Origin of the sequence: Bacillus inaquosorum KCTC 13429, assembly GCF_000332645.1 — a bacterium.
Lineage (GTDB): Bacteria > Bacillota > Bacilli > Bacillales > Bacillaceae > Bacillus > Bacillus inaquosorum.
In genome coordinates this window covers 346,029-461,371 of sequence record NZ_AMXN01000003.1, presented here as the reverse complement: position 1 = coordinate 461,371, position 115,343 = coordinate 346,029, and the positions used below count along the sequence as shown (strand labels likewise).

Here is a 115,343-nt window from a genome sequence, read left to right as displayed (position 1 = left end):
TTATACATTCGGAAAACCGATCGAAGAGCTTCAAATCCCGCTGGGCATTGTTGCATGTGATTTACAGACGGGAGAAAAGATTGTGTTCCGCAAAGGATCAGTGTCAGATGCGGTGCGGGCCAGCATAAGCATACCGGGTATCTTTATTCCGCAGAAGCTGGACGGACGGCTTCTTGTAGATGGTGCGGTCGTAGACCGAATTCCGGTTTCTGTTGTAAAAGACATGGGCGCTGATATCATCATCGCCTCTGATGTCTCCAGGGTTCGAAAAACCGAAACGGCGTCGCATATTTTTGATGTAATTATGCAAAGTATGGATATACTGCAAAATGAATTGGTGCGACATCAAACGATCGCCGCGGATATCATGATTCGCCCTTCTCTTGAAACATACAGCTCCAGCTCGTTTGCCAATATTGAAGCAATGATATCGGCAGGCGAGGAGGCGACAAACCGAATGATCAGCCAGATAAAAAAAGAAATAGAGAATTGGGAGGGCTTATAATTTGCTACGTAAAAAACATTTTAGCTGGATGCTTGTCATCCTCATTTTGATTGCCGTTTTATCATTTATAAAACTTCCATTTTATATTACAAAACCGGGAGAAGCGACAGAGCTTGCTTCACTGATAAAAGTGGAGGGAGGCTACCCGGAAAAAGGGAGTCTGTCCTTAATGACTGTCAAAGTGGGACCGGCTAATCCATTTACATATGTGTGGGCAAAGATGCACCCTTATTATGAGATTGTTCCTGATGAAAGCATCAAGGAAGAAGGCGAATCAGATAAGGAGTATATGAAAAGGCAGATCCAAATGATGGAAAGCTCGCAAGAAAACGCCGTCATAGCTGCCTATCAAAAGGCAGGAAAAAAAGTCAGCTATTCCTTTAACGGCATATACGCAAGCTCAGTTGTAGAAAACATGCCTGCAAAAGGGAAAATAGAAGTCGGTGATAAAATCATCAGCGCAGACGGCAAAAACTATCAGTCTGCTGAAAAGCTGATTGATTATATCAGCAGCAAAAAAGCGGGAGATAAAGTCACGTTAAAAATCGAAAGAGAAGAAAAAGAAAAGAGTGTCACCCTTTCGTTAAAACAATTTCCTGATGAGCCGGAACGGGCAGGAATCGGAGTATCGCTCTATACGGACAGAAACGTGAAAGTGGAGCCTGATATTGATTTTGAAATCGAAAATATCGGCGGACCGTCAGCAGGGTTAATGATGTCTCTTGAAATCTATAATCAGCTGACAAAAACAGACGAAACAAAAGGCTACGATATTGCGGGAACCGGTACAATTGATGTTGACGGAAAAGTAGGCCCGATTGGCGGCATTGATCAAAAAGTCGTCGCCGCAGACAAAGCCGGAAAAGACATTTTCTTCGCGCCAAATCAAAACGGTGCCAGCAATTCTGATTATAAAAACGCAGTAAAAACAGCAAAAGATATCGATTCAGACATGAAGATTGTGCCTGTTGATACGATGCAGGATGCGATTGATTATTTGAATAAGCTGAAAGCAAAAAGCACCTGATACACAGGTGCTTTTTCTATCTGTTTAAAAAACGTTGTTCATCCTCGTCATATCGAATCGGCGCATGTCCGTATTCTTGCAGGTCAAACTCAGTTCTCAGCGGCTCTTCTATCGGCAGGCTGTAGATTCTGCTCGCTTTAATGTCCAGATCTAGAGCGGGATGGGAGAAAGAAGACAGTTTGCTGACAAGCGGAACGGACAGCGCTTTTTTCTTTTCCGATAAATAAGCCTGTCCTTTTTTCGTCATGCCGAGAAGCCTGATATAAGGCACTTCTTTGTCGTCAAGCAGCTTGTGTATATCCTGTTTTTTCGTTCTGGTTAAAATGTGCGTGTTCATCCGCTGAAGCCTTGTCCACGTATAACGTTTTGTTTTCAGCAACTCCATTAATTCCTGATAGGAGCTGGCTTTTCTGATCGAACGAAGAATTCTGTGCTCTAAACCTTCCTCCACCTCGTATATTTGCTGTAATTCCTGTGCTGTTACAGTTGAAAGGCTGTATTTTAAGTAAGAAAAATAGCTTTCAGGTGTATGCCACAGTCCGAAAGATTTGCGGTAATCTGCCAATTCACATGAAGATGCAGCAGGAAGAAAACGAAGGCAGGTTTCAAGACTCTGTTCAATCATCGCTTTTCTGATGCTTGTGGCGCTTGCGATATGGTGTTCGCCTTCAGGAAGGTCGGCATCATGATAGTCCGAGGAAATTCGAGCTGTGGTATAAGGTTTCATCGGATATCCGCCGGAAAGAATGGAAGTCACATAATGGTATCCCAGAATGTTGTTTGGTTTTGACAAATCAAGTGTATTTTCGGTATGTAAAATGGAGCTGAAGGCGATAGCTGCCGCTGCTGGGTAACTGGCACCCTTTTTAATTTCTTCTTTAATACGCTGATCAAATGTATGTTTATGATCATCAATAAGCTTTGCAGTTTTTAAAAACGGCTCAATATCACCATTTTCACTTCCGAAAAACAGCGCCTCGCATCCGAGTTTGTTCAGGCTGGATACACTGCCGCGTGCAAAAATCTCCGCTTTTTGCACCGCATACAGATAAGGCAGCTCAATCACAAGATCGACGCCGCTTTGCAGCGCCATTTTTGTTCGTGCCCATTTTGACACAACAGCTGGTTCTCCGCGCTGTAAAAAATGCCCGCTCATTACCGCGACAGCCGCGTCGCATCCGGTTTGCCGCTTTGCTGTTTGGGCATGATAAAGGTGCCCGTTATGAAAGGGATTATATTCAACCACCAATCCGACAGCATTCATATTTTTTCCGCCTTTCTTGCTATGTTTAAAAACGTATGGTACATTTGCAAATGAAAACTCTTATGTCTTATTTTTGTTTTAAGTGTATGCATAGCACATTCCGCTGTCAACGATACTTGAATAGCAGCATTATGCTGTAAAGAAAAAATATTGACAAAAACAATCTTAAAAGCTATAATCATGTTTGTTGCTTTCCTGAGGTGATACAAATGAAATGGACGATTTATCAGCTGCATCAAATGCCAAAACAAAGTTTTGAGTTTGATGAAACAGTTGAGTTAAATGAGCTGACAAAACTGAATTCTGACATTCGCCGCATTTCTCCCGTCCGGGTGAAGGGCAGAGCGGATATCAAATCCAAACAGGTTTCGTTTGATTTTACAATTTCGGGCGAAATGATTTTGCCATGCTCAAGAACACTCGTTGATGTTCCGTATCCATTTGAAATTTCAACAAAAGAACTGTTTATATTTCATCAGACGGATGATATAGAAGATGATGACGTTCACATTGTTGAGGACGATACTATCGACTTAACTCCGATCGTGAAAGAAGAAATTCTTTTAGAAATCCCTATGCAAATCTTTTGTGAATCTGAACAAGAAAAAGGGGCTGCTCCTCAAGAAGGAAAGGACTGGCAAGTCATTTCGGAGGAAGACAAGAAGAATCAAGTTGATCCGAGACTTGCAGCCCTCGAAAAGCTCTTAAAACAAGATGATGAATCTTAACTCTTTAAGGAGGTGGGAATAATGGCTGTACCTTTTAGAAGAACTTCTAAAATGAAGAAAAGATTGCGCCGTACACATTTCAAACTTAATGTACCTGGTATGACAGAATGTCCGTCATGCGGAGAGATGAAATTGTCTCACCGTGTATGCAAAGCATGCGGATCATACAACGGCAAAGACATAAATGTAAAAAGTAACTAAGTAAGAAAAGCGCAGGGTGAAAGCCCTGCGCTTTTTCTTTTTCTCTTCCTGTCAGCTTGCGGAAAAATTGTGAGTGCAAATAGTCTATCTAATCTATTACTGGCATATGTATGAGATAAATAAGCTGACATGGAGGGAGATTAAATTTGACCATTACAAGACAAGATGCTTGGACTCAGGATGAGGATTTGCTGCTGGCGGAAGTGGTGCTTCGTCATATTCGAGAGGGAGGAACACAGCTTTCCGCCTTTGAGGAGGTTGGAAGGGCGCTGACCAGAACTGCGGCAGCCTGTGGTTTCAGGTGGAACTCGTATGTGAGAAAACAATACCAGTCAGGCATAGAGCTTGCGAAAAAGCAGAGGAAAGAATTGAGAAAGCAAATCGGCGTTCATTCAGTCAATATGCCGAATTCCGTGAAGCAGACTGCCGCGGCAGCGCCAGAAGGAAAACGAGATTTGTCCATTCAGGATGTGATTCAATTTCTTGAACAATTCAAAGAAACGCCGTCTTCGCAAGAATTTCAGCTTGAAAGGGAAAAATTGAAGGAGCAAATCCAATCGCTGCAAAAAGAGCTTGAGGATTTACGGAGTGAAAATCAAACACTGAGGAACCAGCTAGAGATGACAGAAGAGGATTACAAGGCGCTGATCGATATCATGGATCGGGCCAGAAAAATGGTTGTTTCAAAGGAAGACGGAAGAATGAAAAAAGCAGCTCAAGAAACGTAATGAACGTCTGAAATGAACCGGCCCTATATTTAGAATAGGCCGGTTGTTTTTATTTCTATGCAGACTCTCCCGGTGTCATTTCGTGATCCATGTCAGGATGCCAGATGAGCGGGTTTTCCCCTTTGTCCCGCGCCATATCATACTTAACAGTTTCAAAGTTCATTTTATTCCAAAATTCCGCTGATTTCATTCGTGGATTTGTCCGGATCGGCATTTTGAATGATTTAGCGAATTCAACCAATGCTGTCCCGTAACCCCTGTTCTGGTAGCCCGGAAGAACCTCAAGCTTCCACAGCTCTAAATAATCCTGGCGATTGTCGAAATAAGGATTCGATTTGCCGTTAACTTGATATAGACTCATTCGCGCTACAAGTTTATCCCCAAAATAAATCCCGTAAAAAGGCGAAGTGCTGTCATTTTCAATAATATTATCCTGAAGATCTTCAAGCATTGAAAGCTCCTGGATACCGTATTCTTTGAATTTCTTGAATTCATCAAGCGTTTTATAGTTGATAAGCAGACGTTCTACCTTTACCAAACAAATCTCCCCCTTTGTTGTTTCTACATATATTGTAAACGCTTTATTTAAAAAATCCAAATATTTAAACTTTAATTTTAAGCACACGGGATCTTTGAGAAGTAATTTCTTTGCACTTCTGCTATGATAATACGTAAATGCTAAATTGGGTGTGACATCATGAAAATTGGAATTATCGGCGGAGGTTCCGTCGGCCTTTTATGCGCCTATTATTTGTCACTTCATCACGAGGTGACTGTTGTGACGAGGCGGGAAGAACAGGCTGCGGCCATTCAGTCTGAAGGGATCCGGCTTTATAAAGGCGGAGAAGAATTCAGAGCTGATTGCAGTGCGGACATGAGTATCAATTCGCATTTTGATCTTCTTGTCGTGACAGTGAAGCAGCATCAGCTTCAGTCTGTTTTTCCATCGCTTGAACGGATCGGGAAAACGAATATTTTATTTTTGCAAAACGGTATGGGGCATATCCATGATCTCAAAGACTGGCGCGCTGGCCATTCCATTTATGTTGGAATTGCTGAGCACGGAGCTGTAAGGAAATCAGAAACTGCTGTTGAACATACAGGCTTAGGTGCGATAAAATGGAGCGCGTTCGACGGTGCTGAACCAGATCGGCTGAATGTCTTGCTTTCGCATAACCATTCGGATTTTCCGATTCGTTATGAGACGGATTGGTATCGCCTGCTGACGGGCAAGCTGATTGTAAATGCTTGTATCAATCCGTTGACCGCGTTATTGCAGGTGAAGAACGGAGAACTGCTGACAACGCCAGCTTATCTGGCTTTTATGAAGCTGGTTTTTCAGGAGGCGTGCCGTATTTTAAGGCTTGAAAACGAAGAAGAGGCTTGGGAACGGGTTCGGTCCGTTTGCGGGCAAACGAAAGAAAATCGTTCTTCTATGCTGGTTGACGTCATCGAAGGCCGGCAGACAGAAGCTGACGCCATTATCGGATATTTATTGAAGGAAGCAAGACTTCAGGGCCTTGATGCCGTCCACCTGGAGTTTTTATACGGCAGCATTAAAGCTTTGGAGCGAAATACAAACAAAGTCTTTTGAGCTTTTTCGGTAACATGCTATACTCATTTCGGATAACTAACTATTTATTGGAGAAAGGAAGTTCTAGAAGATGCAGCTAACTGAACTTTCCATCAAAAATCAAAATGTGTTTGTACAGCACTATATAGATGGCAAAGAAGAAATGTCTTCTTTTTTTGATTACAGCATTCATCATAAGGACATGTGGCGCGAAAGACTGAAAGATTTATCCTCCCGGTTTTTCGCAAGAGAGGAATTGGCGGCGTACTTATCCTCTTACCATCATAAATTCGGATCAAGTGCCATGCAGTCTGCCATTGAGAAGCTGAAGGACCCGTCAAGTGCCGCTGTTGTCGGCGGACAGCAGGCCGGACTTTTAACAGGACCGCTTTACACTATACATAAAATCATTTCAATCATTGTGTTAGCAAAGGAACAAGAAAACCAACTGCAAGTGCCTGTCATACCGATCTTTTGGGTGGCCGGAGAAGACCACGATTTGGATGAGATTAATTTTGTCCATACGTCAGAAGAGAATGGGCCTGTGAAAAAAAAGCTGCCTCAGTCTTACTGGAAGAAGTCTTCGGCAGCAAGCACATCGCTTGATCAGGAGAAATGTGCCGCCTGGATAGATGATGTATTTGCCGCGTTTGAAGAAACAGACCATACGAATGCACTTCTCGACAATGTAAAACGATGTTTAAGGGAATCTGTTACGTTTACTGACTTCTTTGAACTGCTGATTGCGGATCTGTTCCAAGAGGAGGGCTTAGTATTATTAAATTCTGGAGATCCGGGGATTAAAAAGCTGGAAACGGCCATGTTCCAAAAGATTCTTCGGGAAAATGATGAACTCGCCCGCGCTGTTTCAGATCAGCAGGCCTTCATGCGTGAAGCAGGCTACAAACCGATTATCGAGTCCGGAAAAGAGCAGGCGAATCTGTTTTATGAATATGAAGAAGAACGTTTTTTAATTGAAAAAGATAACGGCCGTTTTGTCATCAATGAGCTTGATCTCGGATGGACGATGGATGAACTTTATACCCATATGGAAGAACATCCTGAGCGCTTCAGCAACAATGTTGTGACGAGACCGTTAATGCAGGAATACCTCATTCCGACTTTAGCATTTATTGCAGGCCCTGGAGAAATCAACTATTGGGGTGAGCTCAAACAGGCCTTTGCGGTGATGGGCTTTAAAATGCCTCCTGTTATGCCGAGGCTGAACATTACAATACTTGAACGGCATATTGAGAAAAAACTGCTTGAACGGAATATCTCGTTACAAGACGCGATTGAACGCGGAACGGAGAATCAAAGAGAGACATACTTTGAGCGCCAGATTCCGGAAGAGTTTACCGCAGTGATGGATCAGGCGAAGAGCCAAATTGAAGCGATTCACAAAACGGTCCGGCAGGAGGCGTTAAAGGTTGATCAAAGCATGGAACCTTTACTCATGAAAAATGCCGCTTTTATCCAGGATCAGCTTCAGTTTTTAGAGCGTACGGTGACGAAACGAATTGAAGAGAAAGAAAGCTACGTTCTGAAGGATTATGAGAGAATCCAAAATAGCATTAAGCCGATGCTTGCGCCGCAAGAACGAATTTGGAATATTATGTATTATTTGAACAGGTACGGTCCAAAATTCTTCACATCATTCAAGAATCTGCCATTTTCTTTTCAAAATCAACATCAAGTTGTCAAACTTTGAAATAAAGTTTTAAAGAACCCTGAATAGTTCAGGGTTTTTTTTTATGGGTAAACAGTGTAAAATGAAGTTGTGGAGAGAAGTGGTGGATAGTGGTGAGTTAAGGAGAGAAAGTGGGGCAAGAGATCATGTTTATGGGTGAATATCAGCATACCATCGATGCGAAGGGCCGCATGATCGTACCCGCTAAATTCAGAGAAGGCCTCGGTGAGCAGTTTGTGCTAACTAGAGGGCTTGACCAATGTCTCTTCGGCTACCCTATGCACGAATGGAAACAAATTGAAGAAAAACTAAAAGCTCTTCCTCTCACTAAGAAAGATGCCCGCGCGTTTACCCGTTTCTTCTTTTCAGGGGCAACCGAATGCGAACTGGACAAGCAAGGCAGGGTAAATATTGCATCATCTCTATTGAATTACGCCAAACTGGAAAAAGAATGTGTTGTTATCGGGGTTTCTAATCGAATTGAATTGTGGAGTAAAGTAATTTGGGAACAATACACAGAAGAGCAAGAAGATTCATTTGCTGAAATTGCTGAAAACATGATTGGGTTTGATATATAATGATTCTTCGTGTATAACACTCTAAAAACAATTTCAATTCATCCTGATAAAAGGTGGGACCAACACAATATGTTTCAACACAAGACAGTACTTCTTCATGAAACCGTAGACGGGCTTAATATTAAACCGGACGGTACATATGTAGACTGCACACTCGGCGGAGCTGGGCACAGTACATACTTATTGCAGCAGTTATCCGAGAAGGGGCGTTTAATCGCTTTTGACCAAGATGATACGGCATTACAGCATGCGAAAGAAGCGTTGTCCGATTATAAAGGGCAGCTCATTCTGATTAAAAGCAATTTCAGGTATTTAAAAGAATGTTTGAATGAACAAGGCATTACAGAAGTAGACGGTATTTTATTTGATTTAGGGGTGTCCTCCCCGCAGTTGGATACACCGGAACGCGGATTCAGTTACCATCATGACGCTCCGTTGGACATGAGGATGGACCAGTCGGCCACGCTTACGGCGAAAGAAGTCGTAAATGAGTGGCGCTATGAGGATCTCGTACGTATTTTCTTTAAATACGGCGAAGAGAAGTTCAGCAAACAGATCGCCAGAAAAATTGAGGAGGCAAGAATCAAATCTCCTATTCAAACTACGGGCCAACTGGTCGATCTAATAAAAGACGCGATTCCCGCTCCAGCGAGAAGGAGCGGGGGACATCCCGCTAAACGCGTGTTTCAGGCAATCAGAATTGCCGTGAACGATGAACTTAAGGTTTTTGAAGAGGCTTTGGAGCAGGCAATTGAGGTTCTTAAGCCAGGGGGAAGGGTATCAGTCATTACCTTCCACTCGCTTGAAGACAGAATTTGCAAAAGCACTTTTAAAGAAAAGTCGTCGCTTCCGGAACTTCCACCGGGTCTTCCTGTCATACCGGAAGAGTTTGAACCGGAGCTGAAGCTCATCACACGAAAACCGATTACGGCATCTCATGAAGAGCTTGAAGAAAACAACCGGGCTCGTTCTGCGAAGCTTCGGATTGCCGAAAAAAGAAAATAACGAAACACGAACGCAAAATTAAAAGGAGGTCATCAGCCTATGAGCAATTTAGCTTACCAACCAGAGAAACAGCAGCGGCATGCGATCAGTCCTGAGAAAAAAGTGATTGTCAAGAAAAGGGCTTCCATTACTCTCGGAGAAAAAGTGCTTCTTGTCCTCTTTGCTGCGGTGGTGCTCAGCGTATCGCTTTTGATCGTATCGAAGGCGTATGCGGCATATCAAACCAATATTGAGGTACAAAAGCTTGAGGAGCAAATTTCATCCGAAAATAAGCAAATTGGTGACCTCGAAAAAAGCGTTGCTGATTTAAGCAAACCGCAGCGCATTATGGACATTGCGAAAAAGAACGGCTTGAATTTAAAAGATAAAAAAGTGAAAAACATACAGGAATGATTCAAATGCCAAAAAAGAATAAATTTATGAATAGAGGAGCAGCGATTCTAAGTATTTGTTTCGCTCTCTTTTTCTTTGTCATCCTCGGGAGAATGGCATATATTCAAATAACCGGAAAAGCGAACGGTGAAGTGCTTGCGACAAAAGCAACAGAGCAGCATGAAAAGAAACGGACCATCGAAGCAAGCCGCGGCTCGATATTAGACCGAACCGGAAAAGTGATTGCAGAGGACACAGCTACGTATAAGCTGATTGCGATTCTCGATAAAAAAATGACCACTGATGTCAAGCATCCTCAGCATGTCCAAGACAAAGAAAAAACGGCGGAAGCGCTGTCTAAAGTAATAAACATAGACAAGGCTGATATCCTTGATATCTTAAATAAGGATGCAAAACAAGTAGAGTTCGGCTCAGCGGGCCGGGATATTACGTATTCACAAAAGCAAAAGATCGAAAAGCTGAAACTCCCGGGCATTTCATTTTTACGGGATACAAAACGCTACTATCCAAACGGCGTTTTTGCATCCAATTTAATCGGCTATGCCGAGGTTGATCAAGACACAAATGAAATTTCCGGCGCGATGGGATTAGAAAAAGTGCTGGATAAGTATTTGAAGGAGCGGGACGGATATGTGACTTATGAAAGTGACAAATCCGGCTGGGAGCTCCCGAACAGCAAAAATAAAATTACAGCGCCAAAAAATGGTGACAATGTATATTTAACCATTGACCAAAAAATTCAAACCTTTTTGGAAGACAGCATGACAAAAGTGGCGAAAAAGTATAATCCGAAAAAAATCATGGCCGCAGTCGTCGATCCGAAAACGGGCAAAGTCCTTGCGATGGGACAGCGCCCAAGCTTTGACCCGAACACGCGTGATGTGACAAACTACTATAATGATTTGATTTCATATGCGTATGAGCCCGGGTCAACGATGAAGATTTTTACACTTGCTGCTGCCATACAGGAGAATGTGTATAACGGCAATGAAAAGTACAAGTCCGGAACATATAAAGTAGGCGGAGGAATAGTAAAAGACCATAATGACGGAGTAGGCTGGGGGGCAACAACATACCATGACGGTGTAGTAAGGTCTTCTAATGTGGCTTTTGCCAAATTGGCTAATGAAAAGCTGGGCTATACCCGTCTTGATGAATATCTGCATAAATTCAATTTCTATCAAAAAACAGGTATTGACTTGCCGAATGAAGTATCAAGTAAAATGAACTTTAAATATGAATTTGATAAAGCATCGACTGCATATGGTCAAGCTTCTGCTGTTACACCAATTCAACAGCTGCAGGCTGCGACTGCAATAGCAAATGACGGTAAAATGATGCAACCCTACGTCATAGACCATATTGTTGATCCTGATACGAAGAAAATCATTTATCAAAATAAACCTCAGTCAGCCGGTACGCCAATCTCTGCTGACACCGCTAAAGAGGTTCGTAATATTTTAGGTGATGTCGTTACATCTGATATCGGTACTGGACGGCCTTATAAAATTGAAGGTTTTGATGTAGCTGTTAAAACCGGGACAGCACAAATTGCCGGGCAAAACGGTTATTTATCTGGACGCGATAATTACGTATTTTCTGTAATGGGAATGGCGCCTAAAGATGATCCCGAGTTGCTGATCTATGTTGCAGTACAGCAGCCGCAATTAGAGAATGATGAAACGGGTTCAAATCCAGTTTCTGAAATCTTCAACCCAACAATGAAAAACAGCCTGCACTACCTAAACATAGAACCAACTGAAAAGTCTGACTCAGATAAGGAAAAAACAAAAGCGCAGACGATGCCTGATTTAACAGATCAAACGGTAACTGCTGCTCAAAAGAAAGCAAAAGAAGAGAATCTCACACCGATTGTCATCGGCAGTGATATCGCTGTAAAAGAACAGTATCCGAAAGCGGATGAGGAAGTTCTGACCAATCAGAAGGTCTTCCTGAAAACGGGCGGCAAAATCAAAATGCCTGATATGACAGGCTGGTCGAGAAGAGAGGTTCTTCAATACGGCGAGCTGGCGGGTATTCATATTGAAGTAAGCGGACAAGGCTATGCTGTCAGCCAAAGCGTCAAGAAGGACAAAGAAATAAAAGACAAAACCGTCATCAAGGTAACGTTTAAAAATCCAGATTAAAAAAGAAAGCCTGCTGGGGATTTTCCCCATTATGCAGGCTTTCTTTTTTTATACCTTCAAAGGAGCATCGTTCTACCCGTCCAATTTCAGGCATAAAATGAAACAAGCCTAAATAAGGAGTGGACGGTCTCTTGCGCGTCTCGAATGTAACGGTTAGAAAACGTTTATTATTTGTTTTGCTTTTTGGCGTGATCGTGTTTCTGATCATTGATACAAGGCTGGGGTATGTTCAGTTTGTGATGGGCGAGAAACTGACTTCGCTGGCGAAAGATTCCTGGAGCCGGAACTTGCCGTTTGAGCCGGAGAGAGGCGAGATCCTAGATCGGAACGGCGTGAAGCTGGCAACAAACAAAAGTGCGCCGACCGTATTCGTCGTCCCGCGCCAAGTTCAAAATCCGATGAAAACGAGCAAGCAGCTTGCGGCGGTTTTAAACATGTCAGAAGAAAAAGTATATAAGCATGTGACAAAAAAAGCGTCAATCGAAAAGATAACTCCTGAAGGGAGAAAGATTTCAAATGAGAAGGCGAAAGAAATCAAAGCGCTTGATTTAAAGGGAGTGTATGTTGCGGAGGACAGTATCCGCCATTACCCTTTCGGCAGCTTTTTATCTCATGTGCTTGGATTTGCCGGCATTGACAACCAAGGGCTCCTTGGACTTGAAGCCTATTACGACGATGATCTGAAAGGGGAAAAGGGCTCTGTTAAGTTTTATACAGATGCAAAAGGGAAGAAAATGCCTGATGAAGCAGACGACTACACACCGCCTAAGGACGGGCTTGATATGAAGCTGACAGTTGATTCGAAGGTTCAGACGATAATGGAAAGGGAGCTTGATAACGCTGAGGCCAAATATCACCCTGACGGTATGATTGCCGTAGCGATGAATCCGAAAAACGGAGAAATATTGGGGATGGCTAGCAGGCCTGACTTTGACCCGGCTGATTATCAATCAGTCGATCCGTCCGTCTACAATCGGAATCTGCCGGTATGGAGCACGTATGAGCCGGGATCCACCTTTAAAATTATTACACTTGCAGCAGCTCTTGAAGAACAAAAAGTAAATTTGAAACGTGATCAATTTTATGATAAAGGGCATGCGGAAGTGGACGGAGCGAGACTGCGGTGCTGGAAAAGAGGCGGACACGGGCTGCAGACGTATCTAGAGGTTGTACAAAACTCCTGCAACCCGGGGTTTGTTGAATTAGGCGAGCGCTTAGGGAAGAATAAGCTTTTCAAATATATTAAAGACTTTGGTTTCGGCCAAAAAACGGGAATTGATCTGCAGGGCGAGGGGACAGGAATCTTATTCCCGCTTGATAGAGTAGGTCCGGTCGAGCAAGCGACTACGGCTTTCGGACAGGGGGTATCTGTCACGCCGATTCAGCAGGTTGCAGCCGTATCTGCCGCTGTAAATGGAGGAACGCTCTACACACCTTATATTGCAAAGGAATGGATCGACCCTGTAACGAAAAAAACGGTTAAAAAACAATCACCAATCGCAAAGAAACAAGTCATTTCTGAGGAGACATCCAAACAAATCCGCTATGCTTTAGAAAGCGTCGTCGCAGAAGGTACCGGCCGTAACGCATTTGTTGAAGGATATCGTGTCGGCGGAAAAACGGGAACCGCACAAAAGGTAAAGGATGGAAAATACCTCGAAAACAACCATATTGTATCATTTATCGGTTTCGCGCCGGCTGACGATCCGAGTCTTGTCGTCTATGTCGCGGTGGATAACCCGAAAGGCACGATTCAGTTTGGCGGAACGGTTGCAGCGCCTATTGTCGGGAATATTATGAGAGACAGTCTGCCGGAGATTGGTGTGAAGCCTCGGAAAAATCAAATCGAGAAAAAGTACCAATGGAACGACACAAAAACAATAGAAGTTCCGAATGTTGTAGGGATGTCTGTCTCAGATCTTGAGTCACTTTTGGTGAATCTCAATGTGGATGCTTCCGGGAAAGGAAGCAAAATCGTTAAACAATCGCCAGCTGCCGGAACGAAAGTAAAAGAGGGCTCAAAGATACGCGTTTATTTGACTGAAGAAGATGAAAAAGAGGCAGCCGATTAATTCGGGCTGCCTATTATTTTATTGCAGAAAAAATGCTCATATCTTCAAGATTAGCTGGATGTATCCTTTTATTTACGCTAAAATATGAACTGTATGCTTAAAATCATTATCACATCATTTGACGTGACTTCAAATGATAAAAAGAACGAATTAGAATGTTGAGAGGTTTGATACGATGAAACTGACAAAGCTGCTTACATACTTAACAACCGAACCTTCTGTAAACGACTCACAAGACCCTGAAATAACTTCAATTGAGATGGACTCCAGGGAAGTAAAGAAAGGGAGTCTTTTTGTATGTGTAAAAGGGTATACGGTAGATGGCCATGATTTTGCGCAAAAAGCAGTGGAGAACGGCGCAGCGGCTATTGTGGCTGAAAGAGAGCTCGATGTGGATGTGCCCGTCATTATTGTCCGGCAGTCACTGCGTGCGCTCAGCGTTTTGTCTGATGCGTTTTACGGACAGCCGACAAAGAAGCTTCAGCTGATCGGGATAACAGGCACAAACGGCAAAACATCAACGACCCACATGGTCGATGAAATTCTAAAAAAAGCAGGAAAAAGCACAGGCTTGATCGGCACAATGTACATGAAAATCGGCGATGAAACACTTCCAGTTAAAAACACGACTCCGGAAAGCGTCACGCTGCAGAAAACGTTTAAGAAAATGAATGACAAGCAAGTTGACACTGCTATCATGGAGGTTTCTTCTCATGCTTTGTCTTTAGGACGTGTTCATGGCTGTGATTATGATATTGCCGTGTTTACGAATTTAACGCAGGACCATCTGGACTATCATAAAACGATGGATGAGTACAGACAGGCAAAAAGCCTGCTCTTTTCTCAGCTTGGCGGGGCTTTCAACCATGAACATCCAAAGCATGCCGTACTGAACGCTGATGATGAGGCGAGCGCTTATTTTGAAAAGGTGACCGCAGCGCATATTTCTACATACGGAATTAAAAACAACGCTGATGTGATGGCGAAGAACATCACGATCACTGCACAGGGCACAAGCTTTGATCTTGTGACAAACAAAGGCACTAAACATATCACGATGTCGCTCGTCGGACAATTTAACGTGTATAATGTGCTGGCAGCTGTTGCAACATGTATTGCAGCAGGCATACCGTTTGAAACCATCACTGAAGCTGTTGAAGAATTGCATGGCGTAAGAGGCCGCTTTGAATTGGTCAATCAGCAGCAGGAGTTTCCGGTTATTGTAGATTACGCGCACACACCTGACAGCCTTGAAAATGTGCTGAAGACATGCAGAGACATGACAGTAGGAAAGCTCTTTGTCGTTGTTGGCTGCGGGGGAGACAGAGATAAGACGAAACGCCCAAAAATGGCTAAAATCGCTGTAGAGCTGGCTGATGAGCCGATTTTCACTTCAGATAACCCGCGAAGCGAAGATCCTCGCGCGATTTTAAGAGATATGGAAGCCGGAGTAGAGAACGAATACTACCACAGCATTGCAAACCGCGAGCAGGCAATCTTTTTCGCGATTGCCAATGCCAAAAAAGGAGATGTAGTTCTCATTGCCGGAAAAGGGCATGAAACCTATCAGCAGATCGGAAGCGAAACCTTCGATTTTGACGATGCTGAAGTGGCGGCGAGAGCCATTGTCGAACTCAATAAGAATAAGACGAATTCATAGGAAAGAGATGTTATTGAATATGGAGCTTGAAAAGAATTTTCATATGAGAAAAAATCATGAATATGATAACTACGTATGTCGTTTGAAAGAAACAGGAGGAGAAAAGGACAATGCTTGAGCAAGTCATTCTGTTTACAATTTTAATGGGGTTTTTAATTAGTGTTCTGCTCTCTCCGATTCTTATTCCGTTTTTAAGAAGATTAAAATTCGGCCAGAGTATTAGAGAAGAAGGACCGAAATCACATCAGAAAAAATCAGGGACGCCGACAATGGGCGGGGTCATGATCATACTTTCTATCATTGTGACAACAATTGTTATGACACAGAAATTTTCAGAAATAAGCCCGGAAATGGTGCTGCTTCTGTTTGTTACGCTCGGCTACGGTTTGCTTGGCTTTTTAGATGATTACATCAAGGTCGTCATGAAGCGCAATCTGGGATTGACGTCAAAGCAAAAGCTGATCGGACAAATTATCATTGCGGTTGTATTTTATGCCGTGTACCATTACTACAATTTCGCGACAGATATTCGCGTGCCTGGAACTGACTTATCATTTGATCTTGGCTGGGCTTACTTTATCCTGGTGCTCTTTATGCTTGTCGGCGGATCAAATGCGGTTAACCTGACTGACGGTCTTGACGGCTTATTATCCGGTACTGCGGCGATTGCTTTTGGCGCTTTTGCCATCCTGGCATGGAATCAGTCTCAATATGACGTAGCGATTTTCTCAGTTGCCGTTGTGGGTGCGGTGCTGGGTTTCCTCGTATTTAATGCTCATCCGGCCAAAGTCTTTATGGGAGATACCGGATCACTGGCATTGGGAGGAGCCATCGTTACCATTGCCATTTTAACGAAATTAGAGATCCTGCTGGTTATCATCGGCGGTGTATTTGTTATCGAGACATTATCCGTTATCCTGCAGGTTATCAGCTTTAAAACGACAGGTAAACGTATTTTTAAAATGAGTCCGCTTCATCACCATTATGAGCTTGTCGGCTGGTCTGAATGGAGAGTAGTCGTGACGTTTTGGGCTGCGGGACTTTTGCTTGCCGTTTTAGGAATTTACATCGAGGTGTGGTTATAAGTGGAAAACGATCAATTTTTACAGAATCAGCATTTTTTAATCCTTGGGCTCGCGAAAAGCGGGTATGCGGCGGCATCCATTCTTCACGAAAAAGGCATTTATGTTGCAGTCAACGACCAAAAGCCTTTTGAAGAAAACGAACCAGCGCAAAAGCTTTCTAAAAAAGGACTCGAGGTTGTTTGCGGAGAGCATCCAGTTTCTCTGTTTGATCAGCATCAAATCACGGTCCTGATCAAAAACCCGGGAATTCCATACGAAAATATTATGGTTCAGGAAGCGGAAAAAAGAGGCATCCCGGTTTGGACGGAAATTGAGCTCGCTTATTACCTGACAAACGCCAAGTTTATCGGGATTACCGGATCGAACGGAAAAACGACCACGACAACGCTGATTTATGAAATGCTCAAAGCTGACTCGCAAAAAGCTCTGATTGCCGGAAATATCGGCACAGTCGCAAGTGAGGTTGCCTATCATGCTGATGGGGATGAGTGGATCGTTACTGAATTGTCTTCGTTTCAGCTGATGGGAACACACGCTTTCAGACCGGAAATCAGCTTGATTTTAAACATATTTGACGCTCATTTGGATTATCACCATACGCGAGAAAACTATGAAAAAGCGAAACAGAAAGTGTATCTTCATCAGACTGCTTTAGATAAAGCTATTGTCAACCAGGATGATGAAACCGTCATGCGTCTGGCTGAAGCCGGAAAAGCTGGTACCGTTCCATTTTCAGTCAGCAAAACGCTTGAACAGGGTGCTTATGTAAAAGACGGTATGATTTTGTTCAACGGCGAAGTCATTCTTCCTCTGGAAGAGGTTGTGCTGCCCGGCGCTCATAATCTGGAGAACATTTTAGCTGCCATTTCAGTTGTAAAAACGGCAGGAGCGTCCAACGAAGCAGTCAAAAAGGTGCTGACAAGCTTTACTGGCGTGAAGCACCGTCTCCAATATGTCACAACAGTGAAAAACCGCAAATTTTATAATGACAGTAAAGCGACAAATATTTTGGCGACAAGCAAGGCGCTTTCAGCTTTTGACAAACCGGTCATTCTGCTTGCGGGCGGACTGGATCGCGGAAATGGTTTTGACGACTTAAAACCGTATATGAAGCATGTCAAAGCAGTGCTTACATTTGGTCAGACTGCTCCGAAACTCGAGAAGCTTGGTAATGAGATGGGAATACAACATGTCAAACGTGTCGATAATGTTGAACAAGCAGTATCTGCGGCGTTTGCGCTCTCAAATGAAGGAGATGTCATCTTGCTGTCACCTGCGTGTGCGAGCTGGGATCAATTCAAAACATTTGAAGAACGCGGTGACATGTTTATAGATGCCGTGCATATGCTTAAGTAAGGGCTTGTCTTGAAGTAAATCGGCAGCCCTAATGACTTTAAGCTTGGGGTGTCGATTGCTTTGACTACTAAAAAAACATCGCCTGATTTGTTATTGGTCATCATTACGTTATTATTATTAACAATCGGATTAATTATGGTGTACAGTGCGAGTGCGGTATGGGCGGATTATAAATTTGATGACTCATTCTTTTTCGCGAAACGGCAGCTGCTGTTTGCGGGAATAGGCGTCATAGCCATGTTTTTTATCATGAATGTTGATTATTGGACATGGCGGACATGGTCCAAATTGCTGATGGTTATCTGTTTTTTTCTTTTGATTCTTGTTTTGATACCGGGCGTCGGCATGGTGCGGAACGGCTCAAGAAGCTGGATCGGAGTCGGGGCATTCAGCATACAGCCTTCAGAGTTTATGAAGCTTGCGATGATTGCATTCCTTGCTAAATTTCTCTCTGAAAAACAAAAAAACATAACATCGTTCAGACGGGGATTCATCCCGGCACTTGGCATTGTATTTTCAGCATTTTTGATTATTATGTGCCAGCCTGACCTCGGAACGGGGACAGTAATGGTTGGAACTTGTATTGTCATGATTTTTGTAGCTGGCGCGCGAATCGCCCATTTCGTCTTTCTCGGACTGATCGGCCTCAGCGGATTTGTTGGGCTCGTACTATCGGCTCCATATCGGATTAAGCGGATTACTTCATATTTAAATCCGTGGGAAGATCCGCTCGGCAGCGGTTTTCAAATCATTCAATCGCTTTATGCAGTGGGGCCCGGCGGATTGTTCGGAATGGGACTTGGACAAAGCAGACAGAAGTTCTTTTATCTGCCTGAGCCGCAAACAGACTTTATTTTTGCCATCTTGTCAGAGGAACTTGGGTTTATCGGGGGAACACTTATTTTGCTCCTCTTCAGCGTCCTGTTGTGGAGAGGAATCAGAATTGCACTCGGTGCACCTGATCTGTACGGAAGCTTTGTCGCAGTCGGCATTATTTCAATGATTGCCATTCAAGTCATGATTAATATCGGCGTAGTAACGGGCCTTATTCCGGTAACAGGCATCACGCTCCCGTTTCTGAGCTACGGAGGTTCTTCATTGACCCTGATGCTGATGGCCGTCGGTGTGCTGCTGAACGTGAGCCGATACTCGAGGTATTAATGAATGTTTGCCTAAAGCTCCCTGTGAAACAGGAAGCTGGGAAACAATTGATGCGATAACCCTGTCCAACAAAACAGGGTTATCGCTATGTTATAGAGAAACTTAGACTGGGGGAAGAGATATGCGAATTGCAATAAGCGGAGGCGGTACAGGGGGACACATTTATCCCGCTCTTGCCTTTATTAAAGAAGTGCAGCGCCGTCATCCTAATGTGGAATTTTTATATATCGGAACAGAAAACGGGCTGGAGAAAAAAATTGTGGAACGGGAGAATATACCGTTTCGTTCAATTGAAATTACAGGGTTTAAAAGAAAGCTGTCATTTGAAAACGTCAAGACTGTGATGCGTTTTCTGAAGGGCGTAAAAAAGAGCAAATCGTATTTAGCGGAATTTAAGCCTGATGCCGTAATTGGAACGGGCGGCTACGTATGCGGACCGGTTGTCTATGCCGCTGCCAAGATGGGAATTCCAACTATCGTCCATGAACAAAACAGCCTGCCGGGCATCACGAATAAGTTTCTTTCAAAATATGTTAATAAAGTAGCAATTTGTTTTGAAGAAGCAAAATCGCATTTTCCTAGCGAGAAAGTTGTATTTACGGGAAACCCGAGAGCCTCTGAAGTCGTCTCAATAGAGACGGGCCGATCAATGGCTGAATTTGGGCTTTCTGAAGAGAAAAAAACGGTCTTAATCTTCGGCGGAAGCAGAGGCGCCGCACCGATTAACCGTGCTGTCATTGATATGCAGGATGCGCTGAAAACAAGAGACTACCAAGTGCTGTATATTACCGGTGAAGTTCACTATGAAAAAGTGATGAATGAGCTGAACAGCAAGGGTGCAGCTGATAATATGGTCACAAAGCCGTTTCTTCATCAAATGCCAGAGTATTTGAAGGCCATTGATGTCATTGTGGCCAGAGCTGGTGCGACGACGATTGCCGAAATTACTGCTCTCGGAATCCCAAGTGTACTGATTCCAAGCCCATATGTAACAGCGAATCACCAAGAGGTCAATGCGAGATCTCTCGGCCAGCATGATGCGGCGATTGTGCTGAAAGAAACAGAGCTCAACGGGGAAAAACTGATTGAAGCACTTGACCGGATCGTACTGAATGAGAAAACGTTAAAGGAAATGAGCGAACGGACAAAGTCACTCGGTGTTCCTGACGCGGCTGCCCGTTTATACAGCGTACTCGAAGAATTGAAAAAATAATAGAAAAGCAAATGGAATGCGGAGGTTTACGATGGAGAAAGTGATACAGGAATTAAAAGAACGCGAAGTCGGCAAGGTTCTTGCAAATGAACCGCTCGCGAATCATACAACGATGAAAATCGGCGGACCTGCGGATGTATTGGTCATTCCAAGCAGTGTAGATGCCGTCAAAGATATTATGGACGTTATTAAAAAATATGATGTGAAGTGGACAGTCATCGGTCGCGGATCCAACCTTCTTGTTTTAGATGAGGGAATCAGAGGCGTAGTGATTAAGCTGGGCGCAGGCCTTGACCATTTGGAGCTTGACGGGGAACAAGTAACAGTCGGAGGCGGCTATTCCGTGGTCCGTCTTGCAACATCATTGAGCAAAAAAGGCCTGTCCGGGCTGGAATTTGCTGCTGGTATTCCAGGATCAGTCGGCGGAGCGGTTTATATGAATGCCGGCGCCCACGGTTCTGATATGAGCGAAATCCTCGTCAAAGCACATATTTTATTTGAAGACGGCACGATTGAGTGGCTGACAAATGAGCAGATGGATTTCAGCTACAGAACATCTGTATTGCAAAAGAAACGCCCGGGCGTTTGCCTTGAAGCTGTTCTGCAGTTGGAGCAGAAGGATAAGGAATCAATCGTTCAGCAAATGCAAAGCAATAAAGATTACAGAAAAAATACACAGCCGTATTCAAGCCCTTGTGCGGGAAGCATATTCAGAAATCCGCTTCCGAATCATGCCGGAAACCTTGTAGAAAAAGCAGGCTTGAAAGGATATCAAATCGGCGGTGCAAAGATATCGGAGATGCACGGAAACTTCATCGTCAATGCGGGCGGAGCATCAGCAAAAGATGTGCTTGATCTCATTGACCATGTGAAAAAGACAATCCGTGAAAAATACGAGATTGATATGCACACAGAGGTTGAAATCATCGGCGAAAATCGCTGATTCAAGTTCTGACTGAAGCTGTTCATATGATATACTGTAAGCAAACGACAAACGGCATCGTAGTATGCCGTTTGTTTTGGAATAGACAGACTTTTAACAGCTGTTTCATTTGAATGAGGTGAACAGGCAATGAACCCGGGTCATGACCGAGAAAAAATCGTAAACATTGAAGAACGGATTCCTAAAATTAAAGAGCAGAGGAAACAGAAGGCAAATCGCCGTCTCATTTCATTTATTATGCTCTTTTTTATTATGGTGCTGATCATCGTGTACCTGCAGACGCCAATCAGTAAAGTATCAACCATCTCTGTTACAGGGAATGAAAATGTATCTAAAAAGGAAATTATCGAGCTTTCCGATATTAACAGCGGTGATACTGAGTTTTGGAGTTTGGACAAGACAAAAACAGAAAAGAAGATTCAGCAAAATAAATTAGTAAAAGAAGCGGAGATCAGCAAATCGCTTCCTAATAAAATCAACATTGCGATCGAAGAGTATAAAGCGATTGCTTATTTAGAAAAAGACAATGTGTACTATGAAGTGCTTGAAAACGGATCAGTTCTGCCAAACGAAGTAACGCCGGAGGATGCCGGACCGATTTTGGTCAATTGGACAAACGCGAAAAAGCGGTCTCAAATGGCCAAGCAGCTCGATGCTTTGTCAAATTCTTTAAAACAGTCAATTTCAGAAATTTATTACACGCCTGTAAAAATGGATGAAAACCGTATTAAATTGTATATGAACGACGGTTATGTTGTCACTGCGTCTATTAAAACCTTTGCAGACCGAATGAAAACGTATCCTTCTATCATTTCACAGCTTAGCAGCAATAAGAAAGGCATTATTCATTTAGAAGTTGCCACCTATTTTGAAGAGTTTGGAAAAAACAATAAAGCTGCTAAAAAGGAAGATGAAAATTGAGGGGCAAATCAGCAGTCCTTCTTTCTTTGATTATGCTTATCGCAGGCTTTTTGATCTCATTTTCTTTTCAAATGACAAAAGAAAACAACAAAAGCGCGGCTGAGACGGAAGAATGGAAAAAAGAATATGCGCTGAGAGATGAACTCCTGAAACAGGAGAAAGAAAATAAGAATCTTGAAAAAGAATTGTATCAAAAGCAAAATAAAGTCCGTCAGGCAGAAAATAAGCTGAAGAAAGAAAAGACGGAATACTATAACGTCCTCGAAGATACAGAAAAGTACCGAATGTATATTGGGGAAGTCGGTGTGCAGGGAGAGGGCGTTGAGGTGACCTTGGAAGATGCGTCGTACATACCGGAAGGAGAGAATGTGAACAGTTACATCGTTCACGAAAGCCATATCTTTCAAGTGGTAAACGAACTGTATATTTCGGGGGCGGCGGCCGTCGCCGTTAATGGCCAGCGTTTGACACATGATTCCTATATCAAGTGCAACGGTCCTGTTGTAACGGTAGACGGGGTGCAGCATCCGGCTCCGTTTACGATATCCGCTATTGGAGATCCTGATGTTCTGCTGCCTTCGTTAAATATAGCAGGAGGCCTGATCGATCAGCTGTCAATGGATCATATTTCTGTTACCGCAGAAAAAGAGAAAAACGTACAAATGAAACCGATTCTGAAAACGAAGGAATGACTGAAAAAGCGGGTGAAACAGATTGAAAATAAAGCGTTCCTTCATAAGCATCAGTGTGCTTATGGTCATCTTCGGCCTCATGATATCTGTTCAGTTTAACTCGTTAAAGCATCCTAAAGTCCGAGATACAAGAGATATGTGGGATATAAGAGAAGAGCTGACATCAGAGCAGAAGAAGCAGGAAAAGCTGCTGGCTGAAATAAACAAATATGATAAACTGCTGAATAGCTATTCGCAGAGTAAAGAAATGACAAAAGAAACCGCGCTCAATAATACATTGCAAACCTTAAAAAAAACAGCCGGCATGACCGATATAACAGGTAGCGGAATTGTCATGACCATTTCCCCGCTTTTTTCCGAAAGCTTAACAGGAGAGCCGATCGAAAATCCGCCTCCGGATTTGCTGAAGAAGCTGATCAATGAACTCAACTCCTTCGGTGCAGAGCATATCTCGATTAATGAGCGAAGAGTTGTGAATCATACAGTCATAAGGGATATAAACGGCACAACAAAAATAGACGGATACGGCCTTGACGATTATCCTTTAACAGTAAAAGTGCTCGCCGAAGATCCGGACATGCTGTACAGCAGAGTGAAGGGGTCCGGCCTTGAGGATCTTTTTGCATCTGAAAATTTAGCATTAAAAGCCGGTAAATCTAAAAGCGAGCTGACATTAAAAGCATACGACAGACCATTGGACGTACAACAGCTGAAACCGCTTAAAGACTGAAAAGGAGGAGAATTGTCATGTGGCTGCCCGTGCTGGGACTGGTGCTCGGAATAGCGATTGGACTGATGACAAACTTAACGATACCGAGTGAATACTCAAACTATTTATCGCTTGCGGTGCTCGCCGCACTTGATACATTAATCGGCGGAATCAGGGCGCATTTACAAGGTACATATGATGAAATGGTATTTGTTTCCGGTTTCTTTTTTAATATTATATTGGCAATAAGTTTAGCTTTTCTGGGAGTCCATCTTGGTGTAGACTTGTATTTAGCAGGTATATTTGCATTTGGAGTCAGATTATTTCAGAATATAGCTGTTATTAGAAGAAATCTACTAACAAAGTGGACTCTTTCTAAAAAAAATAAAAAAAATGTGATATAAAAGAGGATATACATAGGATATAACGAATATTTTCAATAAACATAAAATGTGAAAAGCACATAAGGAATATTCTGTTGTGATATTTTTTGTTACACACTTGTAAAGCCACATTCATTGTATTGTTGTTCCGCAAATAATAGAATAGAAATGATCGAAATGTGAGGAGGTGCCATAGAATGAACAACAATGAACTTTACGTCAGTCTTGACATCGGTACGTCCAATACAAAAGTGATCGTCGGAGAAATGACAGATGATTCCCTTAATATTATCGGTGTGGGAAATGTACCGTCTGAAGGGTTGAAAAAAGGCTCAATCGTTGATATAGATGAGACAGTTCATTCTATAAGAAAAGCGTTTGACCAAGCTGAAAGAATGGTAGGTTTTCCGCTTAGAAAAGCTATTGTCGGCGTTAATGGAAATTATATCAATATTCAAGATACAAACGGTGTTGTAGCAGTTTCCAGTGAGAATAAAGAAATTCAAGTTGAAGATGTACGCCGTGTCATGGAGGCGGCACAGGTTGTTTCAGTACCGCACGAACAGCTGATTGTCGACGTCATTCCTAAACAGTTTATCGTAGATGGAAGAGATGAAATCACCGACCCGAAAAAAATGCTGGGTGTGCGTTTAGAAGTAGAAGGCACCCTGATCACCGGTTCAAAAACAATCTTACATAACTTGCTTCGCTGTGTTGAAAGAGCCGGTATTGAAATAACTGATATATGTCTTCAGCCGCTGGCAGCCGGTTCTGCTGCATTGTCAAAGGACGAGAAAAATCTTGGTGTGGCTCTCATTGATATAGGAGGAGGGTCAACAACCATTGCCGTGTTCCAGAACGGACATCTCACTTCTACCCGTGTCATTCCTCTCGGAGGCGAAAATATCACCAAAGATATCTCCATCGGATTGAGAACGTCAACAGAAGAAGCAGAACGCGTGAAAAAGCAATTTGGACATGCCTATTATGACGAAGCCTCGGAAGATGAAGTATTTGAGGTAACCGTTATAGGCACCAATCAAAAACAAACATTTACACAGCAGGAAGCAGCGAATATCATTGAAGCAAGAGTAGAAGAAATTCTTGAAATTGTTTCAGAAGAGCTTCGCAGTATGGGAATTACCGATCTGCCGGGAGGCTTCGTGCTGACAGGGGGACAAGCAGCAATGCCGGGTGTCATGTCATTGGCACAGGATGTGCTGCAAAACAATGTCAGAGTGGCAAGCCCGAATTATATCGGTGTAAGAGATCCTCAATATATGACGGGAGTGGGTCTGATCCAATTCGCCTGCCGAAATGCAAGAATCCAAGGCAGAAAAATAGGCTTTAAGATGCCTGAAGAAGCGATACAGGAAATTGCAGTCTCATCATCAGAGGAACAAGAGCAGCATCATCACCAGAATGAGGTGCAGCAGCGGCCAAAAGGAAAACAAAAAACACAAGCCGAACATAATAAACAGAGCAAAATGAAAAAACTATTAAGCATGTTTTGGGAATAGATAGATAGTCATTCGGCAGATTAGGAGGATTTAGCATGTTGGAGTTCGAAACAAACATAGACGGCTTAGCATCAATTAAAGTAATCGGAGTAGGAGGCGGCGGTAACAACGCTGTCAACCGAATGATTGAAAATGAAGTGCAAGGAGTAGAGTACATCGCGGTAAATACGGACGCTCAAGCTCTTAACCTGTCAAAAGCAGAAGTGAAAATGCAAATCGGCGCAAAGCTGACAAGAGGATTGGGAGCAGGTGCGAATCCGGAAGTCGGAAAAAAAGCCGCTGAAGAAAGCAAAGAGCAGATTGAAGAAGCGTTAAAAGGCGCTGACATGGTATTCGTGACAGCTGGTATGGGCGGCGGAACAGGAACAGGTGCTGCACCGGTTATCGCACAAATCGCGAAAGACTTAGGCGCATTAACAGTCGGAGTTGTTACAAGACCGTTTACATTCGAAGGACGCAAAAGACAGCTTCAGGCTGCAGGCGGAATCTCAGCAATGAAAGAAGCGGTGGATACACTGATCGTGATCCCGAACGACCGAATTCTGGAAATTGTTGATAAAAACACGCCGATGCTTGAAGCATTCCGTGAAGCTGATAACGTACTCCGTCAAGGGGTTCAAGGTATTTCAGACTTGATTGCTACACCTGGTCTTATCAACCTTGACTTTGCTGATGTGAAAACAATCATGTCAAACAAAGGATCTGCTTTGATGGGTATCGGTATTGCGACTGGAGAAAACCGCGCGGCAGAGGCTGCGAAAAAAGCAATCTCCAGCCCGCTTCTTGAAGCGGCCATTGACGGTGCGCAAGGTGTCCTCATGAACATCACTGGGGGAACAAACCTCAGCTTATATGAAGTTCAGGAAGCAGCAGACATTGTCGCTTCTGCGTCTGACCAAGACGTAAACATGATTTTCGGTTCTGTTATTAATGAAAATCTAAAAGATGAGATTGTGGTGACAGTGATTGCAACTGGTTTTATCGAACAAGAGAAGGACGTCACGAAACCCCAGCGTCCAAGCTTAAACCAAAGCATCAAAACACATAACACAAGTGTTCCAAAGCGTGAACCAAAACGTGAGGAGCCTCAGCAACAAAACACAGTAAGCCGTCACACGTCACAGCCGGCTGATGATACGCTTGACATCCCGACATTCTTAAGAAACCGTAATAAACGCGGCTAATGTAAAGGACAAAATCGTTTTCGATTTTGTCCTTTTTGTTTTTCTCCAAAACTTTTCTTCTTGTAAAGTCTTTTTCCCTATGTCTTCCTTCACAGAATAACAAATCAGACTATTAGACCTATTCTTATTTCATGACGATTTTATCATTTTCATATATATGGAAATCGAATGACATAAAACGACAATATCTGTAATACAGATTGTCTACAGTTAACGTACAGCGATGTTCTGACAAACCATTCACTTTTTAAAAGGAGGGACGACATTTTTTTACAAAGCATTTTGAAAAAAGGGGGATAAAAATGAGGAAAAAAACGAAAAACAGACTCGTTAGCTCTGTTTTAAGTACGGTTGTTATCGGTTCACTGCTGTTTCCTGGTGCAGCCGGGGCAAGCAGCAAAGGCGCCTCAACTTCTGTTAAACAGGAGCTTCAATCTGCTGAATCCATTCAGAACAAGATCTCGAGTTCATTAAAGAAAAGCTTTAAAAAGAAAGAAAAAACGACCTTTCTGATTAAATTTAAGGATCAAGCTGACACAGAAAAAGCGGCAAAAGCAGCTGTCAAAAAAGCAAAATCGAAGAAGCTGACTGCCGCTAAGACGGAATATCAAAAGCGTTCTGCCGTTGTGTCATCCTTAAAAGTCACAGCCAATGAATCACAGCAAGACGTCTTAACATACTTGAACAGCCAAAAAAATAAAGGAAATGCAGACCAGATCCACTCTTATTATGTGGTGAATGGGATCGCTGTTCATGCCTCAAAAGAGGTTATGGAAAAAGTAGCGCAGTTCCCCGAAGTGGAAAAGGTGCTTCCAAATGAGAAACGGCAGCTTTTTAAGTCATCCTCCCCATTTAATATGAAAAAAGCGCAAAAAGCTGTCAAAGCAACCGACGGTGTGGAATGGAATATAGACCAAATCGACGCCCCGAAAGCTTGGGAACTTGGATACGATGGAACTGGCACAGTTGTCGCGTCTATTGATACTGGTGTGGAATGGAACCATCCGGCATTAAAAGAGAAATATCGCGGATATAATCCGGAAAATCCTGATGAGCCTAATAATGAAATGAACTGGTATGATGCCGTAGCAGGCGAAGCAAGCCCTTATGATGATCTGGCTCATGGGACCCACGTGACAGGTACGATGGTGGGATCTGAACCCGATGGAACAAATCAAATCGGTGTAGCGCCTGGCGCAAAATGGATTGCTGTAAAAGCGTTCTCCGAAGAGGGCGGCACTGATGCTGACATTTTGGAGGCGGGTGAATGGGTTTTAGCTCCAAAGGATGCAGAGGGCAATCCTCACCCGGAAATGGCTCCTGATGTTGTCAATAACTCATGGGGCGGGGGCTCAGGACTTGATGAATGGTACAGAGATATGGTCAATGCCTGGCGTGCGGCCGATATTTTCCCTGAGTTTTCAGCGGGGAATACGGATCTCTTTATTCCGGGCGGACCTGGTTCTATCGCAAACCCGGCAAACTATCCGGAATCGTTTGCAACTGGCGCGACTGATATTAACAAAAAGCTCGCTGACTTTTCTCTTCAAGGGCCATCTCCATATGATGAAATAAAGCCGGAAATTTCTGCACCGGGCGTAAATATCCGGTCTTCCGTTCCCGGCCAGACATATGAGGACGGATGGAACGGCACATCAATGGCAGGACCGCATGTGTCTGCTGTTGCCGCACTGCTGAAACAGGCCGATGCCTCACTTTCTGTCGATGAGATGGAGGATATATTAACGAGTACGGCTGAACCACTGACGGATTCAACATTTCCTGATTCTCCGAATAACGGATACGGTCATGGTTTGGTGAACGCTTTTGATGCTGTATCAGCTGTTACAGATGGTTTAGGAAAAGCAGAAGGACAAGTTTCTGTAGAGGGAGATGATCATGAGCCTCCTGTCTATCAGCATGAGAAAGTAACAGAAGCCTATGAAGGCGCCAGCCTGCCGCTGACTTTGACAGCTGAAGACAATGTGAGTGTGACGTCTGTAAAACTGTCCTATAAGCTGGATAAAGGTGAATGGACAGAAGTAACGGCTAAACGAATCAGCGGTGATCACCTGAAAGGAACGTATCAGGCAGAGATTCCAAACATTAAAGGAGCTGCACTAAGCTATAAGTGGATGATTCAGGATTTTGGCGGCCATGTCGTTGAGTCTGACACATACGATGTAACTGTGAAGCCAAGCATCACGGTGGGATACAAGCAGGACTTTGAGGCTGTACCCGGCGGCTGGAATGCAAGCGGAACAAATAATAACTGGGAATGGGGAGTTCCGTCTTCAGGTCCAACTACAGCAGCATCGGGAGAAAAAGTATACGGAACAAACCTGGCAGGAAACTATGATAATTCAGCAAACATGAATCTCGTGATGCCTCCCGTTGAAGTGCCGGATTCAGGAAACCTGTTTCTTCAATTTAAAAGCTGGCACCATTTAGAGGATGATTTTGATTACGGCTACGTTTTTGTTCTTCCGGAAGGCGAAAAGAATTGGGAGCAGGCTGGTGTCTATAATGGAAAGACATCAAGCTGGACGGATGAAGAAATTGATTTATCCGCTTATAAAGGTCAAAACATTCAAGTGATGTTTAACCTTCAATCAGATGAAAGCATAGCAAAAGAGGGCTGGTACATTGATGATGTAGTGCTTTCTGACAAATCGGCCGGAAAAACAGCCAAGAAGAATAAGCTGGGCGTCGAAAAGCCTTCAGGAAAGCAAAAGAAAAAGCCAGTCAATCCGAAAAAGGCTAAGCCATCTGCAAACACAGCGGTAAAAAATCAGAGTAAAGATATACAGCCTCAGGTTTTGCCGATCAGGGCACAAGTCAGTGTCGTGGAAACAGGAAAATCAACATATTCAGATCAATCCACAGGGCAGTACACGCTGACACACAAAGCGGGAGATTATACGCTTAAGGCAGAAGCGTACGGTTATCAATCGAAAACCCAAAAAGTTTCTCTGCAGGCAGATCAGACGACACAAGCTAATTTTACGTTAGAGGAAATGAAGAAGGGGACATTAAAAGGCACAGTCATTAATAAAACGACAGGAGAGCCGGTAAAAGGCGCCACCGTCTATGTTATAGAGGATGCTGCGGTTGAACCTGCTACAACAAACGACAAAGGTGAATATACGCTTGAGGCCTATGAAGGCGCCTATACGATTAAAGTCGCTGCACCGGGTTATTACAGCGATGAATTTACCGTTGATTTAAAAGGTGATGTTACGAAGGAAACTGTACTGAAGCCTTTCGTCGGTTATCCGGGTGAGATTGCATATGATGACGGAACGGCGGAAAATGCCAATTCCTATTTTGCGGCAGGTAACGGATGGGCGGTAAAAATGACGTTGGCTGACGGCAAGGACAAAGGCATGCTTACAGGAGGACTGTTCAGATTCTGGGATACAGAGTTCCCTGATCCTGGCGGCACCGAGTTTAAGGTTGAGGTATACGATGCTACAGGAGAAGAAGGAGCACCAGGCAAGAAAATTGCCGGGCCATTTAACGCCGAAGCCCTTCGCAATGGCGAATGGACCAAGGTAGATCTCAGTTCAAAAGGGATTATGGTTGATAAAGACTTTTATCTCGTGTATATCCAGTCAAAACCTGATCCGTATTCACCTGGACTGGCAATGGATGAAACCGGTCAGAATTCTGGCCGCAACTGGCAGTATATAGATGGACAATGGCAGCCAGGTGACGAAGCGGACGGCAACTATATGATTCGCGCATTAGTTGATTATGAAGCTGCTGTACCTGAAATGACTTCACCGGCAGACAAATCGTACACAAACAAGGAGAACGTTACTGTAAAAGGAAAAGCCTCTCCTGGTACAACAGTACACATTTATAATGGAGAGAAAGAAGCAGGAGAAACGAAAGCTGCTGCGGATGGCACCTTCCAGGCAGGCATCTCACTCAGCAAGGGTGAAAATAAGCTGACGGCCACTGCATCAACAGACAACGGAACTACGGATGCCTCCACCCCTGTTACAGTCACGCTTGATCAAGTCAAGCCTGAATTGACGCTGGACAATCCAAAGGATGGCGAGAAAACAAATAAAGAAGCACTGACTGTCAAAGGGGCTGTATCCGATGACAATCTGAAAGAAGTCAAGGTGAATGGCAAAAAAGCAACGGTTACAGATGGTTCATACTCAGCCCGTGTTCTCTTGGAGAACGGAAGCAATGAAGTCAAGGTGACTGCCTCTGACTTAGCGGGCAACAAAACGACGAAAAAGGCAGTCATTGACGTTAACTTTGACAAGCCTGTCATTTCCGGATTGATCCCTGGAGAGGACAAAACCTTAAAAGCCGGTGAATCTGTGAAAATCGCTTTCTCAAGCGCTGAAGATTTGGATGCAACGTTTGTCATTCGCCTGCCGCTGACAAATGCAAGGGCGAATGTGCAAAACGCCACCGAGCTCCCGCTAAGAGAAATTTCTCCGGGGAGATATGAAGGCTATTGGACAGCCACTTCTTCTATTAAAGCAAACGGAGCAAAAGTAGAAGTGATTGTACGAGATGAGTATGGAAATGAAACTAGAAAAACAGCGAATGGAAAACTTTATATCAATACTGAAAATTAAGTGTAAAAAAGCTGCCGTCACAGGCAGCTTTTTTATATACTCTCATTTATTTCCTCGACAAATTAAGCAGATATCCCTGAAAAATTGTATTTTCCTCTCAACATTAATTGACAGACTTTCCCACAGAGCTTGCTTTATACTTATGAAACAAGAAGGGGAACAGCGTGATGCAAGAAAGAAAGGAGTCAGATGTGAAAATCTATTTAGATGTCATTTGGCTGTTAAACTTTTGTTTTGATGCACTTTTGCTTTTGCTCACGGCATTTATTTTAAAACGTCATGTGAAAAAAAGAAGACTGATAGGCGGAGCGTTCATCGGTTCAAGTATTGTCCTTTTGATGTTTACTCCTTTTTCGCCGATCGTTGAACATCCGGCCGGGAAGCTGGCTTTTTCAGTTGTGATTGTGATGGTGACATTTGGATTTAAAAGATTTCGTTATTTCTTTCAAAATTTGTTTTCCTTTTATTTTGCCACTTTTTTAATGGGGGGAGGAATTATCGGAGCTCATTCTTTGCTGCAGTCACATTCTGTTGTTCGAAACGGTGTCATGATCACCAATCAAACCGGGTTTGGAGACCCAATCAGCTGGTTGTTTATTGTTGCTGGCTTTCCAGCGTTATGGTTTTTTTCTAAGAGAAGAATTGACGACATTGAAACAAAAAACATTCAATATGAGGAACGAGTCAGCGTACAGGCGGATTTGGGCGGTCAAACGCTTCATGTCAGAGGGTTGATTGATTCCGGTAATCAGCTGTACGATCCTCTTACAAAAACGCCGGTTATGATTATTTACATTGATAAACTGGAGCCGATTTTCGGAGCGGCTGAAACGATGATCATTCGAAACACAGACCCATTGGAAGCGATTGAACAGCTCGATGATTCATTTCGTTTTTTAGATAAAATGAGGCTGATTCCATATAGGGGGGTAGGTCAGCAAAATCAATTTTTATTATGCATTAAACCGGATCACGTAACGATAATGACAAAAGAAGAAATGGTTTCTGCGGATAAATGCTTAATCGGCATCAGCACAACAAAGCTATCGGCAGATGGAGAGTTTGACGCGATTATTCATCCGAAAATGCTTTCGGGCAAGGCCATCAAACACGTTTCATAATGTTCGCAAATGTCCGTTACTTATCATACTCAAACGACGTGACATTTAGAAGGGAGAGGAAGATGAAAAAACTGAAATTGCGACTGACGCACCTCTGGTATAAGCTGCTGATGAAACTTGGATTGAAAAGTGATGAAGTCTATTACATAGGCGGGAGTGAAGCCCTGCCGCCGCCATTATCTAAAGATGAGGAGCAGGTTCTGTTAATGAAGCTCCCAAACGGTGATCAGGCGGCTCGCGCCATTTTGATTGAACGCAATCTACGTCTGGTCGTCTATATCGCACGGAAATTTGAAAATACAGGAATTAATATAGAGGATTTAATCAGCATCGGCACCATCGGATTAATTAAAGCTGTGAATACGTTCAATCCAGAAAAGAAAATCAAGCTGGCGACCTATGCCTCGCGGTGTATAGAAAATGAAATCCTGATGTATTTAAGAAGAAACAATAAAATTCGTTCAGAGGTTTCCTTTGATGAGCCGCTTAATATTGATTGGGACGGCAATGAGCTTTTGCTTTCTGATGTACTCGGCACTGACGATGACATCATCACAAAAGATATAGAAGCCAACGTAGATAAAAAACTCTTAAAAAAAGCGCTTGAACAGCTCAATGAGAGAGAAAAGCAAATCATGGAGCTGCGGTTTGGGCTTGTCGGCGAAGAAGAAAAGACCCAAAAGGATGTAGCGGATATGATGGGGATTTCTCAGTCCTATATTTCGCGTCTTGAGAAAAGAATTATAAAAAGATTGAGAAAAGAGTTCAACAAAATGGTGTAAATTTTTTTATGGTTATAACCCCTTGATTTTACAGGGATTTCCTGATTTCGACTGTTTTTCGGTCTGAGTGCAGTGCATATTTTTCCCACCCAAGGAGATACTTAACGTTGTACAGCAGCTCCTGTAGGGAGGGAAAAAAGTGTCTAGGAATAAAGTCGAAATCTGCGGGGTGGATACCTCCAAATTACCAGTACTCAAGAATGAAGAGATGAGAAAGCTGTTTAGGCAGCTGCAGGATGAAGGCGATGATTCAGCCAGAGAAAAGCTTGTAAACGGGAACTTGCGTCTTGTCTTAAGTGTCATTCAAAGATTTAATAACAGAGGGGAGTATGTTGATGACTTATTTCAGGTCGGCTGCATCGGACTAATGAAATCCATTGATAATTTTGACCTAAGCCACAATGTTAAGTTTTCAACATACGCTGTACCTATGATTATCGGAGAGATCCGCAGGTATTTACGCGATAATAACCCGATCCGTGTTTCAAGATCGCTTCGGGACATCGCTTACAAGGCGCTTCAGGTAAGAGAGCGGTTAATCAGTGAGACAAGCAAGGAGCCGACTGCAGAAGACATCGCAAAAGTTCTTGAAGTACCGCATGAAGAAATTGTATTTGCGCTTGATGCCATCCAGGATCCGGTTTCTCTATTTGAACCGATCTATAACGACGGCGGAGACCCGATCTATGTGATGGACCAAATCAGTGATGAGCGCAATACAGATTCACAATGGATTGAAGAGCTGGCTTTAAAAGAGGGCATGAGAAGGCTGAATGATAGGGAAAAAATGATTTTGAGAAAGCGCTTCTTCCAAGGGAAAACACAAATGGAAGTAGCCGAGGAAATCGGGATTTCCCAAGCGCAGGTGTCCAGGCTTGAAAAAGCAGCTATCAAACAAATGAATAAGAATATTCATCAATAATGACATGAAAAGCCTTTAAAACAATTTTTGTTTTAAAGGCTTTTCTATTAATTGCGGGTTGTTTACGTTTTGGAAAAAATAAGGTATCCTAGTCCGTGCAAAGTTTTATGAAAATTAAAACAATTATAACGGAAGTTTAGAGGAGGACCACGATGATTTTGCAGCTTGACAATGTCTCACTAAAACGAAATGGAAAATGGATACTGAGGGATATCCATTGGAAGGTGGAGGAAAAGGAAAATTGGGTCCTTTACGGATTAAATGGTGCCGGAAAGACAGCGCTGTTAAATATGCTTTGCTCATATTACTTTCCAACATCAGGCGAGATGCAGGTGCTTGGCCATGAATTTGGTAAAAACGAGCTTGGGGAGAAGCTCAGACGGAAAATTGGCCTCGTCTCAGCGGGTCTTCAGCAAAAATTGTATCCGGCAGATTCAGCCTTTGAGATTGCGTTGAGCGGAGCTTACGCTTCGATAGGATTATATGAAACGCCAAGTGCGGAAATCAGGGAAAAAGCGATTGGTTTGTTAGAGGATTTGGGTGCAATAGAATATGCCGACCGACGCTATGAAACCCTTTCTCAAGGAGAAAAACAAAGAGCCTTGATTGCAAGAGCGCTAATGGCCGATCCGGAGCTGCTGATATTGGACGAACCGGTCACAGGGCTGGATTTTATTGCCCGGGAAAAGCTGTTAGACACGATTACATATATTGCAAACAAAGAAAAAGCGCCATCGATCCTTTATGTGACACATCATGCGGAAGAAATTTTACCGGTCTTTGACAAAGCCCTTTTGTTAAAACAGGGAGAGGTCTTTAGATCAGGAGAAATAAAGGAAATGCTCACTGATCACATACTTTCCGCTTTTTTTGATACGCCAATCCATGTATTATGGAATCAGGATCGGCCGTTTTTAACAAGAGCCGAGCCGATAACGAATGCCTGACAAACACATATAGATTCATCCTAGGGGTGCTTTGCGAAGCTGAGAGAGACATTGTCTCAACCCTTTTGACCTGATCTGGATCATGCCAGCGGAGGGAAGCGGTGAAATAGCGGAGTACATAGGACTCTGTTTGTTTTTACTAAGCCGTTTCATAACATTTGAAACGGCTTTTTGATTTTTAAGAATAGGAGCGGATCACATTGAATCAACAAATAGACTCACTGTTAAAAAAGGTGGAGGATCAAAAGGAGGAGCTTATTCAGCTGGCAAAAACGCTGATTTCTTATCAAACACCTGCTCCGCCTGCAAGAAATACAGACGGCATTCAGTCATGGATTGCTCGGTTTTTAAATGAAATGGGATTCTCGATCGACAAATGGGACGTGTACCCGGGAGATCCCAATGTTGTAGGCCTGCTAAAGGGAACAGATGCAGCAGACTATCATAGCTTGATCATCAATGGTCATGTAGATGTGGCAGAGGTAAAAGAGGATGAGGATTGGGAGCATGCTCCGTTTCATCCAATTGCAAAAAACGGTTTCTTAATCGGACGGGGTGCTTCTGATATGAAAGGCGGAATGGCGTGTATGCTGTTTGCGGTCAAATTGATTCGTGAAGCCGGCATTGAACTTCCCGGTGATTTGATTCTGCAATCGGTTATCGGGGAGGAAGTTGGAGAAGCCGGTACGCTTGAGTGCTGTAAGAGGGGCTATCGCGCTGATTTTGCAGTTGTCGCAGATACGAGCGATATGCATATTCAAGGCCAAGGCGGTGTCATTACAGGCTGGATCGAAATCAAAAGCAGTCAAACGTTTCATGATGGGACGAGGCGGAATATGATTCATGCAGGCGGAGGAACATTCGGGGCAAGCGCAATTGAAAAAATGGCAAAAATCATTGCGGGGCTCGGTGAACTTGAGCGCCACTGGTCCATTATGAAAAGTTATCCCGGCTTTAAACCAGGCACAAATACGATTAACCCGGCTGTCATTGAAGGCGGCAGACATGCGGCTTTTATAGCGGACGAGTGCCGGCTGTGGATCACAGTCCATTTTTACCCGAATGAAACCCATGACCAAGTGGCAGCGGAAATAGAAGATTACATCAATCGGCTGAGTGACAGTGATGTTTGGCTTAGGGAAAACCGCCCTGTTTTTAAGTGGGGAGGCTCATCTATGATTGAAGACAGAGGAGAAATTTTTCCGGCACTGGAAGTTGATCCTGGCCACCCAGGCGTCTCAGCGCTTACTGTGTCTCATGAGAAAGTGAAACGGGAGCGCCCTGTTATGGACGTTTCTCAATCCGTTACAGACGGGGGATGGCTGTATAATGCCGGCATTCCATGCGTGATATACGGTCCTGGCGATCTGCATAATGCACACTCCGTAAACGAGGAGGTATCGATTGAGCAGCTGGTAGATTATACAAAAATCATGCTCGATTTTATCATCAGCTGGTGCAGCCGTAAAAAAGAACAGTGATCATGAAAATTTCTTCTTGCTGACAAGGTTCAGCCCGCCCGTTCATATACTGGAAAAAAGGACGGGAAAAGGACGTGATGGGATGATCAGCATTTCTGAATTTCAGGTGAAGGATGTCGTCAATGTCTCAAACGGAAAAAAGCTGGGGAGCATTGGTGATATAGATATCAATGTGACCACTGGAAAAATTCAAGCGATCATACTGGGAGGAAATGGGAAGGTTCTCGGTTTTTTTGGAAAAGAAGAGGAATTGGTCATTCCATGGCGAAATATAGTAAAAATCGGGGAAGACGTGATCTTGGTCCGATTAAGTGAACCGCATGCATAACCTGCTTTGTCTGCCGCGGATTGGAAAATGCCGGAAGTCTCGATTCTTCCGGCACATTTCATTTAGAAATATGCAAATCGGCGCTCAACGAATGCAGAAAGATGTGGTAAAATAAGTGGGAAATTCCGCTTTTTTAAATGTTTGTCGAAAGGTTGGATCATCATGAATACATATCACCCATTCAGTCTTACCACACCCTCGACACTCATGATACAAGACTGGGCACAAACGAATCAAAACAACAGAGAAGTCATTGCCGGATTTACTACGAAAAACGGCGGTGTCAGCCAAAAGCCTTTTGAATCGTTAAATACAGGATTGCACGTTCATGACAAAGATGCAGATGTAGTTAAAAATCGTGAATATATTGCCGATATGTTTAATATTGATTTGCAGTCTTGGGTATTTGCTGATCAGACACATGATAATCGCGTTCAGAAAGTGACGCAGAGGGATAGGGGAAAAGGCGCCCGTGAGTATCACACGGCTTTAAAAGCAACGGACGGGCTCTACACAAATGAAAAGAATGTGGTTTTGGCATTATGCTTTGCTGATTGTGTGCCTCTTTTCTTTTATGATCCGGTTAAATCGCTTGTCGGGGTCGCCCATGCCGGGTGGAAAGGCACTGTCAAACAGATTGGCAGAGAAATGGTGAAGCAATGGACCGAGCAGGAAGGTTCAAAGCTCTCAGATATTTATGCTGTTATCGGACCGTCTATCAGCGGAGCATGCTATACGGTAGACGATCGTGTCATGGATGCTGTCCGCGCATTGCCGGTTTCAGCAGAACGTGCCGTAAATCAGACGGGAAAGGGACAATATCAGCTTGATCTGAAAGAGCTGAACCGCCTCATACTGATCGACAGCGGTTTGGCAAATGAACAGATTTCTGTCAGCGGTTTATGCACGGAAAGTGAGCAGTCGCTTTTCTATTCTCACCGCCGCGATCAGGGGAAAACTGGACGGATGATGTCCTTTATCGGAATGAAGGAGGCATAAAAGATCTTGCGTGTTGTTGATAATTTACGACATATAAACGAACGAATAAACGAAGCATGTAACAGATCGGGCCGCAGCTCCGATGAAGTTACGGTTATTGCTGTCACAAAATATGTATCGCCTGAAAGAGCACAGGAGGCAGTGGATGCGGGCATCACCTGCCTCGGAGAGAATCGGGACGCGGAACTGCTCCGCAAACAGGAAATGATGAAAGGGAATCCTGAATGGCATTTTATCGGCAGTCTTCAATCAAGAAAAGCAAAAGCTGTCGTCAATGCGGTTTCCTATATCCATTCCTTAGACCGGCTCTCATTAGCGAAAGAAATTGAAAAACGGGCTGAAGGTACTGTCCAATGCTTTGTGCAGGTCAATACCTCTCTTGAGCCTTCTAAACACGGCATGAAAAAAGAAGAAGTCATTCCCTTCATACAGGAGCTTTCCGGTTTCGAACACATCGTTGTGGCCGGACTGATGACAATGGCTCCGCTGACTGATGATCAAGATCAGATCAGAAGCTGTTTCCGGGCGCTAAGAGAACTCCGTGACCAGGTTCAGGAGCTGAAACAGCCAAACGCTCCGTGTACTGAACTGTCGATGGGCATGTCAAATGATTTTGAAATTGCAATTGAAGAAGGGGCTACTTATATTAGAATCGGCTCATCGTTAGTCGGAAATGAAACAGGGGGTGTACAGCAATGAGTATGAAAAATAAACTGAAAAACTTTTTCTCGATGGATGAGGAAGAATACGAATATGAATATATTGAGACAGAGCGGGAGTCTCAAGAAGAGGATGAGCAAAAAGAAAAGCCGGCTTATGCCGCAAACAAACCTGCGGGCAAACAGAATGTAGTAAGCTTGCAAAGTGTTCAGAAATCCTCTAAAGTGGTGTTGAGTGAGCCGCGCGTTTATGCGGAGGCCCAGGAAATAGCCGACCATTTGAAAAACCGGCGGGCAGTCGTCGTCAATCTTCAGCGGATACAGCATGACCAGGCTAAGCGGATTGTTGACTTTTTAAGCGGAACCGTTTATGCCATCGGCGGCGATATTCAAAGAATCGGCTCGGATATTTTCCTCTGCACGCCTGACAACGTAGATGTATCAGGCACAATTTCTGAGCTCATATCTGAAGACGAACATCAGAGGTGGTAAAGCGAGATGATCCTTTATCAAGTTTTTTCGGTTTTAAGCTTATTAATTACAATATACTCATTTGCCCTGATCATATATATTTTTATGTCATGGGTGCCGAGTACGAGGGAAACGGCAGTCGGGCGTTTTTTAGCTTCGATTTGTGAACCATATCTCGAACCATTCAGAAAAATCATCCCTCCGATCGCAATGCTGGATATTTCACCGATCGTAGCTATACTTGTGCTTCGGTTTGCGACAACCGGCTTGTGGGGGCTTTATCGCATGATTGCGTTTTAAAGTGACAGTTTGATAGGGGCTTGGCAGCAGCCAAGCCTCTTTACATAGAAGGGAAAGACGATGAGCGATATCTATCAGCACTTCAGAAAAGACGAGCGGGCCTTTATTGATCAGGCGCTTGAATGGAAAAGTATTGTCCAGGAGCAGTACCGGATGAAGCTGACTGACTTTTTAGACCCCCGAGAGCAGGTCATCCTCTCTGCTGTTACCGGACAGGCAGATGTTGGGCTTGCTTTTTCCGGCGGCTATGGCAGAGCGGAGCGAAAACGGGCGATCCTCTATCCAGAGTACATCATTCCGGAAGAATCGGATTTTGAACTGCAGGCGTTTAACGTCCGTTATGCTGAAAAGTTTGTCACAGTAGACCACCGTTCTCTCCTAGGTGCATTAATGGGTATAGGCTTAAGGCGGCAAAAGTTTGGTGACATCGTGTTTTCTGAGACATCAGTGCAATTGATTGTCTCAGCCGATACCGCTGATTTTGTGGCTGCACAGCTGACCCAAGCAGGCAAAGCTGCGGTCAGCCTAGAGAAAATTGACTTGTCAGACCTTAACATTCCGGCAATAGATGTCGAAATAAGAGATGACACGGTTTCTTCTTTAAGGCTTGACGCCGTCTGCGCCTCTATGAGCAGGCAATCCCGCCAGAAATCACAGACGCTCGTGAAAAACGGACTCGTGAAAGTGAACTGGAAGGTAGTTGAAGATCCTTCATATATGGTAGCAGAAGGGGACATGCTCTCTATCAGAGGTTTTGGACGATGCAGCTTAACAAAAATCGAAGGAAAAACCAAAAAAGACAAATGGAGAGTTACGTTTGAACGACAAAAATAGTCGGTTTTTCAGTTTTTTTCTCCATCTGTGCGAAATTTGTTTTATAATGTGAACTAGATAACCGTACTGAAATGTAAAAATGGAGGTGGCATCATGCCATTAACGCCAAATGATATTCACAACAAGACGTTTACAAAAAGCTTTCGCGGATATGATGAAGATGAAGTAAATGAATTCCTAGCGCAAGTCAGAAAAGATTATGAAATTGTTCTCCGTAAGAAAACTGAGCTTGAAGCGAAAGTCAATGAACTTGATGAAAGAATCGGACACTTTGCCAATATTGAAGAAACGCTGAATAAATCGATTTTAGTTGCTCAAGAAGCGGCTGAAGACGTAAAACGCAATTCTCAAAAAGAAGCAAAGCTGATCGTTCGGGAAGCGGAGAAAAACGCTGATCGCATTATCAACGAATCTTTATCAAAATCAAGAAAAATTGCAATGGAAATTGAAGAGCTGAAAAAACAGTCTAAAGTTTTCAGAACACGTTTCCAAATGCTGATTGAAGCACAGCTCGATCTTCTGAAAAATGACGATTGGGATCATCTGCTTGAGTATGAAGTCGACGCGGTATTTGAGGAAAAGGAATAAATTCTCTGATTATCTTGACATTATCTTAGCTTGTCGAATATAATACGTTCATAAATTCAGATGAAAAGACGGTTGAAAGGGACAGTCATGTTTCCTTCAGGCCTTCATAGCGACCCGGAGATGGTGAGAGCCCGGGATGGCCGGAATCATGTAGATCAGCCCTTAAGTTTCCTTTCTGAACTTACAGTAGGTTAGGACGTTCATCACGTTACGATGCTCGAGAGGAAAAAGCGTATGCTGGCTTTTTCTAAAAGGGTGGTACCGCGAGATAAGCTTTCTCGTCCCTTATGGGATGAGAGGGCTTTTTTTATTTTCTGAAAAAATGCAGTGGAGGAATGAAAATGGATTTTAAAGACACGCTCTTAATGCCGAAAACAGATTTCCCGATGCGAGGAAATTTGCCAAACCGTGAGCCTGACATTCAAAAGAAATGGGAGGAACAGGATATCTACCGTCTTGTGCAGGAACGGACGAAAGACCGCCCGAAATTTGTTTTACATGACGGACCTCCGTATGCAAACGGCGACATCCATATGGGCCACGCGCTTAACAAGATCTTGAAGGATTTCATTGTCCGTTACAAATCAATGAGCGGTTACAACGCGCCGTATGTACCAGGCTGGGATACACATGGATTGCCGATTGAAACAGCTCTTACAAAAAACAAAAAAGTCAACCGCAAAGAAATGTCAGTAGCGGAATTCCGCAAGCTGTGTGAAGAGTACGCCTGGAAGCAAATCGAGGGGCAGCGTGAGCAGTTCAAACGCCTTGGTGTCCGCGGTGACTGGGAAAACCCGTATGTGACATTAAAACCGGAATACGAAGCGCAACAAATCCGCGTATTTGGTGAGATGGCAAAACGAGGCTACATTTATAAAGGCCTTAAACCGGTTAACTGGTCACCTTCAAGTGAGTCTGCTTTGGCTGAAGCTGAGATCGAATATCAAGATAAACGTTCAGCATCTATTTACGTTGCTTTCGGTGTGAAAGACGGAAAAGGCGTTCTTGAAAACGGCGAGCGTATCATCATTTGGACAACAACGCCTTGGACAATTCCGGCGAACCTCGGAATTTCAGTGCACCCTGATCTTGAGTACAGCGTGGTTGCAGTTGGTGAAGACCGCTTTGTCGTAGCAAGTGCTTTAGTTGAAAATGTTGCATCTGCATGCGGATTTGATCAATATGAAGTGACAAGAACGATTAAAGGGAAAGACCTTGAGAACATTATCGCTGAACACCCGCTCTATGGCAGAGACTCACTCGTTATGCTAGGCGAGCACGTAACAACTGATGCCGGAACAGGCTGTGTTCATACAGCGCCCGGACACGGAGAAGATGACTTTATCATCGGCCAAAAATACGGTTTAGATGTGCTTTGCCCAGTTGATGAAAAAGGTGTAATGACAAGTGAAGCTCCTGGCTTTGAAGGCATGTTCTATGATGATGCGAACAAAGCGATCACACAGCAGCTTGATGAAAAAGGCGCGCTTGTGAAGCTTGAATTCATTACTCACTCTTATCCGCACGATTGGAGAACAAAGAAACCAACCATTTTCAGAGCGACAGCGCAATGGTTTGCGTCTATTAAAGATTTCAGATCAGACCTGCTGGATGCCATTAAAGAAACCAAATGGGTTCCTGAATGGGGCGAGCAGCGTTTGCACAACATGGTGCGTGACCGCGGAGACTGGTGTATTTCCAGACAGCGTGCGTGGGGTGTTCCGATTCCGGTATTTTATGCCGAAAACGGAGAACCGGTTATTACAGATGAAACCATTGAACATGTTTCTGAATTGTTCAGACAGCACGGCTCAAACATTTGGTTTGAAAAAGAAGCGAAGGATCTTCTTCCGGAAGGCTTTACGCATCCTGGCAGCCCTAACGGCACATTTACAAAAGAACAGGACATCATGGATGTTTGGTTTGATTCAGGCTCTTCCCATCAAGCGGTGCTTGAAGAACGTGAAGACCTCGTTCGCCCGGCTGATTTATATCTAGAAGGATCAGACCAATACCGCGGCTGGTTTAACTCATCTCTTTCTACAGCAGTAGCCGTAACAGGAAAAGCGCCATATAAAGGAGTGCTCAGCCATGGATTTGCACTGGATGGAGAAGGACGCAAGATGAGTAAATCAATCGGTAACGTCGTTGTTCCAGCTAAAGTCATGAAACAGCTCGGTGCCGACATCTTGAGATTATGGGTGTCTTCAGTTGATTATCAGGCGGACGTTCGTGTGTCTGACGCAATTCTGAAGCAGGTTGCTGAAGTATACCGTAAAATCCGCAATACGTTCCGTTTCCTTCACGGCAACCTATTCGATTTTGATCCAAAAACGAATGCGGTGGCTGTCGAAGATCTTCGCGAAGTGGATCAGTATATGCTGATTAAGCTGAACAAACTGATTGATAAAGTGAAAAAAGCGTATGATGAGTACGAATTTGCGGTTGTGTATCACAGCATCCATAATTTCTGCACAATCGAATTGAGCTCATTCTATCTTGATTTCGCAAAAGATATTGTGTACATCGAGCATGCGGATCATCCGGATAGACGCAGCATGCAGACAGTATTCTATGAAACACTTCTTGCATTAGTGAAGCTTTCAGCGCCGATTCTTCCTCATACGGCTGACGAATTATGGTCTCATTTAACATTTGTCGAAGAGCAAAGCGTTCAGCTGGCAGACATGCCGGAAACAATTGCGGTTCCAAACAGCGAAGCGACAGAAGATAAATTTGACCGCTTTATGGCTATTCGTGATGATGTACTAAAAGCATTAGAAACTGCGCGGAATGAAAAAATTATCGGTAAATCATTGGAAGCGAACCTGAAATTGTATCCAAACAAAGAAAACCAAGAGCTCTTGGCTTCCATTAAAGAAAATCTTTCTCAGCTGTTTATTGTTTCTGAACTAACGATCAGCGAAGAAAATGAAGCGCCGAACGATGCGCAAAGCTTCGAGACAGGCAAAATTGCTGTCGAGAAAGCGGAAGGCGAAATGTGTGAGAGATCCCGTGTGATCTCAAAAGATGTAGGCGCGAATCCGAAATACCCTACACTTTCACTGCGAAACGCAGAAATCGTTGAAAAATACTATCAAAAATAATGAAAAATAGTCCGGCGTTAAAGCCGGGCTTTTTTTGTGCCAAGAGTGACATCGTTTAGAACGGCAGGAAAAATCTTATGGGCTTTAGATCATCATTCACAGGCAACACTATAGGTACTACGTTAAGAGCAGGAGTTGTGATGAATGAATGATCAACTGACCGCAATTTATACGGAACTTCTTCTGATGAAAGAAGAATTACAGTCGAGATTATTTGAGTATTCTTGCTTTCAGGTTTCAACAAGCCCGCAAGCAGCAATCAATCATAAACAAAAAGCAACTCTGATCTATCACATTAAAGAAGAGCTACAAGACGTTCTCCTCGCATTGTCCAAAATCGAAAACGGCACATTCGGATACTGTGAAGAAACCGGGGCTCCCATTCCTCTTTCAAAACTGGCGGTGTTGCCGACTGCCCGAACAGCAAACGATTTTCTTTATTCTGTCCAATTCGAAAAAAAAACGCTTCCGCTGTGGAAATCAACCGATATCGAATATGGTCAGGCACTGTATGAATAACAGTGTCTGGCCAGTTTATATGCCTGATATTTCTTTACTCCAGTGCTTTTTATTGATAAAATGCATAATGGATTAAAGTAACCGTAAACTGGAGGAACGTTTGTGCTGTATTATGTGATTGCACTACTTATTATTGCAGCCGATCAATTGACAAAATGGCTTGTTGTTAAAAACATGGAGCTGGGACAAAGCATTCCGATCATTGATCAGGTATTCTATATCACCTCCCATCGCAATACGGGTGCTGCATGGGGGATATTAGCCGGTCAGATGTGGTTTTTCTACCTCATTACAACCGCGGTTATTATTGGCATTGTTTATTACATACAGCGTTATACAAAAGGACAAAGGCTTCTTGGCGTGGCCCTCGGACTTATGCTTGGCGGTGCCATCGGCAACTTCATCGACCGGGCTGTCAGACAGGAAGTTGTGGATTTTATCCATGTTATTATTGTGGATTATAATTACCCGATTTTTAACATCGCGGACTCGTCACTATGTGTCGGCGTAATGCTTTTATTTATACAAATGCTGTTGGACAGCGGGAAAAAGAAAAAGGAGCAATAGCATGAATCAAATTGATATAACCGCTTCAGAAGAACAAAAAAGTGAGCGGATTGATAAATTTCTGGCATCGACTGAAAATGATTGGTCGAGAACCCAGGTGCAGCAATGGGTGAAAGACGGACAAGTTGTCGTGAACGGAAGCCCTGTAAAATCGAATTATAAAATTCAGCCGGGTGATCAGGTGACCGTCACCGTACCTGAGCCGGAAGCGCTCGACGTGCTGGCAGAACCTATGGATCTGGATATTTATTATGAAGACCAGGATGTGCTGGTCGTCAATAAACCTCGCGGAATGGTTGTGCACCCAGCCCCTGGGCATCTTACGGGTACGCTTGTAAACGGCCTTATGGCTCATTGCACGGACCTTTCCGGAATAAATGGCGTGATGCGTCCGGGGATCGTTCACAGAATCGATAAGGACACGTCCGGCTTATTAATGGTAGCGAAAAATGATATGGCGCATGAGTCTCTCGTGAACCAATTGGTCAACAAAACGGTCACGCGGAAATATACGGCAGTTGTCCACGGGCTTATTTCTCACGATGACGGCACAATTGATGCACCGATCGGACGAGACAAGAAAGACCGTCAAAGCATGACTGTGACGCGTGATGGCAAAAACGCCGTCACTCATTTTCATGTGCTTGAGCGTTTTCAGGATTTTACGTTGGTAGAATGCCAGCTTGAAACAGGGAGAACGCATCAAATTCGTGTTCATATGAAATATATCGGATTTCCATTAGCAGGCGATCCAAAATACGGTCCAAGAAAAACGATCGATTTTAACGGCCAGGCCCTTCACGCCGGAATTTTAGGTTTTGATCATCCTCGTACCGGTGAATATGTCGAATTTGAAGCGCCGCTCCCGGAGGATATGGCAGAATTAATCGAAAACCTCAGAAAAAACGGTTGACAGACTGTTTCTTTTCTGAAATAATAAACGGAGCTGAATAGATTCTTTAAAACAGTCCAGAGAGGCTGAGAAGGATAACGGATAGACGGGATGCGTGTATATGCGCGCACCTTGTCCTAAAACCCCTCTATGCTCTGGCAGGAGGGGTTTTTTCTTCTATATGAACTGTGAGGTGTCACACATTGAATCAAAAAGCTGTCATTCTCGACGAACAGGCAATCAGACGGGCGCTGACCAGGATTGCTCATGAAATGATTGAACGCAATAAAGGAATGAATAACTGCATCCTTGTCGGCATCAAGACAAGAGGGATTTACTTGGCAAAACGCCTTGCAGAACGAATCGAACAGATTGAAGGGAATCCTGTAACAGTTGGTGAAATTGATATTACTCTTTACAGAGACGATCTTTCCAAAAAAACGAGCAACGAAGAACCGCTTGTGAAAGGTGCAGATATTCCGGTAGACATCACAGATCAAAAAGTCATTCTCGTTGACGATGTCCTGTACACCGGAAGAACGGTCAGAGCAGGTATGGATGCGCTTGTTGATGTAGGCAGACCTTCCTCCATTCAGCTGGCTGTGCTTGTTGACAGAGGACACCGGGAGCTGCCGATCCGAGCGGATTATATCGGGAAAAACATTCCCACATCAAAAGCTGAAAAGGTTATGGTTCAGCTTGATGAGGTAGATCAAAACGATCTCGTCGCCATTTATGAAAATGAATAATAGATCACCTTTTTAAAGGCAATCCAGAGAGGTTGCAAAGAGGTGCACAACAAAGTCCCGAAAGTATTCGGCAGGTCTTTGTATGCCTCTTTGCGTAAAAATAGCAAAGAGGTTTTTTTATACAGTCATTGAGTCATCCTAAAATGAAAGTCAACAATCAGGGGGAAATCATCATGAGTAAGAAAAAAGTAAATTTAGGAGTCAGGGATGTCCCGACACCTTTCTCTTGGGTTTCATTCAGCCTGCAGCATTTGTTTGCCATGTTTGGCTCAACGATTTTGGTTCCGAAGCTGGTCGGAATGAGTCCTGCTGTGGCATTGGTGACAAGCGGCATCGGGACACTTGCTTACCTTCTTATAACGAAAGGGCAAATTCCGGCGTATCTCGGTTCATCCTTCGCCTTTATTTCTCCAATCATACTGGTAAAAGCGACCGGCGGGCCGGGAGCGGCAATGGTCGGGGCGTTTCTTGCAGGGTTAGTGTACGGGCTGATTGCCTTATTGATCAGGCAGCTTGGAACAGGCTGGCTGATGAAGATTCTCCCGCCTGTAGTCGTAGGCCCTGTTATTATCGTCATCGGGCTGGGTCTGGCAAGTACTGCGGTAAACATGGCGATGTACGCTGATCCGAACGCGAGTGAATTGGTCTACAGCTTAAAGCACTTCAGTGTCGCAGGAGTTACGCTGGCCATCACGATTATTTGCGCGATTTTCTTGCGAGGGTTTCTAAGCCTGATTCCGGTTTTGATCGGAATTATCGGCGGATACTTGTTCGCCCTTACTCAAGGGATTGTCAACTTCCAGCCGGTGCTTGACGCGAAATGGTTTGCAGTGCCTGAATTTATCATCCCGTTCAAAGACTATTCACCGTCAGTAACACTCGGCATCGCAGCGGCAATGGTTCCCGTCGCGTTTGTGACAATGTCAGAGCATATCGGCCATCAAATGGTGCTGAGCAAAGTCGTCGGACAAGATTTCATTAAGAAGCCGGGGCTTCATCGCTCCATTATGGGGGACAGCGTGGCGACAATCCTTGCTTCCCTGATCGGCGGTCCGCCGACAACGACTTACGGGGAAAACATTGGCGTGCTGGCCATCACAAGAGTATTCAGCGTCTTTGTCATCGGCGGCGCGGCAGTGATTGCCCTTTGCTTCGGCTTTATTGGCAAAATCTCAGCGCTGATCAGTTCAGTGCCGTCAGCGGTCATGGGAGGCGTCTCCTTCCTGCTGTTCGGAATCATCGCTTCGAGCGGTCTGAGAATGCTGATTGACAACAAAATTGATTATGAAAACAACAGAAACCTCATTATTACATCAGTTATCCTTGTGATCGGTGTAGGAGGCGCATTTATCCAAGTGTCTCAAGGGGGATTCCAAGTGTCGGGAATGGCGCTTGCAGCAATAGTCGGTGTCATCTTAAACCTGATTCTTCCACAGCCGAAGGAAGAGCAGGCAGATACATCTGAACAACATCATATCTAAAACCTTTTAAAGAAAGTCCAGAGAGGCTTGGAAGGGTTATGAAGAGAAGGAAGCTTCAATGCTGCCCTCTATTTAACCATACCCCGAGTCTATCTAAGACCGGGGTTTTTTTCAGCCTTAAAGTTGAAATGAGAGGGGAAAAAACATGAAGCATTTAACGACGATGAGCGAACTCAGTATTGAGGAAATCAAAGATTTGCTTCAAACAGCACAAGACCTAAAAGGCGGAAAAACAGACAATTGGCTTACGGGGAAATTTGTAGCGAACCTGTTTTTTGAACCGAGCACGAGAACGCGGTTCAGCTTTGAGATCGCAGAAAAAAAGCTGGGTATGAATGTGCTCAACCTTGATGCAACAAGCACAAGCGTGCAAAAAGGCGAAACCTTATACGACACCATCCGGACGCTCGAATCAATTGGTGCGGACGTGTGCGTCATCAGGCACAGTGAGGATGAGTACTATAAAGAGCTTGTCAGCCAGGTGAATATCCCGATTCTGAATGCGGGAGACGGATGCGGCCAGCATCCGACACAATCACTGCTTGATTTAATGACGATTTATGAAGAGTTCAATACGTTCAAAGGGCTTACCGTCTCCATTCACGGCGATATCAAGCACAGCAGAGTGGCTAGATCAAATGCAGAAGTTTTGACAAGATTGGGTGCCCGAGTCCTGTTTTCCGGTCCTTCGGAATGGCAGGATGAAGAAAATACATTCGGCACATATGTCTCAATGGATGAAGCAGTTGAGTCTTCCGATGTCGTCATGCTGCTGCGCATTCAAAATGAAAGACATCAGTCCGCTGTCAGCCAGGACGGCTATTTAAACAAGTACGGTTTGACTGCAGAACGGGCTGAACGTATGAAGCAGCATGCGATCATTATGCATCCAGCTCCGGTAAACAGAGGAGTCGAGATTGATGACAGCTTAGTCGAAAGCGAAAAATCAAGAATCTTTAAGCAAATGCAAAATGGCGTATTTATCAGAATGGCAGTGATACAGCGTGCCTTACAAACCAATGTGAAAAGAGGAGAAGCAGCGTATGTCATATCTCATTAAAAACGGCTGGATACTTAACAAAAATGGTGAAAAAACAGAAGCGGATATTCGAGTGACAGGAGAAATCATCTCTGAAATCGGCAAGCTTGATGTAGCGGATGAAGAAACAGTAATTGATGCAAAAGGATTGCTTGTTTCACCTGGATTTGTTGATCTCCACGTACACTTCAGAGAGCCGGGCGGAGAGAAAAAAGAAACCATTGAAACCGGCGCAAAAGCAGCAGCGCGCGGCGGCTATACAACAGTAGCAGCAATGCCGAATACGCGGCCTGTTCCTGATACGAAGGAGCAGATGGAATGGGTGCAAAACCGTATTAAAGAAACATCATGCGTCAGAGTTCTTCCGTATGCATCTATTACGATCAGACAAATCGGCAGTGAAATGACAAACTTTGAAGCTTTAAAAGAAGCCGGGGCATTTGCTTTCACAGATGACGGCGTCGGTATACAGACAGCAGGAATGATGTATGAAGCGATGAAACGGGCAGCTGCAATTGACAAAGCGATTGTTGCGCATTGCGAAGACAACTCCTTAATTTACGGAGGAAGCGTTCATGAGGGGACATTCTCCAAAGCGAACGGTCTCAATGGCATTCCTTCTGTGTGTGAATCGGTCCATATTGCCCGCGATGTATTGCTGGCTGAAGCGGCAAACTGCCATTATCATGTATGCCATATCAGCACGAAAGAGTCTGTCAGAGTCGTACGCGATGCGAAAAAAGCAGGAATCAGAGTGACAGCAGAAGTATCACCGCATCATTTGCTGCTTTGTGATGAGGACATCCCGGGGCTGGACACAAATTATAAAATGAATCCTCCGCTCCGCAGCGCAGAAGACAGAGCCGCTTTAATCGAAGGTCTTTTAGACGGAACAATTGATTTTATCGCAACAGACCATGCGCCGCATACAGAAGAAGAGAAAAACACAGACATGAAGCTGGCGCCATTCGGAATTGTCGGCTTAGAAACAGCGTTTCCGCTTCTATACACACACTTTGTCAAAAAAGGCAGCTGGTCGCTGAAACAGCTGATTGACTACATGACAATCAAACCATGCGAAGCGTTCGGTCTCCCATACGGAACATTACAAACGGGGCAAGTCGCTGACATTACGTTAATCGATTTGGAAAAAGAAGCAGTTATAGACAAAGAGACATTTTTATCAAAAGGAAAAAATACACCATTCAACGGCATCAGCTGCACCGGCTGGCCGGTCGCTACAATTGCGGCAGGAAAGCTTGCTTATGAAGAAGGGAGACTTGTCAAATGAAGAGACGATTAGTACTGGAAAACGGAGCGGTATTCGAGGGAGAAGCCTTCGGAAGCTTAGAGCACAGCGTGGGAGAAGTCGTTTTTAACACTGGGATGACAGGCTATCAGGAAATTTTATCTGATCCTTCTTACTGCGGGCAGATTGTAACATTAACGTACCCGCTTATCGGAAATTACGGCATTAACCGTGATGATTTTGAATCCATTACCCCTTTTGTGAAAGGGCTGATCATCAAAGAATTATGTGAACTGCCTTCAAACTGGCGTTCAGCATACACATTGGACGAATATTTAAAAATGAAAAACATTCCGGGATTGCAGGGAATTGATACGAGAAAGCTGACAAGAATGATTCGCACGGCAGGCGCGCTAAAAGGAACATTCGCTTCACCTGATGAAGATATCGAGGCAGTGCTGAAAAGGCTGAACGAAACTGAACTGCCGAGAAATCAAGTATCCCAAGTATCAGCCAAAACAGCATATCCGAGCCCGGGAAGAGGCAAACGCATTGTCTTGGTTGACTTCGGCATGAAGCACGGAATTCTAAGAGAGCTGAACAAACGGAAATGTGACGTTATCGTTGTGCCTTACAACATTACAGCGGAAGAAGTGCTTCAGCTGAAACCGGACGGCATCATGCTTTCTAACGGACCTGGGGATCCAAAAGATGTGCCTGAAGCGATTGAAATGATTAAGGGTGTTCTCGGAAAAGTGCCATTATTCGGAATATGTCTTGGCCACCAATTATTCGCGCTGGCGTGCGGGGCGAATACTGAGAAAATGAAATTCGGCCACAGAGGCTCAAACCACCCGGTAAAAGAGCTGGCTACCGGAAAAGTCGCCTTAACATCTCAAAACCATGGCTATACAGTGTCATCCATCAACGAAACAGAACTGGAAGTGACACATATCGCAATTAATGACGATACGATTGAAGGGCTGAAGCATAAAACACTGCCGGCATTCACAGTTCAATACCATCCTGAAGCCTCGCCTGGTCCTGAGGATGCCAACCATCTATTTGACAGATTCATTGAAATGATCGAAACAACAGAGAAAGAAGGGGAAGCGGTATGCCAAAACGCGTAGACATTAACAAAATTTTAGTAATCGGATCCGGACCGATCATCATCGGCCAAGCAGCAGAATTTGACTATGCGGGAACGCAAGCCTGCCTTGCTTTGAAAGAAGAAGGCTATGAAGTCATCCTTGTCAACTCAAACCCTGCCACGATCATGACAGATACAGAAATGGCTGACCGGGTTTACATCGAACCGCTCACACCTGAATTCCTGACACGAATCATCAGAAAAGAACGCCCAGATGCCATTCTTCCCACTCTCGGAGGCCAAACCGGTTTGAATCTTGCGGTTGAGCTTTCAGAAAGAGGCGTCCTGGCAGAATGCGGCGTTGAAGTGCTTGGCACGAAGCTGTCTGCGATTCAGCAGGCTGAAGACCGCGACTTGTTCAGAACACTGATGAATGAGCTGAATGAACCGGTGCCTGAAAGTGAGATCATCCACTCTCTCGAAGAAGCTGAAAACTTCGTCAGTCAAATTGGTTTCCCTGTCATTGTCCGCCCGGCATATACATTAGGCGGAACAGGCGGAGGCATCTGCTCGAATGAAACTGAACTGAAAGAAATTGTTGAGAACGGCTTAAAATTAAGCCCGGTGCATCAATGTCTGCTTGAGAAAAGCATCGCCGGCTATAAAGAAATCGAGTATGAAGTCATGAGAGACAGCCAGGATCACGCCATTGTCGTTTGTAACATGGAGAATATTGATCCAGTCGGAATCCACACTGGAGACAGTATTGTAGTCGCGCCGAGCCAAACGCTCAGCGACCGCGAATATCAGCTCTTGCGGAATGTATCGTTAAAACTGATTCGCGCTCTTGGAATCGAAGGCGGATGTAACGTACAGCTCGCTTTAGATCCAGACAGCTTCCAATACTACATTATTGAAGTAAACCCGCGTGTCAGCCGTTCATCTGCTCTTGCATCAAAAGCGACGGGATATCCGATTGCAAAGCTCGCTGCTAAAATCGCAGTCGGCCTTTCATTAGATGAAATGATGAACCCGGTGACAGGAAAAACATATGCAGCATTTGAACCGGCTCTTGACTATGTCGTATCCAAAATTCCGCGCTGGCCGTTTGATAAGTTTGAATCAGCAAACAGAAAGCTCGGCACGCAAATGAAAGCGACAGGAGAGGTCATGGCGATCGGCCGCACGCTTGAAGAGTCATTGCTGAAGGCTGTACGTTCCCTGGAAGCGGATGTGTATCATCTGGAATTGAAAGACGCTGCTGACATTTCCGATGAGCTTCTTGAAAAACGAATTAAAAAGGCCGGTGACGAACGCTTATTCTACTTAGCTGAAGCATACAGAAGAGGCTACACGGTAGAAGAGCTCCATGAATTTTCCGCTATCGATGTCTTCTTCCTGCATAAGCTGTTCGGAATCGTACAGTTTGAAAAAGAATTGAAGGCACATGCTGGCGATACGGATGTGCTGAGACGGGCAAAAGAACTCGGATTCTCTGATAAGTACATCAGCCGTGAGTGGGAAATGAAAGAATCGGAGCTTTACAGCTTGAGAAAACAAGCGGGAATTGCGCCGGTTTTCAAAATGGTAGATACATGTGCGGCAGAATTTGAATCAGAAACGCCATACTTCTACAGCACATACGAAGAAGAAAATGAGTCTGTCGTTACGGATAAGAAAAGTGTGATCGTGCTTGGTTCCGGTCCGATTCGAATCGGTCAGGGTGTTGAGTTCGACTACGCGACTGTTCACTCTGTGTGGGCCATTAAACAAGCAGGCTATGAAGCCATTATTGTCAATAACAATCCGGAAACCGTTTCAACAGATTTCAGCATCTCAGACAAGCTGTACTTTGAGCCGCTTACAATTGAAGATGTCATGCATATCATTGACCTCGAACAGCCGGTGGGCGTAGTCGTACAATTCGGCGGACAAACTGCCATTAACCTGGCTGACGAGCTTTCTGCACGCGGAGTCAAAATCCTTGGGACTTCATTAGAAGATTTAGACCGCGCGGAAGACCGGGATAAATTTGAACAAGCGCTTGGAGAACTTGGCGTTCCGCAGCCGCTTGGCAAAACAGCGACATCAGTTGATCAGGCGGTAAGCATCGCGAGTGACATCGGCTACCCGGTGCTGGTGCGCCCTTCCTACGTACTAGGCGGCCGGGCAATGGAGATTGTTTATCATGAGGAAGAACTGCTTCATTACATGAAAAACGCAGTCAAAATCAATCCGCAGCACCCAGTATTAATTGACAGATATTTAACTGGGAAAGAAATTGAAGTGGATGCAGTATCTGATGGTGAAACAGTTGTAATCCCGGGAATTATGGAGCACATTGAACGTGCGGGCGTTCACTCCGGAGACTCAATCGCTGTTTATCCGCCTCAGTCTCTCACAGAGGACATTAAGAAAAAAATTGAACAGTACACGATCGCACTAGCGAAAGGGCTGAACATTGTCGGTTTGCTCAATATTCAATTCGTCTTGTCAAAAGGCGAAGTGTACGTGCTCGAAGTGAATCCGAGATCAAGCAGAACCGTACCGTTCTTAAGCAAAATTACAGGTATCCCAATGGCGAATCTCGCAACAAAAATCATTCTCGGTCAAAAGCTGGCTGCATTTGGCTATACAGAGGGCCTTCAGCCTGAACAGCAAGGTGTATTTGTAAAAGCACCGGTCTTCTCCTTTGCTAAGCTGAGAAGAGTGGACATTACGTTAGGGCCTGAAATGAAATCAACAGGTGAGGTCATGGGTAAAGATTCTACCCTTGAAAAGGCGCTCTATAAAGCCCTGATTGCTTCAGGCATTCAAATCCCTAACTACGGTTCCGTGCTTTTAACAGTGGCTGACAAAGACAAAGAAGAAGGGCTAGCCATCGCTAAGCGGTTCCATGCGATCGGCTACAACATTTTAGCCACGGAAGGAACGGCAGGTTACCTGAAAGAAGCTTCAATTCCAGCGAAGGTCGTCGGAAAAATCGGCCAGGACGGCCCGAACTTGCTTGATGTGATCAGAAACGGAGAAGCGCAGTTTGTCATCAATACGCTGACAAAAGGAAAGCAGCCTGCACGAGACGGATTTAGAATCAGACGTGAATCAGTAGAAAACGGTGTTGCCTGCTTAACATCTTTAGATACGGCAGAAGCGATATTGCGAGTGCTGGAAAGCATGACATTCCGTGCTGATCAAATGCCGGCAGTCAATACAAATCAGGAGGCGGCAGTCACTATATGAAAAAAGCGTATTTGACAGTATGTTCTAACCAGCAAATTGCAGACCGGGTGTATCAAATGGTTCTGAAAGGGGAGCTTGTCCAAGGGTTTACAACCCCGGGACAGTTCCTTCATCTTAAAGTGAGCGAAGCGGTTACGCCTCTTTTGAGAAGGCCGATCAGCATCGCCGACGTCAACTTTGAAAAAAATGAAGTGACCATCATTTATCGAGTAGATGGGGAAGGAACAAGGCTCTTGTCGCTAAAGCAGCAGGGAGAGCTTGTAGATGTCCTCGGGCCTTTGGGAAATGGCTTTCCGGTCAATGAAGTCCAACCCGGAAAGACGGCTTTGCTGGTAGGAGGCGGTGTAGGTGTGCCGCCTCTCCAAGAGCTGTCGAAACGCTTGAACGAAAAAGGGGTCAAGGTCATACACGTTTTAGGATTTCAATCAGCAAAGGATGTTTTTTACGAAGAAGAGTGCCGGCAGTACGGAGACACGTATGTGGCAACAGCTGACGGAAGCTATGGGGAAACTGGGTTTGTTACAAATGTAATTAAACAGAAAAATCTAGAGTTTGACATCCTCCTCAGCTGCGGGCCGACACCGATGCTGAAGGCGTTAAAACAGGAATATGCCCATAAAGAAGTCTACCTGTCTATGGAGGAACGAATGGGCTGCGGAATCGGCGCATGCTTCGCGTGTGTGTGCCATACAAACGAAAGTGAGACATCCTACGTAAAAGTATGTCTCGACGGGCCTGTATTTAAAGCTCAGGAGGTGGCGCTGTAATGCTAGAGGTGAAATTACCTGGGCTTGATTTGAAAAACCCGATCATTCCTGCATCAGGCTGCTTCGGTTTTGGAAAAGAGTTTGCGCGTTTTTATGATTTGTCTTGTCTCGGAGCAATCATGATCAAAGCTACGACAAAAGAGCCTCGCTTCGGGAATCCGACCCCTAGGGTAGCTGAGACTGGCGCTGGAATGCTCAATGCGATCGGTCTGCAAAATCCGGGGCTGGAAAGCGTCTTGCAAAATGAGCTGCCGTGGCTTGAGCAGTTTGATACGCCGATCATTGCCAATGTCGCAGGCTCTCAAGTCGAGGATTATGTTGAAGTCGCGAAGCATATCAGCAAAGCGCCTAATGTTCATGCACTTGAATTGAACATTTCCTGCCCGAATGTGAAAACAGGCGGAATCGCTTTTGGCACGAACCCTGAAATGGCTGCCGATTTGACGAAAGCGGTTAAAGAGGTTTCAGATGTGCCCGTTTATGTGAAGCTTTCCCCGAACGTGGCAAATATCACAGAAATTGCATCAGCGATCGAAGAGGCGGGAGCGGATGGTCTTACGATGATCAACACATTAATCGGCATGAGGCTCGATTTAAAATCAGGCAAGCCGATATTAGCGAATAAAACAGGGGGACTTTCCGGCCCTGCTGTGAAGCCGGTTGCCATTCGCATGGTGTATGAAGTCAGCCAGGCTGTCAATATCCCGATTATCGGTATGGGAGGCGTGCAGACGGCTGAAGATGCACTGGAGTTTCTTCTCGCGGGAGCAAGCGCGGTCGCAGTCGGAACAGCAAACTTTGTGAATCCTTTTGCATGTCCAGACATCATTGAACAGCTCCCTGCTGTTTTGCGCCAATACGGCTATCAATCAATTGAAGAATGCATTGGAAGGAGCTGGAATCATGAAAAACAACCTGCCCATCATCGCGCTTGATTTTGCATCAGTTGAAGAAACACTTGCATTCTTAGCGCCTTTTCAGCAAGAACCGTTATTTGTAAAGGTTGGAATGGAGCTTTTTTATCAAGAAGGGCCATCCATAGTTAAACAGCTAAAAGAAAGAAATTGCGAACTGTTTTTAGATTTAAAACTTCATGACATCCCGACCACTGTAAACAAAGCGATGAAGCGCCTTGCCGGTCTCGGAGTAGACCTCGTCAATGTTCATGCGGCCGGGGGCAAAAAAATGATGCAAGCAGCTCTGGAAGGTTTAGAAGAAGGTACGCCGGCTGGAAAAAAACGCCCGTCACTTATCGCGGTAACCCAGCTGACAAGCACATCTGAACAAATGATGAAAGATGAACTGCTGATCCAAAAGCCTCTGATCGACACGGTTGTGCACTACAGCAAACTGGCGGAAGAAAGCGGACTGGATGGAGTGGTCTGCTCTGTTCATGAAGCAAAAGCCATTTACCGAGCGGTTTCGCCTTCATTTCTGACTGTCACTCCGGGGATCAGGATGTCAGAGGACGCTGCGAATGACCAGATCCGCGTAGCAACACCTGCAATTGCAAGAAAGAAAGGTTCATCAGCGATTGTGGTAGGACGCTCGATTACAAAAGCGGCAGACCCGGTAAAAGCCTATGAAGCTGTCAGACTCGAATGGGAGGGAATCAAACAATGAAACAAATCATCGCAAAACATCTATTAGACATCCAAGCTGTATTTTTACGCCCAAACGAGCCATTTACATGGGCAAGCGGCATTTTATCGCCAATCTACTGTGACAACCGCCTTACATTATCTTTCCCGGAGGTCAGAAATGATGTCGCCACAGGCATCAGCAAGCTTGTCGAAGAGCATTTTCCTGAAGCTGAAATGATTGCGGGAACAGCAACAGCCGGTATTCCTCATGCTGCTCTGGCGGCTGACCGTTTGAATCTTCCGATGTGTTATGTGAGAAGCAAGCCGAAAGCGCACGGAAAAGGCAATCAGATTGAGGGAGCTGTTCAAAAAGGCCAAAAAACGGTCGTCATTGAAGACTTAATCTCCACAGGAGGCAGCGTGCTTGAAGCTGCGGCAGCTTTACAAGCGGCTGGCTGTGAGGTGCTTGGAGTTGTCTCAATCTTTACGTACGGGCTTCCTAAAGCGCAGGAAGCGTTTGCGAAGGCAGAGCTGCCATACTACTCATTAACTGATTATGATACGCTGACAGAGGTCGCGCTTGAAAACGGAAATATTCATTCGGACGATCTAAAAAAGCTGCAAACGTGGAAGCGAAATCCCGAGTCAAAAGATTGGTTTAAAAAATAAAAAATAAATTCCGGTGATGCACAGGGGCTTCAAAGCCTTGCTGTGCGTGAAAACAGGCCTAGAGGCCTGTTTTTTTATTAATCCTATAAAAAAAGTCGGGTTGACTTATGTTAGAATTGTGCTAAAATTTACTACAAATCTAAAAACTTATCAAGAGCGGCTGAGGGACTGGACCTATGAAGCCCGGCAACCTGCACAGTGTGTAAGGTGCTACTTCCAGCAAAATGAATTCCATTTTGAAAGATAAGGGCTACATGCTGTTCCTGTCTTTCTTTCCGCCGGATTGAAAGTTTTTTATTTTAAGAGGAAAAAAGGCTGTTTGCGATATCAGCAGCCGCACCACATTACAATTGGGAAAAGACAACCGGCAGAAAGCTACTGTTTGTTTGTCTCCGAAAGGAGGAAAGAAGAAATGTTAACGTACGATAATTGGGAGGAACCAACGATTACATTTCCGGAAGACGATCCTTATAAAGGAGCGCTGTCAGTTTTAAAGTGGGCATACGGCCATTACGGCAATCAGCTTGTTTATGCCTGCAGTTTCGGAATTGAGGGAATCGTTCTGATTGACTTAATTTATAAAGTGAAAAAAGACGCAGAGATTGTGTTTCTTGATACAGGACTTCATTTTAAAGAAACCTATGAAACAATTGAGCGAGTGAAAGAGCGTTATCCGGGTCTTAATATCATCCTGAAAAAGCCAGATCTTACCCTTGAGGAGCAAGCCGAAGAATATGGTGACAAACTGTGGGAAAGAGAGCCGAATCAGTGCTGCTATCTTAGAAAGGTCGTTCCTTTAAGAGAGGCGCTTTCAGGGCATCCGGCCTGGCTTTCCGGTCTGCGCCGCGATCAAGGGCCAAGCCGTGCCAATACGAATTTCTTAAACAAAGATGAAAAATTCAAATCAGTAAAAGTATGTCCGCTTATCCATTGGACTTGGAAAGACATTTGGAGATACACATCCCGGAATGAGCTGGACTACAACCCGCTTCATGACCAAGGATATCCAAGCATTGGCTGCGCACCTTGTACCGCTCCTGCTTTTACCGCAGAGGATTTACGCTCAGGCAGATGGAATGGTATGGCGAAAACAGAATGCGGATTGCATGAATAAGGAGCTGCAAAATGGAATTAGCCGCTATTTTATTTAGCTTGTTTTTCGCGATGAATATCGGTGCAAGCGGCGCTGCAGCTTCGATGGGAGTTGCTTACGGCTCTGGAGCCATCAAAAAGAAAACCTACGCTTTGATCATATGTGCAGTCGGTGTGCTGGCCGGGGCGGTCATTGGCGGGGGCGAGGTTGTAAAAACCATCAGCTCCGGCATTATCCCCGAGCAGACGATTACACTGACGATTGTTTGCATCATTATTGGAGCCGCTGCGCTGTCGCTCTTTACGGCTAATCTGCTCGGCATTCCATTGTCGACAAGTGAAGTAACAGTCGGCGCGGTTGTCGGAGTGGGAGTGGCTTACAAAGTATTGTTTGTGAACAATCTTCTGGTCATTGTGGCGTTTTGGGTTTTTGTCCCGCTGTTTGCTTTCGGCTTCACCTATTTTGTTTCAAAGCTGTTTAGCTATTTTAAGATTGAAATTAAGTCTTCTAAAAAGCAAAAAATCCTTGGCATTGTTTTGTTAGTTGCCGGATTTTTTGAAGCGTTCTCTGCCGGCATGAACAACGTGGCGAATGCCGTTGGCCCATTAGTAGCGGCCGGTGTGCTTGATGTCGCGAAAGGAACCTTGTACGGGGGAGTTTTTGTCTCCCTTGGCGCACTGTTATTAGGCCGGCGGGTGTTAGAAACAAACGGGAAGAAAATTACGAGATTCTCAAAAGGAGAAGGCATTCTCTTATCCGGTACAGGAGCCGGACTGGTGATCATCAGTTCTGTATTTGGGATGCCGGTGCCTCTGGCGCAAGTCACGTCATCGTCTATTATCGGAATAGGCATGGCAAAAAACGGTCCGAATGTGTTCCATAAACAAGTTGTTCAAACGATGCTGAAGGTATGGATCGTATCGCCGTTTTTATCTTTATCGATTTCTTATCTGCTTGTATCCTTGTTTTTAAAAGAGGATTATTATTCAATCTTTATCATGGTAAGCGTGCTTTTAGCGGCGGGCGGTGCCATCAGCCTGACGAAGGCCATTCGTAAAGAGAGACGCTCTGTCCACGAACAAGGCGGGGGAATCTGATCATTAATCTGAGTTATTTTATATGTTAACTAGGAGGAAATGGATATTATGAGCTTAGCACCACACGGAGGAACATTAGTAAACAGAGTAGATGAATCATATGATGTGAGCAGCATTCAAAAAGAAATTGAACTTGATTTAATTTCTTTCGCGGATTTGGAATTAATCGGAATTGGCGCATACAGCCCGATCGAAGGCTTCTTTAATGAAAAAGATTACGTATCTGTTGTCGAAAACATGCGTCTTTCTTCCGGCGTTGTCTGGTCCCTTCCAATCACACTTCCGGTCGATGCGCAAAAAGCAGCGGAACTGTCAGTCGGTGAAACGGTAAAGCTAACGTATGAAGGAGAAACATACGGCGTGATCCAAATCGAAGACCTGTACGTGCCTGACAAACAAAAAGAAGCTGTCAATGTGTACAAAACGGATGAGCAGGAGCATCCGGGTGTTAAAAAGCTGTTCAGCCGCGGCGATACATATGTCGGCGGACCGATCACATTGATTAAAAAAGCTTCAAAACAGTTCCCTGAGTTTACGTTTGAACCGGCAGAAACAAGACGCCAGTTTGCGGAAAATGGCTGGGAAACCATTGTCGGTTTCCAAACAAGAAATCCTGTTCACAGAGCGCATGAATACATTCAAAAAACGGCTCTTGAAACAGTAGACGGCTTGTTCTTAAACCCGCTGGTAGGCGAAACAAAATCTGATGACATCCCAGCTGATGTGCGGATGGAAAGCTACCAAGTGCTTCTTGACAATTACTATCCGAAAGACCGCGTGTTCCTTGGCGTCTTCTTAGCGGCGATGCGTTATGCAGGACCGAGAGAAGCGATTTTCCACGCTCTTGTCAGAAAAAACTACGGCTGCACGCATTTTATCGTCGGCCGCGATCACGCAGGTGTAGGTGACTATTACGGAACATACGAGGCACAGGAGCTGTTTGACACATTTAAACCTGAAGAACTCGGAATTACACCGCTGAAATTCGAGCACAGCTTCTTCTGCGAAAAATGCGGGAATATGGGAACAGCGAAAACTTGCCCTCATGGCAGAGAGCATCACGTCATCTTATCAGGCACTAAGGTAAGAGGCATGCTGAGAGACGGTGTGCTGCCTCCTGCAGAATTCAGCCGGGCAGAAGTCGTAGAAGTGTTAATCAGAGGTATGAAGAAAAAAGAAAAAGCAGGCGTATCTTAAGGAGGACTGGCAGTGACAAATCGCGATATCGTATGGCATGAAGCCTCTATTACAAAAGAAGAGTATCAGCAAAAAAACAAGCACAAAAGCTCCATTCTCTGGCTGACAGGGTTAAGCGGTTCAGGTAAATCAACGATTGCCAATGCAGCTGCGAGAGAATTGTTTGAGCAGGGCTACCAAGTGATTGTGCTGGACGGGGATAATATCCGTCACGGCTTAAATAAGGACCTTGGTTTTTCTGATGAAGACCGAAAAGAAAACATCCGCCGAATCGGAGAGGTGGCAAAGCTTTTTGTTCAGCAGGGCACCATTGTGATTACTGCTTTTATCTCTCCTTTTCGCGAGGACAGAGAACAGGTTCGCCAGCTTGTGGAAGCAGGCGAATTCAATGAGGTATACATTAAATGCGACCTCGATATTTGTGAACAAAGAGATCCGAAAGGGCTCTACAAAAAAGCAAGAAACGGGGAAATTCCGTTCTTTACAGGAATTGATTCTCCTTATGAAGAGCCGGAAGCACCGGAGCTCGTTCTTGATTCAGGACAGCATGACCGTGAAGAGTGTAAAAACCAGCTGATCGAGTTTGTCAAACAAAAATTGAGCTAAATATGATCTGCTGTGTTCTTCTCAGATGTTGAAATGCAAGCGAGAACAACATCACAGCGAATGTTCTGGAAGAACTCGAATAGATCGGGGGAAATACGATGGGGAAAGTATATATTGTAGGAGCGGGTCCCGGAGACCCTGATCTGCTGACAATTAAAGCGCTGAAAGCCATTGAAAAAGCTGATGTCATCTTATATGACAGATTAGTAAATAAAGAGATTTTACAATATGCCAAAGAGCAAGCAGACCTGATCTACTGCGGGAAGCTTCCAGATTTTCATACGATGAAACAAGAAACCATCAATCGATTTCTTGTGAAGTATGCACAAAAAGGGAAAACCGTTGTCAGACTGAAGGGCGGAGACCCATTTGTGTTCGGCAGAGGAGGGGAAGAAGCGGAATGCCTCTCTGAAAACGGAATTCCGTTTGAAATCATCCCTGGCATTACGTCAGGAATCGCGGCAGCCGCTTATGCCGGGATTCCTGTTACTCATCGGGATGCGGGCTCTAACGTCGCTTTTGTAACGGGTCATTATAAAAAAGAAGAAGATTTTGAGGAAAAGTGGAAAGCGCTGGCTACAGGAATTGATACACTTGTCATCTATATGGGTATCAAAAACGTGCAGCAGATTGAAAGAAAACTCCTTGAAAACGGCCGGAACGGTTCTACGCCGGCAGCCTTTATTCACTGGGGAACAACGGACAAGCAAAAATCTGTTTTTTGTACAGTTGAAACCCTTTCAGAAACGGTGATAAAAGAAGATATTAAAAATCCGAGTTTAATTGTCATTGGAAATGTTGTAAATTATCACTATAAGCTGGATTGGTTTGAATCTGAACTGAAAAAACAAGATTTAAGCGAGGCGTTGTAAAAATGAAACAAGCGATTTTATATGTCGGTCACGGCAGCCGGGTAAAAAAGGCGCAGCAAGAAGCCGCAGCCTTTTTGGAAGGATGCAAGGCGCACGTCTCTGCGCCTGTACAGGAAATCAGCTTTTTGGAGCTTCAGGAGCCGACAATTGAGACAGGGTTTGAAGCATGTGTGAAGCAAGGCGCCACTCATATCGCAGTGGTGCCTCTGCTTCTTTTAACAGCTGCGCATGCAAAACATGATATTCCGGAAGAAATTGCGCGTGCAGCATCGCGATATCCTTCAGTCCGCATTTCATACGGAAAGCCGATCGGGATTGACGAAGAAGTAGTCAAAGCAGTATATCACCGAATGAAAGACATAGGTGTTCCGTATGAAAATGCCAGAGTCGTGCTCATCGGAAGGGGAAGTTCAGATCCCGATGTAAAAAGAGACGTAACCGGTATTGCCAGTCTTCTTCAAAATATGCTTCCGGTCAAGGAAGTCATCCCGTGCTTTTTGACAGCATGCGGCCCGAATTACAAAGAGATTTTTTCAGAGCTTAAAAAAGATGACGGCATGACAACCTTTATTGTTCCCTATTTGCTCTTTACCGGTATGCTGATGAATGAAATAGAACGAGAGGTTCAGAAATTAAAAGCTGAAAATCCGAATGTCTACCTCTCTTCCTATATCGGTTTCCACCCCCATGTGAAAAACGCATTTTTAAACCGTGTGAGAGAAACCGCCGCAAACCCTGATGGTCAATTTGATTTTGACGGAGGTTCATATGCTTCCGCTGCACATTAGCTTGGAAAAGAAAAAGGTTGTCATTGCGGGGGGCGGCAGCATTGCTCTCAGAAGGCTGAAAACGGTGCTTTCTGAGGGAGCTGATATTACGCTTGTCAGTCCGGATGTTGAACCGGAAATCAAGCAAATGGCAGACAATCGCCGCATCAGATGGATCAGCCGCACGATTGAAAAAGAAGATTGTCTCGATGCTTTTTTGATTATTGCCGCGACAGATAATGCGGCAGTAAACAAAGAAATTGCTCAAACCGCTTCACCTTTTCAGCTTGTCAATTGTGTCAGTGACGCTGAGCTTGGCAACGTGTACATACCGAAAATCGTAAAAAGAGGGCATGTTACGGTGTCTGTTTCTACAAACGGAGCCAGTCCAAAGCATACAAAGGAACTGTCTGAAAAAGTGGATGAGCTGATTGACGGCGACTTTGTCGCTGAAGTTGACAGGCTTTATCATGTAAGACGAAAGAAATAAGCCAGAGCATACAATGCTCTGGCTTTTCTTTATGCGGCTCAGCTTTTTTTCAGCTTGATGACAGTATCAGCATCAGGTGTGACAAAAACGGTATGCTGGCTGTCGTAGGTGACGAAGCCAGGCTTCGCACCGTTCGGTTTTTTGACATGTCTGATTTTTGTATAATCTACAGGAACTGAACTTGAATCTTTAGCTTTTGAAAAATAAGCTGCAATTGTAGCGGCTTCAATGATTGTTTGCTCATCCGGTTCGCTGCTTCTGATCACAACGTGGGAGCCTGGAATATCCTTCGTGTGAAGCCAAATATCGTCTCTGGCTGCCGCTCTTGTCGTTAAATATTCATTTTGGCGGTTGTTTTTACCCACTAAAATCGTTAAGCCCGAAGAGGATTCATATGTTTCTAAAACCGGGTTGTGCGGTTTTTGTTTTCTCTGTCCTTTTTGCTGCTTAGGGCGTAAATATTTGCCCTCCACGAGCTCCTCCCTGATTTCGCTGATATCTCGAGGAGAAGCGGACGAAAGCTGCTGAATCAGCTGATCAAAGTATTCGATCTCCTCCTGTGCCAGCCTGATTTGCTCTTCGACAACTGCGACTGAATTTTTCGCTTTCTGATACTTCGTGAAGTAGGCCTGTGCGTTTTCAGAAGGCGATTTGTTCGGGTTTAACGGTATCGTGATTGTCGGACTTTCTTCATCGTAATAGTTGATGACCTCAGCCTGTTTATCACCTTTTTTCAGCATGTATAAATTAGCAGTTAAAAGCTCCCCGTATAGCTGAAATTCCTTCGCGTTTTCCGAATACTCCAGTGTTTTCTCTAATTTTTTGATTTTGTTGGCATTCTTCTTCCGTTCATTGACAACAAACCGTTCAAGATCCTGAGCTTGCTGCTTAACCCGGTCTCGTTCAGCTTTTCCGAAATAAAAACGGTCGAGCAGCTCGCTTAATGAATCAAACCGGCGCGCTTCACCTTTTAGATGAGTCAGCTCCAGCAGATAAAAATATTCCTTTCCGTTTACAGTTGTAATGTTGGGAATGAAGCGGTGTTCTTTTACTTCCGTAAACAGCTCCAGCAGCGCTTTTGGCAGTGTGACTTTGTTGACAAGCCCCGCTCTGTGAACCGCTTCTTTAGCAAAGAGCGGGGACACACCTGAAAAGTGGTCGACAATTTGTTTGTCCAGCCGTCCTTCTTGAAAACTGAGATGACGTAAAATATCGTCTTCTGTCGCCTCAAGCGGCGAGATTTTGTCCTGGGCCGGCGGAAGCTTATAATCGTAGCCGGGCAGTACGGTACGGTAGCTGTTCATTGACGGCGATAAATGCTTAAGTCCGTCGATGATCACATTTTCTGCTCCGTCTGTCAAAATGATATTGCTGTGGCGGCCCATAATTTCTACATAAAGCTTTCGAACGGTTTCATCGCCAATTTCGTTCCGGCTTTTGATATGAAAAATCATAATGCGGTCTAAGCCCGCTTGTTCAATATTCTCAATGAATCCGCCTTCGATATGCTTTCTCAGCAGCATGCAAAACATTGGCGGTTCGCTTGGGTTTTCATAAGCTTGCGTCGTGATGTGCACCCGTGAATAGCTCGGGTGAGCGGATAGTAATAGTTTTTGGTTTTTTCCATTAGCACGGATGTGAAAAATCACATCGTGCTTATATGGCTGATGGACTTTCGTAATTCGCCCGCCCATCATTTTCTCATTAAGTTCGTGTGTCATTCCGTATGTAAACATGCCATCAAACGACATATGCAATACACCCTCTCATTCTTCCTGCATTCGATAATTATAGCATGAAATGGGACGAGTCAGAATAAGCATGCTTATAGAGTGATATCTCTATAAGAGAGCAGGGGAGTGGACGAGCGGAATGAAGTTTCATGAAATGGGACAAACAGATTTACTAGAGGCAACCAATACGTCCATGAAACAAGGATTAACTGAAAAAGAGGTGAAAAAACGCCTCGACAAGCATGGACCAAACGAACTGCAAGAAGGGAAAAAAACATCAGCGCTTCTCTTGTTTTTGGCGCAGTTCAAAGATTTTATGGTGCTTGTGCTTCTGGCGGCAACGTTAATCTCAGGATTTCTTGGTGAATATGTAGACGCGGTTGCGATTATTGCGATTGTGTTGGTGAATGGCATACTCGGTTTCTTTCAAGAAAGGCGTGCTGAGCAATCTCTTCAGGCTTTAAAAGAGCTTTCAACACCGCATGTCATGGCGCTCAGGGAAGGAAGCTGGACAAAGATTCCTTCTAAGGAACTTGTGCCGGGTGATATTGTGAAATTTACAAGCGGGGACAGGATTGGCGCGGACGTTCGAATTGTTGAAGCGAAAAGCCTTGAAATAGAAGAATCAGCGCTGACCGGGGAATCAATCCCGGTTGTGAAGCATGCAGATAAATTGAAAAAACCGGATGTTTCCCTCGGTGATATTACGAATATGGCATTTATGGGAACCATTGTGACCCGCGGCAGCGGTGTCGGGGTCGTTGTCGGCACAGGAATGAATACGGCAATGGGGAAAATTGCCGACATGCTTGAATCAGCAGGGACACTGTCAACCCCGCTGCAAAGAAGACTTGAGCAGCTCGGGAAGATTTTAATTGTTGTTGCCTTGCTTTTGACCGTACTTGTCGTTGCTGTCGGTGTCATTCAGGGGCACGATCTGTACAGCATGTTTTTAGCGGGTGTGTCGTTAGCAGTCGCCGCAATTCCAGAGGGGCTCCCGGCGATTGTGACAGTGGCGCTGTCGCTAGGCGTACAGCGGATGATTAAGCAAAAATCAATCGTACGAAAGCTTCCCGCGGTTGAGACGCTTGGGTGTGCGTCTATCATTTGTTCAGATAAAACCGGGACAATGACGCAAAACAAAATGACGGTGACACATGTCTGGTCCGGAGGAAAAACATGGAGAGTAACAGGGGCCGGCTATGAACCGAAAGGAAGCTTCACACTGAACGAAAAAGAGATCAGTGTGAATGAGCATCCGCCGCTTCAGCAGATGCTGCTGTTCGGAGCGCTTTGTAACAACTCCAATATTGAAAAAAGAGACGGCGAATATGTGCTTGACGGAGATCCAACAGAGGGAGCGCTGCTCACCGCGGCAAGAAAAGGCGGTTTTTCAAAGGAGTTTGTTGAATCTCATTACCGGATGATTGAAGAGTTTCCGTTTGATTCTGCCCGGAAAATGATGACTGTCATTGTCGAGGATCAGGACAGAAAGCGGTATATCATTACAAAAGGTGCACCGGATGTGCTGATGCAGCGCTCTTCCCGTATTTTTTATGACGGCTCAGCGGCGCTTTTCTCAAATGAGAGAAAAGCAGAAACAGAGGCGGTATTAAGACAGTTGGCATCCCAGGCGCTCAGAACGATAGCGGTTGCCTACAGGCCGCTAAAAGCAGGTGAAACACCGTCTATGGAGCAGGCGGAAAAAGATTTGACGATGCTCGGTCTTTCGGGCATTATCGATCCGCCGCGGCCGGAAGTCAGACAGGCGATTAAAGAATGCCGTGAAGCGGGAATTAAGACCGTCATGATTACAGGCGATCATGTGGAGACTGCTAAAGCGATAGCGAAAGACTTGCGCCTCCTCCCGAAAAGCGGCAAAATCATGGATGGCAAGATGCTGAATGAACTTTCTCAAGAAGAGCTTTCTCATGTAGTGGAGGATGTGTATGTATTTGCCCGCGTTTCTCCAGAGCACAAACTGAAAATCGTGAAAGCCTACCAGGAGAACGGGCATATTGTGGCGATGACGGGAGACGGCGTCAATGACGCCCCAGCCATTAAACAGGCTGACATTGGAGTCTCTATGGGCATTACCGGGACAGATGTGGCCAAAGAAGCGTCATCCCTTGTTCTCGTGGATGATAATTTTGCGACGATCAAATCAGCGATAAAAGAGGGCAGAAACATCTATGAAAATATCAGAAAGTTTATCAGATACCTGTTGGCTTCTAACGTCGGAGAAATTCTTGTCATGCTGTTTGCGATGCTGCTTGCCCTTCCTTTGCCGCTCGTGCCGATTCAGATTTTGTGGGTCAACTTGGTGACCGACGGATTGCCGGCAATGGCGCTCGGCATGGATCAGCCGGAAGGAGACGTGATGAAGCGGAAGCCGCGTCATCCGAAAGAAGGAGTGTTTGCCCGCAAGCTTGGATGGAAGGTCGTCTCCAGAGGATTTTTGATCGGAGCTGCCACCATTTTAGCGTTTATCATTGTGTATCACCGGAATCCGGAGAATTTGGCTTATGCCCAGACGATCGCGTTTGCCACATTGGTTCTGGCTCAGCTTATTCACGTTTTTGACTGTCGCAGCGAGACCTCTGTTTTTTCCAGAAATCCGTTTGAAAATCTGTACTTAATTGGCGCAGTATTGTCATCAATTTTGCTGATGCTGGTCGTGATCTACTATCCGCCGCTTCAGCCGATTTTCCATACAGTTGCCATCACGCCGGGAGACTGGATGCTCGTCATTGGCATGTCCGCCATTCCTACTTTTTTGCTGGCTGGGTCACTTTTGACAAGAAAAAAATAAATTCATATGATATAATCTTAGGGGTAATAGCATGTCTATTGCCCTTTTATTATAGAACAGGGAAGAATTGGGTGTTTTAAAATGATACGAAGTATGACAGGCTTCGGCAGTGCAAGCAAAACACAAGATGATCTCTCTGTAAGCGTTGAACTTAAATCTGTGAACTACAGATTTAAAGAAGTGAACGCTCGTTTGCCAAGGCCTTTGCTATATTTTGAAGATAAGCTGAAACAGACCATTCTGCAGCATATCCATCGCGGAAGAATTGAACTTTTCGTATCCGTTGACAGCGATATGCTTGTTGAGAAAAGGCTTGAAATTGATTGGCCGCTGCTCGATGAGTTTGTCGCAGCTGCGAGAGATATGAAGAAGCGGTATCAATTGTCTGCAGAGCCTGATGTAATGGATTTCTTCAAGCTTGACCATGTCGTTCAGATTCATGAAGAACAGACGCAAAATGACAAGCTGGAGGCGTTAATCACCGCTGCTGCAGAGGAAGCGGTAAAAGGGCTCTGTGAAATGCGTGAAAAAGAGGGGCTGCTTTTAGCAAAAGACTGCCTGCTGCACATTGATCAGCTTGAAGAGCTGGTGAAAGAGACTGAATTGCTGGCAGCGGATGTCGTATCTCGTTACCGGGAACGGCTGTACGCCAGAATAAAAGAATGGACTGAAGACGTGTTAGACGAGAGCCGGCTTGTAACAGAATGCGCTATTTTTGCAGACCGCTCTGATATCACTGAAGAGATTACCAGGCTGAAGAGCCACTTCGCCCAGTTTCGTGATATATTAGCTGGAGGCGGAGCTGTCGGGCGCAAACTCGACTTTCTCGTTCAGGAGCTGAATCGGGAAGCAAATACAATCGGCTCAAAAGCAAATGATCATCAGATCACAAAGCTTGTCGTCGAAATGAAAAGTTCTATTGAAAAAATAAAAGAACAAGTGCAAAATATAGAATAGTGACTGTGCGTATTGTTTACAGACGGTCTTACTAGGCTAAACTAGAGACGTCTATTTTACAGGGGGAACGTAGAAGATGACGATTAAACTGATTAATATCGGATTTGGCAATATTATCTCCGCCAATCGGATGATTTCGATTGTCAGCCCGGAGTCTGCGCCAATCAAACGAATGATCCAGGATGCAAGAGACCGCGGAATGCTAATTGACGCTACATACGGGCGAAGAACCCGTGCAGTTGTCGTCATGGATAGTGATCACATTATCTTATCTGCCGTCCAGCCTGAGACAGTTGCACACAGACTTTCTGTTAAAGAAGAAATTATGGATGAAGGGCAGGGATAATTGCCGCATGAAAGAAAGAGGGTTATTAATCGTTCTCTCAGGTCCCTCAGGAGTTGGTAAAGGAACGGTTCGGCAAGCGATTTTTTCGCAGGAAGACACAAAATTTGAATATTCGATTTCAGTAACCACAAGAAGTCCGCGAGAGGGCGAAGTGAACGGAGTCGATTATTTTTTCAAAACGAGAGATGAATTCGAGCAAATGATTGCAGACAACAAGCTGCTTGAATGGGCAGAGTATGTCGGCAATTACTACGGCACGCCTGTCGATTATGTTGAACAGACGCTTCAAGAAGGAAAAGACGTCTTTTTAGAAATCGAAGTTCAAGGCGCTCTTCAAGTGAGAAATGCTTTCCCGGAAGGCCTGTTTATTTTCCTTGCGCCTCCAAGCCTTTCTGAACTGAAGAACAGAATCGTGACAAGAGGAACGGAAACAGACGCTCTGATTGAAAATCGAATGAAAGCCGCAAAAGCTGAGATCGAAATGATGGATGCTTATGATTATGTCGTTGAAAACGATAATGTCGAAACGGCTTGCGATAAAATCAAAGCAATCGTTCTCGCTGAACATTTGAAGCGCGAGCGCGTTGCGCCAAGATATAAGAAAATGCTGGAGGTTGAATAACCAATGTTAGATCCGTCAATTGATTCTTTAATGAATAAATTAGATTCCAAATACACGCTCGTGACTGTTTCTGCGAGACGTGCCCGAGAAATGCAAATCAAAAAAGACCAAATGATTGAACATACGATTTCACACAAATATGTAGGCAAAGCTTTAGAAGAAATTGATGCAGGCCTGCTTTCGTTTGAAAAGGAAGACCGCGAATAGTAGCACAAGTAGCAACCTATATCATGTAGGTTGTTATTTTTTTCCGTGCGGTTTTTGTAAAGTGCAGAGGGGGAGAAGTCATTGCTTAACAATCGAAATGTGTTACTTTGCGTGAGCGGAGGCATCGCTGTTTATAAAGCCTGTGCGTTAACGAGTAAGCTGGTTCAGGCAGGTGCAAATGTCAAAGTGATTATGACTGAATCAGCATGTCGGTTCGTCTCACCGCTGACATTTCAGGCATTGAGCCGCCATGAAGTCTATACAGATACATTTAAAGAACAAAATCCAAGCGTCATATCTCATATTGATGCCGCAGACTGGGCCGACTTGGTTATCGTGGCGCCGGCTACGGCTAATGTGATTGGAAAACTGGCAAACGGCATTGCTGATGATATGCTGACGACAACATTGTTAGCAGCAACGGCTCCCGTTTGGATCGCGCCGGCGATGAACGTTCACATGTACGACCACCCGGCAGTCAAACGAAATATTTCTGTTCTTTATCAGGATGGTTTTCGTTTTATTGAGCCGAGCGAGGGCTATTTAGCATGCGGTTATGTAGGAAAAGGCAGATTGGAAGAGCCTGAAAATATCGTGAAGCTAGCCGAAAAGTATTTTGCTGACGAAAAAATCGCTCCTTTGGAGGGCAAACGTGTGGTCATTACAGCTGGTCCGACAAGGGAAGCGGTTGATCCTGTCCGATTTTTCACAAATAAATCAACGGGCAAAATGGGATATGCATTAGCGGAGGCTGCTGTCCAGCTCGGCGCACAGGTAACCTTAATCTCTGGCCCTGTTTCGCTGGAACTGCCGAAAGGCCTTTCTCAGTTTATCCCTGTTCAATCGGCTGCGGATATGCGCGAAGCGGTGCTCTCTGTGTATGACGCAAGCGATATTGTCATCAAAACAGCTGCAGTAGCCGATTTTACGCCGAAAACAGTGTTTGACCATAAAATGAAAAAACAAGACGGCGGGATGACCCTTGAATTAAAAAGAACGGTTGATATTTTGAAAGAATTGGGCGAGAAAAAGCAGGAGCAGCTATTGGTCGGATTTGCCGCTGAAACACAAGACGTTGAACACTATGCCCGTAAAAAGCTCACCGCCAAAAATCTTGATATGATTGTGGCAAATGACGTGAAAGCAAATGGGGCCGGTTTTGGTGCTGATACGAATATCGTGACAATCTTCTTCAAAGACGGGCGCAAACGCGAGCTGCCGATGATGTCTAAGCTCGATGTTTCTTTTGAAATCCTTCAGGAGATCGCAGCCCTCTTAACACAAACCGGAGAGCGTCCATGAATTTTGCCGAAGTCATCGTTGATGTCAGCACCAAAAATATAGACAGGCCTTTTGATTACAAAATCCCAGACCATCTCAAGGGCATGATCAAAACGGGCATGCGGGTCATTGTTCCGTTTGGCCCCCGTAAAATTCAAGGATTTGTGACAGCTGTCAAAGAAGCATCTGATCTCTCGGGGAAGTCTGTTAAAAAAGTAGAGGATTTATTAGATCTTACACCTGTTTTGACAGAGGAGCTTATGAATCTGTCATCATGGCTGTCCGACAAAACGCTGTCTTTTAAAATAACAGCGCTTCAAGCGATGCTGCCTGCTGCATTAAAGGCGAAATATGAGAAAGAATTAAAAATCGCAGACAGCGCCGATCTTCCGCCTCAAGTGGAACGGCTGTTTTCTGAAACAAAGACTCTGCTGTATTCGGATATACCCGATCACGATACGCTGAAAATGATTCAAAAGCATGTTCAAAAAGGCAGCATTGACGTGACGTATAAAGTCGCGCAAAAAGCCAATAAAAAAATGGTCAGGCACATTCAGGCAAATGCGAGTAAAGAAGAGCTTGCCAAGCAGGCTGAGGGATTATCCCGCCAAGCAGCAAAGCAGCAGGCAATTCTTCACTTTTTCATCGCTGAGCCGGAAGGGGTGAAAATCCCTGCGGCGGAATTGTGCAACAAAACGGATGCGAGCTCTGCGACCATCAAAACCCTGATCCAAAAGGGGCTTTTGAAGGAAAGCTATGAAGAGGTTTACAGAGATCCCTATCAGGACAAAATGTTCAAAAAAACAGAACCGCTCCCGCTGACAGACGAACAGAGCGCTGCCTTTGAGCCAATACGTCAGACCTTGGACAACGATGAGCATAAAGTGTTCCTTCTTCACGGCGTGACAGGAAGCGGAAAAACAGAAATTTATCTGCAATCGATTGAAAAAGTACTGGCGAAAGGAAAAGAAGCCATCGTCCTCGTACCGGAAATCTCGCTGACGCCGCAGATGGTCAATCGCTTCAAGGGCCGTTTCGGCTCTCAGGTTGCAGTCATGCACAGCGGATTATCCACAGGGGAAAAATATGACGAGTGGCGCAAAATCCACCGGAAGGAAGTGCGGCTTGTCGTCGGCGCCAGATCAGCTATTTTTGCTCCATTTGAAAATCTCGGCATGATTATCATCGATGAAGAGCATGAATCCTCTTATAAACAAGAAGAAATGCCGCGCTATCATGCGAAAGAGGTGGCAATCAAGCGGGCTGAGCATCACAGCTGTCCTGTTGTGTTAGGCAGTGCTACGCCAACATTAGAGTCATATGCACGGGCGCAAAAGGGTGTGTACGAGCTTCTTTCGCTGAAGCATCGCGTTAACCGCCAGGTGATGCCTGAGGTTTCCCTTGTCGATATGAGAGAGGAGCTCCGAAACGGGAATCGCTCGATGTTTTCAATTGAATTGATGGAAAAGCTTGAAGAAACGATTGCCAAGGGTGAGCAGGCCGTGCTTTTTTTAAATAAAAGGGGCTATTCTTCCTTTGTGATGTGCAGGGATTGCGGATATGTCCCGCAATGCCCTCACTGCGACATTTCCATGACGTACCATCGTTACGGCCAAAGGCTGAAATGCCATTATTGCGGACATGAGGAGCCTGTTCCGCATACTTGTCCCGAATGCACAAGCGAGCATATTCGTTTTTTCGGAACGGGAACACAGCGGGTGGAGGAAGAGCTGACAAAAGTTCTGCCAAATGCGAGAGTGATTCGGATGGATGTTGACACGACATCGCGGAAAGGCGCCCATGAAAAATTATTGTCAGCTTTTGGAGAAGGAAAAGCGGATATTCTTCTCGGAACGCAAATGATCGCGAAAGGGCTTGATTTTCCGAATGTCACACTTGTCGGAGTGTTAAGTGCCGATACCACACTTCATATTCCTGATTTCAGATCGGCCGAAAAAACATTTCAGCTGTTAACGCAAGTCAGCGGCCGGGCAGGCAGGCATGAAAAACCCGGCCATGTCATCATTCAAACGTACACACCGTCCCATTACAGCATCCAGCTGACGAAGACGCACGATTATGAAACGTTCTATCAGCACGAAATGGCGCACAGAAGAGAGCAATCCTATCCGCCCTATTACTTTTTGGCTCTTGTGACTGTTTCTCATGAGGAAGTGGCGAAAGCAGCTGTTACTGCTGAAAAAATCGCTCACTTTTTGAAAGCAAACTGCGGAGCTGACACGAAAATTCTCGGGCCAAGCGCGTCGCCGATAGCCAGGATCAAAGATAGATATCGCTATCAATGCGTGATAAAATACAAACAGGAAACCCAGTTATCCGCTTTGTTGAAGAAGATACTGGAACATTATAAACGCGAAATTGAACAAAAGCATGTAATGATTTCAATTGATATGAATCCTTATATGATGATGTAAGATCTCACGTCTTGGAGGGTAACAAATTGGTAGTGAAAAAGGTTGTCACACATCCTGCGGAGGTGTTGGAAACACCTGCGGAAACCGTGACTGTTTTTGATAAAAAGGTAAAAAAGCTGCTTGATGATATGTACGACACCATGCTTGAAATGGATGGAGTCGGACTGGCAGCGCCGCAGATCGGCATTTTAAAAAGAGTGGCTGTCGTAGATATCGGAGATGACAGCGGCAGAATTGATCTCGTTAATCCTGAGATTTTAGAAAAAAGCGGTGAGCAAACCGGAATTGAAGGATGCCTGAGCTTTCCTGGCGTCTATGGTGATGTCACACGTGCCGATTATGTCAAAGTGCGTGCGTTTAACCGTCAGGGAAAACCGTTCATTCTGGAAGCGCGAGGCTTTTTAGCGAGAGCCGTGCAGCACGAAATGGACCACTTAGACGGTGTGCTGTTTACATCTAAAATAAGCAAATACTATACAGAAGATGAACTAGCGGATATGGAAGGATGATTTGATGACGAGGATCGTATTTATGGGGACGCCGGATTTTTCAGTTCCTGTTTTAAGAACCCTGATAGAGGATGGTTATGAAGTAGTGGGGGTCGTCACACAGCCGGACCGTCCGAAGGGCAGAAAAAAAGTGCTGACACCTCCTCCGGTAAAGGAAGAGGCATTGCGTCACGGCATCCCGGTTCTTCAGCCGGAAAAAGTCAGATTGAAAGAAGAAATTGAGAAAGTGCTGGCATTAAAGCCTGACCTTATTGTAACGGCAGCATTCGGACAAATTTTGCCTAAGGAGCTTCTCGACAGCCCGAAATACGGCTGCATTAACGTTCACGCGTCACTTTTACCGGAACTGCGCGGGGGGGCTCCGATCCATTATTCCATTCTGCAGGGAAAGAAAAAAACCGGTGTTACCATTATGTATATGGTAGAAAAATTGGATGCCGGCGATATGATCTCAAAAGTGGAAGTGGACATTGAAGAAACCGATAATGTCGGAACGCTGCACGATAAATTAAGCGTAGCTGGCGCGAAGCTATTGTCTGAAACAGTTCCAAACGTCATTGCCGGCAGCATATCACCTGAAAAGCAGGATGAAGAGAAAGCGACATACGCGCCTAACATCAAAAGAGAGCAAGAGCTGATCGACTGGTCTAGAACGGGTGAAGAGCTTTACAACCAAGTCCGCGGCTTAAACCCTTGGCCTGTTGCCTATACGACTCTTAATGGACAAAACTTGAAAGTGTGGGCGTCGAAAAAAACACCCGCACAAACAAAAGCTGAGCCCGGCACAGTCGTTTCGGTTGAAAAGGAAGGGATTATCGTTGCCACAGGTAACGATACGGCCCTGTTATTAACCGAACTTCAGCCGGCCGGCAAAAAACGCATGAAAGGCGAGGACTTTGTGCGCGGCGCTCATGCTGAGGCCGGCGATATGTTAGGAGTAAACAATGAAAAAAAATAGTGTTCGTGATATCGCCCTAGAGGCGCTGATCAAACTGGAACAAAACCAGGCATACAGCAACCTGCTACTGAAATCGGTCATTAAATCAAATGAACTGAGTGATCAGGACAGAGGGCTTTTGACTGAACTTGTCTACGGTACATTGCAAAACAAGATCGCGCTCGATTATATGCTCAAACCGTTTATTAATAAGCCTCAAAAAGTAAAGCCGTGGGTGATTCAGCTTCTTCGCCTATCCTTGTATCAAATGGAGTATTTGGAGAAGATTCCAGAGAGGGCGGCCATTCATGAAGCGGTCGAAATTGCTAAAATCCGCGGACACAAAGGCATTGCTTCATTTGTCAACGGCGTGCTTCGTTCCATTCAGCGCGAAGGTGTTCCATCCTTTGACGCTATCGAAGATCCTGTCCGCCGGCTGGCGACAGAGACAAGCCATCCGGAATGGCTTGTGAAAGAGTGGGCGGATGCATATGGATTTGATGCGGCTGAAAAGATTTGCCGCATCCACCTCATTCCGCCGAAGCAGACACTGCGGGTCAATCAAATGAAAATAGACAGAGCGGATTTGCTTAATCAAATGGCTGCTGAGGGAATCGAAGTTGAAAAAGGCGATCTGGCTGAAGACGCTGTGAAGCTCTTAAAGGGATCAATCGCTGGAACTCATTTCTTCCAAAACGGTGAAGTTTCCATTCAGGATGAGAGCTCCATGCTCGTCGCCCGCGCCCTTGATCCTAAGCCCGGTGAAACGGTGCTTGACGCGTGTGCCGCGCCTGGAGGAAAGTCGGCTCATATCGGAGAATTGATGGAGAACAAGGGAAGCGTTACATCGCTTGATCTTCACAAGCATAAAGTGAAGCTGATCAAAGAAGCTGCAGATCGGCTTGGCCTTACAATCATTGAGGCGAAAACGATGGATGCGAGAAAAGCAGGCGAAACGTTTGAAAATGGACAGTTTGACCGGATATTGGTCGATGCCCCGTGCTCAGGTTTTGGTGTCATCCGAAGAAAGCCGGACATGAAATACACGAAAAAACCTGATGACAGCGCGCGGCTTGCTGAAATCCAGCTGTCGATCTTGAGGGAAATCGCACCATTAGTAAAAAAAGGTGGCACTCTTGTCTACAGTACGTGTACAATGGACCGGACAGAAAATGAAGAAGTAATACATGCGTTTATACAAGAACATCCTGATTTTGAACCCGATTTGTCTCTTGAAAAGCGGCTGCCCGAAAAGGCGAGACCCTTTGTTCGGGATGGAAGGGTGCAAATCCTTCCTCATTATTTCGGAACAGATGGTTTCTTTATTTGCAGCATGAGAAAGAAGGGATAAGTAATGGCAGAACTTAAAAAAACAAAAGTAAGAAAAGAATTGCGGACAGAGCGCCCGTCTATTTATTCTTTTGAATTAGATGAAATCAAACAATGGCTGACAGACAACGGAGAGAAACCGTTCCGCGCGGCACAGATCTTTGAATGGCTATATGAAAAACGCGTGTCTTCTTTTGAAGAAATGACAAACTTGTCAAAGGATCTGCGTGAGAAATTAAGCGCTCATTTTGAGATGACGACGCTGAAAACGGCTGTTAAACAAACCTCTCAAGACGGTACGATGAAGTTTTTGTTCGAGCTGCATGACGGTTATACAATCGAAACCGTTTTAATGAGACACGAGTATGGCAATTCTGTATGTGTAACGACACAAGTCGGCTGCCGTATTGGCTGTACGTTCTGCGCGTCAACACTCGGAGGTTTGAAACGAAACCTTGAAGCGGGTGAAATTGTCGCTCAAGTACTCAAAGTTCAAAAGGCTCTGGATGAAACGGATGAACGTGTCAGCTCTGTGGTGATCATGGGAATTGGTGAACCTTTTGATAACTTTAATGAAATGCTTGCTTTCTTGAAAATCATTAACCATGACAAGGGCCTGAATATTGGTGCTCGTCATATTACGGTTTCTACAAGCGGCATCATCCCGAAAATTTACGAATTCGCTGATCAGAAAATGCAGATTAACTTTGCAATTTCTCTGCACGCGCCGAATACAGAAATCAGAAGCCGTTTGATGCCGATTAACAGAGCGTATAAACTGCCTGATTTAATGGAAGCCGTTAAATATTATATTAATAAAACGGGACGCCGTATCAGCTTTGAATACGGTCTGTTCGGCGGCGTAAACGACCAGGTCGAGCACGCTGAAGAACTTGCCGACTTGCTGGAAGGAGTCAAATGCCACGTAAACTTGATTCCGGTAAACTACGTTCCTGAACGGGACTATGTGCGTACACCACGTGATCAGATTTTTGCTTTTGAGAAAACGCTGAAATCCCGCGGAGTAAATGTCACAATCCGAAGAGAGCAAGGACATGACATTGACGCAGCCTGCGGTCAGCTTCGCGCGAAGGAGCGTCAAGACGAGACGAGGTGATGAGGGTTGTTAACAGCCTTAAAAACAGATACAGGGAAAATCCGCCAGCATAATGAAGATGATGCGGGAATATTCAAGGGGAAAGATGAATTTGTATTAGCGGTTGTCGCTGATGGCATGGGCGGCCATCTTGCTGGAGATGTTGCAAGCAAGATGGCTGTGAAAGCCATGGGGGAAAAATGGAATGAGGCAGAAACGATTCCAGTTGCGCCCTCGGAATGTGAAGAGTGGCTTATTGAACAGATTCTTGCGGTAAACAGCAAAATATACGATCACGCCCAGGCCCACGAAGAATGCCAAGGTATGGGGACGACGATTGTATGTGCGCTTTTTACAGGGAAAACGGTTTCTGTTGCCCATATAGGTGACAGCAGATGCTATTTGCTTCAGGACGATGATTTCATTCAAGTGACAGAAGATCATTCGCTTGTAAATGAACTGGTTCGCACTGGAGAGATCTCCAGAGAAGACGCCGAACATCATCCGCGAAAAAATGTGTTGACGAAGGCACTTGGAACAGACCAGTCAGTCAGCATTGATACACGTTCCTTTGACATTGAAGCCGGGGACAAACTGCTTCTATGCTCTGACGGACTGACGAATAAAGTGGAAGGCACTGAATTAAAAGACATCCTGCAAAGCGATTCAGCTCCTCAGGAAAAAGTAAACCTGCTTGTGGACAAAGCCAATCAGAATGGCGGAGAAGACAACATTACAGCAGTTTTGCTTGAGCTTGCTTTACATGTTGAAGAGGGTGAAGATCAGTGCTAATCGGCAAGCGGATCAGCGGGCGTTACCAAATTCTCCGCGTTATAGGCGGCGGGGGAATGGCCAACGTGTATTTAGCTGAGGATATCATTCTAGACCGTGAAGTCGCAATCAAAATCCTTCGGTTTGACTATGCGAATGACAATGAGTTTATCAGGCGTTTCCGCAGAGAAGCCCAATCCGCATCAAGCCTTGATCACCCGAATATTGTCAGCATTTACGATTTGGGCGAGGAAGGCGATATTTATTATATTGTCATGGAATACGTTGAGGGCATGACGCTCAAAGAATACATAACAGCAAACGGGCCGCTTCACCCTAAAGAAGCGCTGAACATCATGGAGCAAATTGTCTCAGCCATCGCTCATGCCCACCAAAATCAGATTGTTCACAGAGACATTAAGCCGCATAACATTTTGATTGACCACATGGGAAATATCAAAGTGACGGATTTCGGAATTGCGACGGCACTGAGTTCGACCACAATCACCCATACCAATTCTGTCCTGGGCTCAGTGCATTACTTATCACCTGAACAGGCGCGGGGCGGTTTGGCGACAAAAAAATCGGATATTTATGCGCTTGGAATCGTTTTATTTGAGCTTTTAACCGGCCGTATCCCGTTTGATGGAGAATCGGCAGTCAGCATCGCCTTAAAGCATCTTCAGGCGGAAACTCCTTCGGCGAGAAGGTGGAATCCGTCAGTACCCCAAAGCGTTGAAAACATCATACTAAAGGCAACTGCCAAAGATCCTTTTCATCGCTACGAAACGGCTGAAGACATGGAAGCAGACATACAAACAGCTTTTGACGCCGACAGACTCAATGAAAAGAGATTTACCATTCAAGAAGATGAAGAAATGACAAAAGCGATTCCTATCATTAAAGATGAAGAGCTCGCTAAAGCTGCTGGCGAAAAAGAAGCTGAATTGACATCCGCCCAAGAGAATAAAACAAAGAAAAACGGCAAAAGAAAAAAGTGGCCGTGGGTTTTGCTCACGATATGCATCGTTTTCATCACGGCTGGAATTCTCGCTGTCACTGTTTTCCCATCGCTTTTTATGCCTAAAGATGTCAAAATACCTGATGTCTCCGGAATGGAATACGAAAAGGCGGCAGGCCTTTTGGAAAAAGAAGGTTTGCAGGTTGATTCCGAGGTTTTGGAAATCTCGGATGAGAAAATTGACGAGGGCCTGATGGTAAAAACGGATCCTAAAGCGGATTCCACAGTCAAAGAAGGAGCAACGGTCACTCTTTATAAGAGCACCGGAAAAGCAAAAACGGAGATCGGTGATGTGACAGGCCAAACGGTCGATCAGGCAAAAAAAGCGTTAAAGGACCAGGGGTTTAAACATGTAACGGTGAGTGAAGTGAATGACGAGAAAAACGCGGGCACTGTCATTGACCAGAATCCGTCAGCAGGGACTGAGCTTGTGCCGAGTGAAGATCAAGTCAAGCTCACAGTCAGTATCGGACCCGAAGACATTACGCTTAGAGACTTGAAAACTTACAGTAAAGAAGCAGCGTCTGGATATCTGGAAGACAACGGGCTGAAGCTGATAGAAAAAGAAGCATACTCGGATGACGTTCCAGAAGGACAGGTTGTTAAACAAAAACCAGCAGCAGGAACGGCAGTAAAGCCGGGAAACGAAGTTGAAGTGACATTCTCTCTCGGACCTGAGAAAAAACCTGCGAAAACAGTGAAAGAAAAGGTTCAGATCCCCTACGAGCCAGAAAATGAAGGGGACGAGGTTGAAGTGCAAATCGCAATTGACGATGCGGATCACAGCATCTCTGACACTTATGAAGAATTTAAGATAAAAGAGCCGACTGAACGGACGATCGAACTAAAGATTGAACCCGGTCAAAAAGGGTACTATCAAGTGATGGTAAACAATAAAGTCGTCAGCTACAAAACCATTGAGTATCCAAAAGATGAATAACAAGGAGGGAAAATATGCCTGAGGGCAAAATTATTAAGGCGCTAAGCGGCTTTTACTATGTACTGGATGAATCAGAGGATTCAGATAAAGTGATACAATGCAGAGGAAGAGGTATTTTCAGAAAGAACAAAATTACCCCTCTCGTCGGCGATTACGTTGTGTATCAGGCTGAAAATAATAAAGAGGGATATCTGTTAGAAATTAAAGAAAGAACCAATGAGCTTATCAGGCCGCCAATTTGCAACGTTGATCAAGCGGTCCTTGTATTCTCAGCGGTTCAGCCTTCTTTCAGCACGGCATTGCTCGACCGCTTCTTGGTTCTTGTTGAGGCCAATGATATTCAGCCGATTATATGCATTACAAAAATGGATCTGATTGAAGATCAAGATACACGAGATGTGATTCAAGCCTATGCAGAAGACTATCGGAAAATTGGTTATGACGTGTACCTCACCTCCTCTAAAGACCAAGACAGTTTAACGGACATCATCCCGCATTTTAAGGACAAAACAACGGTGTTTGCCGGTCAGTCCGGTGTTGGAAAATCCTCGCTTCTCAACGCGATCAGTCCGGAGCTCGGTTTGAGAACAAACGAGATTTCCGAGCATTTGGGCCGCGGGAAACACACAACCCGTCACGTGGAGCTGATTCACACGTCCGGAGGCTTGGTAGCGGATACTCCGGGATTCAGTTCGCTTGAATTCACAGACATTGAGGAAGAAGAGCTGGGCTATACCTTCCCTGATATTAGAGAAAAAAGCTCTTCATGCAAATTTAGAGGCTGTCTGCATTTAAAAGAGCCGAAATGTGCGGTGAAACAAGCTGTTGAAGACGGGGAATTAAAGCAGTACCGCTATAACCATTATGTTGAATTTATGACGGAGATTAAAGACAGAAAGCCGAGGTATTAGCATAATGATAAAGGTTGCACCATCTATTCTTTCCGCTGATTTTGCCGCTTTAGGCAATGAGATTAAAGATGTAGAAAAGGGCGGAGCCGATTGTATTCATATTGATGTCATGGACGGCCATTTTGTCCCGAATATCACGATCGGTCCGCTGATTGTAGAAGCTGTCCGGCCGGTAACAGATCTGCCGCTTGATGTTCATTTAATGATAGAGGAGCCGGATCGTTATATCCCGGATTTCGCGAAAGCGGGCGCAGATATCCTGTCTGTGCATGCTGAGGCATGTCCACACCTGCACCGCACCATCCAGCTCATTAAAGAGCATGGCGTGAAGGCCGGTGTTGTTCTGAACCCGCATACGCCTGTTCAAGTCATCGAGCATGTTTTTGACGACCTTGATCTTGTTCTTTTAATGACGGTGAACCCGGGATTTGGCGGGCAGAAATTTATTCATTCAGTCCTTCCTAAAATAAAAGAGGTTAAGCGAATGGCCGATGAAAGAGGAAAAAAAGATCTGTTAATTGAAGTAGACGGCGGCGTCAACAAAGAAACCGCTCCGCTAGTCATTGAAGCGGGCGCAAATTTACTCGTTGCCGGCTCAGCTGTTTATGGCCAGCCTGACCGCAAAAAAGCGATTTCTGAAATCAGAGGAAGCAAATAAGCAAATCAAAAAAGAGCTGGGCATACTGAGCCTAAGCTCTTTTTCCTGTATGCAGAGAAAGGAATCAGAGATGAAAACAATCAATATCGTTGCGGGAGGCCCTAAAGATCTCATTCCCGATCTAACCGGCTATACGGCTGAACACATCCTCTGGATCGGTGTCGACAAAGGCACGGTCACTCTTTTAGATGCCGGGATCATTCCTGATGAAGCCTTTGGAGATTTTGACAGCATAACAGAGCAAGAACGCCGCCGAATTGAAAAAGCCGCTCCCGCACTCCATGTGTATCAAGCAGAAAAAGATCAAACAGATTTAGACCTCGCCCTTGACTGGGCGCTGGAAAAGCAGCCGGATATCATTCAGATTTTCGGCATTACAGGCGGCAGAGCTGATCATTTTTTAGGAAACATCCAGCTTCTGTACAGAGGTGTAAAAACAAATATAAAAATTAGGCTGATAGACAAACAAAATCATATTCAAATGTTCCCTCCCGGTGAATATGATATTGAGAAGGATGAAAACAAGCGATATATCTCCTTCATACCGTTTTCCGAAGAAATACATGAGCTGACCCTGGACGGTTTTAAATATCCGCTAAATAAGTGTCATATTACGCTCGGTTCAACACTATGTATTAGTAACGAACTCATTCATTCACGAGGTACTTTTTCGTTTACAAAAGGCATATTAATAATGATAAGAAGCACGGATTAGCATGTGCTTTCATTCATTTGCTGAAATCAATGAACAGGCGGTTACGGGACGTTATAGGAGGGGACAAAAATGAAATTTTACACCATTAAATTGCCGAAGTTTTTAGGAGGAATTGTCCGGGCGATGCTGAGCTCATTTAGAAAAGATTAATGCCCAGGGGTTCAAAGCCCTCTTTCACCACATAAAAACGCCTGCCACATATCGGGGCAGGCGTTCATTTTGTTATACACGCTCAACTTTACCGGATTTCAAAGCTCGAGCAGATACATATACTTTTTTAGGTTTTCCGTTCACAAGGATACGAACCTTTTGAAGATTCGCGCCCCAAGTGCGCTTAGAAGCGTTCATTGCGTGAGAACGGTTATTCCCAGCTGTTGTTTTTTTACCTGTGATAACGCATTTACGTGCCATTTGTTTCCCTCCTCACTTGCACAAAACATCTACTTTTAAACATTCATATGATCTTAGATGCTTTCGATATGGATACTTTAAATAATTTACCACAGCTAAAAAACGTTTGCAACTATTGTTTCATCATCTTTCAAGAAAATTCACTTGACATCTTGCAGAAACAGCGGCGCTATAGTATATGTAGAGGGACGGGCAGCAATACCCGGGTCTTTTCTTTTCATAATGGAAACCATATAGTAGAATAGCTGTAACTCTATGCATTCGAAGGAGGAACTAGTGTGTCCATTGAATTAAGAACGAAGTACGGGCAGATTGATATATCTAATGAAGTCATTGCGATGGTTGCAGGAGGGGCGGCGATTGACTGTTACGGCATTGTCGGCATGGCCTCCAAAAACCAGATTAAAGACGGACTGACTGAAATCCTTCGGAAAGAGAATTTCAGCAGGGGTGTCCAAGTTCGCCAAGAAGGAGAACAGATACATATTGACATGTATATCATTGTCAGCTATGGCACGAAAATTTCTGAAGTGGCACATAATGTCCAAACAAAAGTAAAGTACACAGTAAACCAAACCATCGGACTGGCAGTGGACTCTGTCAATATTTATGTCCAAGGCGTACGAGTGACGAACCCGTAGTTAGGAGGAGTAGGATTGTCTATCAGAACATTAGACGGCAGAACCTTTGCCGAGATGATTCTTGCGGGAGCGCAGAATCTGTCTCAAAACGCGAGTGCGGTTGATGCGCTGAACGTGTTTCCGGTGCCGGACGGCGATACGGGAACAAACATGAACCTGTCGATGACTTCCGGAGCAAGAGAAGTGGAGCAAATGGATACGGATGATATCGGTAAGGTGGGCTCCGCGTTATCTAAAGGACTGCTCATGGGAGCACGCGGAAATTCAGGAGTTATCCTGTCCCAATTGTTCCGCGGCTTCAGTAAAAGCATTGAAACGAAAAAAGAAATTAATGCGTTAGAGTTTGCACAAGCACTGCAAGCAGGTGTTGATATGGCGTATAAAGCTGTCATGAAACCTGTAGAAGGCACCATTTTAACAGTTGCAAAAGATGCTGCGAAAAAAGCGGTGGCTCTGGCAGAAAAAGAAACCGATATCACAGCGCTGATGACTGCTGTGACAGGTGAAGCAGAGGCGTCTTTAAACAGGACCCCTGAATTGCTTCCTGTCCTGAAGGAAGTAGGAGTCGTCGACAGCGGCGGCAAAGGCCTGCTTTGTGTGTATGAAGGTTTTCTTGCTTCATTAAAAGGTGAAATTGTGCCTCAGAAAGCAGTTCTTCCGTCACTTGACGACATGGTCAGCGCAGAGCATCACAAGAGCGCGCAAAGCATGATGAATACCGAAGATATTGAATTTGGTTTTTGTACCGAAGTGATGGTTAGGCTCGATCAGACAAAACGAGAATTCGACGAAGGCACGTTCAGACAAGACCTAAGCCAGTTCGGTGATTCTCTGTTAGTCATTGCGGATGAATCGCTGGCAAAGGTTCATATTCATGCGGAAGAGCCGGGAAATGTATTAAACTATGCCCAGCATTACGGTGAATTGATCAAAATTAAAATAGAAAATATGAGAGAACAGCATACCTCCATCATCAGCCAAGAAAGCAAGCCTGCTGAGAACGAAAAACCGCCGGCAAAGCAGCCGTATGGCATTGTGACTGTAGCGATGGGAGAAGGCATTTCTGACTTATTCAAAAGCATCGGCGCTTCTGTTGTGATTGAAGGCGGGCAGACCATGAACCCGAGCACTGAGGATATTGTCGAGGCCGTGAAATCTGTAAATGCAGAAACGGTGTTTATCCTACCGAATAACTCAAACATCATCATGGCTGCTAATCAAGCGGCCAGCGTAATGGGTGAACAGGTTTTTGTCATTCCTGCCAAAACGGTTCCGCAAGGGATGTCAGCCCTGCTGGCATTTAATCCGGATCAAGAAACTGAAGCGAACGAAGCCAATATGCTCAGCGCCATTCAGCAAGTAAAAAGCGGGCAGGTGACGTACTCAGTCAGAGACACTCATATTGACGGCAAAGATATTAAAAAAGGCGACTTTATGGGAATTCTGAATGGAACGATTATCGGCACTGCTGAAGATCAGCTGTCAGCCGCGAAAATGCTGCTGTCAGAAATGATCGGAGAAGACGACGAAATTGTCACCATCCTATATGGTGAGGATGCGTCTCAGGAAGAAGCGGAGGAGCTTGAAGCGTTTCTTAGTGAAAAGTACGAGGAGATTGAGGTTGAGATCCACAACGGAAAACAGCCGCTGTATTCGTATATAGTTTCTGTAGAATAGAAGGGCGATTCGCCCTTCTATTCTTATGTCTGCTTTTAAGTGCGGCAGCGCTGTAACGCGCCCGCTTGCCATTTTATATGTGATCAATTAGTCTAGAAGCAAAGCGCTTATAAGCTCTTGTTCATAAGGAGGAATAGCATGAAATACAGAAGCGTTTTTGATATTATCGGCCCGGTTATGATCGGTCCGTCCAGCTCGCATACAGCGGGAGCGGCGAGAATTGGGAGAGTGGCCAGAAGTTTATTTGGCAGAGAGCCTGAGAGCATCGTCGTATCCTTTTACGGCTCTTTTGCGGAAACGTATAAGGGCCACGGCACAGATGTCGCGATTATCGGCGGATTGCTTGATTTTGATACATTCGACGAACGAATTAAAACCGCTATAAAAATTGCAGAAGATAAAGGAATTGATATAGAGTTTCGGGTTGAAGATGCTGTCCCGGTCCATCCGAACACAGCCAAAATCACCATTTCTGATGAAAAGGGAGAGCTTGAGCTGACGGGTATTTCAATTGGCGGAGGAAAGATTGAAATCACAGAATTAAATGGTTTTGAACTCCGGCTTTCAGGAAATCATCCGGCCATATTGGTTGTTCATAATGACAAGTTTGGCACGATTGCCGGTGTTGCCAATGTTTTGGCGAAATTTTCAATCAACGTAGGCCATATGGAAGTAGCCCGCAAAGATATCGGCCAGCTTGCGCTGATGACAATAGAAGTCGATCAAAATATTGACGACCACGTTCTCGACGAGCTGTCGAAGCTGCCGAATATTATTCAAGTGACAAAGATTGCTGACTAGAGAAAGGTCAGGAGGAGCCAGTTATGTTTCGTAATGTAAAGGAATTAATTGAGATTACTAAAGAAAAGCAAATATCCATCTCTGAGGTAATGATCGCACAAGAGATGGAAGTAACAGAAAAAACAAAAGAAGAGATTTTTCAGCAGATGGATCACAATCTGACTGTTATGGAAGCGGCGGTTCAGAAAGGACTCGAGGGAGTTACGAGCCAAACGGGCTTAACAGGCGGGGATGCCGTTAAATTGCAGGCCTACATTCAATCAGGAAAAAGCCTGTCTGGACCGCTGATTTTAGATGCGGTATCGAAAGCTGTTGCAACTAATGAAGTAAATGCAGCCATGGGAACGATCTGCGCGACACCGACTGCAGGTTCTGCTGGTGTGGTGCCAGGCACGTTATTTGCTGTAAAAGAAAAGCTGAACCCAACAAGAGAACAAATGATCCGCTTTTTGTTTACGGCCGGTGCTTTCGGATTTGTTGTGGCTAATAACGCAAGTATTTCCGGCGCCGCCGGGGGATGTCAGGCAGAGGTTGGATCAGCCTCAGGCATGGCAGCTGCGGCGATTGTTGAAATGGCAGGCGGAACGCCCGAACAAAGCGCAGAGGCCATGGCCATTACATTAAAAAATATGCTCGGCCTTGTGTGCGACCCTGTTGCGGGGCTTGTTGAAGTGCCTTGCGTGAAACGGAATGCAATGGGCGCGTCAAATGCGATGATTGCTGCTGATATGGCATTGGCAGGCATTACAAGCCGCATCCCATGTGATGAGGTTATCGATGCAATGTATAAAATTGGCCAAACGATGCCCACTGCACTTAGAGAAACAGGCCAGGGCGGTTTAGCAGCAACACCGACTGGAAGAGAATTAGAGAAAAAAATTTTCGGAGGAGCGCTAGGTTCACGTGAAACAACATCAGCAAACTAGTATAGCTAACATTAAGGGTATTGGGCCGGAAACAGAAAAAACATTGAATGAACTCGGTATTTATGACATTTCTGATCTTCTGAATTATTTCCCTTATCGCTATGATGACTACGAGCTGAGGGATTTAGAAGAAGTGAAGCATGATGAAAGAGTTACCGTCGAAGGGAAGGTTCATTCAGAGCCTTCTCTTACCTATTACGGAAAGAAACGAAACAGGCTGACATTCAGGCTTCTTGTCGGCCACTATTTAATCACAGCCGTATGTTTTAACCGGCCTTATTTGAAGAAAAAGCTTTCGCTTGGCTCTGTTGTGACGATCTCCGGTAAATGGGACAAGCACCGCCAAACCATCTCTGTTCAGGAGTTAAAAAACGGGCCGCATCAAGAGGATAAAAGCATTGAACCAGTGTATTCTGTGAAAGAAAATGTAACCGTCAAAATGATGAGACGCTTTATTCAACAGGCGCTGACCCAATATGCAGACTCACTTCCGGATCCTCTTCCGGAAAAGCTAAGAACAAGCTATAAGCTGCCGGACTATCAACAGGCGTTAAAAGCAATGCACCAGCCTGAAACAAGAGAAGCGTTAAAGCTTGCCAGACGCCGGTTTGTTTACGAAGAATTTTTGTTGTTTCAGTTGAAAATGCAGGCGTTCCGAAAGGCGGAAAGAGAGCAGACTCAAGGGATACGGCAGCGTTTTTCAAACGAAGAACTCATGAGATTTATCAAAAGCCTCCCGTTTCCCCTCACAAACGCCCAGTCGCGCGTGCTTCGCGAAATAACAGCAGACATGTCTTCTCCATACAGAATGAACCGTCTTCTTCAAGGGGACGTAGGATCAGGAAAAACGGCAGTCGCCGCCATTGCGCTGTATGCCGCGATTCTGTCCGGATACCAGGGAGCGCTCATGGTGCCGACAGAAATTCTGGCCGAACAGCATGCTGATTCGCTCGTTTCACTATTTGAAAAGTGGGATGTCAGCGTCGCCCTTTTGACAAGCTCTGTCAAAGGAAAGCGGCGAAAAGAGCTGCTTGAGCGCCTTGCGGCGGGAGAGATTGATATTCTTGTAGGAACCCACGCTTTAATCCAAGATGAAGTGGAGTTTAAGGCGCTGAGTCTCGTTATTACAGATGAACAGCATAGATTTGGAGTTGAGCAGCGCAAAAAGCTTCGGAACAAAGGGCAGGATCCCGATGTTCTCTTTATGACAGCTACTCCAATCCCAAGAACGTTAGCCATTACAGTGTTCGGTGAAATGGATGTATCTGTCATTGATGAAATGCCGGCGGGACGAAAACAAATCGAAACCTATTGGGTAAAGCATGACATGCTGGACCGTATTTTGGCATTCGTCGAAAAAGAATTAAAGCAGGGCAGGCAGGCTTATATCATCTGTCCGCTGATTGAAGAATCAGACAAGCTTGATGTGCAAAACGCCATTGACGTGTACAATATGCTTTCTGACATTTTCCGGGGGAAATGGAACGTCGGTCTTATGCACGGAAAGCTGCATTCTGAAGAAAAAGATCAGGTCATGAGAGAATTCAGCGCGAATCACTGTCAAATTCTCGTATCAACCACTGTTGTTGAGGTTGGCGTGAATGTTCCGAATGCAACCATTATGGTGATTTATGATGCCGACCGTTTCGGGCTGTCACAGCTTCACCAGCTGCGCGGACGTGTCGGACGGGGGGAGCATCAATCTTTCTGCATTCTGATGGCCGACCCTAAATCAGAAACAGGAAAAGAACGGATGATAATCATGTCCGAGACCAATGACGGCTTCGAGCTATCTGAAAAGGACCTTGAACTGAGAGGCCCCGGGGATTTCTTCGGGAAAAAACAAAGCGGTATGCCTGAATTCAAGGTGGCGGACATGGTTCATGATTACAGAGCGCTTGAAACAGCAAGGCAGGATGCTTCGAATCTTGTGGCTTCTGACGCGTTCTGGAAGGAGCCGGAATACGGTGCGCTGAGAGAGCATTTGCTGAAGAGCGGCGTAATGGACGGGGAAAAATTGAGCTGAGCACCAGAAGTTTTTGGTGTTCAATCAGAAACAATCGTTGCATTCCAATCTATGAAATTATATACTACTATTAGTACCTAGTCTTAATTGTCCGGATGGTGTTTAGATATGAGAAGAAATAAGAGAGAACGCCAGGAATTACTTCAGCAGACGATTCAAATAACCCCCTTTATTACAGACGAAGAATTAGCGGGTAAATTTGGGGTGAGCATCCAGACGATACGTTTGGACCGCTTAGAGCTTTCCATACCGGAGCTGAGAGAAAGAATTAAGAATGTGGCAGAGAAAACGCTTGAAGATGAAGTGAAATCTCTGTCACTGGACGAAGTTATCGGAGAAATTATTGACCTTGAGCTGGATGATCAGGCGATATCCATTTTAGAAATAAAACAGGAGCATGTGTTCAGCCGGAATCAGATTGCGAGAGGGCACCATTTATTTGCGCAGGCGAATTCTTTGGCCGTTGCAGTCATTGATGACGAGCTGGCGCTGACTGCAAGTGCAGACATCCGCTTTACAAGACAGGTAAAGCAGGGTGAACGTGTCGTAGCGAAAGCGAAAGTGACGGCAGTCGAAAAAGAAAAAGGAAGAACGGTCGTCGAAGTGAACAGCTATGTCGGCGAAGAAATTGTTTTTTCTGGACATTTTGACATGTACCGTTCAAAACATTCATAAAGGTGGAGCATGCATGAGAATAGCTGTAGATGCAATGGGAGGAGACCACGCTCCCAAAGCTGTTATTGACGGAGTTATAAAGGGGATAGAGGCATTTGATGATCTCCATATCACACTTGTCGGTGACAAAACAACGATAGAATCACACTTAACCACAACATCAGATCGCATCACGGTGCTGCACGCAGATGAAGTGATTGAGCCTACGGATGAACCGGTCCGCGCCGTGAGAAGAAAAAAGAACTCATCTATGGTCCTTATGGCGCAGGAAGTTGCGGAAAACAGAGCTGACGCCTGCATTTCTGCAGGAAATACCGGTGCATTAATGACAGCCGGTCTGTTTATTGTCGGAAGAATTAAAGGAATTGACCGCCCGGCGCTTGCCCCGACACTTCCGACTGTTTCAGGAGACGGTTTTCTTCTCCTTGATGTCGGCGCCAATGTCGATGCCAAACCGGAGCACCTCGTTCAATACGCCATCATGGGTTCTGTTTATTCTCAGCAAGTGCGCGGTGTCACTTCACCGAGAGTCGGGCTTTTAAATGTCGGAACAGAAGATAAAAAAGGAAACGAACTGACGAAGCAGACGTTTCAAATTTTAAAAGAAACAGCAAATATTAATTTTATCGGAAATGTGGAAGCGCGAGACCTTTTAGATGATGTGGCGGATGTTGTAGTAACAGACGGCTTTACCGGGAATGTTACACTCAAAACACTGGAAGGCTCTGCATTATCTATTTTTAAAATGATGAGAGAAGTAATGACGTCTAATCTCACATCAAAGCTTGCAGCAGCTGTGCTGAAGCCAAAGTTGAAAGAAATGAAAATGAAAATGGAGTATTCGAATTATGGCGGAGCAAGTCTTTTTGGCTTAAAAGCGCCTGTGATCAAGGCGCACGGCTCTTCAGATTCTAATGCTGTTTTTCATGCGATTCGGCAAGCAAGAGAGATGGTCAGCCAAAATGTGGCTGCGCTCATTCAGAAAGAAGTTAAAGAAGAAAAAACAGATGAGTAGTCTGGAGGTTTTTACATCATGAGCAAGATTGCATTTTTATTCCCGGGTCAGGGATCACAATTTATCGGCATGGGAAAAGAGCTTTATGAGCAGGTGCCTGCTGCAAAACGTCTGTTTGATGAAGCAGATGAAACATTGGAAACAAAACTCAGCTCACTGATTTTTGAAGGTGATGCTGAAGAATTAACACTTACATACAATGCGCAGCCTGCCTTGCTGACGACAAGCATTGCTGTTCTTGAGAAATTTAAAGAATCAGGCATTACACCTGATTTCACAGCAGGACACAGCCTTGGTGAATATTCCGCACTGGTTGCGTCTGGCGCACTGTCTTTCAAAGATGCTGTTTATACCGTCAGAAAACGCGGCGAGTTTATGAATGAAGCGGTGCCGGCTGGCGAAGGAGCTATGGCTGCGATTCTCGGCATGGATGCTGAAGCATTAAAGCAAGTAACCGATAAAGTCACGGAGGAAGGCCACCTTGTACAGCTTGCGAATCTCAACTGTCCCGGACAAATCGTTATTTCCGGAACAGCTAAAGGGGTAGAGCTTGCGTCTGAACAGGCAAAAGAGAACGGTGCAAAACGCGCAATCCCGCTTGAAGTAAGCGGTCCGTTCCATTCCGAACTGATGAAGCCTGCTGCTGAAAAACTGAAAGAAGTACTGGACTCCTGTGAAGTAAAAGACGCTGACGTTCCGGTCATCTCAAATGTTTCTGCTGATGTTATGACTGATAAGGCAGACATCAAAGAGAAACTCATTGAGCAGCTATACTCTCCGGTTCGTTTTGAGGAAAGCATTAACAAGCTGATTGCAGAGGGTGTGACGACTTTTATTGAAATCGGTCCCGGAAAAGTGCTTTCAGGCCTTGTGAAAAAAGTAAACAGACGCTTAAAAACAATTGCTGTATCAGATCCGGAAACGATCGAGCTGGCAATTCAAACGCTTAAGGAGGAGAATGAAAATGCTTAATGACAAAACAGCTATTGTCACTGGCGCATCCCGCGGAATCGGCCGCTCAATCGCCCTTGACCTGGCAAAAAGCGGCGCAAACGTTGTCGTGAACTACTCCGGCAATGAAGCGAAAGCAAATGAAGTCGTAGATGAAATCAAATCAATGGGCAGAAAAGCAATTGCTGTCAAAGCGGATGTATCAAATCCCGAAGATGTACAAAACATGATAAAAGAAACGCTATCTGTTTTTTCTACGATTGACATTCTTGTTAATAATGCCGGAATTACAAGAGACAATCTCATCATGAGAATGAAAGAAGATGAATGGGATGATGTCATTAACATTAACCTGAAGGGTGTTTTCAACTGCACGAAAGCTGTTACAAGACAAATGATGAAACAGCGTTCAGGCCGGATTATTAACGTATCGTCTATCGTCGGCGTCAGCGGAAATCCTGGACAAGCCAACTACGTGGCTGCAAAAGCCGGTGTGATCGGTTTAACAAAATCTTCTGCTAAGGAGCTCGCAAGCCGCAATATTACGGTAAATGCGATTGCGCCTGGATTTATCTCAACTGATATGACAGATAAGCTTTCAAAAGACGTTCAAGACGAAATGCTGAAACAAATTCCGCTCGCGCGCTTTGGCGAACCTGGCGATGTCAGCAGCGTTGTCACGTTCCTTGCTTCAGAGGGAGCCCGTTACATGACAGGCCAAACGCTTCATATTGACGGCGGAATGGTGATGTAAGTTTTTTTCTCAAAAATTTCATCATAGTTTCTCTAGTTTTTTAAAAACGAATCCACTATAATACTTGAGGGGAGGTGAATTGCTATGGCAGATACATTAGAGCGTGTAACGAAAATCATCGTAGATCGCCTTGGCGTTGATGAAGCAGACGTCAAACTTGAAGCTTCTTTCAAGGAAGACTTAGGTGCTGATTCCCTAGATGTAGTTGAGCTTGTTATGGAACTTGAAGACGAGTTTGATATGGAAATTTCTGACGAAGATGCTGAAAAGATTGCAACAGTCGGCGACGCTGTGAACTACATACAAAACCAGCAATAAGCTGATGCTAAAAGTCCCGCCGAAACGCGGGGCTTTAGCCCTTTATTCGTGCAGTTATTACAGCATGCCGCTTTTACGCGCGCTGTATCCGGTTTAGTCAGAGAAGCGCGGTGAACCTGATGTGCCTATGGAGGTTACTATGTCAAAACACTCACATTATAAAGATAAAAAAAAGTTCTATAAAAAAGTAGAACAATTTAAAGAGTTTCAAGAACGGATTTCGGTTCACTTTCAAAATGAAAAGCTTTTGTATCAAGCATTTACACATTCATCTTATGTGAATGAGCATCGGAAAAAGCCGTATGAAGATAATGAAAGGCTTGAATTTTTAGGTGACGCTGTTTTGGAACTGACGATCTCCAGATTCTTATTTGCCAAGTACCCGGCTATGAGTGAAGGAGATTTGACGAAATTGAGAGCCGCGATTGTATGCGAACCGTCTCTCGTTTCATTGGCTCACGAACTGTCATTCGGCGACCTTGTCCTGTTGGGTAAAGGTGAGGAAATGACAGGCGGAAGAAAGCGTCCTGCTCTATTGGCGGATGTTTTTGAGGCATTTATCGGAGCCTTGTATCTTGACCAGGGGTTAGAGCCGGTCGAAAGTTTCTTAAAAGTCTATGTGTTCCCTAAAATTAACGATGGTGCTTTTTCTCATGTGATGGATTTCAAAAGCCAGCTGCAGGAATATGTGCAGCGGGACGGCAAAGGCTCTCTGGAGTATAAAATCTCCAACGAAAAAGGTCCTGCGCACAATCGTGAATTCGAAGCCATCGTATCTCTAAAGGGTGAACCACTCGGAGTCGGAAATGGCCGTTCAAAGAAAGAAGCCGAACAGCACGCTGCTCAGGAAGCTTTAGCTAAATTGCAAAAACACCATACGAAACAATAAAATCCCCCTGAGTCGTAAGGGGGATTTCAGTATGTATGCCGTCTTATTTCACCCATGTTTATGATAGAATTGAAATACTTATTACATAAGGAGGATCGCTATGTTCCTCAAACGTTTAGACGTTATAGGATTTAAATCATTTGCAGAACGAATTTCCGTAGATTTTGTAAAAGGCGTTACAGCGGTTGTAGGCCCGAACGGAAGCGGAAAAAGCAACATCACAGATGCCATTCGCTGGGTTCTCGGAGAACAATCAGCCCGGTCTCTTCGCGGCGGAAAAATGGAAGATATCATTTTTGCCGGCAGTGATTCGAGAAAGCGATTAAATCTAGCTGAAGTTACGCTTACTCTTGATAATGATGATCATTTCTTGCCGATTGACTTCCATGAGGTCAGTGTCACAAGACGCGTGTACAGATCAGGCGAGAGTGAGTTTCTGATTAACAATCAGCCGTGCCGCTTAAAAGATATTATTGATTTATTTATGGACTCTGGCCTGGGTAAAGAAGCATTTTCTATTATCAGCCAAGGGAAAGTGGAAGAGATCCTGAGCAGTAAAGCGGAGGATCGCCGCAGTATCTTTGAAGAAGCGGCCGGAGTGCTTAAATATAAAACGAGAAAGAAAAAAGCAGAAAATAAATTGTTTGAGACACAGGACAATTTAAACCGGGTAGAAGATATATTACATGAGCTAGAAGGACAGGTTGAACCTCTTAAAATTCAAGCTTCAATAGCGAAAGACTACCTGGAGAAAAAGAAAGAGCTGGAGCATGTTGAAATTGCGCTGACAGTCTATGATATCGAAGAGCTGCATGGCAAATGGTCAACTCTTAAAGAGAAGGTACAGCTCGCCAAAGAAGAAGAGCTCGCTGAATCGTCTGCGATTTCTGCGAAAGAAGCAAAGATTGAGGATACGCGAGACAAAATTCAAGCGCTTGATGAATCAGTAGATGAGCTCCAGCAAGTCTTACTGGCAACGAGTGAAGAGCTGGAAAAGCTTGAAGGCCGTAAAGAAGTCCTGAAAGAACGCAAGAAAAACGCTGTGCAGAACCAAGAACAGCTTGAAGAAGCCATCGTTCAGTTTCAGCAAAAGGAAACGGTGCTGAAAGAAGAGCTTGCGAAGCAGGAAGCTGTCTTCGAAACGCTTCAGACAGAGGTGAAACAGTTAAGAGCTCAGGTAAAAGAAAAGCAGCAGGCTCTTAGTCTTCACAATGAAAATGTCGAAGAGAAAATCGAGCAGCTGAAAAGCGATTACTTTGAGCTTTTGAACAGCCAGGCTTCGATTCGTAATGAGCTCCAGCTGCTGGATGACCAGATGTCCCAATCCGCTGTTATATTGCAGAGGCTTGCGGACAACAATGAAAAGCATCTTCAGGAACGGCGCGATATTTCTGCGCGAAAAGCCGCATGTGAAACGGAGTTTGCCCGAATTGAGCAGGAGATACACAGCCAAGTCAGTGCATATCGTGACATGCAGACAAAATATGAGCAGAAAAAGCGTCAATACGAAAAAAATGAATCCGCTCTGTATCAGGCATACCAATACGTTCAGCAAGCGAGATCGAAAAAGGACATGCTTGAGACGATGCAGGGTGATTTCTCCGGCTTTTATCAAGGTGTTAAAGAAGTGCTGAAAGCGAAAGAGCGCCTTGGCGGAATTCGCGGAGCTGTACTTGAGCTGATCTCAACAGAACGGAAGTATGAAACGGCCATCGAAATTGCGCTCGGCGCTTCTGCCCAGCATGTCGTGACCGACGATGAACAGTCTGCCCGCAAAGCGATTCAATATTTAAAACAGAATTCCTTCGGCCGGGCGACGTTTCTGCCTCTTTCTGTTATCAGAGACCGCCAGCTTCAAAGCCGTGACGCGGAAACAGCAGCACAGCACTCGTCATTTCTCGGGGTTGCCAGTGAACTAGTCACATTTGATCCTGCGTATCGGCGCATCATCCAGAACCTGCTTGGAACCGTGCTGATCACAGAGGATTTAAAGGGAGCAAACGAGCTTGCGAAGCTTCTCGGTCACCGGTACCGCATCGTAACCCTTGAGGGAGATGTCGTGAATCCGGGTGGTTCGATGACGGGCGGCGCGGTTAAAAAGAAAAATAACTCCCTGCTTGGAAGAAGCCGGGAGCTTGAAGATGTGAGCAAACGGCTCGCTGAAATGGAAGAGAAAACAGCACTGCTTGAACAAGAAGTCAAAACCCTTAAGCAATCCATTCAGGATATGGAGAAAAAACTGGCTGACTTAAGAGAAACCGGGGAAGGCTTAAGATTAAAGCAGCAGGATGTAAAAGGCCAGCTGTACGAACTACAAGTTGCCGAGAAAAATATCAACACCCATTTAGAGCTCTACGATCAAGAAAAATCTGCTCTGTCAGAAAGCGATGAAGAGAAGAAAACACGCAAACGCAAGCTGGAAGAAGAGCTTTCTTCCGTATCAGAAAAGATGAAACAGCTTGAAGAGGATATTGACAGACTGACAAAACAAAAACAAACACAATCGTCAACGAAAGAGTCTCTCTCCAACGAGCTGACTGAGCTGAAGATCACAGCTGCCAAAAAAGAACAGGCATGCAAGGGTGAAGAGGACAACCTTGCCAGATTAAAGAAAGAGCTCACAGAAACAGAGTTTGCGTTAAAAGAGGCGAAAGAAGACTTAAGCTTTTTAACGTCAGAGATGTCTTCAAGCACCAGCGGCGAAGAAAAGCTGGAAGAAGCCGCAAAACATAAATTGAATGACAAAACGAAAACGATCGAACTGATTGCGTTAAGACGCGATCAGCGTGTCAAGCTTCAGCATGGACTTGATACGTATGAGCGTGAGCTGAAAGAAATGAAACGCCTGTATAAACAAAAAACAACGCTCCTAAAAGACGAAGAAGTCAAACTTGGCCGAATGGAAGTAGAGCTTGATAATTTACTCCAGTACTTACGGGAGGAATACAGCTTGTCCTTTGAGGGGGCAAAAGAGAAATATCAGCTTGAAACTGATCCAGAGGAAGCCAGAAAGCGCGTGAAGCTGATTAAACTCGCAATCGAAGAGCTGGGCACCGTAAACCTCGGAAGCATAGATGAGTTTGAAAGGGTCAACGAACGGTATAAGTTTCTGTCAGAACAAAAAGAAGATTTGACAGAAGCGAAAAATACCCTGTTCCAAGTGATTGAAGAAATGGATGAAGAAATGACGAAACGCTTTAACGACACATTCGTTCAAATCCGATCACACTTTGATCAAGTCTTCCGCTCCCTATTCGGAGGAGGTCGAGCTGAACTGAGGCTCACCGATCCTAACGATCTGCTTCACTCAGGAGTCGAGATTATCGCACAGCCGCCGGGGAAAAAACTGCAAAACTTAAACCTTCTGTCAGGCGGAGAGCGTGCGCTTACTGCAATAGCGCTCTTATTCTCAATCTTAAAGGTTCGTCCTGTGCCGTTTTGCGTTCTTGACGAAGTAGAAGCTGCGCTCGACGAAGCGAACGTGTTCCGTTTTGCGCAGTATTTAAAAAAATACAGCAGCGATACCCAGTTTATCGTGATTACCCACAGAAAAGGGACGATGGAGGAAGCGGATGTACTATACGGCGTAACAATGCAGGAATCCGGTGTTTCCAAGGTAATCTCAGTTAAGCTGGAAGAAACAAAAGAATTCGTTCAGTAACGAGGAAAGAGGTTAAAAGATGAGCTTTTTTAAAAAATTAAAAGAGAAAATCACAAAACAGACAGATTCCGTATCTGAAAAGTTTAAGGATGGCCTTGAAAAAACAAGAAACTCCTTTCAAAACAAAGTGAATGATCTTGTATCCCGTTACCGTAAAGTGGATGAGGATTTCTTCGAAGAGCTTGAAGAGGTTCTCATCAGCGCGGATGTCGGTTTTACAACCGTTATGGAATTAATAGATGAGCTGAAAAAAGAAGTCAAACGCCGGAATATTCAAGATCCGATGGAAGTCCAGTCTGTTATTTCTGAGAAGCTGGTCGAGATTTATAACAGCGGAGATGAGCAAATTTCTGAGTTGAACATCCAGGATGGCCGTTTAAATGTAATCCTTCTGGTGGGTGTAAACGGAGTCGGCAAAACGACAACGATCGGAAAGCTTGCCCATAAACTAAAGCAAGAAGGAAAATCTGTCGTACTTGCTGCCGGAGACACATTTAGAGCAGGCGCCATTGAACAGCTTGAAGTATGGGGAGAGCGTACGGGAGTTCCTGTCATTAAGCAGACCGCCGGTAGTGACCCTGCGGCTGTCATCTACGATGCTGTCCATGCTGCCAAAGCAAGAAATGCCGATGTATTAATCTGTGATACGGCAGGGCGTCTCCAAAACAAAGTAAACTTAATGAAAGAGCTTGAAAAAGTGAAGCGCGTCATCGAAAGAGAAGTGCCTGAAGCGCCGCATGAAGTGCTGCTTGCCCTTGATGCCACAACCGGCCAAAACGCTATGGCACAGGCGAAAGAGTTCTCTAAAGCAACAAATGTTACCGGCATTGCTTTAACGAAGCTTGACGGTACGGCAAAAGGCGGTATCGTCCTTGCGATCCGCAACGAACTTCACATCCCGGTTAAACTAGTCGGGTTAGGTGAAAAAGTTGATGATCTCCAGGAATTTGATCCTGAATCGTATGTGTACGGACTCTTTTCAGATTTAGTAGAAAAAGCCGACGATTAAAAAAGGGCCCTCACATTTGGGGGCCTTTTTCTTTTTTTATCTTCTCACTTGATAGGCGAAATGATAAAGGCTGTTATCAGTGGATGCCAGTCTTGAATCTCCTGAATAAACTCTGAATGGGATGATGTCATAGTAATGAACGGAAACAGATGTGTAATACGTGTAGTACCCTGCAGCTGGCCCCAAATACATTGGAACCTCAAACGTTCCGTTTGCATCGGTTGTTCCTGAAGCTGTTTGTGTTGTATTTCCGACTTTCGTATCTGCTTCGAATCTTACTGGAGCGTTTGGCACCGGCTGTCCGTTTTGGTCGAGTAATTTGCCGCTTATCGTAATATTGTACTTGACTCTCCAAAATTGACCTTGGCCGTAATTGATTTTTCCGTAAACCCCTCCATCTGTGCTGATATTAGTGATTGAAGCCTTATAAGGCGCTTCAGCAGCGTCTGCTTGATGTGCAGGGAAAATGATTGTAAACACGGCTGCCAAGCACAGCATAAATAATAAACCGATTTTTTTCATAAAAAATCCTCCTTTAAAATAGGGTTCATATACAACATCGGAATAAATTGGATTTTATTTAGCGTATTTTGGAAAAAGGTAATCATTGCATTGACAAGATAAAAACTTGACAGTCTCAATGAAACCGTGTAAACTAAGTTATCGTAAAGGGATTTGACTTAACAAAGGGGAGAGCTCAAATGTCACTCGAAAAGACAACGAGAATGAACTATCTGTTTGATTTTTATCAGTCGTTGTTGACGTCAAAACAGAAGAGCTACATGTCGCTTTATTATTTGGACGATTTCTCCCTAGGCGAAATAGCCGAAGAATATGAGGTTTCAAGACAAGCTGTTTATGATAACATCAAACGAACAGAAGCGATGCTTGAACAATATGAAGAAAAGCTGCTCCTTTTGAAAAAGTTTCAGGAGCGTAAAGAGATGTTTAATAAGCTGAAGGAGCTTGCTTCCGGTTCAAAAGAAGAGGAAGAAATTACAGCTCTGATTGAAGCGCTTGAGAAATTAGATTAGGAGGCGGCAAACTATGGCATTTGAAGGATTAGCCGACCGACTGCAGCAGACGATTTCTAAAATCCGCGGAAAAGGGAAAGTCAGCGAACAAGATGTAAAAGATATGATGCGTGAGGTTCGTCTTGCGCTGCTTGAGGCTGACGTTAACTTTAAAGTAGTCAAGGATTTTGTCAAAAAAGTAAGTGAACGCGCTGTAGGCCAAGACGTCATGAAAAGTCTGACGCCCGGCCAGCAGGTCATTAAAGTTGTTAAAGAGGAACTGACTGAGCTGATGGGCGGCGAAGAGAGCAAAATCGCCGTTGCAAAAAGACCGCCGACTGTTATTATGATGGTCGGTCTCCAAGGTGCCGGTAAAACGACAACAAGCGGTAAGCTTGCGAATCTGCTGCGCAAAAAGCATAATCGCAAACCGATTCTGGTTGCTGCCGATATTTACCGCCCAGCCGCGATTAAGCAGCTTGAAACGCTCGGCAAACAGCTTGACATGCCTGTTTTCTCTCTTGGTGATCAGGTCAGTCCTGTAGAAATAGCTAAACAGGCTATTGAAAAAGCCAAGGAAGAACATTATGACTATGTCATTTTGGATACGGCAGGCCGCTTGCATATCGACCATGAACTGATGGATGAACTGACCAACGTGAAAGAAATCGCGAATCCGGAAGAAATCTTCCTGGTTGTCGATTCAATGACCGGTCAGGACGCTGTGAATGTTGCCAAAAGCTTTAATGAACAGCTCGGTTTAACCGGTGTTGTGTTAACTAAGCTTGATGGAGACACACGCGGCGGTGCTGCGCTTTCTATTCGCGCGGTCACAAACACGCCGATTAAGTTCGCTGGTTTAGGCGAAAAGCTTGATGCATTAGAAGCGTTCCATCCTGAACGCATGGCATCAAGGATTCTTGGCATGGGCGACGTGCTGACATTGATTGAAAAAGCACAGGCCAGCGTCGATGAAGATAAGGCCAAAGAGCTCGAACAAAAAATGAGGACGATGAGCTTCACATTGGACGATTTTCTGGAGCAGCTCGGGCAGGTCAGAAACATGGGGCCGCTTGATGAGCTTCTGCAAATGATGCCGGGTGCAGGCAAAATGAAAGGCCTGAAAAACATCCAAGTTGATGAAAAACAGCTGAATCATGTGGAAGCGATCATTAAATCCATGACTGTTCTTGAAAAAGAACAGCCGGATATCATCAATGCCAGCCGGCGGAAGCGGATTGCGAAAGGAAGCGGGACATCCGTGCAGGAAGTCAACCGTCTGCTTAAGCAGTTTGACGAAATGAAAAAAATGATGAAGCAGATGACAAACATGTCAAAAGGTAAGAAAAAAGGGTTTAAGCTACCTTTTATGTAATCGGTTATACATGATAAAACCGTTGTTAAGAAAAAACACTTTACAAACACTTTTATCATTGTTAATATACTATCTTGTTGAAATATTTTCGGAGGTGCTAGTAAAATGGCAGTAAAAATTCGTTTAAAACGTATGGGAGCAAAAAAATCTCCTTTCTATCGTATTGTTGTAGCAGATTCTCGTTCACCGCGTGACGGCCGTTTCATCGAAACAGTCGGAACTTACAACCCGGTTGCAAAACCAGCGGAAGTAAAAATCGACGAAGAGCTTGCTCTTAAATGGCTTCAAACTGGAGCGAAACCATCTGATACAGTTCGCAACTTGTTCTCTAGCCAAGGAATCATGGAAAAATTCCACAACGCTAAACAAGGCAAGTAATGACTGATCAACACTTGGAAGATTTGATTGTCAAAATTGTGACGCCGCTTGTTGATCATCCAGATGACATTCGCGTCATAAGAGAAGAAACCGATCAAAAGATTGCGCTGCGCTTATCTGTCCATAAGTCAGATACCGGTAAAGTTATCGGAAAGCAAGGCCGGACTGCAAAAGCGATTCGAACAGCTGTATTTGCAGCTGGCGCACAGTCTTCTAAGAAAGTTCAATTTGAGATATTTGACTAAAAGGGAGAGGGCCGGCACCTCCCCTTTTTTTACACGCAAAAAAAGGGTAAACTGATAGAAGCTTAGGCAAAATAGAAAAGCCTGAGCCAAAAAAAGTTTTAAAAGCGGGGAGCTTGGTGCGATGCAAATTATTCACCGTGTAGCCGTTATGCAAGTCTTAACCGAGCGCAGCAAAGAAAAGCTTTTAGCTTCTTTTGCCGAAAAGAAACAAATGCTTGAACGAGAATGCAGCCAGCTCTATTTTCAGCTTAGAAAACATGAGAAAGAACAGCAAAACCCAGATATGATTGAACAATTTAAAAAGGCAATAGAAAAGCGAAAAGATAACATAAAAATAATCGATTTTCAAATCGGTCAAGTACATACATTGCCGCTCGGCAGTGAGATGAAAGAAAAGGAAGTCGATGCGCTGCTGACAATTGAAGCCGGGGATGACTGGCAGGAGAAAACAGCAGCAAACACCATCGTCATAAAAGACGGAAAAGTAATTGAAATTCGCCAGAGGTGATCATATGACAACGCGATGGTTTAATGTAGGCAAAATCGTAAATACCCACGGAATCAAAGGCGAAGTTCGGGTGATTTCGAAAACAGATTTTGCCGAAGAACGGTACAAGCCGGGCAACACGCTGTATTTGTTTATGGACGGACGTAACGAACCCGTGGAAGTAACGGTAAACACGCACAGACTGCATAAGCAATTTCATCTGCTGCAGTTTAAAGAAAGACAAAGCCTGAATGAAGTAGAGGAACTGAAAAACGCAATCATTAAAGTTCCTGAAGAGGATTTAGGAGAGCTGAATGAGGGAGAGTTTTATTTCCACGAAATTATTGGGTGCGAAGTATTTACAGAAGACGGCGAACTAATCGGAAATATCAAAGAAATTTTGACGCCTGGAGCTAATGATGTATGGGTCGTCGCGCGAAAAGGGAAAAAAGACGCACTGATTCCTTACATTGAATCAGTGGTCAAGCATATCGATGTCAGCGAAAAGAAAATTGAGATTGAACTCATGGAAGGGTTAATAGACGAATGAAAATCGACTTTTTGACGCTGTTTCCCGAAATGTTTGAAGGTGTGCTCGGTTCATCGATTCTTCAAAAAGCCCAGGAAAAAGATGCGGTGCAGTTTCAGGTTGTGAATTTCCGGGAGTATTCTGATAACAAGCACAATACTGTTGATGATTATCCTTATGGCGGCGGCGCAGGCATGGTTCTCAAGCCTCAGCCTGTTTTTGACGCGGTCGAGGATCTGACATCAAAGGCAGCAGCTGCTCCGCGTATCATCCTCGTATGCCCGCAAGGTGAGCGTTTTACCCAAAAAAAAGCCGAACAATTAGCAAAGGAAGAGCATTTGCTGTTCATTTGCGGCCATTATGAAGGATATGATGAACGCATTCGAGAGCATCTGGTGACGGATGAAATATCAATTGGCGATTTTGTTCTGACAGGCGGCGAGCTTCCTGCAATGATGATTGCAGACAGTGTCGTCAGACTGCTTCCGGGTGTGCTGGGCAAAGAAGCTTCCCATATTGAGGATTCATTCAGCACCGGTCTCTTAGAGCACCCGCATTATACAAGACCGGCAGATTATAAAGGTTTAAAAGTGCCTGAAACACTTCTATCAGGAAACCATGCAAAAATCAAAGAATGGCGGAATAAAGAATCGATCAGAAGGACCTATGTAAGACGTCCTGATCTTTTGAAAGACTATCCGCTTACAGAGCAGCAAAGAAAATGGATTTCTGAATGGGAAAAAGAATAGATTTTATTGCATAGGCTATGAAATTGTGATAAGATACTACTTGTGGCTTAAGCGGGCTTATCCGCTATAAGCTTGAAAACGATGTTCCGCTGTGCCGGGTTTTGTGGCCAAGAGCATCTGTTGGAAGGAGTTGAAAACGATGCAAAAACTAATTGAAGATATCACAAAAGAACAGCTTCGTACTGATCTTCCTGCGTTCCGTCCTGGTGACACTTTACGTGTACACGTTAAAGTTGTTGAGGGTAACCGTGAGCGTATCCAGATCTTTGAAGGTGTTGTGATTAAGCGTCGTGGTGGTGGAATCAGCGAAACGTTCACAGTTCGTAAGATTTCTTACGGTGTTGGCGTTGAACGTACTTTCCCTGTACACACACCAAAAATCGCGAAAATCGAAGTTGTACGTTACGGTAAAGTACGCCGTGCTAAGCTTTACTACCTGCGTGAACTTCGCGGAAAAGCGGCTCGTATTAAAGAGATCAGACGATAATGATAACGAACGAAAAGAGCTTGTTACCTGTAACAAGCTCTTTTTTTATACAGAATTTGAAAATGCCGGACAGGCATCGTAAAATACATAAAGGACAACAAAGAATCTTACATACTGAAGAGATAAAGGCGGTGTTCGTGTCACATGACAATTCAATGGTTCCCGGGCCATATGGCAAAGGCAAGAAGGGAAGTAACCGAAAAACTAAAATTAATCGATATTGTATATGAATTGGTAGATGCCAGAATTCCAATGTCATCAAGAAATCCAATGATTGAAGACATTCTAAAAAATAAGCCGCGAATTATGCTGTTAAACAAGGCTGACAAAGCAGATGCGGCAGTTACACAGCAATGGAAAGAGCACTTTGAGAAAGAGGGTATCCGCTCTCTGTCCATTAACTCAGTGAACGGACAAGGCTTAAATCAAATTGTGCCGGCATCGAAAGAGATTCTCCAAGAAAAATTTGACCGGATGAGGGCGAAAGGTGTGAAGCCGAGAGCAATTCGCGCTTTGATTATCGGCATTCCAAACGTCGGAAAATCAACGCTCATCAACCGGCTAGCAAAGAAAAACATAGCGAAAACGGGGGACAGACCTGGTATTACGACATCTCAGCAGTGGGTCAAAGTCGGAAAAGAATTAGAGCTCTTAGATACACCGGGGATTTTATGGCCTAAATTTCAGGACGAGCTTGTCGGCTTGAGACTCGCAGTCACCGGGGCTATTAAAGACTCGATTATCAACCTGCAGGATGTGGCCGTGTTTGGTCTTCGTTTTCTCGAAGAACACTATCCTGAACGGCTTAAAGAGCGTTACGGCCTTGATGAGATCCCAGAGGACATTGCGGAACTGTTTGATGCAATTGGTGAAAAGCGCGGCTGTCTCATGAGCGGAGGGCTCATTAACTACGATAAAACGACTGAAGTCATCATTCGTGATATCCGCACTGAAAAGTTCGGCAGGCTGTCATTTGAACAGCCGACTATGTAAAGGCGCGCAGAAATGCGGGTCTTTATTTTTTCCTGACCGAACCGATACATACAGTAAGGGAGAAGAGAAAGTGAATACATTAACCGTAAAGGACATTAAAGACCGTTTGCAGCAAGTGAGGGATGAACAAGACCCATTTCTTGCCCAATGCGAAAACGACCCGAGAAAAAGCGTTCAAACGCTTGTAGAGCAATGGCTTAAAAAGCAGGCGAAAGAAAAAGCGCTGAAAGAACAATGGGTGAATATGACTTCCTATGAAAGGCTGGCAAGAAACAAAGGATTTCGCTTGATTGCAGGTGTTGACGAGGTCGGCCGGGGGCCATTGGCAGGACCTGTGGTCGCCAGCGCAGTTATCCTTCCAGAGGAATGTGAAATGCTTGGGCTGACAGACTCCAAAAAGCTTTCAGAAAAAAAGCGTGAGGAATATTACGAGCTTATTATGAAAGAAGCATTGGCGGTCGGAATAGGGATTGTAGAAGCCTCTGTCATTGATGAAATCAATATATATGAAGCTTCAAAGATGGCAATGGTGAAAGCGATACACGATTTGTCAGATACACCTGATTATTTGCTTGTTGACGCAATGACGCTGCCGCTCGACACGGCTCAGTCGTCAATTATAAAAGGTGATGCCAAAAGTGTGTCTATTGCGGCAGGTGCGTGTATCGCGAAAGTCACAAGAGACCGGATGATGAGCGCCTATGCCGAAACTTATCCCATGTACGGCTTTGAAAAAAATAAAGGCTATGGGACAAAAGAGCATCTCGAAGCTCTTGCCGCATACGGCCCAACTGAATTGCACCGCAAAACTTTCGCTCCTGTTCAATCTTTCAGATAAACCAATGGACAAGGAGGCACCTTTTTTAAATGAATATACGAAATGATGTGCAAAAGGCGCTGCAGCACCTTTTGGGAAATACAGCAATCCCGCAGCAAACATCAAATGCCAGCGAAGCGCTAAACGGGGAGAAGCGTCTCCTTTTAGGAAAAGTGCTTCGTTTATTAGGTGAACAGCATGCACTGATCCAAGTCGGCAATCAAACTGTCCAGGGAAAACTTGAAACCCAGCTTCGTCCTCAGGCGTACTATTGGTTTTCCTACGAAAAGAAAACGACAGAACAGACAGGCCGTCTTCAGGTCGTTCAAAGCTTTGACCAAAATCCAAAAACCATTCAGGATGCAGCTGGCAAGCTTTTAAATGCCATATCAGTGAAACCGTCAAACACTGCTCTCATGATGACAGGAGCAATGCTGAAGAGCAAAACACCTGTAACAGAAAATGATATCAAAACGGCTGTCCGCTGGATGGATACGCTGCCTGCGCAAGACACAAAAAAAGCGATTGAAACGGTTCTGTTCGCCTTAAAACGTGATCTTCCCATTCACCCCGAGGTGTTGAGTGGTGTTCATGCTATAAAATCACCTGTTCCGCTGCATCAGCACGTATCCCAGCTGCTTCAGGCAATCAGCCAAAGCCCTCAGCAGAGCCAGATGATGGCAAAACTGAAAGAAGCAGTTACGGCACTTTTTAATAGTGAAATCGAAATCCATGCAGAACGTCTGATCGAAAAGCTTATTTCTTTAACGGACAATACAAAAGCACCTTCTTCAGGCAATACAGCTGGAAACAGGGAGCTTAGCACACCAGCCGGCTCCCCCGTAAAGGCCAATTTGCCGCCTGTAAACCACACAGCGGAACAGAGAAGCATACAAGAAGAGCCTATTAAAAACGCAGCAGACATTCCAATCAAAGAAGCCCGCCAGCTGCTGACAAAGCTGACGGAATCTGCTGAAAAAAACAGTCTTCAAATTGTGAAAGAAGCAGCAAATTGGATTAAAGCGGCTGCTTTATCGGGTGATGGTAAGTCACCTGCAGCTTCAGCTGTTTTACAGGAGGCGCGAGTAACAGATCAGGAAGCCGAAGTTTTTTTAAAGGCTGCCCAGCAGACAGCACCTAGTTTGGCGGATAAGGCAGATGTCCTTTCTTTTTTATCCAAAGTGAAAATGGCAATCGGCGCAAGGGACGAGCTAGCATTTATTAAAGCATTTGAACAAGGAAGCTCAGTCACACCTGACGATATACAATCCATCAAGCTGGCTCTTCATGCCGCAAGAGCATCGCATGAGGTAGCCGAGCCTGTCAAACAGGAAGCTGATCAGCTTTTTCATAAATTAAACGGTCAGCTTTTCATGCAGCAGGATCACCCCTCATACAGCCAAATTGTGATGTCATTTCCGCTGTTTTCGAAGTCAGGGGCTCAGGACATGACTGTTTTGTTTAAAGGTAAGAAAGAAGCGGATGGAAAGCTTGATCCTTCCCATTGCCGCCTTTTGTTTTTACTGCAGCTGGATACGTTAAAAGAAACCGTCGTTGACTGCTTGATACAGCAAAAAGTCATGACCATTACAATTGAGACTGATTTCGAGCTTCAGGCTGCGATCGATCCGATGGTGCCCACGCTTAAACAGGGCCTCAAGGAAATGGGGTACAGCCTTTCAGGGGTAAACGCTAAAAAAAGGATTCACCCCGAAGAAAAGACTGCAATCGATCAATACATAACAAGCATCAGTGATCAGGAAGTGGATGTGAAAATATGAAAGAGCAGATGCCGATCAGAAAAGCTGTGGCTCTCCATTATGATGAACAAAAAGACAAGGCGCCGAAAGTGATTGCGACAGGTAAGGGCCATGTAGCCGACAACATTATCAAAGAAGCAAAAAAGGCAGGGGTCCCGATTCAAGAAGATCGGACCCTTGTCGAATTAATGCGCCATTTGACTGTAGATGATCAAATCCCGGAAGCTCTTTATGGAACGGTAGCTGAGATTTTTTCGTTCATTTACCGATTGGACGAAAGCGTAAAAAACAAAAAATAGCTAAAATATTCCCCATCCTCTGTTTGAAATTTATGTTTTTAATAAAATAAAAGTTTGAATGTTTAGAAGGATTTTAAGATTTTGCATCGAACTCTAGACAATTCTTCCAGTATTATTATAGAATGAAAGCGCAGTCTATTTTAGTTTTGTTACATAAGTTAGGAGGATGGGAAATGAATATCCATGAGTACCAGGGAAAAGAAGTCCTCAGAAAATATGGGGTATCTGTTCCTGAAGGTAAAGTGGCTTTTACAGCAGAAGAAGCAGTTGAGAAAGCAAAGAGTTTATCCAGCTCGGTTTATGTCGTAAAGGCTCAAATTCATGCTGGCGGTCGAGGCAAAGCTGGTGGGGTAAAAATAGCAAAATCATTAGACGAAGTGAAAGCGTATGCCGAAGAACTCTTAGGGAAGACCCTAGTTACACATCAGACGGGTCCGGACGGCCAAGTAATAAAACGCTTACTTATTGAAGAAGGCTGCGATATTAAAAAAGAATACTATGTGGGGCTTGTTCTTGACCGCGCTACTTCTAGAATCGTTCTGATGGCTTCTGAAGAAGGCGGAACGGAAATTGAAGAAGTTGCGGAGAAAACACCGGAAAAAATCAAAAAAGCTGTCATTGATCCGGCTGTCGGCCTTCAAGGCTATCAAGCTAGAGAAATCGCATTCGCTATTAATATTCCAAAGGAGCTCGTGGGAAAAGCTGCTAAGTTTATGCTTGGACTATATAAAGCGTTTGTTGAGAAAGACTGCTCAATCGCCGAAATCAATCCGCTCGTTGTAACCGGCGATGGAAATGTGATGGCGCTTGATGCAAAATTGAACTTCGACAGCAACGCGTTGTACAGACAAAAGGACATTATGGAGTACAGAGATTTGGATGAAGAAGATCCGAAAGAAATCGAAGCATCCAAATATGATTTAAGCTACATTTCCCTTGATGGAAATATCGGCTGTATGGTAAACGGCGCGGGACTTGCAATGTCCACAATGGATATTATCAAGCATTATGGAGGAGAACCGGCCAACTTCCTTGATGTGGGCGGCGGTGCAACCGCAGAAAAAGTCACGGAAGCATTTAAAATCATTCTTTCTGATCAAAACGTTAAAGGGATTTTTGTCAACATTTTCGGCGGCATTATGAAATGTGATGTCATCGCAGAAGGGGTTGTTGAAGCGACAAGACAAGTCGGTTTGACATTGCCGCTTGTCGTCCGTCTTGAAGGCACAAACGTGGATCTAGGGAAGAAAATCCTTAGTGAATCAGGATTAAATATTACATCTGCGGAATCAATGGCTGACGGCGCGCAGAAAATCGTATCCTTAGTTTAGAAAGAATGAAAGGCAGGGGACCAGATAATGAGTGTTTTTATTAATAAAGATACAAGAGTTATTGTGCAAGGGATTACAGGTTCTACAGCTTTATTTCATACGAAGCAGATGCTCGAATACGGCACAAATATCGTAGGCGGTGTAACACCTGGAAAAGGCGGAACTGAAGCGGAAGGTGTTCCTGTATTTAATACAGTGGCTGAAGCCGTCCAAACGACCGGCGCTAACGCGTCTGTTATATATGTGCCGGCACCGTTTGCAGCAGATGCGATTATGGAAGCGGTAGATGCGGAGCTTGATCTCGTGATTTGCATCACTGAGCATATTCCGGTTTTGGATATGGTGAAGGTCAAACGCTTCATGGAAGGCAAGAAAACGAGACTGATAGGGCCGAACTGCCCTGGTGTCATCACGCCTGAAGAATGTAAAATCGGCATTATGCCTGGATATATCCATAAAAAGGGTCATGTAGGCGTTGTATCGCGTTCAGGAACTTTAACATACGAAGCGGTGCACCAGCTGTCAGAAGCGGGTGTAGGACAATCTACAGCTGTTGGAATCGGCGGCGACCCTGTAAATGGAACAAACTTTATTGACGTTTTAAAAGCGTTTAACGAAGATCCTGATACACACGCTGTCATCATGATTGGCGAAATCGGCGGTACTGCCGAAGAGGAAGCGGCAGAGTGGGTAAAAGCTAACATGACAAAACCGGTAGTCGGCTTTATCGGCGGGAAAACAGCACCACCAGGGAAGCGCATGGGGCATGCAGGAGCCATTATTTCCGGCGGAAAAGGCACAGCTGATGAAAAAATCAAAACCCTTAATGCATGCGGAATCGAAGTTGCAGAGACACCTTCTGTAATGGGTGAAACCTTAATTAAGGTGCTGAAAGAAAAGAATTTGTTCGAAACTTGCAAAACGCATTAATAAAGAAGGGACAGCCGTCAAGGCTGTTCCTGCTTTTTCTGTCAAAAGGAGGTAAATATATTGGATCAGGCCGCTGCCTGTTTAATGATTTGCAGAATCAATCAATTATTATCCCCATCCCTTCTATTAAAATGGTGGAAAGCTGATCCGTCTATGTCGCTGACATCATCCGTGTTCGAAACTGTTACTCGCGGTAAAGTAAAGGCAGCTGCATTAAAAAACAAAATAGAAGAATATTACCCAAAACTTCAGCGTGTACTTGCTGCTTACCATGAGCAAGGCATTAACATCATCCCGATTTCTTCAAAGCAATATCCTTTCTGGCTGAAAACCATTTATGATCCCCCCGCTGTCCTGTTTGCAAAGGGTGATATGACCCTTCTTTCTAAAGGGAGGAAAATTGGAATTGTAGGTACAAGAAATCCAACAGCGTATGGTATACAAGTTGTCAATCATCTTACAAAAGAGCTTTGCCGTAAAGATTGGGTGATTGTCAGCGGACTGGCGTCTGGGATAGACGGAATGTCCCATGCTGCAAGTATTAAGGCGAAGGGGCGGACAATCGGCGTCATTGCAGGCGGATTTCAGCACATTTATCCCCGGGAAAACCTTCAGTTAGCAGATCACATGGCTAAACACCATATCCTTCTGTCAGAGCATCCACCAGCAACCAAACCCCAAAAATGGCATTTCCCTATGAGAAACCGTATCATCAGCGGATTAAGTGAAGGCATTATTGTCGTGCAGGGCAAAGAAAAAAGCGGTTCGCTGATTACTGCAGACCAAGCAATGGAACAAGGGAGAGAAGTTTTTGCCGTACCCGGTTCATTATTTGATCCTTACGCCGGAGGTCCTATAAAACTAATCCAGCAGGGGGCTAAAGCCATATGGTCAGCAGATGATATTTTCGAGGAGCTTCCTGAGAGAAACGTTCAATATACGGAACCCTTTTGAATTATCGTTTGACAAACGGCATTGTAATATTTAATAATAGTGAGGATTTAAAGTTGCATATTGTTTTCTATTTAAATAATGACGTTCATCATAAAGAATGAAATGTTGAAAGCCAAATAAAGACAGCTGCAAAAACAAAATTGAAATACTTGAAGAGAGAGAACACCTCTTGAGGGGGATGAAAATGTCTGATTATCTAGTCATCGTGGAATCGCCCGCTAAGGCGAAAACGATTGAACGTTACTTAGGTAAAAAATATAAAGTAAAAGCATCAATGGGACATGTCCGGGATCTTCCAAAAAGTCAAATGGGAGTTGACATAGAACAGAATTTTGAGCCGAAATACATTACCATTCGAGGTAAAGGGCCGGTATTAAAAGAGCTGAAAACGGCTGCGAAAAAAGCCAAAAAAGTGTATCTCGCAGCCGACCCCGACAGAGAAGGGGAAGCGATTGCATGGCACTTGGCACACAGCCTTGATTTAGATCTCAATTCAGACTGCCGTGTGGTGTTTAACGAAATTACAAAAGACGCCATTAAGGAATCGTTTAAGCATCCTCGCATGATCAATATGGATTTAGTGGATGCACAGCAGGCGAGACGTATTTTAGACAGGCTTGTCGGATATAAAATCAGTCCAATCTTATGGAAAAAGGTCAAAAAAGGCCTTAGTGCAGGCCGCGTACAATCCGTTGCCCTCCGCTTGATTATTGATCGTGAAAAAGAGATTAACGACTTTAAGCCAGAGGAATATTGGACAATTGACGGTACGTTCTTGAAAGGACAGGAAACGTTCGAAGCGAGCTTTTTCGGAAAAAACGGCAAAAAACTTCCTTTAAAAAGTGAAGCCGACGTAAAAGACATTCTTTCTCAGCTCAAAGGCAATAAATATACAGTTGAAAAAGTAACGAAAAAGGAACGCAAACGTAATCCGGCCTTGCCTTTTACAACTTCCACCCTGCAGCAGGAAGCTGCGCGTAAGCTCAATTTCAGAGCGAAGAAAACGATGATGATTGCACAGCAATTATATGAAGGAATCGATCTTGGAAGAGAAGGAACTGTCGGTCTGATCACGTATATGAGAACGGATTCAACCCGTATTTCAAATACGGCGGTTGATGAAGCAGCTGCATTTATTGATCAGGCATACGGCAAAGAGTTCTTAGGCGGCAAACGAAAGCCTGCGAAAAAGAATGAAAATGCTCAGGACGCTCACGAAGCAATCCGCCCGACATCAGTTCTCAGAAAACCAAGTGAATTAAAAGCAGTACTTGGCAGAGATCAAATGAGATTGTATAAATTAATTTGGGAGCGCTTTGTTGCCAGCCAAATGGCACCTGCTGTTCTCGATACAATGAGTGTTGACCTGACAAACAATGGTTTGACATTTCGTGCAAATGGAAGTAAAGTCAAGTTTTCCGGGTTTATGAAGGTGTATGTTGAAGGAAAAGACGACCAAATGGAAGAAAAAGACCGGATGCTGCCTGACTTACAAGAAGGCGACACGGTATTAAAAAAAGATATAGAACCGGAGCAGCATTTTACCCAGCCGCCTCCGCGCTATACTGAGGCACGACTCGTTAAAACCCTTGAAGAACTCGGTATCGGCCGTCCTTCCACATATGCTCCGACGCTTGATACCATTCAGCGGCGCGGCTACGTGGGTTTGGATAATAAACGCTTTGTTCCGACTGAACTGGGACAGATCGTCCTTGACTTGATCATGGAATTTTTCCCTGAAATTATTAACGTTGAGTTTACAGCGAAAATGGAAAAAGACCTTGATCATGTTGAAGAAGGCAATACCGAATGGGTTAAGATTATTGATAATTTCTATACCGATTTTGAAAAACGGGTCAAAAAAGCAGAAGCGGAAATGAAGGAAGTTGAAATCGAACCGGAATATGCAGGAGAAGATTGTGAATTGTGCAGTTCTCCAATGGTATATAAAATGGGTCGGTACGGTAAATTCTTAGCGTGTTCCAACTTCCCGGACTGCCGGAACACAAAACCGATTGTGAAACAAATCGGCGTAAAGTGCCCGAGCTGCGGTGAAGGAAATATTGTGGAGCGAAAATCGAAAAAGAAACGGGTTTTTTACGGCTGTGACCGTTATCCGGACTGTGAATTCGTTTCCTGGGACAAACCAATTGAACGGAAATGCCCGAAATGCGGAAAAATGCTTGTCGAGAAAAAACTCAAAAAAGGCATACAAGTCCAATGCGTGGAATGCGATTATAAGGAAGAACCACAGAAGTAGCGGTGAGCAGGGTCTTGCTCACCTTCTTTGTGTGTTAAAAGAAGGCCTTGAATAATAAACTAGGAGATGTGAAAGATGAACCAACAAACTGTGAATGTAATCGGAGCCGGACTCGCAGGAAGTGAAGCAGCATGGCAGCTTGCCAAACGGGGAATTCAAGTCAAATTATATGAAATGCGTCCTGTTAAACAAACGCCTGCACACCATACCGATAAATTTGCCGAGCTTGTGTGCAGCAACTCTCTGCGTTCCAACACGCTTGCTAACGCTGTCGGTGTATTAAAGGAAGAAATGCGGGCGCTTGATTCAGCCATCATCGCGGCTGCTGACGAATGTTCGGTCCCTGCCGGGGGCGCTCTCGCAGTTGACCGTCATGAATTTGCCGAAAGTGTGACAAATCGGGTAAAAAATCATCCAAACGTAACTGTTATTAATGAAGAAATGACAGAAATCCCACAAGGCCCTACCATTATCGCAACGGGTCCATTAACGTCAGAATCGCTGTCTGCCCAGCTGAAGGAGCTGACTGGAGAGGACTATTTATATTTTTATGATGCAGCGGCGCCGATTGTAGAAAAAGACAGCCTTGATATGGATAAAGTATACCTGAAATCCCGTTATGATAAAGGTGAAGCGGCGTATTTGAACTGCCCGATGACAGAAGAAGAGTTTGACCGTTTTCATGAAGCATTAACATCAGCAGAAACAGTCCCGTTAAAAGAATTTGAAAAAGAGATTTTCTTTGAAGGCTGCATGCCGATTGAAGTCATGGCAAAACGGGGTAAGAAAACAATGCTTTTCGGCCCGATGAAACCGGTTGGTCTAGAGCATCCTGTTACAGGAAAACGTCCTTATGCTGTCGTTCAGCTCAGACAGGATGATGCAGCAGGAACACTCTATAATATTGTAGGATTCCAGACTCATTTAAAATGGGGAGACCAAAAGGAAGTTCTCAAATTGATTCCAGGGCTTGAAAATGTAGAAATCGTCAGATACGGTGTGATGCACAGAAACACATTCATTAATTCTCCAAGCCTGTTAAAGCCGACCTATCAATTTAAAAACCGCAGTGATCTGTTCTTTGCAGGCCAAATGACGGGAGTAGAAGGATATGTGGAATCAGCTGCCTCAGGATTGGTAGCAGGCATTAATGCGGCTAAACTTGTTTTAGGAGAAGAGCTTGTCACTTTCCCTCAGGAAACAGCAATAGGCAGCATGGCTCACTATATTACAACAACAAACCAAAAGAACTTCCAGCCGATGAATGCAAACTTTGGGCTTTTAAAAGAATTGCCTGTTAAAATTAAAAATAAAAAAGAGCGGAACGAGCAATACGCGAACCGCGCGATTGAGACAATTCAAACAATTTCGAAAACAATATAGGTATTGATTGCAACTTGAACGCGATTTGTGATACCATTTAAAAGCCCTTCCTGGGGAGGTACTAAGCATGGAGAATGTTAAGAATTTCGTAAAGTTATTCGTTGAATATTTACAAATTGAAAAAAATTATTCACAATATACTATTGTGAATTATGTGGATTCAATTGAAGAATTCGAGACTTTCCTGCGCGTTCAAGGTATAAATGGATTTGAAAAAGCTGCATATCAAGATACTAGGATTTTTTTGACAGAAGCCTATGAAAAAGGTTTATCGAGACGAACAATAAGCAAAAAGATATCTGCATTGAGAAGCTTTTATAAGTTTCTGATGCGGGAAAAGCTTGTTGAAGAAAATCCGTTTCAGCTTGTTCATCTGCCGAAACAAGAGAAACGGATACCGAAGTTTCTATATCAAAAAGAGCTTGAGGAGCTGTTTGAAGTTTCAGATATAAGCCAGCCGGCCGGAAT

The 115,343-nt window shown here is 44.5% G+C and carries 112 protein-coding genes, 2 riboswitches and 1 other annotated feature (2 of these 115 cut by a window edge); of the genes, 106 read left to right on the top strand and 6 right to left on the bottom strand.

Features of this window, described 5'->3' with window-relative positions:
- Positions 1-505 carry the 3' portion of a patatin family protein gene (locus BSI_RS11005; protein WP_003238724.1) on the top strand. 278 nt of this gene lie to the left of the window's left edge, so only the last 505 of its 783 coding nucleotides appear in the window; its start codon lies beyond the left edge, outside the window; it ends in the stop codon at positions 503-505.
- Between the two features lies 1 nt (position 506).
- A complete protein-coding gene (gene ddcP / locus BSI_RS11010) occupies positions 507-1,532 on the top strand; it encodes a protease DdcP (protein ID WP_003238722.1) in 1,026 nt (341 codons plus the stop codon).
- Positions 1,533-1,548: 16 nt separating this feature from the next.
- Here ddcP and BSI_RS11015 read toward each other — a convergent pair whose 3' ends face one another.
- Together BSI_RS11015 and BSI_RS11020 are read right to left on the bottom strand one after the other, a co-directional pair.
- Positions 1,549-2,796, bottom strand: coding sequence for a nucleotidyltransferase (locus BSI_RS11015; RefSeq protein WP_003238721.1), 1,248 nt, complete (start codon positions 2,794-2,796; stop codon positions 1,549-1,551).
- Entirely contained in the window at positions 2,793-2,978 is a 186-nt protein-coding gene (locus BSI_RS11020; protein WP_003238719.1) for a hypothetical protein, read from the bottom strand. The genes BSI_RS11015 and BSI_RS11020 overlap by 4 nt, the downstream gene beginning before the upstream one ends.
- A gap of 27 nt (positions 2,979-3,005) precedes the next feature.
- On the opposite strand from BSI_RS11020, the gene BSI_RS11025 reads away from it, so the two are divergent.
- The 3 genes from BSI_RS11025 to gerR all read left to right on the top strand — a co-directional run bounded on the left by BSI_RS11025 (position 3,006) and on the right by gerR (position 4,453).
- Positions 3,006-3,524: a YceD family protein gene (locus tag BSI_RS11025; protein WP_003221388.1), complete on the top strand. Its 519-nt coding sequence runs from the start codon at positions 3,006-3,008 to the stop codon at positions 3,522-3,524.
- Between the two features lie 21 nt (positions 3,525-3,545).
- On the top strand, positions 3,546-3,725 hold the full coding sequence (rpmF, locus tag BSI_RS0121160) for a 50S ribosomal protein L32 (protein WP_003154457.1): 180 nt from the start codon (positions 3,546-3,548) through the stop codon (positions 3,723-3,725).
- Positions 3,726-3,871: 146 nt separating this feature from the next.
- A complete protein-coding gene (gerR, locus tag BSI_RS11030) occupies positions 3,872-4,453 on the top strand; it encodes a sporulation-specific transcriptional regulator GerR (protein ID WP_003238716.1) in 582 nt (193 codons plus the stop codon).
- 55 nt (positions 4,454-4,508) lie between these two features.
- On the opposite strand, the gene BSI_RS11035 is transcribed toward gerR, so the two are convergent.
- Positions 4,509-4,991: an N-acetyltransferase gene (locus BSI_RS11035; protein WP_003238714.1), complete on the bottom strand. Its 483-nt coding sequence runs from the start codon at positions 4,989-4,991 to the stop codon at positions 4,509-4,511.
- Positions 4,992-5,150: 159 nt separating this feature from the next.
- On the opposite strand from BSI_RS11035, the gene BSI_RS11040 reads away from it, so the two are divergent.
- From BSI_RS11040 to sirC, 53 genes are all read left to right on the top strand, one after another.
- Entirely contained in the window at positions 5,151-6,047 is an 897-nt protein-coding gene (locus tag BSI_RS11040; RefSeq protein WP_003238712.1) for a 2-dehydropantoate 2-reductase, read from the top strand.
- Positions 6,048-6,117: 70 nt separating this feature from the next.
- Positions 6,118-7,737 carry a bacillithiol biosynthesis cysteine-adding enzyme BshC gene (gene bshC, locus BSI_RS11045; RefSeq protein ID WP_003238710.1) on the top strand — a complete coding sequence of 540 codons (1,620 nt, stop codon included), beginning with the start codon at positions 6,118-6,120 and terminating at the stop codon, positions 7,735-7,737.
- A gap of 125 nt (positions 7,738-7,862) precedes the next feature.
- A complete protein-coding gene (gene mraZ, locus BSI_RS11050; RefSeq protein ID WP_003221402.1) occupies positions 7,863-8,294 on the top strand; it encodes a division/cell wall cluster transcriptional repressor MraZ in 432 nt (143 codons plus the stop codon).
- 69 nt (positions 8,295-8,363) lie between these two features.
- Positions 8,364-9,299 (top strand): 16S rRNA (cytosine(1402)-N(4))-methyltransferase RsmH, encoded by a 936-nt coding sequence (gene rsmH, locus BSI_RS11055; protein WP_003238706.1) that lies wholly within the window; start codon positions 8,364-8,366, stop codon positions 9,297-9,299.
- A 39-nt stretch (positions 9,300-9,338) separates the two neighbouring features.
- The gene (gene ftsL / locus BSI_RS11060) at positions 9,339-9,692 is read left to right on the top strand and encodes a cell division protein FtsL (RefSeq protein ID WP_003238704.1); all 354 of its coding nucleotides are present in this window, start codon (positions 9,339-9,341) and stop codon (positions 9,690-9,692) included.
- Between the two features lie 5 nt (positions 9,693-9,697).
- Positions 9,698-11,839, top strand: a complete 2,142-nt coding sequence (gene pbpB, locus BSI_RS11065) for a penicillin-binding protein 2B (RefSeq protein WP_003238702.1) — start codon at positions 9,698-9,700, stop codon at positions 11,837-11,839.
- A gap of 131 nt (positions 11,840-11,970) precedes the next feature.
- Positions 11,971-13,911 carry a stage V sporulation protein D gene (locus BSI_RS11075; RefSeq protein ID WP_003238699.1) on the top strand — a complete coding sequence of 647 codons (1,941 nt, stop codon included), beginning with the start codon at positions 11,971-11,973 and terminating at the stop codon, positions 13,909-13,911.
- A gap of 175 nt (positions 13,912-14,086) precedes the next feature.
- Complete coding sequence (locus tag BSI_RS11080) at positions 14,087-15,571, top strand: UDP-N-acetylmuramoyl-L-alanyl-D-glutamate--2,6-diaminopimelate ligase (RefSeq protein WP_003238697.1); 1,485 nt, start codon at positions 14,087-14,089, stop codon at positions 15,569-15,571.
- A gap of 110 nt (positions 15,572-15,681) precedes the next feature.
- The gene (gene mraY / locus BSI_RS11085) at positions 15,682-16,656 is read left to right on the top strand and encodes a phospho-N-acetylmuramoyl-pentapeptide-transferase (protein ID WP_003238695.1); all 975 of its coding nucleotides are present in this window, start codon (positions 15,682-15,684) and stop codon (positions 16,654-16,656) included.
- On the top strand, positions 16,657-18,012 hold the full coding sequence (murD, locus tag BSI_RS11090) for a UDP-N-acetylmuramoyl-L-alanine--D-glutamate ligase (protein ID WP_003238693.1): 1,356 nt from the start codon (positions 16,657-16,659) through the stop codon (positions 18,010-18,012).
- 60 nt (positions 18,013-18,072) lie between these two features.
- Positions 18,073-19,173, top strand: a complete 1,101-nt coding sequence (gene spoVE / locus BSI_RS11095) for a stage V sporulation protein E (protein WP_019258336.1) — start codon at positions 18,073-18,075, stop codon at positions 19,171-19,173.
- Between the two features lie 121 nt (positions 19,174-19,294).
- Positions 19,295-20,386: an undecaprenyldiphospho-muramoylpentapeptide beta-N-acetylglucosaminyltransferase gene (murG, locus tag BSI_RS11100; protein ID WP_003238690.1), complete on the top strand. Its 1,092-nt coding sequence runs from the start codon at positions 19,295-19,297 to the stop codon at positions 20,384-20,386.
- Positions 20,387-20,417: 31 nt separating this feature from the next.
- The gene (gene murB / locus BSI_RS11105) at positions 20,418-21,329 is read left to right on the top strand and encodes a UDP-N-acetylmuramate dehydrogenase (RefSeq protein WP_003238687.1); all 912 of its coding nucleotides are present in this window, start codon (positions 20,418-20,420) and stop codon (positions 21,327-21,329) included.
- A gap of 129 nt (positions 21,330-21,458) precedes the next feature.
- Positions 21,459-22,250: a cell division protein DivIB gene (divIB, locus tag BSI_RS11110; RefSeq protein ID WP_003238686.1), complete on the top strand. Its 792-nt coding sequence runs from the start codon at positions 21,459-21,461 to the stop codon at positions 22,248-22,250.
- Positions 22,247-22,942, top strand: coding sequence for a DUF881 domain-containing protein (locus BSI_RS11115; RefSeq protein ID WP_003238685.1), 696 nt, complete (start codon positions 22,247-22,249; stop codon positions 22,940-22,942). The genes divIB and BSI_RS11115 overlap by 4 nt, the downstream gene beginning before the upstream one ends.
- 22 nt (positions 22,943-22,964) lie before the next feature.
- Positions 22,965-23,672 carry a DUF881 domain-containing protein gene (locus BSI_RS11120; protein WP_032732059.1) on the top strand — a complete coding sequence of 236 codons (708 nt, stop codon included), beginning with the start codon at positions 22,965-22,967 and terminating at the stop codon, positions 23,670-23,672.
- A 17-nt stretch (positions 23,673-23,689) separates the two neighbouring features.
- On the top strand, positions 23,690-24,055 hold the full coding sequence (locus BSI_RS11125; RefSeq protein ID WP_003238683.1) for a small basic family protein: 366 nt from the start codon (positions 23,690-23,692) through the stop codon (positions 24,053-24,055).
- A 176-nt stretch (positions 24,056-24,231) separates the two neighbouring features.
- Positions 24,232-25,554, top strand: a complete 1,323-nt coding sequence (gene ftsA, locus BSI_RS11130) for a cell division protein FtsA (RefSeq protein ID WP_003238682.1) — start codon at positions 24,232-24,234, stop codon at positions 25,552-25,554.
- 35 nt (positions 25,555-25,589) lie between these two features.
- Positions 25,590-26,738, top strand: coding sequence for a cell division protein FtsZ (gene ftsZ / locus BSI_RS11135; RefSeq protein WP_003238681.1), 1,149 nt, complete (start codon positions 25,590-25,592; stop codon positions 26,736-26,738).
- 302 nt (positions 26,739-27,040) lie between these two features.
- Positions 27,041-31,342 carry a S8 family peptidase gene (locus BSI_RS11140; RefSeq protein WP_003238679.1) on the top strand — a complete coding sequence of 1,434 codons (4,302 nt, stop codon included), beginning with the start codon at positions 27,041-27,043 and terminating at the stop codon, positions 31,340-31,342.
- A gap of 191 nt (positions 31,343-31,533) precedes the next feature.
- Positions 31,534-32,463: a sigma-E processing peptidase SpoIIGA gene (gene spoIIGA / locus BSI_RS11145; RefSeq protein WP_032732082.1), complete on the top strand. Its 930-nt coding sequence runs from the start codon at positions 31,534-31,536 to the stop codon at positions 32,461-32,463.
- A 62-nt stretch (positions 32,464-32,525) separates the two neighbouring features.
- Entirely contained in the window at positions 32,526-33,245 is a 720-nt protein-coding gene (sigE, locus tag BSI_RS11150; RefSeq protein ID WP_003221446.1) for an RNA polymerase sporulation sigma factor SigE, read from the top strand.
- Positions 33,246-33,384: 139 nt separating this feature from the next.
- Complete coding sequence (gene sigG / locus BSI_RS11155; RefSeq protein ID WP_009967190.1) at positions 33,385-34,167, top strand: RNA polymerase sporulation sigma factor SigG; 783 nt, start codon at positions 33,385-33,387, stop codon at positions 34,165-34,167.
- Positions 34,168-34,319: 152 nt separating this feature from the next.
- Positions 34,320-35,114 carry an ABC transporter ATP-binding protein gene (locus BSI_RS11160; protein ID WP_003238677.1) on the top strand — a complete coding sequence of 265 codons (795 nt, stop codon included), beginning with the start codon at positions 34,320-34,322 and terminating at the stop codon, positions 35,112-35,114.
- Positions 35,115-35,126: 12 nt separating this feature from the next.
- A riboswitch (TPP riboswitch) is annotated at positions 35,127-35,228 on the top strand.
- Positions 35,229-35,314: 86 nt separating this feature from the next.
- Positions 35,315-36,595 (top strand): acetylornithine deacetylase, encoded by a 1,281-nt coding sequence (locus tag BSI_RS11165; RefSeq protein ID WP_003238675.1) that lies wholly within the window; start codon positions 35,315-35,317, stop codon positions 36,593-36,595.
- 82 nt (positions 36,596-36,677) lie between these two features.
- Positions 36,678-36,923 (top strand): YlmC/YmxH family sporulation protein, encoded by a 246-nt coding sequence (locus tag BSI_RS11170; protein ID WP_003232153.1) that lies wholly within the window; start codon positions 36,678-36,680, stop codon positions 36,921-36,923.
- A gap of 162 nt (positions 36,924-37,085) precedes the next feature.
- Positions 37,086-37,922 (top strand): peptidoglycan editing factor PgeF, encoded by an 837-nt coding sequence (pgeF, locus tag BSI_RS11175; RefSeq protein ID WP_032732058.1) that lies wholly within the window; start codon positions 37,086-37,088, stop codon positions 37,920-37,922.
- Between the two features lie 6 nt (positions 37,923-37,928).
- On the top strand, positions 37,929-38,621 hold the full coding sequence (locus tag BSI_RS11180; protein ID WP_003238669.1) for a YggS family pyridoxal phosphate-dependent enzyme: 693 nt from the start codon (positions 37,929-37,931) through the stop codon (positions 38,619-38,621).
- Positions 38,618-39,073, top strand: a complete 456-nt coding sequence (sepF, locus tag BSI_RS11185) for a cell division protein SepF (RefSeq protein WP_003238667.1) — start codon at positions 38,618-38,620, stop codon at positions 39,071-39,073. The genes BSI_RS11180 and sepF overlap by 4 nt, the downstream gene beginning before the upstream one ends.
- 6 nt (positions 39,074-39,079) lie before the next feature.
- Positions 39,080-39,352 carry a YggT family protein gene (locus BSI_RS11190; RefSeq protein WP_003221463.1) on the top strand — a complete coding sequence of 91 codons (273 nt, stop codon included), beginning with the start codon at positions 39,080-39,082 and terminating at the stop codon, positions 39,350-39,352.
- A 60-nt stretch (positions 39,353-39,412) separates the two neighbouring features.
- On the top strand, positions 39,413-40,186 hold the full coding sequence (locus tag BSI_RS11195) for a YlmH family RNA-binding protein (protein ID WP_003238665.1): 774 nt from the start codon (positions 39,413-39,415) through the stop codon (positions 40,184-40,186).
- 93 nt (positions 40,187-40,279) lie between these two features.
- On the top strand, positions 40,280-40,774 hold the full coding sequence (gene divIVA / locus BSI_RS11200; RefSeq protein WP_003221468.1) for a septum site-determining protein DivIVA: 495 nt from the start codon (positions 40,280-40,282) through the stop codon (positions 40,772-40,774).
- 62 nt (positions 40,775-40,836) lie between these two features.
- Positions 40,837-41,063: a binding site (T-box leader), on the top strand.
- A gap of 52 nt (positions 41,064-41,115) precedes the next feature.
- The gene (gene ileS / locus BSI_RS11205; protein WP_003238663.1) at positions 41,116-43,881 is read left to right on the top strand and encodes an isoleucine--tRNA ligase; all 2,766 of its coding nucleotides are present in this window, start codon (positions 41,116-41,118) and stop codon (positions 43,879-43,881) included.
- Positions 43,882-44,025: 144 nt separating this feature from the next.
- Positions 44,026-44,400 carry a sporulation-related RNA polymerase-binding protein YlyA gene (gene ylyA, locus BSI_RS11210; RefSeq protein WP_003238661.1) on the top strand — a complete coding sequence of 125 codons (375 nt, stop codon included), beginning with the start codon at positions 44,026-44,028 and terminating at the stop codon, positions 44,398-44,400.
- 102 nt (positions 44,401-44,502) lie between these two features.
- Entirely contained in the window at positions 44,503-44,967 is a 465-nt protein-coding gene (gene lspA, locus BSI_RS11215) for a signal peptidase II (protein WP_003238660.1), read from the top strand.
- Position 44,968: 1 nt separating this feature from the next.
- Positions 44,969-45,880, top strand: a complete 912-nt coding sequence (locus tag BSI_RS11220; protein WP_003238658.1) for an RluA family pseudouridine synthase — start codon at positions 44,969-44,971, stop codon at positions 45,878-45,880.
- A gap of 182 nt (positions 45,881-46,062) precedes the next feature.
- The gene (gene pyrR, locus BSI_RS11225) at positions 46,063-46,608 is read left to right on the top strand and encodes a bifunctional pyrimidine operon transcriptional regulator/uracil phosphoribosyltransferase (RefSeq protein WP_003221477.1); all 546 of its coding nucleotides are present in this window, start codon (positions 46,063-46,065) and stop codon (positions 46,606-46,608) included.
- Positions 46,609-46,781: 173 nt separating this feature from the next.
- Positions 46,782-48,089 (top strand): uracil permease PyrP, encoded by a 1,308-nt coding sequence (pyrP, locus tag BSI_RS11230; RefSeq protein WP_019258351.1) that lies wholly within the window; start codon positions 46,782-46,784, stop codon positions 48,087-48,089.
- A gap of 145 nt (positions 48,090-48,234) precedes the next feature.
- Positions 48,235-49,149, top strand: coding sequence for an aspartate carbamoyltransferase catalytic subunit (locus BSI_RS11235; RefSeq protein WP_003238655.1), 915 nt, complete (start codon positions 48,235-48,237; stop codon positions 49,147-49,149).
- Positions 49,133-50,419 (top strand): dihydroorotase, encoded by a 1,287-nt coding sequence (gene pyrC, locus BSI_RS11240; protein ID WP_003238654.1) that lies wholly within the window; start codon positions 49,133-49,135, stop codon positions 50,417-50,419. Before BSI_RS11235 ends, pyrC begins: the two co-directional genes overlap by 17 nt.
- Positions 50,416-51,510 (top strand): carbamoyl phosphate synthase small subunit, encoded by a 1,095-nt coding sequence (locus tag BSI_RS11245; protein WP_003238653.1) that lies wholly within the window; start codon positions 50,416-50,418, stop codon positions 51,508-51,510. The genes pyrC and BSI_RS11245 overlap by 4 nt, the downstream gene beginning before the upstream one ends.
- A complete protein-coding gene (carB, locus tag BSI_RS11250; protein WP_003238652.1) occupies positions 51,495-54,710 on the top strand; it encodes a carbamoyl-phosphate synthase (glutamine-hydrolyzing) large subunit in 3,216 nt (1,071 codons plus the stop codon). Before BSI_RS11245 ends, carB begins: the two co-directional genes overlap by 16 nt.
- Complete coding sequence (pyrK, locus tag BSI_RS11255) at positions 54,707-55,477, top strand: dihydroorotate oxidase B electron transfer subunit (protein WP_003238651.1); 771 nt, start codon at positions 54,707-54,709, stop codon at positions 55,475-55,477. The genes carB and pyrK overlap by 4 nt, the downstream gene beginning before the upstream one ends.
- A complete protein-coding gene (locus BSI_RS11260; protein WP_003238650.1) occupies positions 55,477-56,412 on the top strand; it encodes a dihydroorotate dehydrogenase in 936 nt (311 codons plus the stop codon). The genes pyrK and BSI_RS11260 overlap by 1 nt, the downstream gene beginning before the upstream one ends.
- Complete coding sequence (pyrF, locus tag BSI_RS11265; RefSeq protein ID WP_003238649.1) at positions 56,381-57,100, top strand: orotidine-5'-phosphate decarboxylase; 720 nt, start codon at positions 56,381-56,383, stop codon at positions 57,098-57,100. Before BSI_RS11260 ends, pyrF begins: the two co-directional genes overlap by 32 nt.
- Positions 57,097-57,729, top strand: coding sequence for an orotate phosphoribosyltransferase (pyrE, locus tag BSI_RS11270; RefSeq protein WP_003238648.1), 633 nt, complete (start codon positions 57,097-57,099; stop codon positions 57,727-57,729). Before pyrF ends, pyrE begins: the two co-directional genes overlap by 4 nt.
- 144 nt (positions 57,730-57,873) lie before the next feature.
- A riboswitch (SAM riboswitch) is annotated at positions 57,874-57,979 on the top strand.
- Positions 57,980-58,141: 162 nt separating this feature from the next.
- Positions 58,142-58,843 carry a phosphoadenylyl-sulfate reductase gene (locus tag BSI_RS11275; RefSeq protein WP_003238646.1) on the top strand — a complete coding sequence of 234 codons (702 nt, stop codon included), beginning with the start codon at positions 58,142-58,144 and terminating at the stop codon, positions 58,841-58,843.
- 11 nt (positions 58,844-58,854) lie between these two features.
- Positions 58,855-59,919, top strand: a complete 1,065-nt coding sequence (gene cysP / locus BSI_RS11280; RefSeq protein WP_003238644.1) for a sulfate permease — start codon at positions 58,855-58,857, stop codon at positions 59,917-59,919.
- Between the two features lie 48 nt (positions 59,920-59,967).
- Entirely contained in the window at positions 59,968-61,116 is a 1,149-nt protein-coding gene (sat, locus tag BSI_RS11285; RefSeq protein ID WP_003238642.1) for a sulfate adenylyltransferase, read from the top strand.
- Between the two features lie 12 nt (positions 61,117-61,128).
- The gene (gene cysC / locus BSI_RS11290) at positions 61,129-61,722 is read left to right on the top strand and encodes an adenylyl-sulfate kinase (RefSeq protein WP_003238641.1); all 594 of its coding nucleotides are present in this window, start codon (positions 61,129-61,131) and stop codon (positions 61,720-61,722) included.
- Between the two features lie 98 nt (positions 61,723-61,820).
- Positions 61,821-62,594 (top strand): uroporphyrinogen-III C-methyltransferase, encoded by a 774-nt coding sequence (cobA, locus tag BSI_RS11295; RefSeq protein WP_003238639.1) that lies wholly within the window; start codon positions 61,821-61,823, stop codon positions 62,592-62,594.
- A 2-nt stretch (positions 62,595-62,596) separates the two neighbouring features.
- A complete protein-coding gene (gene sirB / locus BSI_RS11300) occupies positions 62,597-63,382 on the top strand; it encodes a sirohydrochlorin chelatase (RefSeq protein WP_003238637.1) in 786 nt (261 codons plus the stop codon).
- Positions 63,363-63,851, top strand: coding sequence for a precorrin-2 dehydrogenase (gene sirC, locus BSI_RS11305; RefSeq protein WP_003238635.1), 489 nt, complete (start codon positions 63,363-63,365; stop codon positions 63,849-63,851). Before sirB ends, sirC begins: the two co-directional genes overlap by 20 nt.
- A gap of 38 nt (positions 63,852-63,889) precedes the next feature.
- On the opposite strand, the gene rqcH is transcribed toward sirC, so the two are convergent.
- Positions 63,890-65,602, bottom strand: a complete 1,713-nt coding sequence (gene rqcH / locus BSI_RS11310) for a tRNA modification protein RqcH (RefSeq protein ID WP_003238633.1) — start codon at positions 65,600-65,602, stop codon at positions 63,890-63,892.
- Between the two features lie 121 nt (positions 65,603-65,723).
- Here rqcH and BSI_RS11315 point away from each other — a divergent pair, with 121 nt between their 5' ends.
- The 17 genes from BSI_RS11315 (at position 65,724) to spoVM (ending at position 83,281) form a co-directional block, all read left to right on the top strand.
- Entirely contained in the window at positions 65,724-68,396 is a 2,673-nt protein-coding gene (locus BSI_RS11315) for a calcium-translocating P-type ATPase, SERCA-type (protein WP_003238630.1), read from the top strand.
- An 81-nt stretch (positions 68,397-68,477) separates the two neighbouring features.
- On the top strand, positions 68,478-69,353 hold the full coding sequence (locus tag BSI_RS11320) for a YicC/YloC family endoribonuclease (protein ID WP_019258365.1): 876 nt from the start codon (positions 68,478-68,480) through the stop codon (positions 69,351-69,353).
- Between the two features lie 76 nt (positions 69,354-69,429).
- Positions 69,430-69,699, top strand: a complete 270-nt coding sequence (gene remA, locus BSI_RS11325) for an extracellular matrix/biofilm regulator RemA (protein ID WP_003154355.1) — start codon at positions 69,430-69,432, stop codon at positions 69,697-69,699.
- Positions 69,700-69,706: 7 nt separating this feature from the next.
- Complete coding sequence (gene gmk, locus BSI_RS11330) at positions 69,707-70,321, top strand: guanylate kinase (RefSeq protein ID WP_003238626.1); 615 nt, start codon at positions 69,707-69,709, stop codon at positions 70,319-70,321.
- A 3-nt stretch (positions 70,322-70,324) separates the two neighbouring features.
- Entirely contained in the window at positions 70,325-70,528 is a 204-nt protein-coding gene (rpoZ, locus tag BSI_RS11335) for a DNA-directed RNA polymerase subunit omega (RefSeq protein WP_003221520.1), read from the top strand.
- Between the two features lie 81 nt (positions 70,529-70,609).
- Positions 70,610-71,830, top strand: a complete 1,221-nt coding sequence (gene coaBC, locus BSI_RS11340) for a bifunctional phosphopantothenoylcysteine decarboxylase/phosphopantothenate--cysteine ligase CoaBC (RefSeq protein ID WP_032732057.1) — start codon at positions 70,610-70,612, stop codon at positions 71,828-71,830.
- Complete coding sequence (gene priA, locus BSI_RS11345; RefSeq protein WP_003238621.1) at positions 71,827-74,244, top strand: primosomal protein N'; 2,418 nt, start codon at positions 71,827-71,829, stop codon at positions 74,242-74,244. Before coaBC ends, priA begins: the two co-directional genes overlap by 4 nt.
- A 26-nt stretch (positions 74,245-74,270) precedes the next feature.
- Complete coding sequence (gene def, locus BSI_RS11350; RefSeq protein WP_003238619.1) at positions 74,271-74,753, top strand: peptide deformylase; 483 nt, start codon at positions 74,271-74,273, stop codon at positions 74,751-74,753.
- A gap of 4 nt (positions 74,754-74,757) precedes the next feature.
- Positions 74,758-75,711: a methionyl-tRNA formyltransferase gene (gene fmt / locus BSI_RS11355; RefSeq protein ID WP_003238617.1), complete on the top strand. Its 954-nt coding sequence runs from the start codon at positions 74,758-74,760 to the stop codon at positions 75,709-75,711.
- On the top strand, positions 75,698-77,041 hold the full coding sequence (rsmB, locus tag BSI_RS11360; RefSeq protein WP_003238615.1) for a 16S rRNA (cytosine(967)-C(5))-methyltransferase RsmB: 1,344 nt from the start codon (positions 75,698-75,700) through the stop codon (positions 77,039-77,041). Before fmt ends, rsmB begins: the two co-directional genes overlap by 14 nt.
- 3 nt (positions 77,042-77,044) lie before the next feature.
- A complete protein-coding gene (rlmN, locus tag BSI_RS11365) occupies positions 77,045-78,136 on the top strand; it encodes a dual-specificity RNA methyltransferase RlmN (protein WP_003238612.1) in 1,092 nt (363 codons plus the stop codon).
- A 6-nt stretch (positions 78,137-78,142) separates the two neighbouring features.
- Entirely contained in the window at positions 78,143-78,907 is a 765-nt protein-coding gene (prpC, locus tag BSI_RS11370; RefSeq protein ID WP_003238611.1) for a protein-serine/threonine phosphatase PrpC, read from the top strand.
- Positions 78,901-80,847, top strand: a complete 1,947-nt coding sequence (gene prkC, locus BSI_RS11375) for a serine/threonine protein kinase PrkC (RefSeq protein WP_003238609.1) — start codon at positions 78,901-78,903, stop codon at positions 80,845-80,847. Before prpC ends, prkC begins: the two co-directional genes overlap by 7 nt.
- A 14-nt stretch (positions 80,848-80,861) precedes the next feature.
- The gene (gene rsgA / locus BSI_RS11380; RefSeq protein ID WP_003238608.1) at positions 80,862-81,758 is read left to right on the top strand and encodes a ribosome small subunit-dependent GTPase A; all 897 of its coding nucleotides are present in this window, start codon (positions 80,862-80,864) and stop codon (positions 81,756-81,758) included.
- A 4-nt stretch (positions 81,759-81,762) separates the two neighbouring features.
- A complete protein-coding gene (gene rpe / locus BSI_RS11385) occupies positions 81,763-82,416 on the top strand; it encodes a ribulose-phosphate 3-epimerase (RefSeq protein WP_003238607.1) in 654 nt (217 codons plus the stop codon).
- Between the two features lie 70 nt (positions 82,417-82,486).
- Positions 82,487-83,131: a thiamine diphosphokinase gene (locus tag BSI_RS11390; RefSeq protein ID WP_003238606.1), complete on the top strand. Its 645-nt coding sequence runs from the start codon at positions 82,487-82,489 to the stop codon at positions 83,129-83,131.
- Between the two features lie 69 nt (positions 83,132-83,200).
- A complete protein-coding gene (gene spoVM / locus BSI_RS0121140; protein ID WP_032732056.1) occupies positions 83,201-83,281 on the top strand; it encodes a stage V sporulation protein SpoVM in 81 nt (26 codons plus the stop codon).
- 72 nt (positions 83,282-83,353) lie between these two features.
- Here the strand turns inward: spoVM and rpmB are convergent, their stop codons facing one another.
- A complete protein-coding gene (gene rpmB / locus BSI_RS11395; protein ID WP_003221548.1) occupies positions 83,354-83,542 on the bottom strand; it encodes a 50S ribosomal protein L28 in 189 nt (62 codons plus the stop codon).
- 278 nt (positions 83,543-83,820) lie between these two features.
- Here rpmB and BSI_RS11400 point away from each other — a divergent pair, with 278 nt between their 5' ends.
- The 13 genes from BSI_RS11400 to ftsY all read left to right on the top strand — a co-directional run bounded on the left by BSI_RS11400 (position 83,821) and on the right by ftsY (position 98,885).
- On the top strand, positions 83,821-84,183 hold the full coding sequence (locus tag BSI_RS11400) for an Asp23/Gls24 family envelope stress response protein (RefSeq protein ID WP_003238605.1): 363 nt from the start codon (positions 83,821-83,823) through the stop codon (positions 84,181-84,183).
- Between the two features lie 15 nt (positions 84,184-84,198).
- Complete coding sequence (gene fakA, locus BSI_RS11405; RefSeq protein WP_003238603.1) at positions 84,199-85,860, top strand: fatty acid kinase ATP-binding subunit FakA; 1,662 nt, start codon at positions 84,199-84,201, stop codon at positions 85,858-85,860.
- Positions 85,861-85,998: 138 nt separating this feature from the next.
- Entirely contained in the window at positions 85,999-86,661 is a 663-nt protein-coding gene (sdaAB, locus tag BSI_RS11410; protein WP_003238602.1) for an L-serine ammonia-lyase, iron-sulfur-dependent subunit beta, read from the top strand.
- Between the two features lie 23 nt (positions 86,662-86,684).
- Positions 86,685-87,587: an L-serine ammonia-lyase, iron-sulfur-dependent, subunit alpha gene (gene sdaAA / locus BSI_RS11415; RefSeq protein ID WP_003238601.1), complete on the top strand. Its 903-nt coding sequence runs from the start codon at positions 86,685-86,687 to the stop codon at positions 87,585-87,587.
- On the top strand, positions 87,565-89,613 hold the full coding sequence (recG, locus tag BSI_RS11420; protein WP_003238600.1) for an ATP-dependent DNA helicase RecG: 2,049 nt from the start codon (positions 87,565-87,567) through the stop codon (positions 89,611-89,613). Before sdaAA ends, recG begins: the two co-directional genes overlap by 23 nt.
- 108 nt (positions 89,614-89,721) lie before the next feature.
- Complete coding sequence (fapR, locus tag BSI_RS11425) at positions 89,722-90,288, top strand: transcription factor FapR (protein ID WP_003238599.1); 567 nt, start codon at positions 89,722-89,724, stop codon at positions 90,286-90,288.
- A gap of 13 nt (positions 90,289-90,301) precedes the next feature.
- Positions 90,302-91,303, top strand: a complete 1,002-nt coding sequence (gene plsX / locus BSI_RS11430; RefSeq protein ID WP_003238598.1) for a phosphate acyltransferase PlsX — start codon at positions 90,302-90,304, stop codon at positions 91,301-91,303.
- Positions 91,304-91,321: 18 nt separating this feature from the next.
- Positions 91,322-92,275, top strand: a complete 954-nt coding sequence (fabD, locus tag BSI_RS11435) for an ACP S-malonyltransferase (RefSeq protein ID WP_003238597.1) — start codon at positions 91,322-91,324, stop codon at positions 92,273-92,275.
- Entirely contained in the window at positions 92,268-93,008 is a 741-nt protein-coding gene (fabG, locus tag BSI_RS11440) for a 3-oxoacyl-[acyl-carrier-protein] reductase (protein WP_003238596.1), read from the top strand. The genes fabD and fabG overlap by 8 nt, the downstream gene beginning before the upstream one ends.
- An 84-nt stretch (positions 93,009-93,092) precedes the next feature.
- Positions 93,093-93,326 carry an acyl carrier protein gene (gene acpP, locus BSI_RS11445; protein ID WP_003154310.1) on the top strand — a complete coding sequence of 78 codons (234 nt, stop codon included), beginning with the start codon at positions 93,093-93,095 and terminating at the stop codon, positions 93,324-93,326.
- A gap of 139 nt (positions 93,327-93,465) precedes the next feature.
- On the top strand, positions 93,466-94,215 hold the full coding sequence (gene rncS / locus BSI_RS11450) for a ribonuclease III (protein WP_003232030.1): 750 nt from the start codon (positions 93,466-93,468) through the stop codon (positions 94,213-94,215).
- A 100-nt stretch (positions 94,216-94,315) separates the two neighbouring features.
- Positions 94,316-97,876, top strand: a complete 3,561-nt coding sequence (smc, locus tag BSI_RS11455) for a chromosome segregation protein SMC (RefSeq protein ID WP_003238595.1) — start codon at positions 94,316-94,318, stop codon at positions 97,874-97,876.
- A gap of 19 nt (positions 97,877-97,895) precedes the next feature.
- Positions 97,896-98,885 carry a signal recognition particle-docking protein FtsY gene (ftsY, locus tag BSI_RS11460; protein WP_003238594.1) on the top strand — a complete coding sequence of 330 codons (990 nt, stop codon included), beginning with the start codon at positions 97,896-97,898 and terminating at the stop codon, positions 98,883-98,885.
- Between the two features lie 36 nt (positions 98,886-98,921).
- On the opposite strand, the gene BSI_RS11465 is transcribed toward ftsY, so the two are convergent.
- A complete protein-coding gene (locus BSI_RS11465; RefSeq protein WP_003238593.1) occupies positions 98,922-99,407 on the bottom strand; it encodes an Ig-like domain-containing protein in 486 nt (161 codons plus the stop codon).
- A gap of 179 nt (positions 99,408-99,586) precedes the next feature.
- Between BSI_RS11465 and BSI_RS11470 the strand changes: the two genes are divergently transcribed.
- The 18 genes from BSI_RS11470 to xerC all read left to right on the top strand — a co-directional run.
- Entirely contained in the window at positions 99,587-99,919 is a 333-nt protein-coding gene (locus tag BSI_RS11470; protein WP_003238590.1) for a putative DNA-binding protein, read from the top strand.
- Positions 99,920-99,932: 13 nt separating this feature from the next.
- Positions 99,933-101,273 (top strand): signal recognition particle protein, encoded by a 1,341-nt coding sequence (gene ffh, locus BSI_RS11475; protein ID WP_003238586.1) that lies wholly within the window; start codon positions 99,933-99,935, stop codon positions 101,271-101,273.
- Positions 101,274-101,378: 105 nt separating this feature from the next.
- The gene (rpsP, locus tag BSI_RS11480) at positions 101,379-101,651 is read left to right on the top strand and encodes a 30S ribosomal protein S16 (protein WP_003220815.1); all 273 of its coding nucleotides are present in this window, start codon (positions 101,379-101,381) and stop codon (positions 101,649-101,651) included.
- The gene (locus BSI_RS11485) at positions 101,651-101,896 is read left to right on the top strand and encodes a KH domain-containing protein (RefSeq protein WP_003238584.1); all 246 of its coding nucleotides are present in this window, start codon (positions 101,651-101,653) and stop codon (positions 101,894-101,896) included. Before rpsP ends, BSI_RS11485 begins: the two co-directional genes overlap by 1 nt.
- 121 nt (positions 101,897-102,017) lie before the next feature.
- The gene (locus tag BSI_RS11490; protein ID WP_003238581.1) at positions 102,018-102,404 is read left to right on the top strand and encodes a YlqD family protein; all 387 of its coding nucleotides are present in this window, start codon (positions 102,018-102,020) and stop codon (positions 102,402-102,404) included.
- Between the two features lie 4 nt (positions 102,405-102,408).
- On the top strand, positions 102,409-102,933 hold the full coding sequence (gene rimM, locus BSI_RS11495; RefSeq protein WP_003238580.1) for a ribosome maturation factor RimM: 525 nt from the start codon (positions 102,409-102,411) through the stop codon (positions 102,931-102,933).
- Positions 102,930-103,661: a tRNA (guanosine(37)-N1)-methyltransferase TrmD gene (gene trmD, locus BSI_RS11500; RefSeq protein ID WP_003238578.1), complete on the top strand. Its 732-nt coding sequence runs from the start codon at positions 102,930-102,932 to the stop codon at positions 103,659-103,661. The genes rimM and trmD overlap by 4 nt, the downstream gene beginning before the upstream one ends.
- A gap of 139 nt (positions 103,662-103,800) precedes the next feature.
- Entirely contained in the window at positions 103,801-104,148 is a 348-nt protein-coding gene (gene rplS, locus BSI_RS11505) for a 50S ribosomal protein L19 (RefSeq protein WP_003220825.1), read from the top strand.
- A 144-nt stretch (positions 104,149-104,292) separates the two neighbouring features.
- A complete protein-coding gene (ylqF, locus tag BSI_RS11510) occupies positions 104,293-105,141 on the top strand; it encodes a ribosome biogenesis GTPase YlqF (RefSeq protein WP_003238576.1) in 849 nt (282 codons plus the stop codon).
- A 70-nt stretch (positions 105,142-105,211) separates the two neighbouring features.
- Positions 105,212-105,979 (top strand): ribonuclease HII, encoded by a 768-nt coding sequence (gene rnhB, locus BSI_RS11515; RefSeq protein WP_003238574.1) that lies wholly within the window; start codon positions 105,212-105,214, stop codon positions 105,977-105,979.
- A gap of 29 nt (positions 105,980-106,008) precedes the next feature.
- Positions 106,009-107,739 carry a hypothetical protein gene (locus BSI_RS11520; RefSeq protein WP_003238573.1) on the top strand — a complete coding sequence of 577 codons (1,731 nt, stop codon included), beginning with the start codon at positions 106,009-106,011 and terminating at the stop codon, positions 107,737-107,739.
- Entirely contained in the window at positions 107,736-108,017 is a 282-nt protein-coding gene (locus tag BSI_RS11525) for a FlhB-like flagellar biosynthesis protein (RefSeq protein WP_003238571.1), read from the top strand. Before BSI_RS11520 ends, BSI_RS11525 begins: the two co-directional genes overlap by 4 nt.
- Positions 108,018-108,190: 173 nt before the next feature.
- Entirely contained in the window at positions 108,191-109,348 is a 1,158-nt protein-coding gene (gene sucC, locus BSI_RS11530) for an ADP-forming succinate--CoA ligase subunit beta (RefSeq protein ID WP_003238568.1), read from the top strand.
- Between the two features lie 27 nt (positions 109,349-109,375).
- On the top strand, positions 109,376-110,278 hold the full coding sequence (gene sucD, locus BSI_RS11535) for a succinate--CoA ligase subunit alpha (RefSeq protein ID WP_003238566.1): 903 nt from the start codon (positions 109,376-109,378) through the stop codon (positions 110,276-110,278).
- A gap of 60 nt (positions 110,279-110,338) precedes the next feature.
- Entirely contained in the window at positions 110,339-111,232 is an 894-nt protein-coding gene (dprA, locus tag BSI_RS11540) for a DNA-processing protein DprA (protein WP_032732055.1), read from the top strand.
- A gap of 184 nt (positions 111,233-111,416) precedes the next feature.
- Positions 111,417-113,492 carry a type I DNA topoisomerase gene (gene topA / locus BSI_RS11545; RefSeq protein ID WP_003238559.1) on the top strand — a complete coding sequence of 692 codons (2,076 nt, stop codon included), beginning with the start codon at positions 111,417-111,419 and terminating at the stop codon, positions 113,490-113,492.
- A 75-nt stretch (positions 113,493-113,567) separates the two neighbouring features.
- Positions 113,568-114,875 (top strand): FADH(2)-oxidizing methylenetetrahydrofolate--tRNA-(uracil(54)-C(5))-methyltransferase TrmFO, encoded by a 1,308-nt coding sequence (gene trmFO, locus BSI_RS11550; RefSeq protein WP_003238558.1) that lies wholly within the window; start codon positions 113,568-113,570, stop codon positions 114,873-114,875.
- A 67-nt stretch (positions 114,876-114,942) separates the two neighbouring features.
- On the top strand, positions 114,943-115,343 hold the 5' portion of the coding sequence (gene xerC, locus BSI_RS11555) for a tyrosine recombinase XerC (RefSeq protein ID WP_003238557.1). It continues 514 nt past the right edge of the window; only the first 401 of its 915 coding nucleotides appear in the window; it begins with the start codon at positions 114,943-114,945; its stop codon lies off the right edge, out of view.

Bases quoted from the DNA above. Each gene is read 5' to 3' on its own strand.
- mraY (WP_003238695.1), top strand. From the start codon at position 15,682: ATGCTTGAGCAAGTCATTCTGTTTACAATTTTAATGGGGTTTTTAATT.
- fapR (WP_003238599.1), top strand. From the start codon at position 89,722: ATGAGAAGAAATAAGAGAGAACGCCAGGAATTACTTCAGCAGACGATT.
- sat (WP_003238642.1), top strand. From the start codon at position 59,968: ATGAGCTTAGCACCACACGGAGGAACATTAGTAAACAGAGTAGATGAA.
- murB (WP_003238687.1), top strand. From the start codon at position 20,418: ATGGAGAAAGTGATACAGGAATTAAAAGAACGCGAAGTCGGCAAGGTT.
- ylqF (WP_003238576.1), top strand. From the start codon at position 104,293: ATGACAATTCAATGGTTCCCGGGCCATATGGCAAAGGCAAGAAGGGAA.
- BSI_RS11195 (WP_003238665.1), top strand. From the start codon at position 39,413: ATGAGCGATATCTATCAGCACTTCAGAAAAGACGAGCGGGCCTTTATT.
- pyrK (WP_003238651.1), top strand. From the start codon at position 54,707: ATGAAAAAAGCGTATTTGACAGTATGTTCTAACCAGCAAATTGCAGAC.
- BSI_RS11245 (WP_003238653.1), top strand. From the start codon at position 50,416: ATGAAGAGACGATTAGTACTGGAAAACGGAGCGGTATTCGAGGGAGAA.
- cysP (WP_003238644.1), top strand. From the start codon at position 58,855: ATGGAATTAGCCGCTATTTTATTTAGCTTGTTTTTCGCGATGAATATC.
- pyrE (WP_003238648.1), top strand. From the start codon at position 57,097: ATGAAACAAATCATCGCAAAACATCTATTAGACATCCAAGCTGTATTT.
- rsmB (WP_003238615.1), top strand. From the start codon at position 75,698: ATGAAAAAAAATAGTGTTCGTGATATCGCCCTAGAGGCGCTGATCAAA.
- fabG (WP_003238596.1), top strand. From the start codon at position 92,268: ATGCTTAATGACAAAACAGCTATTGTCACTGGCGCATCCCGCGGAATC.
- BSI_RS11140 (WP_003238679.1), top strand. From the start codon at position 27,041: ATGAGGAAAAAAACGAAAAACAGACTCGTTAGCTCTGTTTTAAGTACG.
- rpmB (WP_003221548.1), bottom strand. From the start codon at position 83,542: ATGGCACGTAAATGCGTTATCACAGGTAAAAAAACAACAGCTGGGAAT.
- BSI_RS11170 (WP_003232153.1), top strand. From the start codon at position 36,678: ATGATCAGCATTTCTGAATTTCAGGTGAAGGATGTCGTCAATGTCTCA.
- cobA (WP_003238639.1), top strand. From the start codon at position 61,821: ATGGGGAAAGTATATATTGTAGGAGCGGGTCCCGGAGACCCTGATCTG.
- BSI_RS11525 (WP_003238571.1), top strand. From the start codon at position 107,736: ATGAAAGAGCAGATGCCGATCAGAAAAGCTGTGGCTCTCCATTATGAT.
- BSI_RS11520 (WP_003238573.1), top strand. From the start codon at position 106,009: ATGAATATACGAAATGATGTGCAAAAGGCGCTGCAGCACCTTTTGGGA.
- ftsZ (WP_003238681.1), top strand. From the start codon at position 25,590: ATGTTGGAGTTCGAAACAAACATAGACGGCTTAGCATCAATTAAAGTA.
- BSI_RS11275 (WP_003238646.1), top strand. From the start codon at position 58,142: ATGTTAACGTACGATAATTGGGAGGAACCAACGATTACATTTCCGGAA.
- rpe (WP_003238607.1), top strand. From the start codon at position 81,763: ATGATAAAGGTTGCACCATCTATTCTTTCCGCTGATTTTGCCGCTTTA.
- topA (WP_003238559.1), top strand. From the start codon at position 111,417: ATGTCTGATTATCTAGTCATCGTGGAATCGCCCGCTAAGGCGAAAACG.
- pyrC (WP_003238654.1), top strand. From the start codon at position 49,133: ATGTCATATCTCATTAAAAACGGCTGGATACTTAACAAAAATGGTGAA.
- rsgA (WP_003238608.1), top strand. From the start codon at position 80,862: ATGCCTGAGGGCAAAATTATTAAGGCGCTAAGCGGCTTTTACTATGTA.
- sucD (WP_003238566.1), top strand. From the start codon at position 109,376: ATGAGTGTTTTTATTAATAAAGATACAAGAGTTATTGTGCAAGGGATT.
- sigE (WP_003221446.1), top strand. From the start codon at position 32,526: ATGAAAAAACTGAAATTGCGACTGACGCACCTCTGGTATAAGCTGCTG.
- BSI_RS11160 (WP_003238677.1), top strand. From the start codon at position 34,320: ATGATTTTGCAGCTTGACAATGTCTCACTAAAACGAAATGGAAAATGG.
- sirC (WP_003238635.1), top strand. From the start codon at position 63,363: ATGCTTCCGCTGCACATTAGCTTGGAAAAGAAAAAGGTTGTCATTGCG.
- gmk (WP_003238626.1), top strand. From the start codon at position 69,707: ATGAAAGAAAGAGGGTTATTAATCGTTCTCTCAGGTCCCTCAGGAGTT.
- ffh (WP_003238586.1), top strand. From the start codon at position 99,933: ATGGCATTTGAAGGATTAGCCGACCGACTGCAGCAGACGATTTCTAAA.
- fabD (WP_003238597.1), top strand. From the start codon at position 91,322: ATGAGCAAGATTGCATTTTTATTCCCGGGTCAGGGATCACAATTTATC.
- BSI_RS11390 (WP_003238606.1), top strand. From the start codon at position 82,487: ATGAAAACAATCAATATCGTTGCGGGAGGCCCTAAAGATCTCATTCCC.
- rimM (WP_003238580.1), top strand. From the start codon at position 102,409: ATGACAACGCGATGGTTTAATGTAGGCAAAATCGTAAATACCCACGGA.
- trmD (WP_003238578.1), top strand. From the start codon at position 102,930: ATGAAAATCGACTTTTTGACGCTGTTTCCCGAAATGTTTGAAGGTGTG.
- BSI_RS11020 (WP_003238719.1), bottom strand. From the start codon at position 2,978: ATGATTATAGCTTTTAAGATTGTTTTTGTCAATATTTTTTCTTTACAG.
- BSI_RS11470 (WP_003238590.1), top strand. From the start codon at position 99,587: ATGTCACTCGAAAAGACAACGAGAATGAACTATCTGTTTGATTTTTAT.
- BSI_RS11125 (WP_003238683.1), top strand. From the start codon at position 23,690: ATGTGGCTGCCCGTGCTGGGACTGGTGCTCGGAATAGCGATTGGACTG.
- pyrF (WP_003238649.1), top strand. From the start codon at position 56,381: ATGAAAAACAACCTGCCCATCATCGCGCTTGATTTTGCATCAGTTGAA.
- remA (WP_003154355.1), top strand. From the start codon at position 69,430: ATGACGATTAAACTGATTAATATCGGATTTGGCAATATTATCTCCGCC.
- pgeF (WP_032732058.1), top strand. From the start codon at position 37,086: ATGAATACATATCACCCATTCAGTCTTACCACACCCTCGACACTCATG.
- BSI_RS11320 (WP_019258365.1), top strand. From the start codon at position 68,478: ATGATACGAAGTATGACAGGCTTCGGCAGTGCAAGCAAAACACAAGAT.
- spoVM (WP_032732056.1), top strand. From the start codon at position 83,201: ATGAAATTTTACACCATTAAATTGCCGAAGTTTTTAGGAGGAATTGTC.
- priA (WP_003238621.1), top strand. From the start codon at position 71,827: ATGAATTTTGCCGAAGTCATCGTTGATGTCAGCACCAAAAATATAGAC.
- divIVA (WP_003221468.1), top strand. From the start codon at position 40,280: ATGCCATTAACGCCAAATGATATTCACAACAAGACGTTTACAAAAAGC.
- BSI_RS11260 (WP_003238650.1), top strand. From the start codon at position 55,477: ATGCTAGAGGTGAAATTACCTGGGCTTGATTTGAAAAACCCGATCATT.
- BSI_RS11040 (WP_003238712.1), top strand. From the start codon at position 5,151: ATGAAAATTGGAATTATCGGCGGAGGTTCCGTCGGCCTTTTATGCGCC.
- BSI_RS11235 (WP_003238655.1), top strand. From the start codon at position 48,235: ATGAAGCATTTAACGACGATGAGCGAACTCAGTATTGAGGAAATCAAA.
- BSI_RS11190 (WP_003221463.1), top strand. From the start codon at position 39,080: ATGATCCTTTATCAAGTTTTTTCGGTTTTAAGCTTATTAATTACAATA.
- sdaAA (WP_003238601.1), top strand. From the start codon at position 86,685: ATGTTTCGTAATGTAAAGGAATTAATTGAGATTACTAAAGAAAAGCAA.
- sucC (WP_003238568.1), top strand. From the start codon at position 108,191: ATGAATATCCATGAGTACCAGGGAAAAGAAGTCCTCAGAAAATATGGG.
- sirB (WP_003238637.1), top strand. From the start codon at position 62,597: ATGAAACAAGCGATTTTATATGTCGGTCACGGCAGCCGGGTAAAAAAG.
- ftsL (WP_003238704.1), top strand. From the start codon at position 9,339: ATGAGCAATTTAGCTTACCAACCAGAGAAACAGCAGCGGCATGCGATC.
- ylyA (WP_003238661.1), top strand. From the start codon at position 44,026: ATGAATGATCAACTGACCGCAATTTATACGGAACTTCTTCTGATGAAA.
- BSI_RS11015 (WP_003238721.1), bottom strand. From the start codon at position 2,796: ATGAATGCTGTCGGATTGGTGGTTGAATATAATCCCTTTCATAACGGG.
- BSI_RS11220 (WP_003238658.1), top strand. From the start codon at position 44,969: ATGAATCAAATTGATATAACCGCTTCAGAAGAACAAAAAAGTGAGCGG.
- pyrP (WP_019258351.1), top strand. From the start codon at position 46,782: ATGAGTAAGAAAAAAGTAAATTTAGGAGTCAGGGATGTCCCGACACCT.
- sepF (WP_003238667.1), top strand. From the start codon at position 38,618: ATGAGTATGAAAAATAAACTGAAAAACTTTTTCTCGATGGATGAGGAA.
- carB (WP_003238652.1), top strand. From the start codon at position 51,495: ATGCCAAAACGCGTAGACATTAACAAAATTTTAGTAATCGGATCCGGA.
- BSI_RS11490 (WP_003238581.1), top strand. From the start codon at position 102,018: ATGCAAATTATTCACCGTGTAGCCGTTATGCAAGTCTTAACCGAGCGC.
- rpoZ (WP_003221520.1), top strand. From the start codon at position 70,325: ATGTTAGATCCGTCAATTGATTCTTTAATGAATAAATTAGATTCCAAA.
- sdaAB (WP_003238602.1), top strand. From the start codon at position 85,999: ATGAAATACAGAAGCGTTTTTGATATTATCGGCCCGGTTATGATCGGT.
- rsmH (WP_003238706.1), top strand. From the start codon at position 8,364: ATGTTTCAACACAAGACAGTACTTCTTCATGAAACCGTAGACGGGCTT.
- plsX (WP_003238598.1), top strand. From the start codon at position 90,302: ATGAGAATAGCTGTAGATGCAATGGGAGGAGACCACGCTCCCAAAGCT.
- fmt (WP_003238617.1), top strand. From the start codon at position 74,758: ATGACGAGGATCGTATTTATGGGGACGCCGGATTTTTCAGTTCCTGTT.
- rpsP (WP_003220815.1), top strand. From the start codon at position 101,379: ATGGCAGTAAAAATTCGTTTAAAACGTATGGGAGCAAAAAAATCTCCT.
- mraZ (WP_003221402.1), top strand. From the start codon at position 7,863: ATGTTTATGGGTGAATATCAGCATACCATCGATGCGAAGGGCCGCATG.
- trmFO (WP_003238558.1), top strand. From the start codon at position 113,568: ATGAACCAACAAACTGTGAATGTAATCGGAGCCGGACTCGCAGGAAGT.
- rncS (WP_003232030.1), top strand. From the start codon at position 93,466: ATGTCAAAACACTCACATTATAAAGATAAAAAAAAGTTCTATAAAAAA.
- rlmN (WP_003238612.1), top strand. From the start codon at position 77,045: ATGGCAGAACTTAAAAAAACAAAAGTAAGAAAAGAATTGCGGACAGAG.
- BSI_RS11315 (WP_003238630.1), top strand. From the start codon at position 65,724: ATGAAGTTTCATGAAATGGGACAAACAGATTTACTAGAGGCAACCAAT.
- rplS (WP_003220825.1), top strand. From the start codon at position 103,801: ATGCAAAAACTAATTGAAGATATCACAAAAGAACAGCTTCGTACTGAT.
- smc (WP_003238595.1), top strand. From the start codon at position 94,316: ATGTTCCTCAAACGTTTAGACGTTATAGGATTTAAATCATTTGCAGAA.
- ftsA (WP_003238682.1), top strand. From the start codon at position 24,232: ATGAACAACAATGAACTTTACGTCAGTCTTGACATCGGTACGTCCAAT.
- BSI_RS11465 (WP_003238593.1), bottom strand. From the start codon at position 99,407: ATGAAAAAAATCGGTTTATTATTTATGCTGTGCTTGGCAGCCGTGTTT.
- ileS (WP_003238663.1), top strand. From the start codon at position 41,116: ATGGATTTTAAAGACACGCTCTTAATGCCGAAAACAGATTTCCCGATG.
- pbpB (WP_003238702.1), top strand. From the start codon at position 9,698: ATGCCAAAAAAGAATAAATTTATGAATAGAGGAGCAGCGATTCTAAGT.
- BSI_RS11025 (WP_003221388.1), top strand. From the start codon at position 3,006: ATGAAATGGACGATTTATCAGCTGCATCAAATGCCAAAACAAAGTTTT.
- acpP (WP_003154310.1), top strand. From the start codon at position 93,093: ATGGCAGATACATTAGAGCGTGTAACGAAAATCATCGTAGATCGCCTT.
- bshC (WP_003238710.1), top strand. From the start codon at position 6,118: ATGCAGCTAACTGAACTTTCCATCAAAAATCAAAATGTGTTTGTACAG.
- rpmF (WP_003154457.1), top strand. From the start codon at position 3,546: ATGGCTGTACCTTTTAGAAGAACTTCTAAAATGAAGAAAAGATTGCGC.
- divIB (WP_003238686.1), top strand. From the start codon at position 21,459: ATGAACCCGGGTCATGACCGAGAAAAAATCGTAAACATTGAAGAACGG.
- rqcH (WP_003238633.1), bottom strand. From the start codon at position 65,602: ATGTCGTTTGATGGCATGTTTACATACGGAATGACACACGAACTTAAT.
- murG (WP_003238690.1), top strand. From the start codon at position 19,295: ATGCGAATTGCAATAAGCGGAGGCGGTACAGGGGGACACATTTATCCC.
- ftsY (WP_003238594.1), top strand. From the start codon at position 97,896: ATGAGCTTTTTTAAAAAATTAAAAGAGAAAATCACAAAACAGACAGAT.
- BSI_RS11485 (WP_003238584.1), top strand. From the start codon at position 101,651: ATGACTGATCAACACTTGGAAGATTTGATTGTCAAAATTGTGACGCCG.
- BSI_RS11080 (WP_003238697.1), top strand. From the start codon at position 14,087: ATGAAACTGACAAAGCTGCTTACATACTTAACAACCGAACCTTCTGTA.